The organism is Priestia megaterium, from assembly GCF_009497655.1.
In the GTDB taxonomy this organism is placed as follows: domain Bacteria; phylum Bacillota; class Bacilli; order Bacillales; family Bacillaceae_H; genus Priestia; species Priestia zanthoxyli.
The window spans coordinates 4,437,215-4,552,557 of sequence record NZ_CP023317.1 but is presented as its reverse complement, the minus strand read 5'-3'; the positions used below and the strand labels follow the sequence as shown (position 1 = coordinate 4,552,557).

Genomic DNA, 115,343 nt, shown 5'->3' with positions numbered 1-115,343 from the left:
TGAAACTAAAAGATATGCCTGTAATGAGCGTTACTCCTGTATTTCAACATCTTTGGTCAGAAACGGTATTTGAGTGCATAATTTCTTTTCGAGTTGGTCAAGCTATTCTAGTAGGTTTACGGACCTTGAGATACTGGCGGCATACGTCCAAAAAGCGTCGCAAAAGATGGAAGTCGTCAAATAAGAACAAGACACACTCTGTGAAAACATAAGGAGGTTATCTTAATGGCAGAACATCCAATTAAAAGTTTAATGTCGACAGCTATGGAAAATTTAAAGGAAATGATTGATGTTAATACAATCATTGGTGATCCCGTAGAAACACCTGATGGCAGCGTTATTTTAACTGTCTCAAAAGTAGGTTTTGGCTTTGCAGCGGGTGGAAGCGAGTTTGGAGTAGAAGGGCATGCGCCATCTTCTCCAGGGCAGCATCAGCAAGAATCAGGTCATCCATTTGGCGGAGGTAGCGGTGGCGGTGTATCAATTACGCCAATTGCCTTTTTAATTGTGAGTGGAAGCGGAATTAAAATGCTTCACCTTAATGAAAGTACACATTTATATGAAAAGATTTTAGATACAGCACCTCAAGCCATTGAACGCGTGCAGCAAATGTTCAAGCGAAATAACCATCAGCAGGATCATCATAATCAACAAAATCAGCATCATGACGGTGCAAATGATTTTAATTTGTAGGGATAAAATAAAGCTTTGCTTGCTTCTTTGAACGATAAAAGAAGCAAGCAAAGCCTTTTTTTATTGGGCATGTTTTCTAGCATATAGCGTTATAGTATGTATGTCATTTAATTGCAATATAGAGACAGACAAGCTAATATGAACAGTGTACATACTTATTTAAAGGAGGAATTATTCGTGACTAAATTTAAAGGTAACGATGTAACATTATTAGGAAATCAAGTAAAGGTTGGAGACAAGGCGCCAAACTTTACCGTTTTAGCAAATGATTTATCAGAAGTAACGCTTGACAGTACAAAGGGTTCTGTTCGCCTAATCAGTGTAGTTCCTTCTATTGATACTGGAGTTTGTGATGCGCAAACTCGCCGCTTCAACGAAGAAGCAGCTAAATTAGATAACGTAAAAGTATTAACAGTGAGCGTAGATTTACCGTTTGCTCAAAAGCGCTGGTGTGGTGCTAACGGCATTGATAATGTTCAAACATTATCTGACCACCGCGACTTATCTTTCGGCGAAGCATATGGTGTAGCTATTCAAGAATTACGCTTATTGGCTCGTTCAATCTTTGTAGTAGACTCAAATGACAACGTAACGTATGTTGAGTACTTACCAGAAGTAACTGAGCATCCGAACTACGAAGCAGCAATCGAAGCAGCTAAAGCAGCTAAGTAAGATTGTCGATGGCGTTCGGCAGAAGGCGGAAAACAATGTTTTTCGCCTTCTTTGTGTTTTAAGAAGCTTTTATGATAAAATATGATGTTCCAAATAGGACGTTTACTCATTTATATAGATATCATTTCATTACACAGGAGGCAGAATATGAGTCAATTAGCTAGTATGGAAAAGCTATTTGGTGTAATTGATCAAACAGCTATTATTTTAAGAAAAGAACTAAACTGCGTATATTTAGAAGCAGTAGCTGAAACGGGAGAAAACTTGTTTCAAGGAACTATTTTGCAAGAAGAGCTAGATGAGGTAACCAAAAAACGTTTAAAAAAAGAATACGATTCAATCACGCTTGATCATTTTGAAAAAGAAACGATTCGAAAAGCATATCAGCTAGCTATTTTAAAGGGGATGAAAGAAGCAGTTCAGCCTAACCACCAAATGACCCCTGATGCTGTAGGACTATTTGTCAGCTACTTAGTTGGAAAATTCATGGCAGGAAAAGATAAGTATACGCTTTTAGATCCAGCAGTAGGAGCTGGAAACTTATTAACAACCATTTTAAATACACACGCTGCGTCAATTGAACATGTATACGGTGTAGATGTGGATGATTTATTACTTCAATTGACATATGTAAATGCAAACTTACAGAAGCACGGCGTTCAATTATTTAATCAAGACAGCTTACAGCCGCTTTTTATTGATCCTGTTGATTTAGTTGTCTGTGACCTGCCGGTTGGTTATTATCCAAACGATGAAGGGGCAAAAGAGTATAAAGTAAGAGCTGAAGAAGGTCATACCTATGCTCATCACTTATTCATTGAACAAAGCTTGCGCCATGTAAAAGACGGAGGATACGTAGTGGCCCTTATTCCAAATAACTTGTTCGAGTCTGAACAGTCTCATTTATTACAGCCGCTGCTAAAAGAGGAAGCAATCGTTCAAGGAATCGTTCAGCTGCCGCTTTCAATGTTCAAACAAGAGCAGGCTGCTAAGAGTATTATCATTCTTCAAAAGCAGGGAGAAGGGGTAACAGCGCCTGATCAAGCGCTGCTTGTGAATTTGCCGAAGTTCAGTAATCGAGAAGCAATGAGTGATATTATGGCTCAAATGGACCAATGGTTCAGCGTTAATAAAAAGTAAGTCTTTTTCGAAAATAATGAATTTTTACCGGTAGCGTTTTCATGATGTATAGCTCTTGAAATCTATTGTCGTGAATGATTAAATGAATAAGGATAGAAATCGTGTCGAAATGCATAGAATATTGTAGAGATTACACTTTTATGTTCTGTTCGTTATGTTTATGATGCACGTATAATAAAGAAGGAGCTGTTTTTTTATGTCAAAAATCATGGCAATCAACGCCGGCAGTTCTTCACTTAAGTTTCAATTATTTGAAATGCCAAGTGAGACGGTATTAACAAAAGGTTTAGTAGAACGAATTGGTTTAGATAACGCTGTTTTCACGATCTCGGTAAATGGTGAAAAACAAACGGATATTACAGAAATCCCTGACCATGCTGTTGCAGTTAAAATTTTAGTTGAAAAGTTACTTTCTCAAAACATCATTCAATCATACGATGAAATCACTGGTGTAGGTCACCGTGTAGTACACGGCGGAGAGAAATTTGCTGATTCTGTTTTAATCACAGATGAAACATTAGCGGAAATTGAAGCTTTATCTGATTTAGCACCGCTTCACAACCCAGCAAACATTGTGGGAATTAAAGCGTTCCAAGATATTCTTCCAAATGTTCCAGCTGTAGCAGTCTTCGATACAGCATTCCATCAAACAATGCCAGAAAAATCATTCTTGTACAGCTTACCGTACGAGTACTATGAAAAGTATGGCGTTCGTAAATACGGTTTCCACGGCACATCTCATAAATATGTTTCTGAGCGTGCAGCTGAGCTTCTTGGCCGTCCAATCGAACAATTGCGCTTAATTTCTTGTCACTTAGGTAACGGTGCAAGTATCGCTGCAATTGAAGGCGGCAAGTCAATTGATACATCAATGGGCTTCACACCATTAGCTGGTGTAGCAATGGGAACTCGTTCAGGTAACATTGACCCTGCATTAATTCCATTTATTATGGAGAAAACAGGAAAAACTGCTGACGAAGTATTAAATGTATTAAATAAAGAAAGTGGTCTTTTAGGTGTATCTGGTATTTCTAGTGACCTACGCGATCTAATCAAAGCAAGCGCTGAAGGCAATGAACGTGCTGAAACAGCACTTGAAGTATTTGCTAGCCGCATTCATAAATATATCGGTTCTTATGCTGCTCGTATGTCTGGTGTAGATGCAATCATCTTCACAGCAGGTATTGGAGAAAACAGTGATGTTGTACGTGCTCGCGTTCTTCGTGGTTTAGAGTTCATGGGCGTTTATTGGGATCCAGCTTTAAATAGTGTACAAGGAGAAGAAGCATTTATTAGCTACCCTCATTCTCCAGTTAAAGTTATGGTTATTCCTACAGACGAAGAAGTTATGATTGCACGTGACGTTACTCGTTTAGCGAATATTTAAGTTCATAAAGTGCCTCTTCAATGCATGAATTCTCATAAATTGTCAGGCAAACTAACGAAAAGCTGATTTCCTTGTTAGGAAATCAGCTTTTTTATATAGCGTAAGGAGCTGACGGTTGAAAGAAGGTTTACAACGTATAGAAGAAAGAAATAATATAGGAAGCAAAATGTAACGGATGCATTATTTGTTATAATAAAAATAAAACTACTTATTTCTTGAAAGGGTGACATGATGATATTAACGAATCGCGAAGAACAGCTTTTAGAAGAAATCTATAAATGGGAAGAGAGCTTACAGAGCGTAGAAGCAACTGAGATGGAGTTATTGTACGAAGAATGGTTAGAAAAAGGGCTTAACTTAATTCCTGCTTCTGTTCGTGAGACCTATTTACATAAAATTGATGAGGGACTCTTTCAGTTAACTGCATTAATTCAAGGTACGGAAATGCAAACTCAAGCGACAAAACGAATTATTGAAACCGCCCGTGTATTCAAAGAAGATATCACAGATCTGTCAGAAATGAATTCCCTTCAAGTAGATCAGCTTTCTTATATATGCGAACAGCAAATGGCCAAGCTGCGGTTGTATGCGCTGAGTCAAGGAGCACTTTCAGGAACCGGCCAATCGCTGCTAGTCGGTATTGATATACCCGCTGTTTTATGCATGAATATTCAAGCGGTGCAACAGGCAGCAATGAGCTACGGCTATCATATCCAGACTCCTTCAGAGCTTATGCTAACGCTAAAAGTTTTCCATGCAGCAACGTTACCTAGACACCTTCAGGCTGAGGGATGGCATCAATTAAAGAGTGAGCTAAGCCAAGAATTTGACCCGTATTTTTATGAAGGTGTTGATCAAATTGTAGATAAGACGTGGCTGCAAAAAATCGTTGTGCAAATTGGAAAAACGCTAGCTATATTTGCTGCGAAGCGAAAAGTTTATAATCGTTTGCCAATTGTGAGTATGATGGTTGGCGGAGGGATGAATTATCGAATGGCCAAACAAGTGACAGATTATGCGAAGCGCTTTTACCAATACCGCTATTTGCTGGATAAGAAAAACGAGTCTCATTAATTTTTCATGAGACTCGTTTTTTTGTCTATCCGTGAACTTTTTTTGATATTTCCTCATTTGTTCGATACCAAATCCACAAATCATTAATAATAGAAGCAAGTTCTCCTATCTCGCTATTTAATTCACAGGAGCGGATAAAATTAGTCTCATCTTCTAACGCCGCTTGTTTTTGATTAATCCTCTTTTCTACAGATTGAATTTTGTCTGGAATTTGCCCTCGAATGGATTCCCATGTTAGGAGGATATCCTGCTGAACTTTTTCAGAATAGAATGTCCATTCTCTTTCAAGAGCAGGAATTTTTATACCGAGTCTGTTGTCATAAGTAAAAAAGCGCTCCATTTTTTCACCTCTTCCCTTCCATTTTATACAATGACAAAAGCCAGAGCTACTTTAAGTGAAAAATAAATCATTTATACTTGATTTATGCATATAAATATACAATGCATTTAAGGCAGGAATATTCATTCACGTCTATTTTTACAGTATTTTAAAAGCTTTTATCCTATTAAATTAAAAAAAACGTGAATTTATATACTTTTTTTTGAATAACTATTGAAAATAGATTAAAAAGTTGTTAAAGTAATAGTAGATTAAATGAATAAAAATTAAAACGGTTGTATTAATATATATATAATTTGTAGGAGGAATAGATAATGAGTAATCCAAAAGTTGTTTTAGCATATTCTGGAGGTTTAGATACATCAGTTGCAATTAAATGGTTACAGGAAAAAGGGTACGATGTGGTAGCTTGCTGTTTAGATGTAGGCGAAGGAAAAGATTTAAAGTTCGTTAAAGAAAAAGCCTTAACAGTTGGAGCGGTATCATCATATGTGATTGATGCAAAAGAAGAATATGCCAATACATTTGCGTTAGCAGCACTTCAAGCACACACATTATATGAAGGAAAATATCCATTGGTATCTGCACTATCTAGACCGCTAATCGCTAAAAAGCTTGTAGAAGTAGCAGAACAAGAAAATGCAGTAGCTGTCGCACATGGATGTACGGGAAAAGGAAATGACCAAGTGCGTTTCGAAGTATCAATTAAAGCATTAAATCCACACTTAGAAGTTTTAGCTCCTGTTCGTGACTGGAAATGGTCTCGTGAAGAAGAAATCGAGTATGCAAAAGAAAAGAATATTCCAATTCCAATTAATTTAGACAGCCCGTTTTCAATTGACCAAAACTTATGGGGAAGAAGTAACGAGTGCGGCGTTCTTGAAGATCCTTGGGCAGCTCCGCCTGAAGAAGCATATGACCTAACGGCTTCTCTTGAAAACACTCCGAACACAGCGGATGTAGTAGAAATTGAATTCGTTGAAGGTGTTCCAGTATCATTAAACGGTCAATCTTACACGCTAGCTCAGTTAATTCTAGAATTGAATGAAATTGCAGGTAAGCATGGAGTTGGACGTATTGATCATGTAGAAAACCGTCTTGTGGGAATTAAATCACGTGAAGTATATGAGTGTCCAGCTGCTATGACATTAATTAAAGCACACAAAGAGCTGGAAGATTTAACATTAGTGAAAGAAGTAGCGCACTTCAAACCAGTGATTGAGAAAAAATTAACAGAAGTTATCTATGAAGGTTTATGGTTCTCTCCATTAACAAATTCACTGCTTGCATTCTTAAAGGATACGCAGCAATATGTGAACGGAACAGTGAGAGTAAAACTATTTAAAGGGCATGCTATCGTAGAGGGACGTAAATCTCCTAATTCTTTATACAATGAAAAACTTGCAACATATACAAAAGAAGATGAATTTGATCACAATGCAGCAGTTGGTTTTATCTCATTATGGGGTCTTCCAACACAAGTGAGCAGCATGGTAAATCAAAAGAAGGTGACAACGGTATGACCAAACTTTGGGGAGGGCGTTTTACGAAACGCCCTGAACAATGGATTGACGAGTTCGGTGCGTCCATTTCATTTGATCAGCATCTTGTAGAAGAAGATATTGAAGGCAGTTTAGCACATGTAACAATGCTTGAGAAATGCAGCATTCTTTCTGGAGATGAAGCGTCACAAATTAAAAAAGGCCTTCAAACACTGCTTGAAAAAGCTAAGAAGAAAGAACTAACATTTTCTGCTCAATATGAAGATATTCATTTGAATTTAGAAAAGCTATTAATTGATGAAATTGGTCCGGTTGGAGGTAAGCTTCATACGGGTCGAAGCCGTAATGATCAAGTTGCTACAGATATGCACTTATATTTAAAAAAGCATGTTCAACAAATTGTAGGACTGATCGAAAATCTAGAAGATGTGCTGCTTACAAAAGCAGATCAACATGTCGAAACTATTTTTCCAGGCTACACACATTTACAGCGCGCGCAGCCGGTTTCTTTTGCTCATCATCTAATGGCTTATGTTTCAATGTTTAAGCGTGATGCTGAGCGTTATGCGGAATCACTAAAGCGTATTGATTTATCTCCTTTAGGAGCAGGAGCTTTAGCTGGTACGACATTTCCAATTGATCGTCATTACAGCGCGGAGCTTCTAGGCTTTAATGGAATTTATCAAAACAGTATGGATGCTGTCAGCGACCGTGACTTTATTTTAGAGTTTTTAAGCAACAGTTCTATTTTAATGATGCATTTATCTCGTTTTTGTGAAGAGTTAATTTTATGGTCTAGTCAAGAGTTTCAATTTATTGAAATGGACGATACGTACGCAACGGGCAGCAGTATTATGCCTCAAAAGAAAAATCCTGATATGGCGGAGTTAATTCGTGGTAAAACAGGACGAGTATATGGTCACTTATTTAGCTTATTGACTGTGTTAAAAGGCACGCCTTTAACATACAACAAAGACTTACAAGAAGATAAAGAAGGCATGTTCGATACGGTTACAACGATTGAAGGCTGCTTAACGATCTTTGCTGGCATGATTGAAACAATGACAGTAAAAACAAATGTTATGGAAAAAGCTACGAAACAAGATTTTTCAAATGCAACGGAGTTAGCTGACTATCTTGCTGCAAAAGGTATGCCGTTTCGTGAAGCACATGAAGTGGTTGGGAAACTGGTTCTCGTTTGTATTCAGAAAAATATCTACCTAATGGATTTGCCGCTCGAGCAATATAAAGAAGCGTCAGATTTATTCGAGGAAGACATCTACCATGTATTAAGTCCAAAAACAGCTGTTAATCGTCGCAACAGCGCGGGAGGAACAGGGTTTGAACAAGTGAAAAAAGCAATTCAGCTAGCTAAAGATGAATTGCATGAAAAAGCTTCAATATAAAACAGTTCTCAAAACGTCCGCAGAAAATTCTGCGGGCGTTTTTTGATGTGAGATAAATGGTATAACTAGAGCAATTAAGAAGAAAATAGAAAAGATCATGTAAGGGATTATGAAATAAAGTTCACATTCGTAAAGAAAATAGAGTGAAAAAGGAGAAGTGACATATGAAAGACAAAAAACATCCGCAGCATGTATATGAATATGATTTTGAAGGAGAAAAAGAGACATCAAGACAGCTAATGGATTCTTATTCAAGCGGCGTTATTGGCGATGCTATGGCTTCTGTAGTTGAAAATCCAGAAGCAAAGAGCGATAACGAACTATATGAATAACTACATGCATATACTGTATATAAACTAAGAAAAGCAGGATTATGCTGAGCTCTATCGAAAGGTAACGTCATAGTAAATCCGGTTTTCTAAAGGATTTGGTGTGGCGTTCTTTTTTCAGTTAATCACTGATATAAGAAAAGAGGGATAAAGGTGAAAATTGGAGTGCCGAAAGAAGTAAAAAACAATGAAAATCGCGTGGCTATTACTCCAGCTGGTGTTACAGCTTTAGTTAACGGTGGGCATGATGTATATATTGAAACACAGGCAGGAGAAGGCTCTGGATTCCATGATGAAGATTACACAAATGCAGGAGCTTCTATTGTAAATACTGCAAAAGAAGCATGGGATGCTGAAATGGTTATGAAAGTAAAAGAACCGATTTCAGAAGAATACGGATATTTTCGCGAAGGACTTATTTTGTTTACGTATTTACATTTGGCAGCTGAAGAAGCGTTAACGAAAGCATTGATTGATAAAAAGGTGGTAGGCATCGCTTATGAAACTGTACAGCTTCCAAACAAAAGCTTGCCTCTGTTAACTCCGATGAGCGAAGTTGCAGGAAGAATGTCTTCTCAGATTGGAGCTCAATTTTTGGAGAAAACCAAAGGTGGCAAAGGGATTTTATTAAGTGGAGTTCCAGGCGTGCAAAGAGGAAAAGTAACGATTATTGGAGGAGGAGTAGCAGGAACCAATGCTGCTAAAATCGCGGTCGGATTAGGGGCTGATGTTACAATAATTGATTTAAACGCTGATCGCCTTCGCCAGCTTGATGATTTATTTGGTAAAGAAGTGACGACATTAATGTCAAATCACTACAATATCGCACAATCTGTAAAAGAGTCAGATTTAGTGATAGGCGCGGTTCTCATACCCGGAGCTAAAGCGCCAAAGCTTGTCACCGAGGAAATGGTTCAAACAATGTCAAAAGGGTCCGTTGTAGTTGATATTGCTATTGATCAAGGGGGAATTTTTGAAACAACTGATCGCATTACCACTCACGATAACCCGACTTATTCGAAGCATGAAGTCTTGCATTATGCTGTTGCTAATATGCCAGGAGCTGTTCCCCGCACGTCGACCTTAGCGCTGACCAACGTAACGGTGCCTTATGCTTTGCAAATAGCAAATCAGGGGTATAAAAAAGCGTGCTTAAAAAACCCTTCTCTTCTTCAAGGCATCAACACCCTAAATGGGTTTGTCACTTACGCGGCTGTGGCAGATGCACACGGTCTAACTTACGCTGATGCAACAACTTTATTAGAGCAAGCATAATAAGGCATGTTTTTGCGCAGTTTGTGATATGATAGCCGCGTATTCACTTGTTTTGTAACCAAAACAGACGGGTAGAATATAGAAAAGGTTAGTGTAAAAGGAGAGAATATATGATGCACGTTTCTTATCATGGACATTCTGTTGTTAAAATTGAAACAAAAGGAAAAACAATTTTAATTGACCCGTTTATCACTGGAAATGAATTAACAGATTTAAATGCTGAAGATGTAAAAGCAGATGTGATTTTACTGACTCATGGCCATAATGATCATGTAGGCGACACGGTGGAAATTGCTAAGCGCAGCGGTGCACTTGTTGTGGCAGTAGCAGAATTAGCTACATATCTTAGCTGGCAAGGCTTAAACGTACATCCAATGAGCATAGGTGGAGCCTATACATTTGATTTTGGTACGGTGAAATTGACCCAAGCTTTCCACGGTTCAAGTTATACAGAAAATAATGAGAAAATTATTTATACAGGAATGCCAGCTGGCTTGCTTTTAACGATTGAAGGAAAGACAATTTATCATGCTGGAGATACGGCTTTATTTTCTGATTTAAAGTTAATTGGTCGCCATGAGCCTGACGTAGCATTTCTTCCAATTGGAGATAACTTTACAATGGGACCTGAAGATGCGGCTATCGCAGCGGAATGGGTGCAGGCAAAGCTTGTTGTGCCAATTCACTACAATACATTTCCTGTAATTAAGCAAGATCCTCATCAATTTGTTGAGTCTTTATCCGGTATTGAAGGAAAAGTATTAAAAGTCGGAGAAGGATTGGAACTTTAATCATAAATAGAGGATGGGACAAAACGATTTCAGTTAAAGTTAAAAAAGAACGAGTAATCGATAATATCGATCACTCGTTCTTTTTTTATTGTTAAGGTGAACGTAGGTTTCACATTTGTTCATCTTTAGATTGAATCGATGCAGTTATGTCTTAATCTCTTTTTATTTGCAAAGAAACGTTCTGCTTTTTTTACTTTCCCGCATACGATAGTAATAATAAGGAGGGAGAGTTATGGAAAAAAATCGAGTTATTTTATCGCTTTTACTATGCGGAGTGATGCTTTACTATGCAATGCCGCACTTAGTGTTAACAACTTCGAATTTGCAAGGGATTTTTAGTATAAGCTGGCTTACCTTTGCTCTTTTTGTAGCCGGAGGCAATTTGTCATCACTACTTTATGCACCGCGCCGTAAAAAGACAGGTATTCAAAAAAATAGTGCGAGAAAGCCTTTGCGTCAAAGAGGTTAGATTGAATCCATTTCACTTCCCCCGTATAATAAAAGAAAAGACATATGAAACGTAAAAACGTTTTAGAAGGGTGAAGTACACGTGGCGACAAAACATGAGCAAATTTTACAGTATATCGATTCGCTTCCAATTGGTGAAAAAATTTCAGTGCGCCAAATTGCCAAAGAACTGACTGTCAGTGAAGGCACGGCGTACCGAGCAATAAAAGATGCGGAAAATAAAGGATATGTTTCAACGATTGAACGAGTAGGGACTATTCGAATTGAACGAAAGAAGAAAGAAAACATTGAAAAGCTCACGTTTGCCGAAGTAGTAAACATTGTAGATGGACAAGTGCTGGGCGGACGTGAAGGTTTGCATAAAACGTTAAATAAGTTTGTTATTGGAGCGATGAAGCTTGATGCTATGATGAGGTATACCGAGGCCGGAAACCTTCTTATCGTAGGGAATCGAGTAAACGCTCATGAATTAGCCCTTGAAGCAGGCGCAGCCGTTTTAATTACGGGCGGCTTTGATACGGAAGAATGGGTTAAGAAGCTTGCGGATGATCTTAAGCTTCCTATTATTTCAACGAGCTATGATACATTTACAGTTGCAACGATGATTAATCGGGCTATCTATGATCAGTTGATAAAAAAAGAAATTGTGCTTGTAGAGGATATTTTAACACCCGTCTCTGAAGCGGTTAGCTTGCAGTTAACCGATACGATTGAAAAATGGCACGAATGTAACGATCAAACGCACCACAGTCGTTTTCCTGTAGTAGATCAGCATATGAAAGTTCATGGAATGGTTACCTCAAAAGATGTTATTGGATATGATCTTTCCACTTCGATTGAAAAAGTGATGACGAAAAATCCGATGACCGTTCACGGGAAAACATCGGTCGCTTCTTCCGCTCATATGATGGTATGGGAAGGGATTGAAGTGCTGCCTGTAGTGGACGATTACCACCGACTAGAAGGCATTATCAGCCGTCAAGATGTCTTAAAAGCGCTGCAAATGATTCAGCGTCAACCACAGGTAGGAGAAACCATTGATGACATTGTAACGAATCAATTTATGGACGTACAAGAGACAAAGGAAGCACCTGTCTATCGCTGTGAAGTAACGCCACAAATGACAAATTATATGGGAACTATTTCATACGGAGTTTTTACTACTATTGTGACGGAAGCTGCTAATCGTGTTCTGCGCTTATATAAAAAAGGTGATTTGGTTATTGAAAACATTACCGTTTATTTTATTAAACCGGTTCAAATTGAAAGTGTAATTGAAATTCGCCCTAAGCTATTAGAACTGGGTCGGAAGTTTGCTAAATTAGATGTAGAAGTCTACAACGCCGGAGTTGTAGTAGGAAAAGCGATGATGATGGCTCAGTTATTGGACAGAGTATAAAAAAAGAAGCTGGGACAAAAGTATGTTAGACGAAGTGAAAAACGAACCATTTATCAACCATGTTGATGAGTGGTTCGTTTTTTTTTGTTAGGGTAAACGTAGGTTTCACCTGTTTAGATTCTTCTAGCCGTTGATTGGAGGGCAAGACGAAGACTCCAGCGGAAAGCGAAGTCTTGCACGGAAATCAACGGCGGTGTCTCAAGCGGTTCAGCTCATGTCTCCCATTTGTTCGTCTTTAGATTGGATTCCTCTCGTTATGCCTCAGCCTTTTTTACATTTGATCTGCTTCTTTTATTGCATAAGGCTGATAGTACTTATAAGCTTTGACACCTGCTATTATGCTACCTGAACCGAATAATACAAATAATATGCCGATGATAAGCGAAAGGTTTGTTTCGTAAATAAACCATTGATTAATCCCAAAAAATAATACAAAAGAGCCAAGACAAATACTCGACTTAGCGGAAATCCACTTTCGTTCCATTGGGCGTTTTGAACGTACGTATTTTACTTTTAAATACATGTAGAAAACAAAGGACACAACGATTAAAATCATAAAAAATGGCACAGACGCCCCTCCAGTCCGGTGTATTTCTATCCGTAATGTTTCTAGATGCTAGTAATGCGTAGTGTTGAAAGTGTTTACAGTAGTATCTATTATTTTACAGGTCAATAACAGAAAATTCTACTATTGATTGATTCTTCTTTTAAAAAGGAGAAGAGATATGATTTAATAAAGATTATGGATACAGCGCTGTGGAAATATAAGTGCATGTGGTACGTACATAAAACAAGAACAGTATTGACAGGAGAGAGAAAATGAAAGCACAAATATTAGAAGCTATTAAGCAGTTTGACACCATCATTATTCACAGGCACATTCGTCCAGATCCAGATGCATACGGATCTCAGTGCGGATTAGCGGAATTGTTAAAAACATCTTTTCCGGAGAAGAAGGTATACGTAACGGGAGAAGAAGCGGAGTCGTTAAAATTTTTATACCGTATGGATGATATCGCCGATGACACCTATGAAGATGCGCTTGTCATCGTTTGTGATACGGCGAATGAAGCGCGTGTATCAGATCAGCGCTACGCAAGTGGAAAAATGATCATTAAAATCGATCACCATCCGAATCAAACTCCTTACGGTGATTTACTTTGGGTTGAGACGTCTGCTTCTTCAACAAGTGAAATGATTTATGAATTTTACTTGGAAGGAAAAGAAAAGGGGTTAGCTCTTAATGATGAAGGGGCAAAGTTAATTTTCACTGGTATTGTCGGTGATACGGGCCGATTTTTATTTCCAAATACAAAGCCGAAAACGTTTTGCTATGCAAGTGAATTGATTCAATATGGCTTCAATTTTAAGGATGTATATGATCAGCTATACAAAACAAAAGAAAACGTCGCTCACTTACATGGATATGTGCTGCAAAACTTCACAATGTCTCCAGCGGGAGTTGCTCACATGAAAATTCCGAATGAAATTCTTCGCAAATATGATGTGACACCTGCTGATGCCTCTCAGCTAGTCGGCTCGTTAGGACACATTGATGGAGTGAAAACGTGGGTATTTTTTGTAGAAGAAGAAAATCAGATTCGGGTCCGCCTGCGTTCAAAAGAGCTTGTGATTAATACAATTGCTAGAAAATACAACGGAGGAGGCCATCCTCTTGCGTCCGGCGCTTCCATTGACTCATGGGAAGAAGTAGAGCCTTTACTACTTGATTTAGAAGAGCTCTGCAGTCAGAAGTAATCTGTAAAATAAGCCGTTGATTTTAAATCAGCGGCTTTTTATAGTACTTTTTCCATCTTTTTAATTCGAACTTCAATCGAAAGCGTTGTATAAAAATAAATTTGATGAACTTCAACTTCATAAATCGTTTTATCGAATTCGTATTTTTTGTTTTCAATTGCTTTTTTTAAGATATCCCTGCTTCGATACGCACTTTCAATATCTTGGGCAATTAAGTGCTGCGCTTCTTCGTCGACGCTTTTTTGAATATTGTATTCCACCACAGAGTTTACTTTATAACGATGGCCGTTCACTAATTTTACTTTCACATTTTGAATAATCAAATGCTGCTTCATTTCCTTGTTTAATGCTTTTACATCTTCTTGCCATGCGCTAATTTGCAAATTTGCTTTTTTTAGCTTATCATTAGCAATTCGAATCTCCTCTAGCTCTCTATCTCTTGAAACGCCGTAAATTGTTAAAAACACTCCCCAGCTGACAATTGCTCCAATGACAATACCGGCAAAAAAACGCTGCCAGTCGGAGCGCTTGAACATTCGCTCGCTGGGTACTCTCATACAAAGTGCTCCTGCGTTAACCACTTGATGATCAGAGCTCCGGTCTGAGCTCCTCCCATAGCGGATAGAATTAAAAGAATTTGTTTGAATACATCTTTTGTCGCTCCTTCAAAGAGTCCTCGCTCAAAGCTGTAAAACGTATCAAATGTTCCTCCGATGGCTCCGACAATTGCCCAGATTTTTAAGCTATTGCTGAGGGTATGCATAACGTACAGGGGAGATTTTCCAATTAAAAACCCCGCAAATGCTCCGATTAATGAACCGCCTAAAATAATACCTAATGAAGTAAAGTAACTCCAAATGAAAAGAGACATAAAAGGCTCTTTTGTCATGACGCGTCCTCCTTTACTATTTTATTGATAACTCATGCTTCCTACATATATATGGACAAACGTTCAGAGTTATGTAATTTGTCTACGCCCGCAACAAAATTTATAATGAGAATAAAGAATTAAAGAAAGGTGGGAAGTCCTGTGCCTTTTGTTCACTTACAGCTTCAAAGTTCTTATAGCTTACTAAGCAGTTCCGTTCGTATTCATGAACTTGTAGAAACAGCTAAAAAAATGAACTATGAAGCGATTGCTTTGACCGATGAAAATGTAATGTACGGAGTCATTCCTTTTTATAAAGCCTGCGTGAAAGCGGGGATTAAGCCGATTATTGGGCTTACACTATCAATTTTGGAACATGAAGAAAGCGAGCAAGCGTATCCTTTAGTTTTGCTAGCAGAAAATGATAAAGGCTATGAAAATCTATTAAAACTAAGCAGTTTAGTTCAAACAAAGGAAAAACACGGTGTAAAGAAAAAATGGCTCCAGCATTATAGCAGCGGGCTGATTGCTATTACACCTGGCGTAAGGGGAGAAGTAGAAACTCTGCTAGCAGAAAACAAGCTTCAAGATGCAAAGCGAGTGCTTCAATTCTTTAAAAAAGTATATTCTCAGTCTTTGTATATATCTATACAGCGCCACGGACAGGATGAAGCTTTGATAAATCAGCAGTTAACGGAGCTTGCTGCTGAAGAAAATGTCCCGCTCGTAGCAACGAATCAAGTGAAATATTTAAAAAAAGAAGATCGGGACGCATATGATTGCTTAGCGGCTATTCGAGACGGAGAGAAATTACATAGCGGTGAACAGGTGCAAGAAGAAAGCAGCGAGTACTATTTCAAATCACCTCATGAAATGGAAGTTCTCTTTCATGATCAGCATTTTTTAATAGAAGAAAGTATAAAAATCGCAAGACGATGCGAGCTTAAAATTTCTCTAGGCGTCATGTCTATTCCAAAATACCCTGTTCCTCCGTCCGTTACATCATCAACCTACTTACGCACTCTTTGCGAGAAAGGACTGCAAGAAAGAGTTCAAGTGATCACGGAACAATACCAGAAACGCTTAGATTATGAGCTGAACATTATTGAAAGTATGCGCTTTAGCGATTACTTCCTTATCGTGTGGGATTTTATGAATTATGCTCATGAACATGGTATTTTAACAGGTCCAGGTCGTGGCTCAGCGGCGGGCTCACTAGTTTCATACGCCTTACGAATTACAAATGTTGATCCAATTCAGCATCAGCTTCTCTTTGAGCGCTTTTTAAATCCTGAACGTATTTCGATGCCTGATATTGATATCGATTTTCCTGATAATAAACGGGATCAAGTCATTCAGTATGTGGCTCAAAAATATGGAGCGCTGCATGTAGCTCAAATTATTACATTTGGAACATTAGCGGCTAAAGCAGCCGTACGTGATGTAGGAAGAGTGATGGGATTTGATCAAGAGGCGTTAAATAAAATGTCTAAAGCGATTCCAACTAAACCAGGTACAACGTTAAAAAGCGCTCTTCGTGATTCAAGAGTTCTTCAAACTTATTTAGCAGAAAATGAAGCCAGAAAGCAATGGTATAACATTGCCATGAAGATAGAAGGACTGCCAAGGCATACTTCCACACACGCAGCAGGCGTTGTGATCAGTGAGAAGCCGCTGACGCAATCTATAGCTGTACAAGAAGGACATGATGATGTATATCTGACTCAATATCCAATGGAAGCTCTGCAAGACGTTGGGCTTTTGAAAATGGACTTTTTAGGTTTGCGTAACTTAACCATTTTAGATCACATTTTAAAGAAAATTGAGCGGGACATGAACCAAAAGCTGTCACTGTCTCGTATTCCATTTAACGATCAGAAAACTTTTGAACTGCTGAGCAAAGGAGATACGACAGGGATTTTTCAGCTAGAGTCAGATGGAATGAGAAGGGTTCTTCAGCAATTAAAACCTACAGAGCTAGAAGATATTGTAGCAGTTAACGCGCTGTATAGACCCGGTCCGATGGAAAATATTCCAACTTATATTAAGCGCAAGCACGGAGTGGAGAGCGTCATATATGACCATCCCACGCTTCAAGGCATTTTACAATCCACCCATGGCGTTATCGTGTATCAGGAGCAAATTATGCAGATTGCTTCAAAGATGGCCGGTTTTTCTCTTGGAGAAGCAGATTTATTGAGAAGAGCAGTTAGTAAAAAAGAACGATCCGTGCTTGATCGTGAACGAGCACATTTTGTTCAAGGAAGCGAGAAGAAAGGATATGACCTATCCGTTGCTAATCGGGTCTATGACCTTATTGTGCGCTTTGCTGATTATGGCTTCAACCGGAGCCATGCCGTTGCTTACAGTATGGTGGCCTATCAGTTAGCTTATTTAAAAACACATTATCCGCTACAGTTCTTTTCAGCGTTGTTAACGAGCGTTATTGGAAACGAAGGGAAAATTGCTCAATATATTAATGAACTCAAAAGAAAAAAAATACAAGTTCTCCCACCTTCTATTAACAAGAGCATGTATTCGTTTAATGTAGAAGGTGAAAGAATAAGATATAGCCTTGCAGCGATTAAACATATTGGTGCGGCAGCTATGCAGGAAATAACAGAAGAGAGAAAGAAAAAAAGATTTGAAGACTTATTTGATTTTTGTGCACGTGTTTCACCAAAAGCCGTGAATAAAAAAGCGCTTGAAGCTTTGATTTTGTCCGGAGGCTTTGATGAATTTGGAGAAAATCGAGCAACTTTATTAGCAACCATTGATGTAGCATTTGAACATGCAAGCTTGGTGCTCCCTGATGATGACTTTGGATTTGGAGCTGAATTTTCGTTAAAGCCTAAATATATGGAAAAAGAGGAACTGAAAATAGAAGATCGGCTTCAGTATGAAAAAGATATGCTAGGTTTTTATTTATCAAGCCACCCTGCTTCTCAGTATGAAGCACTGAATTCCTTTTATTCTGTTGTTTCTCTTCACGATATGAAAGAACACGCTTCAGGAAAAGCGGTCTCTCTTTTAGTATTTGTGTTGGAAATTCGCGTCATTCGCACGAAAAAAGGAGAGCAAATGGCCTTTTTGCGCATTACGGATGAAAGTGGAGAAGGAGAAGTTGTTGCGTTTCCCCGCGTATTTGAGCAGAATCGTCTGCTGTTTGAACAAGGTAAGGTTTTACTGATACATGGAAAGATAGATGAAAGAAATGGGCAGCAGCAAATTGTTTGTCAACGTGCTGAAGCTGCTAGCGAAGCGGTTCAAAAATTACCGTCAGAAGAATTGTACTTACGTATAGAAACAAAGCAAGGTACGGAAAAGCTGCTTCATACTATTTATCAGCATTTTCAGTCTCATAGAGGGAAAATCCCCGTGAAAATTTATTATGAGGCAGAACGTCAATTGGTCAAGCTTCCTGTTCACTATTCTGTTGAACGAAGCGATGAGTTGATCAAAACGTTAAAAGCAATGCTTGGAGAGAAGCACGTTGTGTTCAAGAAGATATAGTCTTTACAGATTTCATGTGATGTTATATGGTAAAATAGTTAAAAAAGTGGTCTGACCACCGTTTTTTTATAAAATATACGAATTAGATGCGTTTTTCTTGAAATGAAATGCAATTGGATTTATAACATCATATGAGTGTGGGAAAGAACATGGTTCAGGCGCAGTATTTGTTATCATTTTGTTTATTGGGAGTGAAATTCATTGTCTTTACGTGAAGAAGCATTGCATATGCACCGCATTAACAAAGGTAAACTAGAATCAAAGTCCAAAATTCCTGTTCGAAACGCAGAGGATTTAAGCCTTGCTTATTCCCCTGGTGTAGCAGAACCTTGCAAAGAAATATATGATGATGTAAACAATGTATATGAATATACGATGAAAGGAAATATGGTAGCTGTTGTATCTGATGGCACTGCCGTATTGGGCTTGGGCAATATAGGCCCTGAAGCTGCTCTGCCAGTAATGGAAGGGAAAGCTGTCCTTTTTAAAAGTTTTGCCGGCGTAGATGCATTCCCAATTTGTTTAAACACGACAGATGTGGACAAAATTATAGAAACTGTTAAATTGCTAGAACCAACTTTTGGAGGCGTTAATTTAGAAGATATTGCGGCTCCTAACTGTTTTGAAATTGAAGAGCGGTTGAAAAAGGAAACAAATATCCCGGTTTTTCATGATGATCAGCATGGGACGGCTATTGTTACGGTAGCGGGTCTTCTTAATGCCCTGAAGCTGACAGGAAGAAAAATGTCACAAATCAAAGTAGTAGCGAATGGAGCAGGAGCTGCTGGCATTGCTATTATTAAATTATTATACAGCTATGGAGTGCGCGATATTATTATGTGTGATTCCAAAGGAACGATTTATGACAAGCGTCCTCACGGCATGAACCGTATAAAAGATGAAGTTGCAGCCTATACAAATCGAAGCAAAGTAGAAGGTACGTTAGCCGATGCGTTAGAAGAAGCTGATGTATTTATTGGAGTTTCGGTTGAAGGAGCACTCACATCGGAAATGATTGGAAAGATGAATCCAGACCCAATCATTTTTGCAATGGCAAATCCAGTGCCTGAAATTATGCCAGAAGAAGCTAAAAAAGCTGGCGCGAAAGTAATCGGCACCGGACGTTCAGATTTTCCTAATCAAGTGAACAATGTCTTAGCGTTTCCGGGGATATTCCGAGGTGCACTTGATGTGCGTGCTACTCATATTAATGAAAAAATGAAAATGGCTGCAGTTGAGGCCATTGCTAATTTAATTACGGAAGAGGACTTGAATACAGACTATGTGATTCCAGGGCCATTTGATGCACGAGTGGCTCCGGCAGTAGCCGCAGCTGTTGCAAAAGCAGCTATGGAAACAGGCGTTGCCCGAATAAAAGTAAAGCCAGAAGCCGTAGCTGAAAATACACGCCGTTTAGCGATTATTGAATAAGGTTACATCAACTGTTCTTTGACAGGCATGATGCTTCAAGCATGCCTGTTAAAGTAATGTAAAGTGAGTGGTAATAAACTTGAAGAATGAACGTTCAAAAGTATATGTAGAAATTCTAAAACAAATTCGCCAGCTAATGGAAGATGATCGTTTAACTACGGGTGATAAAATCCCGTCAGAACGAGAGCTTTCTGAACGGTTAGGCGCAGGACGTTCTTCCGTTCGAGAAGCGCTCAGAGCGTTAGAGCTAATTGGATTGATTGAAACTAGAAGAGGTGAAGGTACGTTTATTAAAGAAGTGGGAGATCATCAATTTATTGATTTATTAGCTACTTTTTTAATACAAGACGGCAAAACAAAGTCAGACTTAATTCAGACGAGATATATTCTGGAAAAAAGCTGTTTGTTTTCTGTTTTAGCGGAACAGAACAAAATCAATGTTTCAAAAGTAATTCAAAAGCAGAATGACGATCGCTTAAAGAACTTGTTTGACTATTTGTTTTCTTTGCAGCCTAATCGGCTATTGCACCGAATTTGGCTGATTATTTGCCGTTTTTCTCAAACCTTTCAACAAAACTCAGCGCCAAGCGACACTCTTATAAATGAATTAGTAGAGGCGCTAGTTAAAAAAGATGAAGCAGCTGTATTAAATCTTCACCATCAGTGCTACAAACAAGTGTGAAAGAAGGAATTTGTCGAAAGAGACATGCCATCTTTCTACACAAAATCAAACCGTCATCTAGTAAAGTAAATAGCAACTAATAAAGTGAAGCGAATAATTCATCCAATTTTTTCTTATATGTCGCTTGTTTTTGCGTTTGAGACGGGCTTTCATAACGTGTAAAGTAGAAGAAGAGGAAGAAGAAAGGTTCTTATGTTAAAGAAAAGAACCAAAAGGAGGTTACACCTTGTTACGAGATTTATTTACAAAAAACACAAAAACTCCAAAAAAACGAAAATATGCTACGATTCCTTCTGAGCATATGAGACAAGATGTACCTGAAGGGATTATGACCAAGTGTAAAAAGTGTAAGAAAATCATGTATACAAAAGAGTTAAATAAAAACTTAAAAGTATGCTTAAACTGTGGATACCATCATCAAATGACAGCACCAGAGCGTATTGAAAGCTTGATTGACAGCGGTACGTTTGTTGAATACGACAAAGATATGACGTCAGAAAATCCTCTTGGATTCCCGGATTATCTTGAAAAGCTCGAAAAAGATCGTGAGAAAACTAATTTAAGTGAAGCGATTGTTACGGGTGAAGGAGATATTGAAGGAATTAAAGTAGTGGTTGCTGTTATGGATTCACATTTCCGTATGGGAAGCATGGGTTCTGTAGTAGGTGAGAAAATTACTCGCGCCATTGAAAAAGCAAAGGAAATGCATGTCCCATTCCTTATTTTTACAGCTTCAGGCGGTGCACGTATGCAAGAAGGTGTTCTGAGCTTGATGCAAATGGCTAAAACTAGCGCAGCCCTTAAAATGTTCAGTGACGAAGGCGGCTTAATCATTTCGATCATGACACATCCTACTACGGGAGGAGTGTCAGCAAGCTTTGCTTCGCTAGGCGATTATAATTTAGCCGAGCCGGGCGCGTTAATTGGCTTTGCTGGAAGACGTATTATTGAACAAACAATTAGAGAAGAGCTTCCAGAAGATTTTCAGACGTCTGAATTTCTGTTGAAGCATGGTCAATTAGATGGAGTTATTGACCGTCACGATTTAAAAGACACGTTAACAACTATTTTAGATATACACGTAGCAGGAGGTGACATCGAGTGGTAAGTGAATTAGAGTTTGAACGTCCAATTGTTGAGTTACGCGACAAGATTGCAGAACTGAAAGAGTTTGCTAAAAATACAGAAGTGGATTTATCTAGCGAAATTGATAAGTTGGAAAAGCGCTTAGAAAAAGTAGAAAACGATATTTACAATCATCTAAGCCCGTGGAACCGTGTTCAAATTGCTCGTCATCCTGAGCGTCCTACAACACTCGATTATATTACTCGCTTGTTTACAAACTTTTTAGAGTGTCATGGCGATCGCTTTTATGGAGATGATGAAGCAATCGTAGGAGGAATTGCCAAGTTTAATGGCGTGCCTGTTACCGTGATTGGACATCAAAGAGGTAAAGATACGAAAGAAAATATTCGTCGTAATTTTGGTATGCCTCATCCTGAAGGCTACCGTAAAGCACTGCGTCTAATGAAGCAAGCGGAGAAATTTAACCGCCCAATTATTTGCTTTATTGATACAAAAGGAGCTTATCCAGGAAAAGCGGCAGAAGAACGCGGACAAAGCGAAGCTATTGCGAAAAATCTTTTCGAAATGGCTGGCTTAACTGTACCTGTTATTTGTATTGTCATTGGAGAAGGAGGAAGCGGAGGAGCCTTGGCATTAGGTTTAGGAAATCACCTTCATATGCTTGAGAACTCGACGTATTCAGTTATTTCTCCAGAAGGAGCGGCTGCCATTCTTTGGAAAGATTCTTCTCTTGCTAAAAAAGCTGCTGAAACGATGAAGATTACAGCACCGGATTTGAAAGAACTGGGTATTGTAGATGAAATGGTTTCAGAGGTAAAAGGCGGAGCTCATCGAGATATCGATGCACAAGCTGGATACATGGAAAGCATTATTAAGAAGTCATTAAAAGAACTGATGAATTTATCAAAAGAAGAGCTAGTGGAGGAGCGTTATTTAAAATACAAAAAAATCGGACAATTTGCAGCTGAAAACGATGCCATTACTATAAAATAAAGAAACGTGCACTCTTGAAAAATAAGGGTGCGCGTTTTTGTGCGGTTTGTATAGCCCTTCTCTATTGTGTTTACAAGTTCTTCGTGGTATTTTATAGACAGCAAAAACCTTTAAGTAAAAGTAGAAAAAGAGTGTTTTTAAAAAAATTCCTATGGTTATTAGCAGCTGTGCGAGCGTTTGTCTTTTCTCTAAAACGTGAGATATATAAGACAAATCAGGCAGCAAGTATTGCTGTATGAATTGCAGGGAATAGTAAAACAAGAAGCAAACGATGAAGAAATTCATCGTTAAAGTGCTGTGTATTTGTTTGCTATTTGATTCAGCGCTATGTAGGTATTTCATAAGTTACACGTAAAGCAAGGTGAACAGGTTAAGGCAACAAAATATTTGTTCACAGCCTGCTTGTAAAAGGTTAGTAAAGGAAATAGCTGTTTGCTCTACCTAAAGAGTAAATAGTAAATATATAGGAGGAAATTTGAATGCGTAAAACTAAAATTGTATGTACTATTGGACCAGCGAGTGAAAGTGTAGAAAAATTAGTTGAACTAATTAACTCAGGCTTAAACGTTTGTCGCCTAAACTTCTCTCACGGTGACTTTGAAGAGCATGGTGCACGTATCGTTAACATTCGTGAAGCTGCGAAACAAACAGGTAAAACAGTAGGTATCTTACTTGATACAAAAGGACCTGAAATTCGTACAAACACAATGGAAAATGGTGCAATTGAGTTAGAAGAAGGCGCTGAAATCATTGTTTCTATGACAGAAGTAGTGGGAACAACTGAAAAATTCTCAATTACATATCCAGGTCTAATTGATGACGTACACGTAGGATCAAAAATCCTTTTAGATGACGGTTTAATCGGTCTTGAAGTACTAGATGTCAATAAAACTGATGGTGAAATCAAAACGAAAGTACTTAACCCTGGTACATTAAAAAATAAAAAAGGTGTAAACGTGCCAAACGTAAGTGTAAACCTTCCTGGTATCACTGAAAAAGATGCAAACGATATTGTATTTGGTATCGAACAAGGCATTGATTTTATCGCTGCTTCTTTTGTGCGTCGTGCATCTGATGTATTAGAAATTCGTGAACTACTAGAAAAACACAATGCAGCTCACATTCAAATCATCTCAAAAATCGAAAACCAAGAAGGCGTAGATAACATCAAAGAAATCCTTGAAGTTTCAGACGGCTTAATGGTTGCTCGTGGTGACTTAGGAGTAGAAATTCCTGCTGAAGAAGTACCATTAGTACAAAAAGATCTAATCAAACAATGTAATGCACTTGGCAAACCAGTTATTACAGCTACACAAATGCTTGATTCAATGCAACGCAACCCGCGCCCGACTCGTGCGGAAGCAAGTGACGTTGCCAATGCTATTTTTGATGGTACAGATGCAATTATGTTATCTGGTGAAACAGCTGCGGGTTCTTACCCAGTTGAAGCTGTACAAACAATGCATTCAATCGCTTCTCGTGCTGAGCAAGCTCTAAACTACTCTGAGATTTTACAACAGCGCAGCAAGCAAGTTGGCCCATCTATTACAGATGCAATCGGACAATCTGTTGTACACACAGCGCTTAACTTAAACGCTAGTGCAATCGTAGCGCCAACAGAAAGTGGTTATACAGCGAAAATCGTTTCTAAATATCGTCCGCAATCTCCAATCGTAGCTGTTGCAGCAAACGATTCTGTTGCACGTCGTCTTTCTCTAGTATGGGGTGTTACACCAGTTGTTGGTGAGCGCGTAAGTACAATTGACGATATGTTAGATCACGCTGTAAATGACGCAGTAAAAACAGGCGTTGTAGCACACGGTGATTTAGTTGTTATTACTGCTGGTGTTCCAGTTGGAGAATCAGGTGCAACGAACTTAATGAAAGTTCAAGTTGTAGGTGACGTTCTGGCTAAAGGACAAGGAATTGGTCGTAAAGCAGCAGTTGGTAAAGTAGTTATTGCTAAAACTGCTGAAGAAGCAAATGCAAAAATGACTGAAGGTGCTATCCTTGTTACAAACAGCACAGATCGCGATATGATCAGTGCAATCGAAAAAGCAGGGGCTCTTATTACGGAAGAAGGCGGTCTAACAAGCCATGCAGCTGTAGTAGGATTAAACTTAAGCATTCCTGTCATTGTAGGTGTAGAAAACGCAACAAGCGTATTCTCAGAAGATCAAGATATTACAGTTGATGCTTCACGTGGTGTTGTATACAACGGACACGCAAGCGTACTGTAAGAAACACGTAGATGATTGAAAAAAAGAGAAGGGGAAATCCTTCTCTTTTTGTTTAGGCAATTCAATAAGCGAAGAGGTGATGATGGTGAGGAAGCTTCTTCCGCTCCTTCTTATTGTACCTGCTGTTGAGGTAATGATTTTGATTTATTCAAGTCATCTCATTGGTGTAATGTCAACATTTTTACTGATTATTGCTACCAGTTTTATTGGTGCGTTTCTAGCGAAAAAACAAGGAACATCTCTTTTTCAAAAAGCACAGCGTCAGATGAGCCAAGGACATGTTCCAAGCGGTGAAATCCTTGATGGTATGTGTGTACTATTTGGCGGTTTGTTTCTACTGTTTCCAGGCTTCTTGACAGATGTTGTAGGCTTTATCTTTTTACTGCCGTTTACACGCAAAATCGTTAAGCCTTTCCTTTTAACGTGGCTAAGAAGATTTTTTCAAGGACGTAATCGAATGACGATTATTCGTTAACTAGAAAGAGGCTGGAACAAAAGTACTTTAGTGCAAGGAAAATCCGAACGATAAACCGTTCGGATTTTTTTATTGTGTCTGACTCTCTTTCTTCATTTTCCTATAATAAACTGCCACGTTTCTTTAAAAACTCCCGTTGTATGAAGTGTTTTTAGAATAACAAGAATAACAGGGCCAACTATTAATCCAAAAAATCCAATCAATTGATATCCTACAAATAAAGCAATTAATGTAGCAAGAGGGTCAAGACCAATGCTCGATGACAGAATCTTGGGCTCCATAATTTGTCGCTGCACAAGTACTACAGCATATAGTACCGAAAGTCCTACAGCAAATGACACATTATCTGTTGCAAACGCATAAATCATCCAAGGAACAAAAACCAGTCCTGTTCCGAGGTAAGGAAGAATATCTACTAAGCCGATTAATAAAGCGACTGTAATAGCATAATCAACCTTAAGAACAAGTAAACCAAAAAGAACGATGATTGTGGTAATCGAAATAAGCGTAAGCTGAGCTTTAATAAAACCAAACAGTGCATTTTTAAGCTCCACAACAACTGTCTGTCCATTTTCCCTTACTTTTTTAGGAATAAACACGCTGCTTTTAGTCATCAGCTTGTACCAATCTTTACTAATAAAAAAAGTAGCCAGTAATGAAAAAATAATCACAGTAGCTGCATTAGGCAATACGGATAAAAGTACTGGGATGCTTTGCAATACATTTTGCAAAAAATCACCCACCGTTTGAGCGATATGGTTGCCTACGCCTTTAATGTTCGATAAAATAGTTGCTTGCTGACCGGTATTTAAGTTATTAAACATAGAAGTAATGCGTTCATAAAACGGAAGTATTTGTTCTGTAGCAATATTTTCAATAAATATGACCACTTCTTTGAAATTTGTGGGAACAACTTTCGCTAAATACGTACTTCCTGCAATGATTTCTGTGATAAGTAACGTAATAAGTCCGGCCAAAAGAGAGAAGATAAGAACCATTGATAGTAAAACAGCTAAGTAGCGTGGTAAACGCAGCTTCAATTCAAATAGATTAACCATAGGATTTATGAAAAAAGCGATGCAGCAGGCGATAATAAATGGATATATGAGAGAAGAGACATAATAACTAAGAAATATAGATGCTGCAATAATTACCAACACACAAGCTAAGCGAAATAGTCGATGTAAATGAAGCTTGTACACAATAAATAGAGGCCTCCTTGTAAACGATAGTCAACAAAAGAAAAAGCTACTCATAAAATATTTACGTAATACGCTTTAGATTTATCACAATAAAAAAAGAAAGGATGAGTAAAATGTTCTCACAACCCATGCTTTTTTTAGCTGTTTTACTCGTAATTGGATTAGTGGCTAAAAATCAATCATTAATCATTGCAGTTGCATTTTTACTTATTTTAAAATTAATCGGGTTAGACGGTAAGGTTTTTCCGTTTCTACAATCAAAAGGAATTAATATTGGAGTAACGGTTATTACAATTGCCGTTCTTGTGCCAATTGCAACAGGAGACATAGGGTTCAAACAATTAGGAGAAGCTGTGAAATCTTCTTATGCTTGGATTGCTCTAGGAGCCGGAATTGCTGTAGCAATTATTGCCAAATATGGACTTACACTCTTGGAAGATGATCCGCATATTACGACCGCTTTAGTTTTTGGCACAATTCTTGCTGTGGCGCTGTTTCAAGGGGTAGCAGTAGGTCCGTTAATCGGTGCTGGAATCGCTTATTTATTTATGAAATTAACTGAACTTTTTTCGTAGAAATTTTTGTATAATAATAATTTTTTTAAAATTTCTTCTCTCTTTTGATTCACAAAAGTCAGATAATTGTTTATAATATATTTTGAGGCCGCATCTTTTTACATACAATTGTATGTTTTACCTATAGGGCTGTAACAAAGCAATGACACATGCAGATGTTTTGATTTTGTGTGTTATTGAAACAAATGGAAATGTAAGCATTTTCTTTACGTGGGGTGAAGGAATGTTCTTCCAAGATATATATTCAAAAGAGGCGCTTCGTATATCATTTAATGTCTAGTTGAGCAGAGGCTCAATTTTGTTTTTCACGTTTTACACAGAAAGGTATGGGGAATTTTTTCTGTAAAGGAGTGGAGATTTATGACAGCAACTCGAGGTCTAGAAGGGGTAGTCGCTACAACGTCAGCAGTAAGTTCAATTATTGATGACACTTTAACATATCAAGGCTACAATATTGATGATTTAGCGAATTATGCAACATTTGAAGAAGTGGTGTATTTACTATGGCACGGAAAATTACCTAACAAAGAAGAATTATCTGTGTTTTCTAGATTACTAGCAGAAAACGCTAAATTACCCCAAGAAGTCTTAGATCATTTCAAAACTTATCCAATTCAAGATGTTCATCCAATGGCAGCTTTAAGAACAGTCGTATCACTATTGGGGTTGTACGATCCTGAAGCTGATTTAATGGATGAAGAAGCAAATTATCGCAAAGCTGTTCGTTTGCAAGCACAATTACCAACGGTGGTAACGGCTTTTTCAAGAGTCCGTAACGGATTAGAGCCAATTGAACCAAACGAAAACTATAGCATTGCCGCTAACTTTTTATATATGTTAACCGGCGAAGAGCCAACTGATATCCAAGTAGAGGCATTTGATAAGGCACTTGTCTTACACGCTGACCATGAGCTAAATGCTTCAACTTTTACAGCTCGTGTCTGTGTGGCAACATTATCTGATATTTATTCAGGAATTACAGCCGCTATTGGAGCGTTAAAGGGTCCTCTTCACGGGGGAGCGAATGAAGCTGTTATGAAAATGTTGTCTGACATTCAAACAGTTGAAAACGCAGAACCTTACATTCGCGAAAAGCTCGCGAAGAAAGAAAAGATTATGGGATTTGGACATCGTGTGTATCAGCAGGGTGATCCTCGTGCCAAGCACTTGAAAGAAATGTCTGAAAAACTTACAAAACAAGCAGGAGATACAACGCTATACGATATGTCAGTGAAAATTGAGAAAATCGTAACAGGCGAGAAAAAGCTTCCGCCAAACGTTGATTTCTATTCAGCTTCTGTATACCACAGCTTAGGTATTGATCACGATTTATTTACTCCGATTTTTGCCGTAAGCCGCGTATCAGGATGGATTGCTCACATTTTAGAGCAGTATTCAAACAATCGTTTGATTCGTCCAAGAGCTGATTATATCGGTCCTGGAAAACAAACGTACATTCCGCTTGAAGAGCGCAGCTAAACAATGTGACGAAGGTGCTCACGTTCGTTGAGCACTTTTCCATAAGTGAAAGTAGACAATTTTTTAAGGAGGTCATTCTCATGACAAAAGGTGAACAAATTTCTGTAGCAAACGGCGTTTTAAACGTACCAAATAACCCAATTATTCCATTTATCGAAGGTGACGGAATTGGTCCGGATATCTGGGCAGCAGCTTCCCGCGTATTAGAAGCAGCAGTTGCAAAAGCATACAATGGTGAAAAAGAAATCGTTTGGAAAGAAGTATTAGCAGGTGAAAAAGCATTTAATCAAACTGGCGAATGGTTACCGGAAGAAACGTTAGATGCAATTCGCGAATACATAATTGCAATCAAAGGACCATTAACGACACCAGTAGGCGGTGGAATTCGTTCTCTAAACGTGGCATTGCGTCAAGAATTAGACTTATTCACATGCTTACGTCCTGTTCGCTACTTTGACGGCGTACCTTCTCCAATTAAGCGCCCAGAAGATACAGATATGGTTATCTTCCGTGAAAATACTGAAGATATTTATGCTGGTATTGAATATGCGAAGGGTTCTGAAGAAGTACAAAAACTTGTTTCATTCCTACAAACGGAATTAGGCGTAAATAAAATCCGTTTCCCTGAAACTTCTGGATTAGGTATTAAGCCTATTTCTTCTGAAGGAACGGAGCGTCTTGTGCGTGCAGCAATCAACTATGCGATTGAACAGGGCCGCAAGTCTGTTACGCTTGTACACAAAGGTAACATTATGAAATATACAGAAGGCGCATTTAAAAATTGGGGCTATGAGCTAGCTGAAAAAGAATTCGGCGATAAAGTATTTACTTGGGCTCAATATGACCGCATCGTTGAAAAAGAAGGTGCACAAGCTGCAAACAAAGCTCAAGCAGAAGCGGAAGCAGCAGGAAAAATTATTGTAAAAGATTCTATTGCAGATATCTTCTTACAACAAATTTTAACTCGTCCACGTGAATTTGATGTAGTAGCAACAATGAACTTAAATGGAGATTACATTTCAGATGCATTAGCAGCACAAGTTGGCGGTATCGGAATTGCTCCAGGAGCAAACATCAACTATGAAACTGGACATGCTATCTTTGAAGCAACTCACGGTACAGCACCTAAATATGCTGGTTTAGATAAAGTAAACCCATCTTCTGTATTATTATCAGGTGTGTTAATGCTTGAACACCTTGGCTGGAATGAAGCAGCGGATTTAATCATGAAATCAATGGAAAAAACAATTGCTTCAAAAGTAGTAACATATGATTTCGCACGTTTAATGGACGGCGCAACAGAAGTGAAGTGTTCAGAGTTTGCTGATGAATTAATTAGCAATCTAGGAAAACAAGTAACAGTTTAATAGCTATTCATTTAGGGGAGGAATTATAATGGCAAATATGCGTAAAAAAGTATCTGTTATCGGAGCGGGCTTTACGGGAGCTACAACTGCTTTTTTAATTGGTCAAAAAGAATTAGCTGATGTTGTATTAGTTGATATTCCGCAATTAGAAAATCCAGCTAAAGGTAAAGCGCTGGATATGTTAGAAGCAAGTCCTGTACAAGGCTTTGACGCTAACATTACAGGAACAGCCAACTACGAAGACACAGCTGATTCTGACATTGTCATTATTACAGCTGGTATCGCGCGTAAGCCAGGTATGAGTCGCGATGATTTAGTCACAACGAACCAAAAAATTATGAAGTCTGTTACTCAAGAAGTTGTTAAATACTCGCCAAACTGTCACATTATCGTGTTAACAAACCCGGTAGATGCTATGACGTACACAGTATTTAAAGAATCTGGTTTTCCTAAAAACCGCGTAATCGGTCAATCAGGCGTATTAGATTCTGCACGTTTCCGTACGTTCGTAGCGCAGGAGTTAAACATTTCAGTGAAAGATATCACAGGTTTTGTACTTGGTGGACATGGCGACGATATGGTACCTCTTGTACGCTACTCATATGCTGGCGGTATTCCTCTTGAAACGCTTATTCCAAAAGCGCGTCTTGAAGCAATTGTTGAAAGAACACGCAAAGGCGGCGGCGAGATCGTTAACTTATTAGGCAACGGAAGTGCGTACTACGCTCCTGCTGCTTCTTTAGTGGAAATGACAGAAGCGATCTTAAAAGATCAGCGTCGTATTTTACCAGCGATTGCTTACCTAGAGGGTGAATATGGTTATAACGGCATCTACTTAGGTGTTCCGACCGTATTAGGAGCTGCAGGAATTGAGCAAGTAATTGAATTAGAACTTACTGATTCTGAAAAAGCTGCGTTAGATCAATCAGCAAAATCAGTCAAAACTGTCATGGGTGTATTAGCTTAATACAATAAAGTAGGTTTGAGTATAGGTTTTTATAGATATTCAAACAATAGTCACAAGGAAAATTCGAGGGAAACCTCGAATTTTTCTTGTATATAAAGAAAAACTATTACTTTATACAAAAGGTGGAATGATGATGGTATTAGGTAAAAAACAAAAAATAGGTCGAAGTATTGAAGATATAAAAGTTGGAGAAAAATTAACGCTAACTGAACGAATTGAAGATAAAGATATCTTATTGTACTTAGGGCTGACAAATGATTCTAACCCTTTATACATTCAGCATGATTATGCATCTCAGACACCTTTTAAGAAACCTATTGTGCCAAGCATTATGATTACCGGTATTATGACAGCAGCCATTTCAAAGTACTTGCCCGGACCTGGAAGCCATGTTGCAGAACATACGGTTGCCTTTCCCAAAAAAATTCATCATTATAGTACGATTGAATTTTTATTTGAAGTCACAGAGGTAGATGTTTCTTCTAAAACTGTTACGATTGAAGTAGAAGCGGTCAATGAACAAAAAGAGAAAGTAGTAACGGCTCGGTTTCTTGTGTATCCGCCGCTTAGACTTCCATCAGTAGAGACACATGACTTTGAAAATTTTTAAAACGCCCTAAATATTGATAAATATAGAAGAAGCTCTTTAGCCATATTTTCTGAAAATGTTGAAATGTATTGGAGAACGAGGCTAAAACATTGTATGATAAGAGAAGATAAATAGAAAATAATATCATTTGGGTGAAGCTGCGGTTTAATTTAACTAGATGGAGGCTTATATCGTTAATATGAGTAAGAAATTATTAGTCGTAGATGATGAACAATCAATTTCAACATTATTACAATATAATTTACAACAAGCTGGCTTTACAGTAGAAACAGCTGAAGATGGGGAAGAAGGATACAACAAGGCATTAGAAGGAAAACCTGATTTAATTGTGTTAGACTTGATGCTTCCTAAAATGGATGGAATTGAAGTTTGTAAAAAGCTTCGTCAGCAAAAAGTGATGACGCCTATTTTAATGTTAACTGCAAAAGACGATGAGTTTGACAAGGTATTAGGGCTAGAACTTGGCGCAGATGACTACATGACGAAACCATTTAGTCCTCGAGAAGTAGTAGCCCGTGTAAAAGCCATTTTACGCAGAACACAAATTATTGCTCAGGAAAATGAACAGGAGGAAGATGGCGAACGCATCATGATTGGTGATTTAAAAATTCTTCCAGATCATTATGAGGCCTACTTTAATCAAGAGCAGCTTGAGCTTACTCCGAAAGAATTCGAGTTATTATTATATTTGGCAAAATACAAAGGACGGGTATTAACTCGTGATCAGCTGCTGAGTGCAGTGTGGAATTATGATTTTGCCGGAGATACGCGAATTGTAGATGTGCACATCAGCCATCTGCGTGAGAAAATTGAACATAATACGCGAAAACCGGTTTATATAAAAACGATTAGAGGATTAGGATATAAGCTGGAGGAACCAAAGGTAGATGAATAAATTTCGTTCAAGGCTACTTTTGGCTCTATTAGTACTTATTATTATTGTATTAGTAGGTCTTGGCCTGCTGCTGGGGCAGTTGTTTAAAAACTTTTATTTTCAAACGTTTCAAGAGCGAATGGAAAAAGAAGCAAAGCTTGTGGAAATGTACATTAGTGAAGAAGGCATCACAAGTCCTGCTTTAAAATCTAAAGTTGATCAAATCAGTCATTCGCTAAGTGTACGAACGACTGTCGTTCAAAAAGATGGAAAAATATTAGTTGACTCAAATCCAGGTAGCAAGCAGCAAAGAATCGAAAAAAGTATTGTAATCCAACAAGTATTAAAAAAGCAGTTAAACAGCAAAAAAAGCTTTGATCAAATTAAAGAAGATTACGACTTATATTACTATGGTATCCCGCTTATTATAGAAGGTAAGCAAGAGGGATTTGTTGTTTTGAGTACATCGTTTGATTCATTAAAACAAGTAAATCAGCAAATCTGGGGGCTTCTTATTGGAAGCTTAGGTCTAGCTTTGATTGTGATTTTACTCTTAGGTGTAAAGATTATGGGGCGCTATACCCGTCCTATTGAATCGGCAACCAAGGTGGCTATGGAACTTGCAAAAGGGAATTATAAAGCTCGTACATATGAAGATTATGTAGATGAAACAGGGATGCTGAGTCAGTCTATTAACGCACTTGCTCGTAATCTGCAAGAGTCTATCACTAATCAAGAAATGCAGCAGGACAGGCTGCGCACCCTAATTGAAAATATGGGAAGCGGTATGCTTCTTATCGATAGTCGAGGCTATATAAACTTAGTGAATCGAGCTTATAAAGAGCAGTTTCATATACATCCGGACGATTTCCTTTATCACTTGTATTATGAGGTATTTGAGCACAAAGAAATCATTAAACTTGTGGAAAAAATATTTATGACCGAAGTAAAGGTTCGAAAACAAGTCGTTTTGCCTTTAAATATTGAACGAAGATATTTTGATGTTTACGGAGCGCCGATTATTGGCTTAAACGATGAATGGAAAGGCATTGTGCTTGTTTTCCATGATATTACCGAGCTGAAAAAACTAGAACAAGTGCGCCGTGACTTTGTAGCGAATGTGTCTCATGAACTAAAAACGCCTATTACGTCCATTAAAGGGTTTAGTGAGACATTGTTAGACGGTGCCATGGAAGATCCAAAGCTGCGAGAGCAGTTTCTATCTATTATTCTAACGGAAAGCCAGCGCATGGAGAGCCTGATTCAAGATCTTTTGGATTTATCTAAAGTTGAACAGCAAGGTTTTAAACTAAGCATTCATTCAGTAGATTTGAATACCCTTCTCTATGAGGTCATAACAGTGCTATCGAACCGAGCGAATGAAAAAGAAATTACTCTAACGTTAGATACGCTTCCTGAAGAAGCGTGGATTGATGGTGACAGTCAGCGCCTTATGCAAGTGTTCGTTAACTTAATTGGCAATGCGCTCATGTATACAATGCCTGGAGGAACCGTTCACGTTTCGCTTGAAGAGGAAGAAGAAACGATTACGGTTCATGTTCAAGATACAGGTATCGGTATTGATTCTGATGAAATTTCACGTATTTTTGAGCGTTTTTACAGAGTAGATAAAGCAAGAAGCCGCAATTCCGGAGGAACAGGTCTTGGATTAGCAATTGTTAAACATCTTGTTGAAGCTCATAAAGGGGAAATTGAAGTGAAAAGTGAAGTCAATAAAGGGACAACTTTTTCGGTGAAGCTGCACAAGTATTTGCCGCAGATGTAAAATGTTTACGTTCCTTTTACAATTTATTTAATGTAGCTTAATAATTAATTGATACAATTTTTCATGGAAACCCCTTCATCCAAGGAGCCAATATGTAAGGCGAAAATAGCTTTAACCGTGCTATTTTCGCCGATTCTTTTTGACAATTTCTATCCATTCACATGCTACACCGCCTAAAATAACTAGGTGGTGTTTTTTATTTTATGATGTATAGATCTTATCACCATATGAAAATAAAACGTTGAATTCAAGAGTACTTTTTGTCCTTAAAGCTTATTGTTTGCTAAAATAAAGGTAAGATAAGAAGAGAGCGAAATGGAGGAACATGAATGACACAAAAACTAGTATTAATTGACGGGAATAGTATTGCCTACCGTGCATTTTTTGCTTTGCCGCTTTTAAACAATGATAAAGGAATACATACAAATGCCATATACGGCTTTACTACAATGCTGACACGTATTTTAGAGGAAGAGAAGCCAACGCATTTACTGGTGGCTTTTGATGCAGGGAAAACAACGTTTCGTCACAAAACATTTACAGAATATAAAGGAGGCAGACAAAAGACGCCTCCTGAACTTTCAGAGCAGTTTCCCTTTATTCGTGAGTTATTAGATGCATATGGAATTAAGCGCTATGAACTGCCTGAGTACGAAGCAGATGATATTATCGGTACACTTTCAAAACAAGCAGAACAAAAAGGAATGGCCGTGAAAGTCATTTCCGGTGATAAAGATTTACTTCAGCTTGTGTCAGAGCATGTAACCGTAGATATTACGAGAAAAGGAATTACGGATGTGGATTCCTATACGCCTGCAGCCATTGATGAAAAATATGGAATCACGGCTGCGCAAATCATTGATATGAAGGGTCTTATGGGAGACAGCTCAGATAATATTCCAGGCGTGCCCGGAGTTGGAGAAAAAACAGCCTTAAAGTTATTAAAAGAGTTTGAAACCGTTGAAAATGTATTGCAATCTATCGATCAAGTCAGCGGTAAAAAATTAAAAGAAAAGCTAGAAGATAATCGTGAATCAGCCATCATGAGTAAAAAGCTTGCAACTATTTATTGCGAAGCGCCTCTTGAAGTATCTGTAGAAGATGCGAAATATGACGGGTTTGAATCTTCAAAGGTCATCTCTTTATTTAAAGAGCTTGGGTTTAATTCTCTGCTTGCTAAATTTGGTGAATCAGCAGAAGAGGAAGCAGATTTTGAAGAACTGACGTTTGAAATAGTGCAGGAAGTTCACGATGATATGTTAACAAGCGAAGCAGCTCTGATCGTAGAAGGTTATGAAGAAAACTATCATCACAATCAGCTGCTCGGTTTTGGAATCAGCAACAAAAACGGCCACTATTTTATTGATAAAGACACAGCTCTTTCATCTTCCAAGTTTACAGCATGGCTAGAAGATGAAGATGTAAAAAAGACGGTATTTAATGGAAAACGTACGATTGTATCGTTAAAATGGGCGGGGCATGAAATTAAAGGAATTGAACATGATGTAATGATTGCTTCTTACATCTTAAATCCCGCTGAAGCAAATGATGACCTAGCGACAATTGCAAAATTAAAAGGATATCATCAAGTGCAATCAGATGAAGCGGTGTATGGAAAAGGAGCTAAGCGAAGCATTGCGGAAGCTGCTCAGCTAGCTGAGCATGTTATAAGAAAAGCAGCCGCCGTAGCTTATTTAAAAGAAGTGTTGGAAAAAGAATTGGTTGAAAATGAACAGTTTGAGCTGTTTGAAAAGCTTGAAATGCCTCTTGCCATTGTCCTTGCCGATATGGAATATCAAGGGGTGAAAATTGATCGGGCGCGTTTGGATGAAATGGGCGAAGATCTTCGAGAACAGCTTGAAAAAATTGAAGCGAAAATCTACGAATACGCTGGACAAGAATTCAATATTAATTCACCAAAGCAGCTAGGAGTTGTTCTTTTTGAAAAAATGCAGCTTCCAGTCATAAAGAAAACAAAAACAGGCTATTCCACATCAGCTGATGTATTAGAGCAATTAGCTAGCGCCCATGATATTATCCCAGAGATTTTACAATACCGTCAGCTAGGAAAATTACAGTCTACGTATATCGAAGGGTTAAAAAAGGTTATTCATGAAAGCGATGGAAAAGTTCATACCCGCTTTAATCAAACGTTAACTCAAACGGGAAGGTTAAGCTCAGTAGATCCTAACTTGCAAAACATCCCGATTCGTCTTGAAGAAGGTAAAAAAATAAGAGGTGCGTTCGTGCCTTCACAGCCTGATTGGTTAATATTTGCGGCGGATTATTCACAAATTGAGCTGCGCGTACTGGCTCATATTGCAAATGATGAAAAGCTAATTGATGCGTTTAAGCATGACTTAGATATTCATACGAAAACAGCGATGGATGTGTTCCACGTCGAAAGAGAAGAAGTAACGTCGAATATGCGCCGTCAGGCTAAAGCAGTTAATTTTGGAATCGTCTATGGCATCAGTGATTACGGTTTATCGCAAAGTTTAGGAATTACAAGAAAAGCAGCGGCTACTTTTATTGAACGCTATTTAAAAAGCTTCCCGGGTGTACAGGAGTATATGGATACGATTGTGCGCGATGCAAAAGAAAAGGGATACGTAACAACGCTCTTGCACCGCCGCCGTTACTTGCCTGAAATCACGAGCCGAAACTTTAACCTCCGCAGCTTCGCTGAGCGTACAGCTATGAATACGCCTATTCAAGGGACAGCAGCTGATATTATTAAAAAAGCAATGATTGAAATGGATAAGCGCTTAAAAGATGAAAATCTTCAGGCTAAGCTGCTGCTTCAAGTACACGATGAGCTGATTTTTGAAGCCCCAGAAGAAGAAATTAAAATTTTAGAGAAAATCGTACCAGAAGTAATGGAGCATGCTTTAGAGCTAGAAGTTCCGTTGAAAGTAGATTATTCTTACGGAAAGACTTGGTACGAAGCAAAGTAGTGGAAAAAGGATGTGACAAACGTGCCAGAATTACCAGAAGTTGAGACCGTCAGACGTACGTTGATTGAATTAGCCAGTGGTAAGACCATTGAGCGTGTAACCGTTAAATGGCCTAATATTATCAAACGTCCTGAGCAAGTTGAGCAGTTTTGTGACGCGCTTGTTGGACAAACCATTCGAGATGTTGAACGCAGAGGTAAGTTTTTGAAAATTGTACTCGATGATTATACGATGGTTTCTCATCTGCGTATGGAAGGAAAATATGCTCTCCATGAAAATGCAGACGAACCAGATAAGCATGTACACGTCTTTTTTCACTTCACCGACGGAACAGAATTACGATACCGGGATGTAAGGAAATTTGGTACCATGCACTTATTTAAAAAGGGAGAGGAAGATCTGTTTCCTCCTCTTATTGGCCTTGGACCTGAACCGTTTGACGAAACATTTAATCCAAGTCAGTTAAAAATGCGAATCGGCAAAACCTCTCGAAAAATCAAGCCGGTTTTACTCGATCAAAATGTCGTGGTTGGGCTAGGGAATATTTATGTAGATGAAGCACTATTTCGCGCAGGGATTCACCCTGAACGAGTGGCCAGCCAATTAACAGACGAAGAGTATGAAAAATTGTACGAAGAAATTGTAGCGACCCTTCAAGAAGCGGTGAAACAAGGGGGCAGCACAATTCGTACGTATGTAAACACACAGGGGCAAATAGGCATGTTTCAGCAGCAGCTTTACGTGTACGGAAGAAAAGGCGAATCCTGTAAAATTTGCGGTACCCCAATTGAAAAATTTGTTGTAGGCGGTAGAGGAACACATATCTGCCCAAATTGTCAGCCGGCTAAAAAATAACAATGGATGGGCTCCTTTCATATACTACGTATAGACAGAAAGGAAAGGAGTCCTCTCATCATGATAACATTTTCTTTACTTATTCTTGCTTTTGCCGTAAGTCTTGACAGCTTTAGCGTTGGCCTGACATACGGACTTCGAAAGGTGAAAATCCCGCTGAAATCCATTTTTATTATTTCATGTTGCTCAGCATTTTCTTTAATGTTTTCTATGTTTTTAGGAAAGGTACTTACGCATCTATTTTCAGTGGATGTACTAAATAAAGTAGGCGGAGGTATTCTTGTTCTACTTGGAATGTGGATTTTATACCAGTTTTTTTGTCCGGCAGATTCATCTCGAGTGAAAGAAGAAAAAACATTAGTGAAAATTGAAATTAAGTCAATTGGCTTAGTCATTAACGTATTGAAAAAACCAACGGCAGCAGATTTAGATAATTCAGGTTCCATCACTGGGATTGAAGCATTTATACTTGGAATTGCATTATCTCTTGATGCATTTGGAGCAGGGTTTGGAGCAGCTTTATTAGGTTATTCGCCGTATGCTTTAGCAATTGCTGTAGCTCTTATGAGTTCACTTTTTTTAAGTGCTGGCATACAGTTTGGCAAAGTTTTTTCACGTTTATCATGGATGAAAATGTTTTCCTTTTTACCGGGAGTTCTGCTTATTATTTTAGGTATTTTTAGATTTTAAATAAAGCGATAAAGGAGAGGCCAATGTCAATTGTAATTGGATTAACGGGCGGAATTGCTAGTGGAAAAAGTACGGTAACCGGAATGCTGAGAGATATTAATATTCCAGTAATCGATGCTGACCACATTGCAAAAGAAGTCGTCGAACCAGGAAAAGAAGCATATAACCAAATTGTAGAGACGTTCGGCCGTGCCATTCTTCACGAAAATGCGGAGATCAATCGAGCGGCTTTAGGGGAAATTGTGTTTTCTCAAGAGGAAGAACGTAAAAAGTTGAATGCAATTGTACACCCTGCGGTAAGAAAAGAAATGCTTTCTCAAAAGGAAAGGTATATCGAGGAAGGATACGATGCTGTGGTATTAGATATTCCGCTGCTGTTTGAAAGTGATTTGACGCATTTAGTCGACAAAGTAGTGGTTGTATATGTCGATGAGCCTGTGCAGCTAGAAAGGTTAAAATCTCGTAATGATCTCTCGACGAAAGATGCCTATGCACGTATCCACGCACAGCTGCCTTTGATTCAGAAAGTAGCCTTAGCCGATGCGGTGATCAATAACAACGGACCTGTAGAGGAAACAAAACAACAGCTTTTAAGTATATTAGCCCTATGGCTAGATTAAAGAGGCTTGGATAAACGTATGTTAGCTGAAGGGAAATCCGAACGAGCTTGATTCTTGAGGTAGAATCAAGCTCGTTCGGATTTTTTTATTGAGAATATTTACGAGCTTCTAAAAAAGAATGTGTTAAATATCTGTTCTCGCTATATACATATAGTAAAACTCAATTAAAATAATTTATTAAAAAAAATTAATATTATTCACTTTTTAAATATTTATGTTATACTATTCAATATAAAAAGTTAAATAGTATAACACATATAGAGAGGGGTATAGCCATGAAAGCACGTATTGCCATTAATGGTTTTGGGAGAATAGGAAGAATGGTTTTTCGCACAGCGATTATAGAGGAGAATTTAGATATTATTGCCATAAATGCATCTTATCCAGCAGAAACATTAGCACATTTAATCAAATATGACTCTATACACGGACCATTTAATGGAGATGTTAAATGTGATGATGATGCGCTAATTGTTAACGGTAAAAGAATCCAGCTATTAAATTCACGCGATCCGCTGAATTTGCCTTGGAAAGAGCTTGGGATTGATTTAGTCGTTGAAGCAACAGGGAAATTTAATTCAAGAGAAAAAGCGCAGTTACATATTGAAGCAGGTGCGAAAAAAGTTGTCTTAACGGCACCGGGTAAACAAGAAGATATTACTATTGTGATGGGCGTAAACGAACGAGAGTTTGATGTGAATCAGCATAACATTATCTCTAATGCCTCTTGTACGACAAATTGTCTAGCTCCAGTTGTCAAGGTGTTAGACGAAGCGTTCACAATTGAAAACGGTTTAATGACGACCGTTCACGCATATACAAATGATCAAAAGAATATTGATAACCCGCATAAAGACTTGCGAAGAGCCCGTGCGTGTGCTCAATCAATTATTCCTACAACAACTGGGGCAGCCAAGGCGCTTTCATTAGTTCTTCCTCATTTAAAAGGAAAGCTTCATGGAATGGCGCTGCGCGTTCCTACGCCGAACGTATCGCTTGTCGATTTAGTTGTGGATGTAAGGAAACCTGTGACGATGGAAGATGTTAATCTAGCGTTCATTAAAGCTGCTGAAGGACCATTAAAGAATATTTTAAATTTAACAATGGAACCACTCGTATCAATTGACTTTAATACAAATCCTCATTCAGCGATTGTAGATGGACTATCGACTATCGTAATGGAAGATCATAAAATTAAAGTGTTAGCTTGGTACGATAACGAGTGGGGCTACTCTCAGCGCGTAGTCGATTTGGTAAGATATATTGCTGCAGAAATGCGTAATGGATCAAAGATAAGAGTAAGCTAAGAAAGCTATAGATTGCTTTTTAAAAAAACAGGGAGCTATCGCCCTGTTTTTTTTGTTTTTATTCAGAAGAATAGGGAAAAGCAATAAGATAATCATGCAAAGGAGTGTTTCTTTTCCTCAATTTTATTAAAAAAATGAATAGTCGTTTAGCAGCTTTTACACACTGTCTCACGAGAACACAGTGGTAATTTGTATAGGTCTATCTGCCGGAACAATCTTTAATAAAATCAAAACACGTATTGCAAAATAAATGTAAACAAAGTATACTATGTTTCGTGAACTTCTTGTGTACCTTTCGGTGATGTGGCTACTTAAAGGGTTAGGACCTCTTTGGACTAACTTTCCCCCGTGGTAGTTAACATGCTATATGGCGAAAGAACTTCATGTTTAACGATTAAAAATTGTTAAAGGGGGAAATATCATTATGGAAACAATGGGTCGTCATGTCATCTCAGAATTATGGGGATGCGATTTCGATAAGTTAAATGATATTGATTATATTGAAAAAACGTTTGTTGATGCAGCTTTAAAATCTGGTGCGGAAGTTCGCGAAGTAGCGTTCCATAAATTTGCACCTCAAGGTGTAAGTGGCGTTGTTATTATTTCAGAATCACATTTAACGATTCACAGCTTCCCAGAGCATGGTTATGCAAGTATCGATGTTTATACTTGTGGTCATTTAGATCCTACAATCGCAGCAGATTATATTGCAGATGCTCTAAGTGCACAGACACGTGAAACAATTGAATTACCACGTGGAATGGGTCCTGTTCAGGTAAAACAAACTAAAGCGAATGCACTTTAATAGTGTCGATTGATTACGTAAGTTAAGAGGTGTATTACACACCTCTTTTTAGTATATAAATTTTTAATATGCAAAAACAAAGGGGATAACAACATGGGGGTAGTACAAGTAGTTAAATCTTTATTTTCTAATCATGTAGAAACAAGCGATCGTCATTCAGATCCGACTCTAAAAACGCATTATTACAAAACAACGGCTGGGAATGCATTTAAGCAAGTTCATGAAATGTTGAAGCATATGCAAGGGATAGAGATACTTGCTGCGTATGAAGAGCGAGGAGAAATTAGCTTAAACGTTGTAAAAGGAAGAAAAGCTTTTGTTGTGATTACCATTATTAGCGTACGTCCTCTTGAAACCGCTATCGATTTTTCTGCTACAACAGAGTCAAAAGTGGTGCCAGTTGATTTTGGTTTTAGCAAAGAACTTGTACGTACGCTTTATAAGAGCTTTGATCAAAAACTTATTCCTCTTTCTTCGTAAGTTCCTTATCATTTTTGAATTTCAGGAAATAAAATGGGGAAATTCCTTTTCCTTTACTTGTATTCAAGCCTTGTTTTCTATAAGATGGAATAAAGTAAATCCTTTAATATAGCATCGTGTTTGATAAAGGAAATGATGATGACAATCATAATAAATGGCGAATAGCCGGCTAACATAGATGAAAATTAACTTATATGAGAGAAAATAAAAAGAAAAACAAGGTTTATTATTGGAGCTGAGAATATGAAGTGCCCATCCTGTCATTACAATGGAACGAGAGTGCTGGACTCGCGCCCTGTAGAAGAAGGCCGCTCTATTCGTAGAAGACGTGAATGCGAAGAGTGTCACTATCGTTTTACAACTTTTGAGAAAGTAGAAGAACTTCCGTTAATTGTTGTAAAAAAAGATGGAGCGAGAGAAGAGTTCAGCAAAGACAAAATCCTTCGAGGGTTAATTAAGGCGTGTGAAAAACGCCAAGTAAGCTTAAAACAACTGGAAGATACCGTACACGATATTGAAACAGAGCTGCGCAGTCAGGGTACATCAGAGGTGCAGTCAGATGTGGTAGGAGAAATGGTGATGGAGCGATTAGCTGCTATCGATGAAGTCTCTTATGTTCGATTTGCTTCTGTATACCGACAATTTAAAGACATCAATGTATTTATTGATGAATTAAAAGATTTAATTAAGAAGGAACGACTGTAAAAGAGCTATTGAAGTATTCTTTAGGCTCTTTTTTTGTCATTTCTATTACTTTAAAAGTAGGTAGGGAACGACATGAAAGAACAACATTGGAAAGAAATGATACCGGTCGATCGTTATGTTGTTCGTTCGAACGGCATACTGCAGGAATACGACCGAAGGATTTTAACCATGCTCTATCAGCCGCTGGTGGGCACGACGTGTTTTGGTTTGTATATGACGCTATGGAGCGAGCTGGAACAAGATCGTTTATGGGGAAAAGAGTCTACACATCATCATCTAATGTCGATGATGCAAATTAATTTGAAAGCTATTTACCATGAGCGGTTAAAATTAGAAGGCATTGGTTTGTTAAAAACATATATTAAGGAAGAAGATGATGTTCGTGTGTTCATTTATGAGCTCATTCCTCCTCTTACGCCCCATCAGTTCTTTAACGATGGTGTGTTAAATGTATATTTATATAACCGACTAGGAAAATCCATCTTTCAAAAAGTAAAAAATTATTTTTCGGATTCACTCGTGGATGACCAATCGTTCAAAGATGTGACGCATTCATTTAACGATGTATTTAAATCAGTTAAAGCAACGGAGCTGGCTCCAAGTTTTCAGTCTGAAAGCAAGGATGTATTTTCTCCTGATGCTCAAACGGACTTTATGGATTCTTCAAACCGTGCTTCTATTGAGATGAGCCCGGATTCCTTTGATTTTGATTTATTTTTAGCAGGCCTAACAGATTCAATGATTTCGAAAAGGTCCATTACATCTAAAGTAAAACAAGCAATTGAAAAGCTAGCTTTTTTATATGGTATCGATCCTCTTCAAATGAAAAATGTGGTGCTCGATTCGCTAAATGAGAACGATCAAGTTGATATTGAATTGCTTAGAAAAGCAGCACAGTCCTTTTACCAATTTGAAAATGGAGAAGCACTTCCAAATCTAAGCGAACAAATTCAGCCGCCTATGCTTCGCACTATGCAGGAAAAGCAGCCGCAGACGAAAGAAGAGCAGCTCATTCAACAGCTTGAAGTGACTTCTCCTCGACAGCTTTTGATCGAGTTTTCCGGGGGAGCAGAGCCTTCAAAAGCAGATTTGCAAATGATTGAAGAAGTGATGTTTAATCAAAAGCTTTCACCAGGGGTAGTAAATGTTCTAATTTACTATGTTATGCTAAGATCCGATATGAAATTATCTAAGAGCTATGTAGAGAAAATTGCTGGACACTGGGCGCGCAAAAAGGTACAAACTGTTCAAGATGCCATGAATTTAGCTAAAAATGAACAGAAAGAATATCAAAACTGGACCGAAGCAAAGCAAAATAAAAAAACGACCGGACGAAAAATTGTGCGTAAAGAAATGGTGCCAGAGTGGCTGAGCGATGAAGAAAAAGAAGAGAAAAAGCAGCCTTCAAAAGAAGTGGACGGATTTGAAGAAGAAAAACGAAAGCTACAAGAAGAGCTCAAGCAGTTAGATCAAGAGCTAAAACAAAAGCATAAAGAATAAAAAGCAGGTATGATAGAGATGAGGTGAAAAAGATGAAGCCTATCAATGATTCACTAAATCAGTTAGTGAACAAAAAAGATTTTAAAGCACGCTTAGAAGCATTAAGAAACAGTATCCTGTCTAATCCTGAAGTTAAAACATTTTTGCAAGAGCATCGCCGTGAGTTAGATGAGCAAATGGTCGACCGAGGCCTGATGAAGATGCATGAATTTATCGACCAAAGCAAATGCTGTGACAAGTGTCCTTCTCTGCAAAGCTGTGTCAACATGGTGAAAGGATACCACCCTCAGCTGGTTGTAAAAGGCCGTAATATTGATTTGCAATATGAACGCTGTCCTAGAAAAGTACAAGAAGATGAGCGAAAAGAACAAGAATCTTTTATTCAGTGTATGTACGTGCCGAAAGAAATTTTACAGGCAACAATGTCTGATATTGAAATTGAGCAGGGAAGATTTGAAGCGATTAAACTAGTAAGAGATTTTGTGCGAGAATATGAGCCAAACAAGAAAATGAAAGCTTTATATTTACACGGTTCGTTTGGTGTGGGAAAAACGTATTTTCTTGGAGCAATTGCCAATGCGTTAGCCGAAAAGAAAGTGAAATCTACCATTCTGTATGTTCCGGAGTTTTTGCGTGAGTTAAAAGGTTCGTTTCAAGATCAAAGCTTTAATGAGAAAATAGAGTATGTCAAAAAAGTACCGGTTCTTATGCTTGATGATCTCGGAGCAGAATCCGTAACGAGCTGGATGCGAGACGATGTGCTCGGAACCATTTTACAATTCCGCATGCTCGAAAATTTGCCGACATTTTTCAGCTCGAATTTAAATTTTAAAGAGCTTCAACATCATTTGACTTATACCCAAAGAGGCGAGCAGGAAGAGCTCAAAGCCGCTCGTGTCATGGAACGAATTAAGTCTCTAGCCATTCCTGTTGAAATGAATGGAGAGAATAAACGAAATAGATGAGCAGGTCGTTTTACATTTCTTGTAACGACTTGCTCATTTTTTTGCATGTTGCCCCATATACATTAATAAAGCGTGTCCAAAGGGGGGCTATGAGGAATGAAAATATTCTTTAAATATGTAGAAGACGCAGTCGTTGTATATGAGTCTTTATGCGCGAAGCAAAGCGCTTTATCATATGGTTCACAGTGCTTGAAGCTGGTGAATAATCAGCTTTTAGTTATTGATGAGACATACAATCGAGAGGCCATTTTACAAGACATGGTGATACCTGTATTAACGCACGTGATTTTAAAAAAGAAAGAAAAAAAGATGATGGTAAACATATTAAAAGAACAATTTTTTTATTCGGAAGAGGAAGAGCAAGATTTGCTGCTTCAAATTATGGGGGGGATTATGGAAGGAGAGAGAGACGAAATTCCGCAAAAAATATTTTCTCTTCCAAGAGAATTGCTTATCCGCCAGGCGCTTCAAGACTTCTTCATTCATAATGTAACATTCACCTTTGAGTCTTTTCTCCAATTCCGTTTAAAAGAATATCAAGATCGGCTGCGCTATTATGCTGAGCTGGCGATTGATGAATATAAGCTTGAACAAGACTATCAAATTCTTATTCATCAGCTGCGTCAAGCGGCTAACGAAAGACAGTCATCTACCGGTGATGTGTACGTGATGCACTTGAATAAAAACAAGTTTGTATTGTACGACCACAACCGTAGATATGTTCCTGAACGTGAATGTGCAGCTCTAGCAGAGGCCTTTTTATCTAAACAAGAATCATTATACATAGACTCGACTATTATCGCGCCTTTGCTAAGTTTATCTCCAGCTGGTATTCATCTGTATAGCGACGAGCATGACCATGATTTTGTTTACACCATTCAAAATATCTTTCAAGAAAAAGTGATGTTATACGAAAAAAATGAATTTCCGTTTGATCAAAAGCAAAATATAACGTGAAAGGTTGATTTCTATTTTGAAAATGAATATAATAAATGCATATTGAAAAACAGCTATATGTTACAAGTTATGATGAGGACATGAGTGTATATTTACGGTTTGTAGAGAGGGAGATCCAGGCTGAAAATCTCCTAACACGGAATATATCCTTACCACCTCTAAACTTCAGTAGTAAACGAGCAGAGCCTCTAGTAATTACTGACGGAATTTCCGTTATAAAACCTCGAGCCGCTTCGGGTTCTTTGGGTTATCCAAGATACGAAGAGGAAACAAGGGTGGTACCGCGTGTATACACAACTCGTCCCTTTTTATAAGGGACGAGTTTTTTGTTTTTACAAAAAGTTTATTAGTTATGTTAAAGGAGTGGAAAGTTGTGTCAGAAGTAATCAAAATGACATTTCCTGATGGAGCTGTTAAAGAGTATCCAAAAGGATCATCAACAGAAGATATTGCGGCTTCTATTAGCCCGGGATTAAAGAAAAAAGCATTAGCAGGCAAAGTAAACGGCGAGCTGCTGGATTTACGTACGCCAATCGAACAAGATGGCAGTCTTGAAATCATTACGCAAGATGCTCCTGAAGCGCTTGAAATTATGCGCCATAGTACAGCGCATTTAATGGCTCAAGCAATCAAACGTTTATACAAAGATGTAAAAGTACAGCTAGGTGTAGGCCCGGTTATCGAAAATGGGTTTTACTATGACATCGATATGGAAGAATCAATTACTCCTGAAGATTTAGGTAGAATTGAAAAAGAAATGAAAAAAATCGTTAATTCAAATATTGAAATTGAACGAAAAGAAGTTTCTCGTGAAGAAGCCATTCAACTTTTTAAAGAAGTTGGCGATGAACTAAAGCTTGAATTGATTGATGCGATTCCAGCAGGTGAAAAGGTGACGATTTACCAACAAGGCGAATTCTTTGATCTTTGCCGAGGTGTGCACGTGCCGTCAACAGGCAAAATTAAAGAGTTTAAACTATTAAGCGTAGCAGGTGCTTATTGGCGCGGAGACAGCGACAATCAAATGCTGCAGCGTATTTACGGTACAGCATTCTTTACAAAAGCAGATTTAGACGAGCATCTTCGTCTTCTTGAAGAAGCAAAAGAACGTGACCACCGTAAACTTGGTAAAGAGTTAAACTTATTTACAAATTCTCAAAAAGTAGGACAAGGTCTTCCTTTATGGCTTCCAAAAGGTGCGACGATCCGCCGTATTATCGAGCGTTATATCGTAGATAAAGAAGTAAGCCTTGGTTATCAGCACGTTTACACGCCGGTGCTTGGAAGTGTAGAACTTTACAAAACGTCTGGTCACTGGGAGCACTATCAAGATGACATGTTCCCTGCAATGGAAATGGATAACGAAGACCTGGTTCTTCGTCCAATGAACTGTCCTCATCACATGATGGTGTACAAACAAGGTATTCACAGCTATCGTGAGCTTCCAATCCGTATTGCTGAACTTGGAACAATGCACCGCTACGAAATGTCAGGAGCATTATCAGGACTTCAGCGCGTTCGAGGCATGACGTTAAATGATGCACATATCTTTGTACGTCCGGATCAAATCAAAGAAGAATTTATTCGTGTGGTTCGCTTAGTTGAAGCGGTTTATAAAGATTTTGGATTTGAAAATTATTCATTCCGTCTATCTTATCGTGATCCTGAAGATACAGAAAAATACTTCGATGATGATGCAATGTGGGAAAAAGCACAAAGCATGTTAAAAGATGCAATGGATGAGCTTGACCTCGATTATTATGAAGCTGAAGGCGAAGCGGCATTCTACGGTCCAAAACTAGATGTTCAAGTTAAAACAGCTCTTGGTAAAGAAGAGACGCTATCTACGGTTCAATTGGATTTCTTACTTCCTGAACGCTTTGATTTAACGTATGTAGGGGAAGACGGAAAACAGCATCGACCTGTTGTTATTCACCGCGGCGTGGTGTCAACAATGGAACGTTTTGTAGCTTTCTTAATCGAAGAATACAAAGGAGCTTTCCCAACGTGGTTAGCACCTGTACAAGTTCAAGTGATTCCGGTATCACCTACGGTTCACCTTGAGTATGCAAAAGAAGTGCAAGAACAGCTTCAGCTTGCGGGTATTCGTGTGGAACTTGATTCTCGCGATGAGAAAATTGGCTATAAAATCCGTGAGGCTCAAATGCAAAAAATTCCTTACATGCTTGTTGTAGGGGATAAAGAAGTAGAAGATAAAGCAGTAAACGTACGTAAATATGGTGAGCAGAATTCAGAAACAGTGGATTTCCAAGCCTTTTTACAAAATGTAAAAGCAGAAGCATCTCGTTAATGAAAAAAGCAGAGAATTGAAATTCTCTGCTTTTTTATCTAACATTTATAAAAAACTGTTGCATAAATGGTTTTCCTTTGATACAATAACTTTTGTTGTGAAAAAAGAACGAAATCATTGACTTTTGTCTTTGTTGATACTATAATAGCTTAAGTAATTGAATACTTGTTTATACAGAAGAAGAAGCACCCGCTTCTCACCTGAGTGACGCATAAAGCAGTTAGCAGGTACATCGTATCTTAATTAAAACGATAGAAGTGTGGGTGCAGTATGTACTCACACTTTTTTGTGTGAGTTAATAATCGGTCTAAGCAAGCGTATTCGCTCATTAAACCTTGGAGGTGGCTACTTATTAGCAAGGACATGATGGTAAACGAGGGCATTCGAGCTCGCGAAGTTCGTCTAATTGATCAAAATGGTGAACAATTAGGAATTAAATCAAAAAATGAAGCATTAGAAATTGCTTCACGAGTAAATCTTGACTTAGTAATGGTTGCTGCAAATGCGAAACCGCCGGTATGTCGTATTATGGACTACGGTAAATTCCGCTATGAGCAACAACGTAAAGAAAGAGAAGCTCGTAAAAACCAAAAAGTTGTAAACTTAAAAGAAGTTCGTTTAAGTCCAACAATTGATGAACATGATTTTAACACTAAACTTCGTAACGCACGCAAGTTCCTTGAAAAAGGTGACAAAGTGAAAGCGTCTATTCGCTTTAAAGGTCGTGCCATTACTCATAAAGGGATTGGCCAAAAAGTACTTGAACGTTTTTCACAAGCTTGCGAAGATGTAAGTTCAGTTGAATCGGCTCCTAAAATGGAAGGCCGCAGCATGTTCTTAGTCTTGGCACCTAAAAACGAAAAGTAATAGAACGAGGAGGAACACCCCATGCCAAAAATGAAAACACATCGTGGCGCTGCAAAGCGTTTCAAAAAGACTGGAAGCGGTAAATTAAAACGTGCTCGTGCTTACACAAGCCATTTATTCGCTAACAAATCTACAAAACAAAAGCGTAAATTACGTAAAGGTTCTTTAGTAAGCAAAGGTGACTTCAAACGTATCCGTCACTTATTAGATAACATTAAGTAATTTGGGTTGAGATAGAAACAATACAGGAGGTAAACAATTATGCCACGCGTAAAAGGCGGTACAGTAACACGCAAACGTCGTAAAAAAGTTTTAAAATTAGCTAAAGGTTTCTTCGGTTCGAAGCATAGATTATATAAAGTTGCTAATCAGCAAGTTATGAAATCTCACATGTATGCTTATCGTGACCGTCGTCAGAAAAAACGTGACTTCCGTAAATTATGGATCACACGTATTAATGCAGCTGCTCGTATGAACGGTCTTTCTTACAGCCGTTTAATGCACGGTTTAAAATTAGCAGGTATTGAAGTTAACCGCAAAATGCTTGCTGACTTAGCTGTAGCTGATGAAAAAGCATTTGCTGAATTAGCAACTGCTGCTAAAAAAGGCTTAGATAAGTAATGAATATAAAGTCTCGTCATCTTTAGATGATGAGGCTTTTTTGCTATCGGAGGACATATCATGAATGAACTGCTGCTTACCTATTTTATTGTTATTAATATAATAGGGATAGGAATGATGTATAGAGATAAACAAAAAGCGAAAAGACATGAGTGGAGAATTGCCGAAAGCACACTGTGGACGGTAGCTGCTATCGGAGGAGCCATTGGAGGACTGATTGGTATGTATTGCTATCGTCATAAAACGAAGCACACATCGTTTACAGTAGGTTTTCCTATTCTTGCCGCTCTTGATTTACTTTTCTTTTTTGTTATCAGCTGAGCACAAATGATTTTGTGCTCAGTGTAAAAATTCTCGAACGGGGCTTTTCCAGCGAATAGGAGCATTTGGATACATGTTGTGTACGTGATTTTCCAGCAGCTTGAAATCTTGTTTTTGCAGTTCATGCAATCGAGATGGATCTGTTAACACCATTGTAATCGACAAAGACTCTGGTTCATTGGGATTGCTGTATTTTTCTCCTTCAAATAAAATACCTTTATACGTTAGTAGAAAATTTTTGCGGATATTCGTTTTTTCGTCAACGACAAAAAATTGCTGATGTTCCTGAGCTGCTACAAGCTTCCGCTTTGGACTGCGAAAATGCTGAACCAGCTTTAATAGTGTGTAAGCAACAAGCGCGAAAATGAACACGCGAACGATAACAATAACAAACATAACGCTCCCTCCTTTACAAGGCACAGTTTTCTTACTTTACGTTTCAGTCTCTAAAAAGTTTCACGATTTTTGATATAATTTCTTTATTGGTTTAAAAAGAAGAAGATATACATAATTACAGGAGTGATTACATTGAATTTACAACAGCTATTTACCATGCAGCGCCAGCTGGATCAGCATATAGAGGACAAGCATCAGCTTCATAAGGAAGACTTGGTTCCAAGAAAACTTTTAGCTCTGCTTGTTGAAATGGGAGAGCTGGCAAACGAAACGCGCTGCTTCAAATTTTGGAGCGTTAAACCTCCGGCTGAAGATGCTGTTATTTTAGAAGAATTTGTGGACGGCGTACATTTCATTCTTTCTTTAGGTATTGAAAAAGGATACGATGATTTAACTGAGCTGCCAAAAGTAAAAGCAGCTGATTCAAAAACAACACAATTTTTACAGTTATTTGCACAAGTTTCTGCTTTCGAGCAGGACCTGTCAAAAGAAAACTATGTGAACATGTTTGCATCTTACATGAAGCTTGGCGATATGTTTGGTTTTTCTGCTGAACATATTGAAGAGGCGTACATGTCAAAAAATGAAGTGAATTTTAAACGCCAAGAACAAGGATACTAGAAATAAAGGGATGGGAAATTTTACTTCAACCTCTTTTTAGCTATAATAGAGGTATACATATGAAAGGGGTAATCCATATGACAAAGTTAGATGAAACATTGACGATGCTTAAAGCACTAACAGATGCAAAAGGAATTCCTGGAAATGAGCGTGAACCGCGTGAGGTTATGAAGAAATATATTGCACCTTATGCAGATGAAGTAACGACGGATGGGCTAGGCAGTTTGATTGCAAAAAAAGTAGGCAACGAACAAGGGCCTAAAATTATGGTAGCCGGTCACTTGGATGAAGTTGGTTTTATGGTGACTCAAATTGATGAACGCGGCTTTATTCGTTTTCAAACGGTAGGCGGATGGTGGTCTCAAGTTATGCTTGCTCAACGCGTAACCATCGTGACATCTAAAGGAGAGGTAACGGGGATTATTGGCTCAAAGCCACCTCATATCTTGCCTCCAGAAGTTCGCAAAAAGCCAGTTGACATTAAAGATATGTTCATCGATATTGGTGCTTCTAGCAGAGAAGAAGTAGCGGAGTGGGGAGTAAAACCTGGTGATCAGGTTGTACCTTATTTCGAATTTACGGTTATGAACAATGAAAAGATGCTGCTAGCGAAAGCCTGGGATAACCGTATTGGTTGTGCAATCGCTATCGATGTATTAAAAGCTTTAAAAAATGAAAAACATGAAAATGTTGTGTATGGTGTAGGAACGGTGCAAGAAGAAGTTGGACTCCGAGGTGCAAAAACATCTGCTAACTTTATTGAACCGGATATTGCATTTGCTGTTGATGTCGGTATCGCTGGAGATACACCTGGTGTTTCTGATAAAGAAGCCTCTTCTAAAATGGGGCAGGGTCCGCAAATCATTTTATATGATGCTTCCATGGTCTCTCATAAAGGACTTCGAGATACAGTGGTAGATGTGGCAGATGAATTAAATATTCCGTATCAATTTGATGCAATTGCTGGAGGCGGTACGGACTCGGGTTCTATCCATATTTCAGCTAACGGGGTGCCAGCACTTTCGATTACAATTGCAACTCGTTATATCCATTCTCATGCAGCAATGCTTCATCGTGATGATTATGAAAACGCAGTTAAATTAATTGCGGAAGTCATTAAGCGCTTAGACCGAGATACGGTTAACGCCATTACGTATAATTAAAAAAAGCTCATTCTCCTAGGAGAATGAGCTTTTTGTTGTACATAGGAAAAGGTTATTTATTTTAAACCGTTTTCAAGCGTTGTCAGAATTTCTTCTTTTTCTGATTCCGGAGACTTTTCCCAAAGCACTTCAAATAAAACACCAAGTCCAGGGAGCATTTTTTCTTCACCGCTTTGAATAGCGTCAGAAATTGTAGCCTCAAGCTCTTCTTTTGAGTTTCCTGAAACGTTTGCAATAACAGCATTTCGTAAATTAAGATCCATCATTTTCACCTCAGCTATCGTAAAGTTACCAATAGTTTTTGTTTTCTTTGCGATTTCTATGTACAATAAAGTGAAACTTATCTAATGATTATTGAACAAAATGTAATCGAACTATTTATTTTTGTATAGATAAAGGAGTTATGTTTGTGAAACAAATTGATTCAGTTAAAAATCCGCAGGTAAAAGCGTGGAAAAAACTGCATAATAAAAAAGACCGTGATAAGCAGGGCCTTTTTATGGTAGAAGGCTTTCATTTAGTCGAAGAGGCTATCAAAAATAAGGATTGCGTAAAGGAACTAATTATACGCGAATCGACCGAAGTGCCCGCACAGTGGGATATAGACGGTATCGAAATAATCGTTGTAAACGAAGCAATTAGTAAGTTATTATCTGACACAGAAACACCTCAAGGAATTATTGCCGTGTGTTTTCAAACAAAGCATGCGGAAATTATTCATACAGCACAGAAAGTATTGCTTTTAGATGCGGTGCAAGATCCAGGTAACCTAGGCACCATTATCCGAACCGCTGATGCTGCGGGAGTGGGGGCTATTATCATTGGAGAGGGCAGCGTGGATGTGTACAACCCAAAAGTCGTTCGTTCAACGCAAGGAGCTATTTTTCACCTTCCAATTGTAAAAGGCGATTTGCTCGAAACAATTTCACTGTTAAAAGAAAGAGGAATAGCAGTTTACGGCACGTCGTTACAAAATGGAAAGGTCTACACACACGTAAAACCTTCAAACGAATTTGCGCTGATTGTGGGAAATGAAGGAAACGGCGTAAGCGAGAAAGTGTTGGAACAAACGGATCAAAATCTGTACATTCCCATCTATGGAAAGAGCGAGTCGTTAAATGTTGCCATCGCTTCTGGAATCTTACTTTATTATTTACGCGGAATGTAGTTGCATCGAGAACGTGTTTTCACTATAATAATACAATAGTTACATATGTAAAAAACGATGAAAGAGAGCAGTAGCTTATGTCCGTTTATGCAGGGAGAAAATGCCATGACTGAAAGCATTTTTATAAATGTAATAAGTGAATTCACCTCTTGAGTTGACACTTAGACCATCTTACATAGATGTAAAGGTGTTCCGGAGATTCCGTTAACTTGAATGAAGTGAACTGTATACGTCTGTGTATATAGTTAACAAGGGTGGTAACGCGACTAATCCTCGTCCCTTTTTTGGGAGGAGGTTTTTTTATTTGTCATTTTTTACGTTAAAAGGAGGAATAAGTGATGAAAGAACGTTTACAAGAACTTCAACAAGAAGCAATTGCAAAAGTCGAAGCAGCAAGTGCTTTAAAAGAATTAAACGACGTACGCGTAGCTTATTTAGGAAAGAAAGGCCCTATCACAGAAGTACTTCGCGGTATGGGAAAACTTTCAGCTGAAGAGCGCCCTGTAATGGGAGCACTTGCAAATGAAGTACGTGAAGCGATTGCATCTAAAATTGAAGAAAAACAAACGGCGTTAGAAGCAGCCGAGGTAGAGCGTAAACTTGCTTCAGAAACAATTGACGTAACGCTGCCGGGACGCCCGGTTAAAGCAGGTACGCATCACCCGCTCACAAGCGTGGTTGAAGAAGTAGAAGATTTATTCTTAGGAATGGGCTATGAAGTAGCAGAAGGACCAGAAGTAGAGCAGGACTACTATAATTTCGAAGCGCTGAACTTGCCAAAAGGTCACCCAGCACGTGATATGCAAGATACGTTCTATATTACGGAAGAAACGCTTCTTCGTACGCATACATCAACTGTTCAAGCTCGTGTTATGAACAAGAATGAAGGCAAAGGACCTGTTAAAATTATTTGCCCAGGTAAAGTGTACCGCCGCGATGACGATGATGCTACGCACTCACATCAATTTATGCAAATTGAAGGTCTTGTAGTAGACGAAAACATTCGTATGAGCGATTTAAAAGGCACGCTTGAAGTATTTGTGAAAAAGATGTTCGGTGCAGACCGTGAAATTCGTCTTCGTCCAAGTTTCTTCCCATTCACTGAGCCGTCTGTAGAAGTAGACGTATCGTGTGCAAAATGTGGAGGTAAAGGCTGTAATGTATGTAAACAAACAGGCTGGATTGAAATTTTAGGAGCCGGTATGGTTCATCCAAATGTTCTTGAAATGGCTGGATACGATTCAACTAAATATCGTGGTTTTGCTTTTGGAATCGGTGTAGAGCGTATTGCTATGTTAAAACACGGCGTGGATGATATTCGTCATTTCTATACAAATGATGTTCGTTTCTTAGATCAATTTAAACAAGTATAAAGGAGGGACTACGATGTTTGTATCTTATCGTTGGTTACAAGAGTATGTTGACTTATCAGGCGTAACGGCAGAAGAGTTAGCTGATAAAATCACAAAAAGTGGAATTGAAGTTGAAGGTGTAGAAAACTTAAATAAAGGCATCAGCGGAGTGGTAATTGGTCACGTTGTAGAACGTGAACAGCATCCAAATGCGGATAAATTAAGCCGCTGTCAAGTAGATCTTGGCGGAGGAGAAATCGTTCAAATCGTGTGCGGAGCACCTAACGTGGCACAAGGTCAAAAAGTAGCGGTTGCAAAAGTGGGAGCTGTACTTCCAGGTAACTTTAAAATCAAGCGTGCTAAGCTTCGCGGTGAAGAATCGAACGGTATGATTTGTTCTCTTCAAGAGCTTGGCATTGAAAGCAAGCTTGTGGCAAAAGATTATCAAGAAGGCATCTTCGTCTTCCCAAGTGATGCTGAAGTAGGAGCGGATGCGCTAGATGCATTAAACTTAAACGATGAAGTATTAGAACTAGGGCTAACACCAAACCGTTCAGACTGCTTAAGTATGTTAGGTGTAGCACATGAGGTGGCTGCTATTTTACGTCGTGAAGTGAAGTATCCGTCAGTAAACGTGCAAACGTCTGATGAGCAAGCAGCTGATTATATTTCCGTTAAAGTAGAGGCAAAAGAAGACAATCCCCTTTACGTAGCGCGCGTTGTGAAAAACGTAAAAATTGCTCCGTCACCATTATGGATGCAAACGCGTTTAATGGCAGCTGGTATTCGACCTCATAACAACGTTGTTGATATTACCAACTATATTTTGCTTGAATACGGCCAGCCGCTGCATGCTTTTGACTATGATCGTCTTGGTTCAAAAGAAATTGTTGTACGTCACGCGTCAGAAGGCGAGAAGTTTGTAACGCTTGACGATCAAGAGCGCGTATTAAAAGGCAATCAGCTTGTTATTACAAACGGCAGTGAACCGGTAGCTCTTGCAGGTGTAATGGGGGGAGCAAACTCTGAAGTAAAAGACGATACGGTAAATGTTCTTATTGAATCAGCTTACTTCAAAGGTTTAACAGTTCGTCAAGCTTCCAAAGACCACGGTCTTCGCAGTGAGGCAAGTGCTCGTTTTGAAAAAGGAATTGATCCTAACCGTACGCGTGTAGCTGCTGACCGCGCAGCAGAATTAATGGCTGAATACGCTTCAGGTGAAGTGGTAAGCGGTACTGTAGAAGTAGATACACTAACTGTGGAACCTGCTGTTGTAGCTGTGTCACTTGGACGTATTAACAATGTGCTTGGTACAGAACTATCGATGGAAGAAGTACAAGATATTATGAACCGTCTTCAATTTGAAAGCAAAGTCGAAGATGAAACCATCGTTGTAACGGTACCGACTCGTCGAGGCGATATTACAATTGAAGAAGATATCGTGGAGGAAGTAGCGCGCATGTATGGCTATGACAACCTTCCTACAACGCTTCCTGTAACAGTGGCAACTCCAGGAAAATTAACAGAGTATCAGCTTGGACGCCGTAAAGTTCGCCGTTTCTTAGAGGGAGCAGGGCTAGCGCAAACAACAACCTATTCGTTAACGAGCGCTGAAAAAGCTACTCAGTTTGCACTCAATGCAACAAGTACGATTGGTTTAGCAATGCCGATGAGTGAAGATCGCAGTATCCTTCGTCAAAGCTTAGTGCCTCATTTACTTGAAGCAGTGAAGCACAATAATGCTCGTCAATCGGATTCTATTGCGCTATACGAAACAGGCTCAGTGTTCTTATCTCAAGGTGAAGGGGAATTACCGGATGAGCAGGAGCGCGTAGCTGGTGCAATCACGGGTCTATGGCATGCTCACGGCTGGCAAGGTGAAAAGAAAGTCGTTGATTTCTATGTGATTAAAGGTGTACTAGAAGGGTTATTTGCACAGCTTGGTTTAGAGAAACGAATCTCATATGCTCCCGTTAAAAAAGACGGTATGCACCCTGGACGTACAGCGGCTGTATGGTTAGATGAAAAAGAAATTGGATACGTGGGTCAAGTTCATCCTGTTGCTCAGAAACAGTATGGCCTTCGTGAAACATACGTGTTTGAATTACACCTTCAAGAGCTATTAGCTGCAGATGTCGAAGAAGTTCGTTATTCAGCTATTCCAAGATTCCCATCTATTACACGTGATATTGCACTTGTTGTAGATAAAAACGTTCTTGCAGGAGAAGTTCAGCGCGTCATCTATACGACGGGCGGAGAACTTTTAAAAGACGTGACAGTATTTGATCTATATGAAGGCGAGCGTATGGAAGAAGGCAAGAAATCTGTAGCTTTCTCTTTACGTTACTTAGATCCTGAACGTACATTAACAGATGAAGAAGTAGCAAAAGCACATGGTGCAGTTTTAGAAGCTGTTGAAAAAGAATTTGGTGCAACGCTTCGTTCATAAGAATAAAAAAAGAGATGTGGATTTCCACATCTCTTATTTTTTAGCTAATTTTAAAGCTTTTTCTGTATTAGCAAAATGGATTTTAGCTAAAGAGTTCAGCGCATTGACGCCATGTTTTTTAATAATTTTAGCAGCGGCGATATCAACTTGTGCTCCAGCTCCGCGAGGAATGACCATCCCCGTCTTTTCCGTTAGTAAATCCATTTGTTTTAAAAATGCGTATCTGGCAATAATGGAAGCAGCGGCTACAGATAAATGAACGCTTTCTCCTTTTGTACTGAAAAAGACATTTTCTTTGATAATCTCTTTTTCCTTTACGATGTGTTTATAATAGGTGTTTTTTTCAACAAACTGGTCAATTAAAATCGCATCAGGTTTTTCAGAATCCAATTTTTTTAACACGTTGGATAAAGCTTTGTTGTGCAACAGAGCTTTCATTTTACCTTGTGACATGCCTTTTTCTTGAAATGCATTATACTTTTCGTTATGTAAGACAAGCAAACTGTAAGGAATAAACGAAACAAGCTGCTTGGCAATTTCAATGATTTTAGCATCCGTTAACTCTTTTGAATCTCGTACTCCTAATTCTTTTAACAAAGGAAGCTGCTCTTTTTGAACATAGGCAGCAACTACGGTCATGGGACCAAAATAATCTCCCGTTCCTACTTCATCAGAACCAATGACCGATAGTGAACTGAAGTTTGATGGGAGATGTGAGACGGGAGCCTTTTTAGAAGCATCTAAAGGACCTCCCCACTTAGCTGCTTCTGTTTCAGCTTCTTTTCCTTGAAAAAGTACTTTTCCAGAGCGGTATGCAGTGATAGAACAGCCGGGAGTTTTAGCCGAAAAAATACTTCCCTGCGGCAATTTAGGCTGCAAATAGGATGTGTAATGAAGCTTCATTTTAGCTATCTGATCAGCTGATACCTTAATAACAGCATGTGACATAATGCTTCACTCCTTTCGGGGTATTTTAGTTTACTTTATAAGCACTATCCCTTATGATAGCTTAAATATAGATATGTTTCCATTGAAGTCTTCTTCGTGGTATGATAGGGATTAGGATTTTTCGTGGAACGGAGGATTTTCTCGTGTCAAGACAAGATAAAACACGTGCGACAGTTGACATCTTTGGTCAGCAGTACAGCATCGTCGGTAGCGAAAGTACAAGCCATATTCGACTTGTCGCCTCTATAGTGGATGAAAAAATGCGTGAAATCAGTACTAAAAACCCTTCTTTAGATATCAATAAATTAGCAGTATTAACAGCTGTGAATGCTGTACACGAATATATAAAACTGAAAGAAGACTATGAGAGACTTGAACAAAAACTTTATGGAAAAGAGGAATGACTGAGTCAATGCTTAATATCATTTTAATTATATTGCTTCTTTTAGGCTTTGTAACAGGTCTTAAAAGAGGATTTATTTTGCAGCTCATTCATATTGTCAGTTTTGCGGTTTCGTTTATCGTCGCTTATATGTTTAGTGGAGATTTGGCAAGCCGACTTCGCTTGTTGATTCCGTTTCCAGACAATATTCAGCAGCAAAGTGTCGCATCGTTTGTATTTGATTCTGGAACGATAGAAGACGCTTTTTATCGAATGATTGCATTTGCGATTTTATTTTTTGCTACTCACATTGTACTTCGCCTTGCAGGCTCTGTTTTAACGGCTTTAACCGAACTGCCAATTCTGCGCCAGTTAAATAAATGGGGCGGAGGTGCACTTGGATTCGTTGAAGTGTATATCATCGTTTTTATTTTGTTATACATTGGAGCCGTGATTCCTGTAAGTGAAATTCAAACGCCAATTCAACAGTCTTCAATTGCAATCAATATCGTACAAAATACTCCATACTTATCGTCTGCCATTCAAGATTTGTGGACTCAGTATGGTGTAATGTAATGAAATTACAATAGCTTGTTGAGAGGGTGTGTCGAAAGTGTCATAATACTTTTGAGATACCCTCTTTTTTTATCGCAGTCTGTTCTGCGGTTTTCACGGAGATAAAAGTATGTCTAGATAAAAATTTGAGAGAGTACATATGTCACTCATCATGTTTTGAAAGTTTCGTTATTATGATAATAGGCTGGTGAAAAGATATGAATAAAAAGGATATTATTAAATTGTTAGAAACAATTGCTACATATATGGAATTAAAAGGAGATAACCCTTTTAAAATTTCTGCTTTTCGAAAAGCAGCTGCAGCGCTAGAAATGGACGAGAGAACGCTGACAGAGATTGAGGATTTTACCAAGCTCCAAGGGATTGGTAAAGGAACGGCTGCAGTTATTACAGAGTATATGGAAACAAATGAGTCAAGCGTACTAGAAGAACTAAAGCAAGAAGTTCCTGAAGGACTTATTCCTCTGCTTAAGCTGCCGGGGCTTGGAGGTAAAAAAATCGCTAAATTATATAAAGAGCTAGATATTAAAGACATGGAATCACTGCATCAGGCCTGTATGGAAAATCGAGTGCAGGGACTAAGCGGTTTTGGTAAAAAGACGGAAGAGAAAATTATCGCTGCTATTGAGGAGTTTGGGAAACGTCCTGATCGTTTGCCTCTTGCTTTTATGCTTCCAATAGCAGAAGAAATTTTAGAAGCCCTTAAACATATGCATAGCATTGAGCGTTTTTCTCAAGCAGGGAGCATTCGCCGCATGAGAGAAACTGTAAAAGATCTTGATTTTATTATTTCAACAGCTGAGCCTCATGCTGTCCGTGAACAGCTAGTATCGCTGCCAAATGTGAAGGATGTCATTGCAAATGGAGATACAAAAGTATCGGTAACGTTAGCCTATGAGTACGATGTGTCCGTGGATTTTCGTCTTGTAGAAGATAAAGCGTTTGCCACGACGCTTCATCATTTTACAGGATCAAAAGATCATAATGTGCGCATGCGTCAATTAGCAAAAGAACGCGGTGAAAAAATTAGCGAGTATGGCGTTGAAAATGCGGAGACAGGCGAAGTTATGACATTTGAGTCTGAACAAGCATTCTATGAACATTTTGGGCTGTCTTTTATTCCGCCGGAACTTCGTGAAGATGGAACGGAAGTAGATGCATTTATAAAACCTCAAACACTTGTGACCTACGGTGCGGTAAAAGGTGATTTGCATATGCACTCCACGTGGAGCGACGGGGCGTATTCAATTGAAGAAATGGCGGAAGCATGTCGCGCGCGAGGCTATGAATACATGGCGATTACAGACCACTCTCAGTATTTAAAAGTAGCTAACGGTCTAACGCCTGAACGCATTCGCAAACAGCGTGAAGAAATTAATCGTTTAAACGCACAGTTCGATGATTTTACAATACTAGCAGGAATTGAAATGGATATTTTGCCCGATGCAACACTTGATTATGATGATGAAATGCTAGCTGAGCTAGATTTTGTTATTGCGTCCATTCACTCTAGTTTTTCACAATCACGCGAAGAAATTATGAATCGTTTAAAGCAAGCGTTAAATAATGTTCATGTAGATTTAATCGCTCATCCGACCGGTCGTTTGATTGGTCGCCGCAACGGATATGATGTAGATATTGATATGCTAATTGAATTAGCTAAGGAAACAAAAACGGCTCTTGAACTAAACGCGAATCCAAACCGTTTAGATTTAGCCGCTGAGCACATAAAAAAAGCACAAGAGGCAGGAGTTAAAATTGCAATTAATACAGATGCTCACAATCTAGACATGCTAGAGCATATGGAAATTGGAATATCTACGGGAATTAAAGGCTGGCTTAAACCAGAAACGGTATTAAATACGTATAGCCTCAAAGAATTAACCGCCTTTTTAAATCGACATAAATAAGCAACAGGAGGAATCAGTTTTGCAATCACGTATTTTCCATGTACTAGAGTTTAATAAAGTTAAGGAACAGCTTCAGAAAAAAGTAGCTTCTTCTTTAGGCCGAGAAAAAGTAGCGAATTTGATTCCCTCGACTCAGTATGAAGAAGTAGTCAAATGGCAGGAAGCAACAGATGAAGCTACAACCGTGCTGCGATTGCGTGGCAACGTACCGCTAGGAGGCATCTTTGACGTTCGACCTAGCGTAAAGCGCGCTGAAATTGGAGGAACGCTAAGCTCTAATGAACTTCTTGATGTAGCAAGTACTATTTATGCTGCAAGACAAGTCAAGCAATTTATCGAGCAAGTAGTAGAAGACGAAGATTTACAGCTTCCAATTATAACTGAACATATCGAAAAACTAATGCCTCTTCCTGAGGTAGAACAAACAATTAAAATGAGCATTGATGAGAATGGCACAGTACTAGACGGTGCAAGCGACCAGCTAAGAGGCATTCGTCAAAAACTTCGCTCGACGGAGTCTCGTATTCGCGAAAAGCTAGAAAGTCTTATTCGCTCCTCGTCTGCTCAGAAAATGTTGTCAGATGCGATTGTTACCATTCGAAACGAACGTTTCGTTATTCCTGTTAAGCAAGAATATCGCAGTGCGTATGGAGGCATTGTGCACGATCAGTCTTCATCTGGAGCAACGTTATTTATTGAGCCACAGGCGATTGTGACGTTAAATAATGAGCTTCAAGAAGTAAAAGTAAAAGAAAAACAAGAAATTGAGCGTATTCTTATTGCTCTAACCGTTCAGGTAGCGGAAGTGGCAAATGAACTCCGTCAAAACGTTTATTTGTTAGGTGAGCTGGACTTCATGTTTGCTAAAGGGCGCTATAGCCATGAGCTAAAAGCTTCAAAACCTAAAATGAACGATCGAGGCTATATTAAGTTAGTGAAGGCAAAACATCCTCTTATTGCACAGGAAGATGTCGTTGCAAATGATATTGAGCTAGGTGATCAATATACGTCTATCGTTATTACAGGACCAAATACCGGCGGTAAAACCGTAACGTTAAAAACACTTGGGTTATTCACATTAATGGCTCAAGCAGGTTTGCAGATTCCTGCGCTGGATGGATCGGAAATGGCTGTGTTTAAACACGTATTTGCTGATATTGGAGATGAGCAGTCCATTGAACAAAGTCTGAGTACCTTTTCATCTCATATGGTCAACATTGTAGATATTTTACAAAAAGTAGATCATGAAAGTCTGGTCTTGTTCGATGAATTGGGAGCCGGAACAGATCCCCAAGAAGGTGCAGCGCTTGCGATTTCGATTTTAGATCAAGTATATGAAAGAGGCGCTCGCGTAGTTGCGACTACTCACTATCCTGAATTAAAAGCGTACGGCTATAACCGTGAAGGAGTGGTCAATGCTAGCGTAGAGTTCGATATTGAAACATTGAGCCCTACTTACAAGCTGCTGATTGGTGTACCGGGTCGAAGCAATGCTTTTGAAATTTCAAAACGTTTAGGTTTAAGTGCAGAAGTAATTGAACGTGCCAAAGGCTATATTGGCTCAGAAACAAATAAAGTAGAAAATATGATCGCTTCTCTTGAAGATAGCCGCCGTCAATCTGAACATGAGCTAGAAGAAGCTGAACAGCTAAGAAAAGAGGCTCAGAAGCTTCATAAAGAATTACAGAGTCAGATTATTGAGTTTAATGAAAAACGAGATAAGCTGTACGAAAAAGCTGAAGAAAAAGCTCAAGCCACAGTTCAAGCAGCATCTGAAGAAGCAGAGAAAATCATTAGCGATTTGCGTAAAATGAGTCAAAAAAATCATGCGCTTGTAAAAGAGCATGAATTGATTGAAGCACGTAAGCGTCTAGAAGATGCAGTTCCAACTCTTGAAAAAAGTAAAAAGAAACCGGCTGTGCCGAAAAAACAAGAGCGCACTCTTCAAGCTGGAGATGAAGTGAAAGTCTTAAGCTGGGGACAAAAAGGAACGCTTGTGGAACGAGTAAGTAATAATGAATGGCAAGTGCAAATGGGAATCATGAAAATGAAGGTGAAAGAAAAAGATCTCGAATATATTAGTTCCCCAAAACCTGTAGAAACAAAGCCGCTTGCTACGGTAAAAGGAAAAGATTATCATGTAAATCTAGAACTGGATTTAAGAGGAGAGCGCTATGAAAATGCGCTGATTCGAGTTGAAAAATATATTGATGATGCTTTGTTAGCCAACTATCCGCGCGTTTCGATTATCCACGGTAAAGGAACCGGAGCTCTTCGTAAAGGTGTACAGGAATATTTGAAAAATCATCGTTCTGTTAAAAATATTCGTTTCGGAGAAGCTTCTGAAGGAGGTTCTGGCGTTACGGTTGTGGAATTTAAGTAAAAGAATGCTGAGATAAAGGTGTCAGTGGATGCGCTGAACAAGCATATATGAAGATGGAAAATCCGACATGGCTCATGAACTATGTTGGGTTTTCTATCTCTTTTAAGAACGATGCAAGTAAAGGAAAGAGACCTGTCAGTTCATTACGTGGAGTGTAATATAAATTAGGAGTGATGCAAAAATGAGGGATTTTTGGAAAGACCCGTATATTGAATCCGCCGCTTATTACAGCGTGGTTGTCTTGAGCATTGTCGTCTTTCTTGTTGTGTTTGAGCTCGTTACTAAATATAAGAATTGGGAAGAGATTCAAAAAGGAAATATGGCTGTTGCGATGGCAACAGGTGGGAAAATATTTGGATTAGCTAATATTTTTCGCTATTCGATTGAGCACAACGACAATTTGTTAAGAATGCTTGGATGGGGAATATATGGGTTTGTTCTTTTACTAGTCAGCTATTTTATTTTCGAATTTTTGACGCCGAAATTTCGAATCGATGATGAAATTGAACAAGATAACAGAGCCGTTGGGTTTATTTCACTTGTTATTTCAATCGGTATGTCCTATGTAATAGGAGCAGGGATAGGATAGGAGAGAGTCATGGAGAAGTTAGCGAAAATTTTACTCATTTTATGCGGAGTGTTTATGCTTATTGGTCTTATCTATTTATCTATATAGCTTTTCCTAACATTGTGATGACAGCAAAAAAGCTGGCCTTAAAGCAGGTCAGCTTTTTTAATGATTACTTCCATACATCTTCAGCAATTGAAATCACGTGCTTTACTTTATCCCATTGCTGTTCTTCAGTTAGTAAATTTCCTTCTTCTGTAGAAGCAAATCCGCACTGGGGACTCAAACAAATTTGATCAAGAGAAACAAATTCTGCCGCTTCAGCAATTCGTTTTTTCACTGCTTCAGGATCTTCTAAATCTCCAAATTTTGATGTGATAAGACCAAGGACAATCTGAAGGTCATTTCGCTTTACATGTCGAAGAGGTTGGAATCCTCCTGAGCGTTCATCATCAAATTCTAAAAATAGTCCATCTACGTTTAACTGACTGAAAATAGCTTTTGACGCATTTTCATATCCGCCGCTTGCTGTATAAGTAGACTGGAAATTCCCTCTGCAAATATGCATTGTAATAACCATATCATCTGGCTTATGCGCAATGGATTCATTGATCGCATCCGTAAAACGTTTCAGTAATTCTTGGGGCGTAAATCCTTTTGACGCGATTTGTTCTTGTCCTTTTTCTGAGAAAAAGACCGCCCACGCAGTATCATCTAACTGTAAATAGCGGCATCCAGCATCATAAAATGCTTGAATGGCTTTTTGATATGTTTTAACTAAATCAGCAAAAAATACATCCGTATCCGAGTAAGCAGACTCTTCAATATGACCTCTGAAAAACAGCATATTGGGACTTGGAATGGTGAACTTAGCCACGTGTTCTTTTCCGGCCGCTTGATGAAGAAATTTATAATCTTCAATCATAGGGTGGTGATTAAAATCTAGTTTTCCAGTAACTTTTATACCGTGAGCTTTTGTTTGGACCCCGTGAAACTGAATTCCCGACTCTGCTTCGTAAAGTTCTACGCCCACAAGTTCTGATAGAAAATCAAAGTGCCACCACGCACGGCGAAACTCACCGTCTGTTATGGCTTTTAATCCAATTTGTTTTTGCTTTTCTACGAGCTTACTAATTTCTTCATCTTCAATTGCTCGAAGCTGTTTCTTTGTCATTTCCCCGTTTTCTACCTGTAATCGTGCTTGCTTGATACGCTCAGGACGCAAAAAGCTTCCAACGTGATCTGCTTTGAACGGTCCTTTAGTCAATGTTGTTATCAATTCATACAGCTCCTTAAAAAAAATCTAATTTTTATTATATACAAAAAATTCGGATAATGTACAGGGATAAATCCAATTTTTATTTATTACGCTGCAGGATGAAAGAGTGATTAGACAGGAAAGAGAACATTCAATAACGATTGCATCTAAAAAAAGAATGAACTATAATTTTAATTAGAAAATTCTAATTTTTTATTTTTTTGAGGGAGAGGATACGTGTGGAATCCACCGAAAAGATATGGCTTTCTCAATACCCAGAGGAAATATCTGCTACGCTTCATTATGAGCAAAAAAATTTAGCACAGCTTTTTGAAGAAGCAGTTCAAAAAGCCCCTAAAAAAAACGCAATCTATTTTCTAGGGAAAAAAATGACGTTTTCCCAACTGCATCAAGATTCTTTGAAACTGTCATCTTACCTTATTGAACTGGGATTAAAAAAAGGGGATAGAGTAGCCATTATGCTTCCAAATTGCCCTCAAGCTGTCATTTCCTTTTATGCAGTTCTTCTTGCCGGAGGAGTAGTCGTTCAAACAAACCCTTTGTATACGGAAAGGGAGTTAGAGTATCAGCTGAATGATTCAGAAGCGACCATGATTATTGCACTCGATTTGCTATATCCGCGTGTAGTAAAAATGAAAGCGTTAACAAGTGTAAAACACGTAGTCATCACCTCTATTCAAGACTATCTCCCATTTCCCAAAAACATAATTTATCCATTTATTCAGCGCAAACAGCAGAAGATAAGCGTGGATGTGAGTCATACGGAGACTACTCATTTATTTAAACGCATTATAAGTGAATCCTCTCCAGCAGTATGTAATGCTGAGGGAATTTCAGACGAAGATATCGCGATTTTGCAATACACCGGGGGAACAACAGGTTTTCCAAAAGGAGTCATGCTTACTCATAAAAACTTGGTAGCCAATGCAACGATGTGTTCACATTGGTTATACCGCTGCAAGCATGGAGAAGAAAAAGTGCTTGGAATTATCCCGTTTTTTCATGTGTATGGTTTAACAACGGTTCTGGTTCTATCGGTTTTGCAAAACTACGAGATGGTGCTTCTGCCTAAATTTGATGCAAAAACGACGCTCAAAACCATTCATAAGCAGCAGCCTACTTTATTTCCAGGTGCTCCGACAATTTACATCGCATTATTAAACCATCCTGATTTAGCAAAATACAACCTATCTTCTATTGATTCATGTATGAGCGGTTCGGCTCCTCTTCCTGTGGAAGTGCAGGAGCAGTTTGAAAAGCTCACTGGAGGTAAACTAGTGGAAGGATATGGATTGACGGAAACCTCTCCTGTTACTCATGCTAATTTTCTTTGGAAAGAGAGAATACCAGGAAGCATTGGAGTGCCTTGGCCAGACACAGATGCCAAAATTCTCTCGTTTGAAACAGGTAAAGAAGCTGCTGTAAGCGAAGTAGGAGAAATTGCGGTTAAAGGTCCTCAGGTCATGAAAGGATATTGGAAGCAGCCTGAAGAAACGGAGGCTGTTATGCGAGACGGGTGGTTGCTAACAGGTGATGTTGGCTATATGGATGATAAAGGTTATTTTTATGTAGTAGATCGAAAGAAAGATATTATTATTGCCGGGGGATATAATATCTATCCTCGAGAAGTTGAAGAAGTATTATATGAGCATGAAAAAATTCAAGAAGCTGTAGTGGTAGGTGTTCCTGACCCATATAGAGGAGAAACAGTGAAGGCTTACATTGTATTAAAAAATGGTGTAAGATGTACTGAAGAAGAGTTAAATGAGTTTTCTAGAAAGTATTTAGCTGCTTATAAAGTTCCGCGCCTTTATGAATTTCGAAATGAGCTTCCAAAAACAGCGGTCGGGAAGATTCTGCGACGAGCGCTGATTGAAGAAGAAAATGAAAAGCATAAAAAGGCGACGTAATCGATCGTCGCCTTTGATTTTTTTGCTGAAACATAATTGACAGATACTTGCGGTTTCTTTATTATAAAGATATGAATGAATAATCATTCATATTTTAAAGGAGCGTATAAGATTGAGAAGAAATAAGCCAAAGTATAAGCAGATTATCGATGCAGCTGTAGTAGTAATAGCAGAAAACGGATACCACAATGCTCAGGTTTCTAAAATTGCTAAGCAGGCTGGAGTTGCAGACGGTACGATATATTTATATTTTAAAAACAAAGAAGATGTCTTGATTTCCTTATTTCAAGAGAAGATGGGACAGTTTGTAGAAAAAATTTATGAAGAACTGGCGGGAATTGAAACTGCGGCAGAAAAACTTCACGTATTAATTGACAAGCATTTTTCGTTTCTAGCGGAGGATCATCATTTAGCTACAGTGACACAGCTTGAACTGCGTCAATCGAACAAAGATTTAAGATTGAAAATTAACGATGTATTAAAAGATTATCTGACTCTCATTGATTCTATTTTACAGACAGGAATCGAAACGGGTGAGTTTTCTGAAAATATAGATATTCGTCTTGCGCGACAGATGATTTTTGGAACGATTGATGAAACTGTCACAACATGGGTAATGAACGATCATCGATATGGTCTAATAGAATCGGTAGATAAAGTCCATTCCCTGCTGTTAAACGGCTGCAGCGGCTCATAATCGTAAGTGAGCCTGCTGCTCCCTTGCGAGGGGAGAAGCGCAAGGTAATGAAAATAGAAAGAAAGGGTGGGGGAAACAAATGGAGATTATCCAGGTTGAAACTGTTGATGCAATAAGCTTCATTACGTTGAATAGACAACCTGCTAACGCTTTGTCTCAAGATTTATTAAAAGATCTTTCAAGTGTTTTAAAACATTTAGAAGATAGCAAAGAGACAAGGGTTATCGTCATTAAAGGCGAAGGGAAATTCTTTTGTGCTGGAGCTGATATAAAAGAGTTTACATCACTGCAGCAGGAAAAAGATTACGAGAAACTTGCTGTTAACGGCCAAGAGCTCTTTGAGTATATTGAAAATTACCCAAAACCAGTTATTGCAGCTATTCATGGAGCTGCTTTAGGCGGAGGATTAGAGCTTGCTATGAGCTGCCATATCCGTTTGGTAACAGAAAATGCTAAGCTGGGCTTGCCTGAACTTCAGTTAGGAATTATACCAGGGTTTGGAGGAACTCAGCGATTGCCTCGTTATGTAGGGGTTCATAAGGCTTGTGAGATGATGCTGACAAGTGATCCAATATCGGGCAGCGAGGCAGTGGAGTTAGGATTGGCAAACGCAGCTTTTGAAGAAAGTCAGCTTATCAATGAAACATTTTTACTTGCTAGAAAAATTGCCAAAAAAAGCCCAATCTCTGTTAAAGCTACTTTGCAGCTGCTTCAACATGTAAAAACAGATGCTTATTACAGCGGCATCAAAAAAGAAGCACAATTTTTTGGAAGCGTATTCAAAAGCCGTGATGCTCAAGAAGGCGTAGCCGCTTTTATTGAAAAGCGCCAGCCCAAATTTTTAGGAAAATAAGCTTAGGAGGGGAATTGAATGAATATTTATGTGTTAGTAAAAAGAACGTTCGATACAGAGGAGAAACTTTCACTAAAAAATGGTCAAATTGTTGAAGATGGAGCTGAATTTATTATTAATCCTTACGATGAGTATGCAGTTGAAGAGGCTATTCAGCTAAAGGAAAAGCATGGCGGAGAGATTACGGTCGTGAGTGTAGGAGGGGAAGAATCAGAAAAAGAACTCCGAACAGCTTTGGCTATGGGAGCAGATAAAGCGGTTTTAATCAATACGGAAGATGACATAGAAGATGGCGATCAGTACACGACTTCTAGGCTGCTGGCACAGTACTTAAAAGAGCAATCTCCTGATTTAATCTTAGCAGGAAACGTAGCGATTGACGGAGGTTCAGGCCAGGTGGGACCGCGCGTAGCAGAACAGTTAGAAATCCCTTATATTACAACGATTACAAAGCTGGATATTGAAGGTGAAAAAGTGACGGTTGTACGCGATGTGGAAGGAGATTCGGAAGTTATTGAAACGTCGCTTCCTCTTTTAGTAACAGCTCAGCAGGGACTTAATGAGCCTCGCTATCCATCTCTTCCAGGGATTATGAAAGCGAAGAAGAAACCGTTGGTTGAAGTGGAATTAGACGATTTAGATTTAGATGAAGATGATGTAGAAGCAAAAACAAAGACAATTGAAATTTATTTACCTCCGAAAAAAGACGCGGGGCGCGTATTACAAGGAGATATAAAAGATCAAGTAACAGAGCTGGTCAATTTACTGCATAAGGAAGCAAAAGTCATTTAATAAGTCAAAAGTCAAAACAATGGGGGTATTGTAATGGGACGCAAAGTGTTAGTTCTTGGAGAAGCACGTGATGGGGGATTACGAAACGTATCGTTTGAAGCGATTTCCGCAGCGTCTACTGTAGCTGACGGGGGAGAAATTATTGCAGCGTTAGTAGGAAAGGACGTAAAATCTTTAAGTGAAGAACTTATTGCATACGGAGCAGATAAAGTTGTTGTGACGGAGCACGAAGATTTAGCTGCTTACACATCGGATGGTTACGCTCAGGCATTATTAGCCATCATTGAAAGTGAACAGCCTGAAGCTATCGTATTTGGGCATACGGCTCTTGGCAAAGATCTAGCGCCAAAACTGGCAGCTCGCTTAGACAAAGGACTTATCTCGGATGTGACGGATGTAGAAGTGGGAGGGGATCAAGTAGTCTTCACTCGCCCAATTTATTCTGGTAAAGCATTTGAGAAGAAAATCATGACCGATGCTTTTACGTTTGTCACGATTCGTCCAAATAATATTTCACCGCTTGCAAAAGATGAGGGGCGTACAGGTGATGTAGAGGATTTAAATGTTGAAATCAAAAACCTGCGTACTGTTGTAAAAGAAGTCGTACGCAAAGCAACGCAAGGGGTTGATTTGTCCGAAGCAAAAGTCGTGATTGCAGGTGGTCGAGGTGTAAAAAGCACGGAAGGTTTTGGACCTCTCCAAGAACTAGCGGACGTGTTAAATGGAGCTGTTGGAGCGTCTCGCGGAGCGTGCGATGCAGATTACTGCGACTATTCTCTTCAAATCGGTCAGACGGGCAAAGTAGTCACACCAGATTTATACATTGCCTGCGGAATTTCAGGTGCTATTCAGCATTTGGCAGGTATGTCAAATTCAAAAATTATTGTTGCAATCAATAAAGATCCTGAAGCGAATATTTTTAAAGTAGCTGACTACGGAATCGTTGGAGATTTATTTGAAGTAGTGCCTCTGCTAACGGAAGAATTTAAAAAGCTGAAAGTACAGTCTGCGTAAGATTCTCGGACAAAAGTATTTGAGACGAAGTGAAGAACGAACCGTTGATCAAGATTTTTGATTAGTGGTTCGTTTTTTTGTTAGGGTAAACGCAGGGTAGGTCTTTCTAGCAGGTGATTGGAGGGCAAGGCGAAGACTCCTGCTAGAAAAGCGAAGTCTTGCATGGAAATCAACTGCGGTGTCGCAAGCGGTTCAACCCATGTATACTATTTGTTCGTCTTTGGATTCATTTAGTCAGGTCTCAGCCTCATGGGAAACGAAATTTTCTACGCATATTTTTAGGCAAATTGTACAAACTAGAGCGGAGAATAAACAGTATAAATGTAAGCAAAAAGTTAGCAAACCTTATTTGAAGGTGATATACTGTGAGTAGAATTTGGATATTGCATATATTTAGGAGGAATTAAAATGGCTATTGCACATGCTACAGATAAAAACTTTACAGATGAAATTAAATCAGGCCTAGTGCTTGTTGACTTTTGGGCACCATGGTGTGGCCCTTGTAAAATGATTGCTCCAGTTCTTGAAGAAATTGATGGCGAACTTAACGATAAAGTTAAAATCGTAAAAGTAGACGTTGATGAAAATCAAGAAACAGCTGGAAAATTTGGTGTTATGAGTATCCCAACTTTAGTATTATTCAAAGATGGAGAGAAAGTTGATCAAGTAGTTGGTTTCCAACCAAAAGAAGCATTAACAGAATTAATTAATAAACACGCGTAAGTCAAAACCTAGCTCAGGCTAGGTTTTTTTCTTTTTCTCCACTTTTTCTCTTTTGGGAATACTTTTATTTAGCGAATATGCGTTCGTTTGTTTTATACTAGATGTAAGGAACACCGCCATAAATCCAGCTTATGTACATGTATTAAGACAGGAAAGAATGTAGGTTACGCTTCATAAGCGATTGTATAGATGGACAGAGTAAGAGAAGAGGAAGGAGAAAAGTATGAACGATTATTTAAAAGAAAAGCTGGCTATTTTACCGGATCAGCCCGGCTGTTACTTGATGAAAGATAAATATGGAACGGTCATTTACGTAGGAAAAGCAAAAGTATTAAAAAATCGAGTACGTTCCTACTTTACCGGATCTCATGACGGAAAGACGCTTCGACTTGTAAACGACATTGTCGACTTTGAATATATCGTCACATCTTCTAATTTAGAAGCGCTTATTTTAGAAATGAATTTAATTAAAAAGCATGACCCAAAATACAATATTATGCTTAAAGATGATAAGGGCTATCCGTTTATTAAGATTACAGCTGAAAAACAGCCCCGACTTGTTATTACAAGAAAAATAAAAAAAGATAAAGGGAAATACTTCGGTCCTTATCCTAATGTTCAAGCAGCAAATGAAACAAAGCGGCTTCTTGATCGCATTTATCCGTTAAGAAAGTGCTCCACTATGCCAGATAGGCCTTGTTTGTATTACCATATCGGGCAATGTCTAGCTCCTTGCGTAAAAGAGGTAAAAGAAGAGCAAAACAAACAAATTATTGAAAATATCACGCGGTTTTTAAATGGTGGATATGAGCATGTCAAAACAGAGTTAACTGAAAAAATGTTAAAAGCTTCAGAAGAACTTGACTTTGAACGGGCTAAAGAATACCGAGATCAAATTGCTCATATCGAAGCGACAATGGAAAAGCAAAAAGTAACGTTTAATGATTTTGTTAATCGAGATGTGTTTGGCTATTCTTACGATAAAGGCTGGATGTGTGTTCAAGTTTTCTTTATTCGCCAAGGGAAATTAATTGAGCGAGAAGTTTCTATGTTTCCTTTTTATAAAGAGCCAGAAGAAGATTTCTTAACTTTTATCGGTCAGTTTTATGCCAAAAATATTAAGCCAAAAGAAGTGATGGTTCCAGCAACGATTGATGCAGAGTTAGCTGAGAAGTTAGTAGAAGTAGAGGTTCAGCATCCAAAGCGAGGCAAAAAGAAAGAATTAGTAGAACTTGCGTGTAAAAATGCAAAAATTGCGCTCGGTGAAAAATTCTATTTAATTGAACGAGATGAAGAGCGTACAGTTGGCGCAGTTGAACGGTTAGGAGAAGAGCTTGGAATTGCCGCTCCTTATCGGATTGAAGCATTTGATAACTCAAATATTCAAGGAACAGACCCAGTTTCTGCGATGATTGTTTTTGTTGATGGGAAACCGGAAAAGAAAGAATATCGCAAATATAAAATTAAGACGGTAAAGGGACCAGATGATTACAGTTCCATGAGGGAAGTCGTTCGCAGACGGTATTCCAGAGCATTAAAAGAAGGTCTTCCGCTTCCGGATTTAATTGTTGTAGATGGAGGCAAAGGGCATTTAGCTGCAGTACAGGACGTTCTCGAAAATGAATTGGGACTTTTAGTGCCTACAGCAGGTCTTGTCAAAGATGATAAGCACAGAACCTCCAATCTGATGATTGGTGAGCCTCCTCAAATCATACCGCTTGAACGCAATAGTCAAGAATTTTATTTGCTTCAGCGAATTCAGGATGAAGTTCACCGCTTTGCGATTACCTTCCACCGTCAAGTGCGCTCTAAGTCCGCTTTTCAGTCAGTTCTGGACGACATTCCGGGAGTGGGAGAAAAGCGTAAAAAAGCTTTGTTAAAGCATTTTGGTTCGGTGAAAAAATTGAAAGAAGCAACGATTGAAGATATTCGAAATTCAGGTGTTCCTCAGAACATTGCTGAAAAAATTTATGAAACATTGCAAAAATAGTCTTGAAATAATAGAAAATATTTGATAAGCTATTAACTAATTTCATACGACACTTCATCAAATGAAGTGAAGATAGAGGTGCAAATTTAATCAGTACGCATCAGGAAGGGTATGAGCCCTTATGAACGATGCGGAAAGGGAAATTTGCCGAAGTGAACATTACCTCATAGTAATGATTGCTGGTTCTGCGTTGAATAAACGTAGGATTGTCAAGATGTAGATTCTTGGAGAGCTATCTCACGGCAGTGGACGGTTATGTTTTATAATTTTCGTTCGTTAAGCAATGAGAGCTCATCTCATTGCTTTTTTTATTGTCTGAGTAAAAAAATTTAGCTTCTCATCATCCTGCATATGCAAATTTATTGAAAAGGAATGAACAAAATTATGGCATTAATCGTTCAAAAATTTGGTGGAACATCTGTTGGTTCTGTTGAACGTATTCAACATGTAGCAAACCGTGTTATTCAAGAAGCAGAGCGCGGTAACCAAGTAGTAGTTGTTGTATCGGCAATGGGCAAAACCACAGATGCACTGGTGAAATTAGCAAGTGATATTACGGACAGTCCAAGTAAACGCGAAATGGATATGCTTCTTACAACTGGAGAACAAGTAACGATTTCCCTGTTAACAATGGCTCTTCAATTCAAAGGTCATGAAGCCACTTCGCTAACAGGTTGGCAAGCTGGTATCCAGACAGAAGCAGTTCACAGCAATGCACGAATCCAGCACATTGACACGACTCGTATTCAAAGCCAATTAGATAGAGGTCGAATCGTAGTAGTAGCTGGATTCCAAGGCTGTTCAGAAGATGGAAGCATTACAACATTAGGTCGAGGCGGCTCTGACACGACGGCAGTAGCTCTTGCCGCGGCACTAAAAGCTGCAAAATGTGATATTTATACAGACGTAACAGGAGTGTTTACGACGGATCCGCGCTACGTAGAAGATGCTCGTAAACTTCATTCTATTTCATATGACGAAATGTTAGAATTAGCCAATTTAGGAGCAGGGGTGCTGCATCCGCGCGCTGTTGAGTTTGCAAAAAATTATCAGGTACCGCTAGAAGTGCGTTCAAGCTTAGAAAACGAGAATGGAACGATTGTTGAGGAGGAAGTTTCAATGGAACAAAACTTAGTCGTAAGAGGAATTGCGTTTGAAGATAATATTTCACGGGTGACAATTGAAGGGTTAAACAACGAGTTACAAACTCTTTCTACTATTTTTACAGCATTAGCAAAAGAACAGTTAAACGTGGATATTATTATTCAAAACGTAACGGCTAATAATCGCCTCTCTATCTCATTTTCTATTAAAACTGTAGACGTAGAAGCTGCTCTTGCCGTCTTAAAAGAGTATAAATCTACTTTGGGGTATACGCGTATTGAACATGAAAGCGGTCTGGCTAAAGTATCGATTGTGGGATCTGGCATGATTTCTAATCCAGGTGTTGCAGCCGAAATGTTTGAAGTGCTGGCAGGAGAGAAAATTGAAGTGAAGATGGTCAGCACGTCTGAAATTAAAGTATCTACAGTTGTACCGCATGCTGATATGGTAAAAGCTGTTGAGACGCTTCACGTAGCATTTGAATTAGAAGAGCAGCAGGCAGTGCAAGTATAAAGAAGAGAAAAAAGACGTGGTATCTCCACGTCTTTTATATATACGTATTTCTTACTTTTTATAACGCTCCGCACGGGTTTCGGTAGGTAAGATATCTTTTCGGTCCCACTGCACGGAAATCAGCACTTTTCCGTTCTTTTCTTTAGGTGTTAAGTAGGCTTCTGTTAGGCAGTTGTTTTGACGCTGAATCTGTTCAGCCACAAATCCTGACTCAAGATGAAATGAACAAGTTTCCTGCTGAAATCTTTTGCTGACCACATCACCTGATAACTCAAGCTCTAGTGAATATTTATCTTTTTTGGCAAGCGTCAGTGTTCCCCAGGAAGCTGCTTTAAAAAAAGCGACGATTTCATCCATTGTATTTAATGGATATTTACGCGCAAGGTGTTTTCCTGCCCAGTATGAGATGGTATTCGTTTCGTCTCCAAGAAGCTCTGGAATCAACACGTCACGCAAAAGACTGTATCCAAAATATGGAACGTGATCAAGAGCTCTCTCTGTTTCAGCTGCGGCATTAGGTTCTAATGTTTCCATCGTCTCTTCAAGTTCTTGCTGTGATTCTGTTTGTAAATTGCTCATGCTTTCCCCTCTTTCTTTACTACTATTATATACAAATCTAAAAAACCTCTCACGCATTTTTTTAATAAAATGTAAGAGGATCTTTATTATGGTAAAAAGAGTTAGATGTAAAGATAAAAAATCCATAAAATTACTTTTAAAAGGGTACTTTTACCTGTGTAAATGTTTTGTGAACTTGTTTACAATAAAAGTATAAAGTAAACGCTTACTTAACTGTGGCAAGCGATATTATAATAGAAAGAAAAAATCTTTAACATCAATGTAGTAAGCGTTAACAAATATAAAATTTTATAAATTTATATTTTATAGAAGATTTAAACATCTTGCCTTGACGCTCTTAATCGATGGGAGTAAAATTAACCTGTCACATACTTTATTAGGAAATGCAAAGGTTTTCATTTCCTGTATTCACGATTAATCTATTTGTCTAGTGGGAGTAAGAAAGTTCTTCACAAACTATGTTCATTTAACTAAGGGGGGTCTACGCAGATGGCGGCAAACAGAGAGTTTCAATATCGGAGAATCCATTCACTACTTGGAGTAATACCAATCGGGATTTTCTTAACACAGCATTTAGTTGTGAATCATTTCGCGACAAAGGGAGAAGAATCATTTAATCAAGCAGCTCACTTCATGGAGAGCTTACCTTTCCGCTATGCTCTAGAAATTTTCATTATTTTCTTACCAATCGTTTTTCACGCAATATACGGTCTTTACATCGCATTCACTGCTAAAACAAACGTTAACAACTATGGATTTTTCCGTAACTGGATGTTTATCCTTCAGCGTGTTTCAGGTGTAATCACACTTATCTTCATCACATGGCACGTATGGGAAACCAGAATACAAGCTGCGCTTGGAAAAGAAGTAGATTTTCAAATGATGGAACGAATTTTAAGCAACCCAGCAATGTTTGCATTCTACATAGTTGGTGTTGTATCTACGATCTTCCACTTTGCAAACGGTCTATGGTCATTTGGAGTTAGCTGGGGGTTAACTGTAACACCACGTTCTCAAAGAATTTCAACTTATGTGACATTAGCAATCTTCTTAGCACTTACATTCGTAGGTGTTCGTACATTATTCGCATTTGCATAAAATTAAGGTTTTGAAGGAGTGGGGTTCCGATGAGTAACGGAAAAATCATCGTAGTCGGTGGCGGTTTAGCTGGCTTGATGGCAACAATAAAAATTGCTGAGTCTGGCAAGCAAGTAGATTTATTTTCACTAGTTCCGGTAAAAAGATCTCACTCAGTTTGCGCGCAAGGTGGAATCAACGGAGCCGTAAATACGAAAGGTGAAGGAGATTCACCATGGGAACACTTTGATGACACAGTGTATGGCGGAGACTTTTTAGCCAACCAGCCACCTGTAAAAGCAATGTGTGAAGCAGCTCCTGGTATTATTCACTTACTTGACCGTATGGGTGTTATGTTTAACCGTACTCCTGAGGGTTTGTTAGACTTCAGACGATTTGGCGGAACGCAGCATCACCGTACGGCTTTTGCTGGAGCAACAACGGGTCAACAGTTATTGTACGCATTAGATGAGCAGGTTCGTCGCTATGAAGTTGCCGGACTTGTGACAAAGTACGAAGGATGGGAATTCTTAGGTGCTGTTCTTGATGATGAGCGCAGCTGTCGCGGAATTTCTGCACAGAATTTAAAATCAATGGAAATTAAAACGTTCCCAGCTGATGCGGTTATTATGGCTACAGGTGGACCTGGTATTGTCTTTGGAAAATCGACGAACTCAGTTATTAATACAGGTTCAGCGGCATCTATCGTGTATCAGCAAGGTGCATACTATTCAAACGGAGAGTTTATTCAAATTCATCCAACTGCTATCCCGGGAGATGATAAGCTTCGTCTTATGAGTGAATCTGCTCGTGGAGAAGGCGGACGCGTTTGGACATATAAAGACGGTAAACCTTGGTATTTCTTAGAAGAAAAATATCCGGCATACGGTAACTTAGTACCTCGTGATATTGCAACTCGTGAAATTTTTGACGTCTGCGTAGCGCAGAAGTTAGGAATTAACGGAGAGAACATGGTTTATCTGGACCTTTCACATAAAGATCCAAAAGAGCTAGACATTAAACTTGGAGGTATCATCGAAATCTATGAAAAATTCATGGGCGATGATCCGCGCAAAGTACCAATGAAGATTTTCCCAGCCGTACACTATTCAATGGGCGGTTTATGGGTGGATTACGATCAAATGACAAATATCCCTGGCTTGTTCGCAGCTGGTGAGTGTGATTATTCGCAGCACGGAGCGAACCGTTTAGGAGCAAACTCATTATTGTCAGCTATTTATGGCGGTATGGTTGCTGGTCCTAAAGCCGTTGAATACATCAATGGTTTAGAAAAGAGCGCAGATGCTATTTCTTCAAGCGTATATGATCGTCATGTGAAAGAAGAAGAAGAGAAATGGAACAATATCATGAATCTTCAAGGTACAGAAAATGCATACGTTCTTCATAAAGAGCTAGGGGAATGGATGACTGACAACGTGACAGTCGTACGATACAATGACAAACTGTTAAAAACAGATGAAAAGATTCAAGAATTAATTGAACGCTATGATCGTATTAACATTAATGACACGGCTAAATGGAGTAATCAAGCGGCAACATTTACTCGTCAGCTTCAAAACATGCTCCAGCTTTCACGTGTTGTAACGCTTGGAGCTTACAACCGTAACGAAAGTCGCGGTGCTCATTATAAGCCGGATTTCCCAGATCGTAACGATGAAGAATTCTTAAAAACAACAATGGCATCTTTCGTTGATAAGAAAACGGCTCCTTCTTTCCATTATGAAGAGGTAGACGTATCGTTAATCAAACCGCGTAAGCGCGACTACACAAAGAAAAAAGATGAAAAACCAAAAAAACAACAAGAGGGGGTTCGTTAATCAATGAGTGAACAACAAACAGTCCAAAAGACAGTGCGCTTCATTATTACACGTCAAGATTCAGCTGAATCTGCTCCTTACAATCAGGAGTTTGAAATTCCGTATCGTCCGAATATGAACGTTATTTCAGCACTGATGGAAATCAGACGTAACCCTGTTGATGCTTCAGGTAAAGAGGTTGCTCCGATAAACTGGGAAATGAACTGTTTAGAGGAAGTATGTGGAGCCTGTTCAATGGTTATCAACGGTAAACCTCGTCAGTCATGTACAGCTCTTGTTGATAAACTAGAACAGCCGATTCGCTTGCAGCCAATGAAAACATTCCCTGTTGTTCGTGACTTGCAGGTAGACCGCAGCCGTATGTTTGATTCACTGAAAAAAGTAAAAGCCTGGGTTCCGATCGATGGCACATACGATTTAGGACCAGGACCGCGTATGCCTGAAAAGAAACGTCAGTGGGCGTATGAGTTATCCAAGTGTATGACATGCGGCGTTTGCTTAGAAGCTTGTCCAAACGTAAACGACAAGTCAAACTTCATCGGTCCAGCACCGCTTTCTCAAGTTCGCTTGTTTAATGCCCATCCAACCGGTGCGTTAAATAAAGGAGAACGTTTAGAGACGATTATGGGTGATGGAGGGCTAGCGAACTGCGGGAACTCTCAAAACTGCGTTCAATCATGTCCAAAAGGAATTCCATTGACTACTTCAATCGCAGCTTTGAACCGCGACACAACAATTCAAGCATTCAGAAGTTTCTTTGGTAGCGATCAAGTATAACCACTCAAAACCTCTCCACGTGGAGAGGTTTTATTTTGTCTATGACGAACGGAGGAAATACAGATGAATAATATTTCGTATATTGAAGACATGGATCACTGGAAAGAGTCATTTTCGTTTAAGCAGAAAATCAAGGTAAGATTTTCGGAAACAGATATGTTTGGGCACTTAAATAATACGGTTCCTTTTGTTTATTTTGAACAAATACGTACGGAATTCTTTCACCATATTGGCTTTATGCAAAAGTGGACGAGTGAGTATGAGGGAACGATACCGGTGGTGGCTGATTTGCAGTGCGACTATGTCAAACAAGTGTATTTTGGCAACGTGCTAGCTGTTTTTGTAAAGGCCCATAAAATCGGACGTTCTTCGGTTGATTTACACTATATGATTCAAAATGAGCAAGGAGAGGTTGTACTCACGGGGAGAGGAACAATGGTGCAAATTTCTAAAGAAACAGGAAAAAGCGTGCCTTGGAATGAAGAGATGAAAAGGTGTTTATCGACTATATAAAAATGGCTTGAAGGCTCTTTCTTCAGGCTTTTTTTCTTTTTCAAAGGTAAAAAAGAGTTTTTTGCATATTTTTTCTAAAACTAGTAACCGCGTAGGCATACCGCACATAAGATATGTTGACTAAATTTACACCCATCCGATAGTTCAACTCAGGATCAGGCAAGGAGGGTTACATTGAAAGAAAAAGAGTTTCAACCTAAACCGCTACTTACAAAGCGTGAACGAGAAGTATTCGAGCTTTTAGTACAGGACAAAACAACAAAAGAAATCGCGAGTGAACTATTCATTAGCGAAAAAACAGTTCGAAATCATATTTCTAATGCGATGCAAAAGCTTGGAGTCAAGGGGCGTTCTCAAGCAGTCGTAGAACTCCTTCGAATGGGAGAACTTGAACTATAACATGAGCTGGCTTTCTTTTTAGAAAGCCAGCTTTTTGTATATTTTTTTAAGTATCGCATATGTATCTAAAAAGAATATCATTAAGAAAATATTATAAAAAAGGTAAATCTTTATAAAAGAAACTTATTGCTTGAAATTGAATTTCAGAGTACGTATACTTTTAAGTAAGGAGATACTACTTCAAAAGAAAGAGAGGTGAGATGATGAAAAATGTATGGTTAGGGGTATTATTATGCATGATATTCTGCTTGCCTTTTGCGAGTTTGCCAGATAAATTTATTGATAATGACTTTGAAAAAGTAAAGGTCACAAAAAGTTCGGTACAGCATTACACGGATATCGTGCACATGTCTCCAGGAGCTAAGCACAGCGTCAAACAAATAGGATCTCTAATACAAAGTGTGATAGTAACTTTTGCTTTAGTATGGGTGAGTACCAAGCTCATCATTCCGACGCATCAAATTGCGTATTTTTTCCTCAAGAAAACACTTTTTTATCCAAAAATCTTTCAATCAAGTTACCTCAATTAAATAAAAAAGGTTGAAATTTCAGCAGCCTTTTCTTCAAACCTAAAATTACCTACTATTCTTAGGCTTATTTGTCATGGGGATTTTCTATACAAATAATGCAATGAAAATTTAATATTCTTCTTAAAAACTTTATAGGAGTGATCATTCAATGATGATTAAAGAAACGGAATTACCAGGAATCGGCCGTAAATTTGAAATTGAGACAAGCGGAGGAAACCGTGTGGTCGTTATTATTCATGATGATGGACGACGCGAAATCTACCACTTCGATCAAAAAGATTTAGAAGAAAGCATTTTTGACATTACGTTAACAGATACGGAATCAAGACAGCTAGCTGCAATTTTAGGCGGCATGATTTACAAGCCAAAAGCAATGGAAACCATTGAAGTGGCATTCAATGACTTAGTGATTGAATGGTACAAAGTTGAAAAACAGGCCAAAGCTCACAGTAAAACAATTGGCGAAATTGACGTTCGCAGCAACTATGATGTCACAATCATCGCTGTCATTAAAAACACGCAAAAAAAATTATCCACCCCAGGACCAGATACGTTAATTGAAGAAGGAGATACGCTTGTCATCTCTGGTGAAAGAGGAAATTTAAAAACGCTCATTAAAGAATTGCTTTCACAAGGAGGTAGTTCATAATTGGATCATTTAGTATTTGAAGTTGGGACAGCTTTGTTACTAGTCGCTTTAGCGGCTATACTAGCACATAAATTTAAATTTACGATTATTCCATTCCTCATTCTGCTGGGCATGGCGGTTGGTCCCCATGCTCCTGAGTTTGGCTCATTCAGTTTAAAGTTTATTGAAAGCCAAGAGATTATTGAATTTATGGGGAGAATTGGAGTTCTCTTTTTACTCTTTTATTTAGGGTTAGAATTTTCAGTTGGAAAGTTAATTAAATCAGGTAAGTCCATCGCGGTGGGAGGATCTATTTATATTTTAATTAACTTTACCTTAGGATTATTGTATGGATACCTGACAGGAAATCCTCTTCTTGAAGTGCTGATTATCGCTGGAATTATTACGATTTCGTCCAGCGCAATTGTCGCAAAAGTATTGGTTGATTTAAAACGAACGGCAAATCCAGAAACGGAATTGATATTAGGGATCATCATGTTTGAAGATATTTTCTTAGCGGTTTATCTTTCTGTCGTTTCAGGGTTGGTGCTTGGAGACCACGGATCGCTTGCTGGATCTTTAACATCTATTTTAATTGCGTTTGGCTATATGATGCTGTTCTTTATCATTGCTCGAAAAGCTACGCCTCTACTAAATAAACTTTTAAATATTTCATCGAATGAAATCTTTATAATCGTCGTTTTTGCGGTATTGTTTTTTGTGGCAGGCTTCTCAGAAACAATTCACGTGGCAGAAGCAATTGGAGCATTATTGCTTGGGCTTGTATTTTCTGAAACAGAACATCGCGATCGGATTGAACATCTTGTCGTACCGTTTCGTGATTTCTTTGGAGCCATCTTTTTCTTCAGCTTCGGATTAAGTATTGATCCTCTCACGCTCTGGGATGCAGGCTGGCTTGCCCTTGGAGCAGTTGCGCTTACGATTATTGGTAACTTTACAGCCGGTATGATTTCAGGAAGAAAAAGCGGGCTGTCACACAAGGCTTCTACCAATATTGGATTAACAATCATGTCACGAGGTGAGTTTTCAATCATTATGGCTAACATCGGAATTGAAGGAGGATTATCGGCCATCCTTCAGCCATTCGCTGCGCTTTATGTATTGATTTTAGCTATTATTGGTCCTTTGTTAACGAAGGAGTCTAAGCATATATACGGATTTTTAAACTCAATATTTAAATGGAAAAAACCAAATCCTCAAGAATCTAATGGATAAAATATATAAAACACAGTTGACAAATCGGATTAATATGATAAAATTCAAAATAATCCAATAACAAATCAGTTAACTATAGCAACGGGCTGATCGGTCAACCGAAAGCTCCTACCTTTTTTAGGTAGGAGCTTTTATGTTTTTAGGTGAAATAGCTTTTGATTTAAAAATTCAAGGAGGAGGAATTGCTGTGAGTGTCGTGATTCAATCGGTTAACCGCTCATTTCAAAAAGGAGAACAAGTAACTCAAGCATTGCGAAATGTAAATCTTACGATTAATAAAGGTGAATTTATTACCATTATTGGTCCGAGCGGATGCGGAAAAAGTACGCTGCTTAAAATGATCGCTGGACTTGATATAGATTATGAAGGGCGCATTGAAATCAACGGGAAGCACATAGCCGGACCTAGCATTAAACAAGGAATGATCTTTCAAGAACACCGCTTGTTCCCGTGGCTTAATGTGGAGCAAAATATAGCGGCTGACTTATCGCTGAAAGATTCGAAAGTTCGGCGCCGCGTAGATGAGCTAATTGATATTGTCAGGCTGAAAGGATTTGAAAAAGCTTATCCTCGAGAACTATCTGGGGGGATGTCTCAACGAGTTGCGATTGCGCGTGCTCTTTTAAGAAATCCCGAGGTTTTATTGTTAGATGAACCGTTTGGTGCGTTGGATGCTTTTACTCGCACTCATCTGCAAGATGTGCTGTTAGACATATGGAAAAAAGAAAAAACAACCATGATTTTTGTTACCCACGATTTAGATGAATCCATTTACTTAGGAACTAAAATTGTGATTATGAGTGCCAGACCAGGAGAAATTAGTCGGGTTGTTCCAGTAGAAATTAGTCATCCGCGAAAAAAGACAGAACTACCTTTTCAGCAGCTAAGGCAGCAAGTGCTGAAAGAATTTGAAGAAGCAGGAGAACATTAAAGATTCAATCAGACAGAGAAGGAGACAGAACAGATGAAAAAGCTACTTTTAACTGCAGCTATTGTACTTGTTCTCGCATTGGCTGGGTGCGGGACGAAAGAAAAAGCGAGCGGCGAAGATTCGAAAAACGTTACGATCAATATTGGCATTCAACAAAGCCTAGGACCTTTAATGCTGGCACAAAACCAAAAATGGTTTGAAAAAGAATTTAAAAAAATAGGTGTAAACGTTAAATGGACAGAGTTTCAAAGCGGTCCTCCGCAATTTGAAGGGTTAGCATCTGGACACTTGGATTTCGGCCAAGTTGGAAACTCACCGGTTATTTCTGGTCAAGGGGCAGATATTCCATTTTTAGAAATTGCTAATTCGAGCGACGGATTAAAAGGAAATGCTATTTTAGTAGGAAAAAACAGCAAGATTAAAAGCGTAAAAGATTTAAAAGGTAAAAAGATTGCGGTTGCGAAAGGCAGCAGCGGTTTTAACTTATTGTACAGAGCTCTTGATCAAAATGGGTTGAAGCCAAGTGACGTAAAGATTATTCAGCTTCAGCCAGACGAAGCTCAGCCAGCATTTGAAAATGGGTCAGTGGATGCATGGTCAATTTGGGAACCGTTTATCTCCCTGCAAAACTTAAAAAATGAAGCTCGTATTTTAGCAGACGGCGATTCGTTAAAGGTTGCTTCACCAGGCTTTACTATTGTAAGAGAAGGCTTTGCAAAAGATCATCCAGAGTTAGTCGTTAAGTTTTTACAAGTTTATCAAAAAGCACTTGAATGGCAAAACGAACATTTTGAAGAATCTGTGGATATTCTAGCAAAACAAAAAAATCTAGATAAAGATGTAGTAAGACAAGTGTTAAAAAATAATCCTGCCTATAATCGCCCAACCTCTAAAGAAATTATTGCAGAACAACAGCGAACAGCTGATTTTCAACAATCTTTAGGCGTTATTAAAAAGAAAATTGATACAGGAGATGTCGTTGATAATTCATTTATTGAAAAAGCATTAAAAGAAAAATGAGGTGATGAAAATGAGTAAAACATCCGTGGTTTCAGGACATGTCCAGTCTTCAGCAGCTCACTTGCAACAAGTGAAAAAAAGAAAGGAAGAAGCGAAAAATAAGCAGGGAATTTTCCTTCGTTCTCTCGTCGTGCCAATTTTGCTTATCGTCGTGTGGCAAATCATTGGTTCTGCGGGCTATGTATCTAAAACCGTTCTTCCTACACCTGTTGATATTGTACTTTCTTTCAAACAGCTCATCGTATCGGGAGAACTCGGAGCTAATCTTCAAATCAGTATTTTACGTGCTGCCATAGGTTTTGCCGTTGGAGCTGGTCTAGGTTTACTATTTGGTGTTATTGTCGGTTTCTCAAAGAAAACGGAGCACTATATGGATCCATCCATTCAAATGCTTAGAACTGTTCCTCACCTTGCCTTGGCTCCTTTATTTATCTTATGGTTTGGCTTTGGGGAAATTTCAAAGATATTGCTAATTGCAAACGGTGCGTTTTTCCCAATCTATGTTAATACGTATTTAGGCATTCGCGGCGTTGATTCGAAATTATTTGATGTTGCGCGTGTTCTGCAATTTAGTAAATGGAAACAAATCACGAAACTCATTTTACCAGCCGCTCTTCCTAATATTTTACTTGGTGTCCGATTGTCTTTAGGTATTGCATGGCTCGGACTGGTAGTAGCTGAATTAATGGGAGCAAGTGAAGGTGTAGGATATATGATTATGGATGCTAGGCAGTTTTCTCAAACAGATGTAGTTTTTGTCGGAATTATCATTTTTGCTGTTGTAGGCAAATTAACTGATTCATTTGTCCGAGTATTAGAAAAGCGTCTTCTTAAATGGAGAGACAGCTACGCAGGTGAAAAATAAAAGAAGGATTTATATACTTATTAATCCTTGTAAATCTATCAGTTTTATAAGTTAAAAGGAGAGATGATAATGAGTCAGTTTACAATTATTACGGGAAGCCCTTCAAAACAATCAAGGTCAGCTGCTTTAAGTGAGTATATTGCAGCATATCTGCAAAATGAAAAACATGAAGTAAAAACCGTGCATGTCCGCGATCTACCAGCTGAAGACTTACTATATGCTAACTTTTCTAGCCCTGCGATTCAAGAAGCTCAAAAGAAAGTGGCAGATGCTGATGCCGTTATTATTGTCAGCCCAATCTATAAAGCTAGCTACACAGGAATCTTAAAAACATTTTTAGATTTAATACCTGAAAAAGGTTTGCACAATAAAACCGTGCTGCCGATAGCTACAGGGGGAACCATTGCTCATCTACTGGCTCTTGATTATGTATTTAAGCCGACATTATCCGTTTTAGGAGCTACTGCTCTTATTCATGGAGTTTATATTGTTGATTCTGAGGTGGCCTATACGAAAGAAAATGAAATTGAGTTTATTGCGGAAGAAGCAGAAGCGAGAATTAAACGTTCATTAAAAGAGCTTGAATATCATCTAGAACAAACGAAAAGGAGTGTTGAATCATGAAAATGTTATGGTTTATTCCTTCCCATGGAGATGGAAGATATCTAGGGACAAATCGAGGAGGTCGTTCAGCAGACTATTCATATTTTCGGCAAGTTGCTCAAGCAGCTGACCGGTTAGGATTTGAAGGAGTTCTGATTCCAACGGGGAAATCATGCGAAGACCCGTGGCTATTGGCTGCTTCACTTATACCTGAAACAGAGCGTTTGAAATTTTTAGTAGCTGTACGTCCGGGCATTATGGCTCCTTCCGTGGCAGCGCGCATGACTTCGACTCTTGATCGAATTTCAAACGGTCGTTTACTAGTTAACGTAGTAGCAGGAGGAGATCCAGCAGAATTAGCCGGAGACGGCCTTTTCTTATCACATGATGAACGTTATGAAGCTGCGGATGAATTTTTAGATGTGTGGAAAGGGTTATTGGCTGGAGATACGGTTAATTATGAAGGAAAACATATTCATGTAGAGAACAGTGAGCTGTTGTATCCACCTGTTCAAAAACCTTCTCCACCTATTTATTTTGGCGGATCTTCACCCGCAGGACAAAAAGTTGCAGCAAAACATTCTGACGTGTATTTAACGTGGGGAGAGCCTCCTGAACAAGTAAGAGAAAAAATAACGGCTGTGAGAAAGCAAGCAGAAGCAGAAGGCAGAACCGTTAAGTTTGGGATTCGTTTGCATATTATTGTACGGGAAACGGAAGAAGAAGCTTGGGAAGCAGCCGATCGATTAATTCAGCATTTGGACGACGACACAATTCAAGCTGCACAGCGTACTTTTGCAAGGTATGACTCAGTTGGGCAGCAGCGAATGGCGAGCCTTCATAGAGGAACCCGAGAGGAACTTACGATTAGCCCTAACTTATGGGCAGGTGTGGGGCTCGTCCGGGGAGGTGCAGGAACTGCCCTGGTAGGCAGTGCTGAAAATATAGCGAAACGAATAAAAGAATATGAAGCTTTAGGAATTGAATCTTTTATTTTATCAGGCTATCCGCATTTAGAAGAAGCTTATCACGTAGGAGAGTTATTGTTCCCGCTTTTAAATATTGATGAGGGTGAAGGAAAGAGTGAAAGCATCGGTGAGATTATTGCAAACGATAGGTTTCCAAAAGCTTCAACCTCGTAAAAGAAGAACCGGTGAATTTTTCACCGGTTCTTCTTTTACATTCATCTCAGCCGAGAGACGAGTCCGTTAAATTGTTGGTTTTGGTTTTTCAGGTGCAGCTTGTTTATCTTTTCGACTTTCTTGAATATATACTTTAAAGAGAAAAATATTTAAACAGCCCAGTGTGAGGAATAACGGTGCAAAATAATATTCTTGAGACATAAGTAGGACGAAAACGCTTCCAAAACAGAACAGAGAACTAAACATAAAGTAAAACTGTAAGAATCTTCTCATTTTAGTCGCCTCCTATTCTTTTTCTTCTTACACTTATTATATCAAATACTTTCCAAAAAAGACACAAAATATTCACAAAATGTTCAATTTTTTTCTTATTTACCTATTGATTTTTTTGTCGATATGTAAATTAAGTGGGTTGTAATACCAATTAATTCCTGGGTGTAACTTTCTGATGGAAAGTTTATGTAAAATTTTATATGATAGAAATGGTATTGAAAAAAGGGGGAAAATCATCATGAGACGAATTGGGTGGCTATTTTTTACTATGGCAATTCTCTTACTCATAACTGCCGGTTGCTCAAATGATCAACAGAAAGCACAGAATCGATTTGATAAATATGTAGCCATGTGGAATAAAGAAGATTTTGAAGGTATGTATGGATACTTGTCTAAAGATGCTAAAAAGACGATTTCAGAAAAAGACTTTGTAAATCGATATAAAAATATCTATGATGCAATTGAAGCGGACAAGCTTAAAGTGAAGGCAAGTAAAATAGAAGACTTAGAAATAAAAGACCATAAAGCTGTTTTACCTTTTGAAGTAAACATGAACTCTGTAGCCGGTGAAATCTCATTTAAAGAAAATGCTGCTGTGGTTCAAGAAAAACAAGGGGATACAGAGAATTGGTATATTAATTGGAAGCCTAATATGATTTTTAAAGGACTTGAGCAAGGAGAGCAAGTAAGAGTAGCTACTCAGTCAGCTGTGCGTGGAGAAATTATGGATCGTTCAGGGAAATATTTAGCTCAAAACGGAGAAGCGATTCAAGTTGGAGTTGTTCCCCAGCAGTTTTCTAAAGGCGGCGAGCAAGCGATACGACAATTAAGCAAGACTCTTGCTCTTTCGGAAAAAAGTATTAATCAAGCACTGAGCGCTTCTTGGGTGAAAGAGAATCAATTTGTTCCTATTAAAACAGTTAGTCAAAAAGACGCCTCTAATTTAGAGAATTCTTTGAAAAAAGTAGAAGGCATTCAACAAAAAAAGGTAAATGCGCGCGTATATCCTTGTGAAGAAGCGTGTGCTCATTTAGTTGGATACGTTGCGCCTGTCACAGCGGAATATTTAAAAGAGCATAAAGATGAAGGTTATAATGCTCAGTCTAAAGCTGGAATGATTGGCTTAGAGTCTTTGTATGAAGATAAGCTTCGTGCTCGAGACGGCGTCACGATTTATACTGTAGATAAAGATGATAATAAAAAGAATGAAATTGCAAAAGTGAATCCAAAAGACGGGGAAAGCATTCAGGTTACGGTAGACACGAATGTTCAAAAATCCCTTTATGAACAGTTAAAAGATGAAAAAGGAGTAGCTACTGCTCTTCAACCTAAAACGGGAGAAATATTAGGTCTTGTAAGCACGCCAGCTTTTGATCCGAATTCTTTTTCTTTTGGAATCGATGCTAATACGTATCAATCCCTTTCAACGAATCCTAATAAGCCGTTAATGAATCGTTTTACCAAAACGTATTCTCCGGGATCTACATTTAAGTTAGTCACCGGAGCTTTAGCGGTTGATGAAGACGTGCTAAATCCAAATGAAAGTATATCAATCAGCGGGAAGAAATGGCAGAAAGATAAAAGCTGGGGAAATTTCTACGTAACACGAGTGGGCAGCAAACCGAATGTTAATTTACGTGATGCTTATGTTACATCTGATAATATTTATTTTGCGCAGACTGCTTTGAAGCTAGGTTTAGACAAATTTAACAGTGGTTTAAAACAGTTTGGGTTTAATCAAAAATTGCCTGTTAATTATCCTTTTGAAACGTCTAAAATTGCAGGTGATCAAGATATTAAAGATGAGGGAGTATTAGCAAACTCTGGCTATGGCCAGGGGAAACTGCAAGTGAATCCTCTCCACTTGGCATTGATGTATACATCGATTGTAAACGATGGAAATATAGTAAAGCCTATTCTTATGAACGGTGATGAGAGTGGAATATGGAAAAAACAAGTAATATCTAAAGAAACGGCGCAATTAATTCAAAATGATTTAGTTGATGTCATTGAAGATAAAAACGGTACGGGTCATGCAGCAAAGATAGATGGGTTAACCTTGGCTGGAAAAACGGGAACAGCAGAGCTAAAGAAAACTCAAGGTGAAAAAGGGCAGGAAAACGGATGGTTTGTAGCTGTGGACACAAAACAGAAAAACTTACTCGTTTCAATGATGGTTGAAGGGGTAGAGGATAAAGGCGGAAGTCATTACGTCGTGCCGAAAGTAAAAAATGTATTTCAGCAATATAATAAGTAAATAATAAAAGCCAGTTCTAAAAGAGCTGGCTTTTATTATTTACACAAGGGGAGTAATGTTAAGTTTTTGTAAATCCCAATTTTATACAAACTCTGAAAACCCTTATTTTAAAAGGAATCAACGTATTATTGTTAATGTATTGTAAAGAAGCCTAAAAAAATGTGTTTGAAAAGTTATTGACAATTAACAATAATAGGAGTAATTTTTGACTTGGCGTAAAAAAATGAATCGCATAACCTATAGGTGAAAGAACCACATTTTGGGACTTTTGCTCTGGTAAACGTTTGTTTTTTTAGAATTTTTTGATACACAAGAGAGGTGGTTTCTCTCGTTATAGTAATGAACAGCTAGGTTTTATCCATTACTTTAAATGAAAAAAGAAACTAGAACACATATAAAAAGATAGAGAGAAAAAACGAGTGGTAAAGTTTCGATAAATTGGATGGAGGATTGCAACGTGATCAAAAGAAAAAAAGACAAGTTTTCTGAAATGTTAATGGACATTGCCCAAAATATTAAGGACTCAGCGGAGTTTTTAGGCAGCTTTGAACTTCAAAATGTATCTGACCTAAAGGAATTTGCCAACGTTTTAAAAGCGTATGAATCAAAAGGTGATAAATACGTGCATACAGTGATTACTGAGTTGAACAAAGCATTTATTACTCCAATTGAGCGTGAAGATATTTTACAGCTAGCGATGAGCATGGATGATGTACTTGATGGCATCGATAGCTTTGCTGCTTTAATGGAAATTCATTCAATTACGACATTTGATGAATATGTAGCTGAATTTGTTAAAAATATTCAAGGCTGTGCTGAAGAAATTTTAATTACTATTAATTTGTTGTCTGAGAAAAAGCTTCTTCAAATTAGTGAGCATGCAATTAAAATTAAAGAGTATGAGTCACATTGTGATACATTATATCGTCGTGCACTAAAACAATTATTTGCAACATGTAAAGATCCAATTAAAGTTATTCAATATAAAGAAATTTATGAAACGCTAGAAGAAATCGCGGATTATTGTCAAACGGTTGCGAACAACTTAGAATCAGTTATTATGAAGAATGCGTAACGGGGCTATAGTATAATGGATTCAATGCTAATATTAACCATTCTAATTGTAGTTGGTGCACTTGGTTTTGACTTTATCAACGGCTTTCACGATACAGCTAATGCCATTGCGACTTCTGTTTCAACCAAAGCTTTAAAACCGCGACATGCAATTCTTTTAGCCGCAACCATGAACTTTGTCGGGGCTATGACGTTTACGGGCGTAGCCAAAACGATTACAAAGGATATCGTTGATCCTTATACGCTTCAAAATGGTTCTGTCGTTATTTTAGCAGCATTAATTTCTGCTATCGCGTGGAACCTAATCACATGGTATTTCGGTATCCCGAGTAGTTCTTCTCATGCAATTATTGGATCGATTGCAGGAGCAGCTATTGCAGCTGCTGGATTTGGTGCTTTAAATTACAAAGGTTTCATCAAAATCATTGAAGCCCTTCTAATTTCACCAGTTCTAGCCTTTGTAGTAGGTTATATTGTCTATACGATTATCAAGCTAACGTTTAAAAACCATAACTTGACGAAAACGAATAAGCGTTTTCGCCGCGTTCAAATCCTGACTGCAGCTCTACAATCTTACACACACGGTACGAATGATGCGCAAAAAGCAATGGGTATCATTACGCTAGCGCTTATTGCTAACAATATGCAAAGCGGTACTGAGATTCAGTGGTGGGTACAGCTGGCTTGTGCGGTTGCAATGGGGCTTGGAACGTCAATTGGTGGATGGAAAATCATTAAAACCGTTGGCGGTAAAATTATGAAAATTCGTCCTGTTAATGGAGTAGCTGCGGACTTAACGGGTGCTGCCATTATCTTTGGAGCAACGTTTATTCATCTACCTGTCAGTACTACTCATGTTATTTCATCTTCTATCTTAGGTGTAGGTTCTGCTCACCGAGTGAAAGGTGTAAAATGGGGAACTGCACAGCGCATGGTGATTACATGGGTTATCACATTGCCAATTTCAGCTTCATTAGCTGCACTTATCTATATGATTTTAAATTTGTTCTTTTAATAAATGGGGAGCTTCTTTTAAAGAAGCTCCTTTTTTTATTTACATCCCCTCATTTGCACAGTACACTTAAAACATGAAAATAACACAATCGTTTTTAAAAGGGAGATGGAGAAATGTTTGGAAAAGTAGCTGCTGATGTATTGGGGCTAAGTGATATTGGTTCTGTTATTAAGCCAGTTGATTATGACAAGGTAGATGCAGACGATTACGTTATGCATGAAGAACAAGAAAAAATTTATTTTCTAATCAAATCAAAGTCAGATGAATATTGCTTTACCAATAAAGCGCTCATTCACCTTGATGGAACAAGTGCTACAAGTAAAAAGCGAATGCTTCGCCGCTATAACTACAGCACAAATCACATTTCAAACGTAATGCTAGAAACGGCTGGAACTGTCGATTTAGATGTGGAAATTAAATTTAAAATTGGCTCGGAAACTTTTTCTATCGATGTACACAAAAAGCATATAGAAGAGGTAAAAGATTTATATAAAGCGCTGTTTAAAATGTCTGAAATAACGCGTGAAAATGAAATTGCGCTCGATTTTGCTAAACAAAGCATTCAGCTAGCTTCTTCTACGCTAAGCAGTACAAGAAATACAAGTGGAAGTGTTGCTGGTGAATTTAAAGAAATTAACGAAGCCGCGTTTTCTTGGTTATTAGATAAAAAAACAGCCTACACAACAAAAGATTTCAGCTCAGTTTTCGAGCTGTATATCAATAATTAATAGAAACAGCTGCTCCTTTTATGGAGCAGCTGTTTTTTAATGCTGAACGTTGTAGAATCCTCATGTTAACCTTGAAAAATCACCGAAAAAAGAGCACAATATAAAATAGAAAAGAGAAACAATAGAGACGGGTTTAACTGAAAGAAATAATAGAAAATAAGACTTATAGGTGGAAAGGATTACGGTATGACAGCAAAAAATAATGAGGATACAGTGGCAGAATTAGAAAAGTCACTTCGACATATTGCAGCTATTGTGAAGCAAAAAGGAAGAGAAATTTTAGAAGACTATACGATTACGCCACCTCAGTTTATTGCTTTGCAGTGGCTGTTTGAACGTGGAGATATGACGATTGGCGATTTATCAAATCGGATTTTTCTCGCTTGTAGTACAACGACAGATTTAGTAGATCGTATGGAAAAAAATAAGTTGGTGGTTCGGGTCAAAGATCCGAAAGACCGCCGCGTAGTGCGTATTCATTTGCTTCCTGAAGGAGCACGTGTTATCGAAGAAGTAATTGAAAAGCGACAAACGTATTTAAATGGCGTACTGGCAAACTTCTCTCCTAGTGAAACAGAAGTTTTACGAGTAACGTTACGAAAATTACATGATGAAATGAAAGAAAAATGAGGCGATTGTTTTGAGTAGACCAATTGGTGTTATAGATTCAGGTGTGGGCGGATTAACGGTAGCAAAGGAAATTATGAGACAGCTTCCGAAAGAACAAATTATGTACATTGGAGATACAGCCCGCTGCCCATACGGTCCTCGTCCCAGTGAAGAAGTACGAGCTTTCACATGGGAGATGACTAATTATTTAGTAGCTAAAGATATTAAAATGCTTGTTATTGCGTGCAACACGGCTACGGCAGTTGTACTAGATGAAATTCAAGAACAGCTCGATATTCCGGTTATAGGCGTCATTGAACCAGGATCACGAGCTGCGCTTAAAGTAACTAAAAATCATAAAATAGGCGTAATCGGCACAAACGGAACCGTTAAAAGCCAAGCCTATACACATGCACTCCGCGCTCTTCATACGAGAGTGGAAGTGGAAAATTTAGCATGCCCTTTGTTTGTACCTCTTGTAGAGAGCGGTAATTATGAAGGACCGGAAGCGCAGCGAATTGTAAAAGAAACATTAAAACCTTTTTATCATACAGATATGGATACCCTTATTTTAGGATGTACGCATTATCCGTTATTAAAGCCAGTTATTCAAGAAGCAATTGGGCCTCGAGTTCAGTTAATTAGTTCTGGTGAAGAAACGGCAATAGAGGTAAGTGCCATTCTTTCTTATAGCAATTTACTAGCTCCTAGAAGCATGGAGCCCGAACACTACTTCTATACAACAGGCTCAACAGAACTGTTTCAATCTATTGCATCTAAATGGTTTGAGCACCCTGTATATAATGTTGAGCATATCAAGCTTTAAAACCGAGCATATTAAGCTCGGTTTTTTTTGTGGCCAAAAACTTGTTTGAGCTGGTCTAAAATGCAAATAAGCTCGTATACATAGTAGTACAAACAGTCTGAGGAGGGAAAGGAATGTCCAAAAAGACCAAATTTGTTCTCATATCCGCCGTGGTGACCACATCTGTGTTGTTATCCGGCTGTGGACTTTTCGGAGGGGATAACGCAGCAAAGGAAATTGATCCGCCAAAGGATGTCACCTATGTGAAAGATGAAAAATCATTAGCGACTGAAGCAAAAGTAACGGAAGCTAATAAAAAACAAAGTAAAGCGGCAGAAACATCTGCGCCTACCAAAAGAGAAATTTACTTGATTGATAAAAACGGGTACGTTGTTCCCCAGACGCTTGAAATTCCTAAATCAAAAGGTGTCGCTAAACAGTCTCTTGAATATTTAGTAGAGGGTGGACCAGTCACAAACTTATTGCCAAATAATTTCCGAGCGGTTCTTCCTGCTGATACAAGAGTTTTAGGGACAAAGCTGGAAAGTGACGGCACGATGGTAGCAGATTTTTCACCTGAATTTGCTGAATATAAAAAAGAAGATGAACTCCGTATCCTGCAGGCCGTAACGTGGACGCTGACGCAGTTTGAAGGCGTAAATAAAGTTAAAATTCGCATTAACGGCTATGATAAAGATGAGATGCCTGTAAATCATACACCAATCAGTAAAGGGTTGAGCAGAGCAGATGGCATTAACTTTGATAATACTGGAGTAGTTGACGTAACCCAAACGAAGCCAGTTACGATCTATTACTTAGCTCAAGAGGGCAAACAAACTTACTATGTTCCTGTTACAAAACGAATTGCTTCTGGTGACAAAGATATGTACACTGCAATTGTGAACGAGCTTGTAGAAGGACCTGCGCCTGCATCAGGTTTAGTGACAGATTTTAATCCTGATGCAAAGCTCGTAGCAGCTCCAAAGTATGCGGACGGTCAGTTAACGCTGAACTTTAATAAAAACATCTTTGGAAATTTAAAAGGAACGGAAATTTCTCAGTATGTTCTCGACTCCTTGGTGTTATCGCTGACGGAACAAAAAGCCGTAGACAGCGTTGCCATTAAGGTGAATGGCAAAAAAACGCTAAAAGATGAAAAAGGGAAAAAGCTAACGGAGCCAGTTTCAAGACCTAAAAATGTGAACACAGGTAGTTTTTAAAAACAAATTTTTGTTATACTAGTAAAGGACTAAGTAGAAAGAGGTCTGCTGAAATAGCGACCTCTTTCCGCTGTTTTATAGTTAAAATGGAAGAAGCTATTACATATAAATGAATTAATAGGAGGACATGCTTAATGCGTTTGGACGGTAGGGAATTTAATGAATTGAGACCTGTATCTCTTCATACTTCATACTTAAAGCATCCAGAAGGATCTGTATTAATCTCGGTGGGAGACACAAAGGTTATTTGTACAGCAAGCATAGACGACAGAGTGCCTCCTTTTATGCGTGGACAAGGAAAAGGATGGATTACAGCTGAATATTCTATGCTGCCTCGAGCTACGGCACAAAGAAATATACGCGAATCAACAAAAGGTAAAGTCACAGGACGAACAATGGAAATTCAGCGTCTGATCGGACGAGCTCTTCGTTCTGTAGTCGACCTGGAAAAGGTCGGAGAAAAGACCATTTGGATTGATTGTGATGTTATTCAAGCAGATGGCGGAACAAGAACAGCATCGATTACAGGTGCATTTGTGGCTATGGTTTTAGCGTTTGGAAAGCTGGTTGAAGAGAACAAGCTGACAGAAATTCCTATTCGTGACTATTTAGCTGCGACTTCAGTAGGTATCCATGGAGAAAATTCGATTTTAGATTTAAATTATGAAGAAGATTCGACAGCGGAAGTTGACATGAATATTGTGATGACAGGAAGCGGACAGTTTGTAGAATTACAGGGAACGGGAGAGGAATCGACGTTTTCGAGAGAACAGTTAAACCATCTTCTGGATTTAGGGGAAAAGGGTGTTTATCAATTGATTGAACAGCAAAAGAAAGTTCTTGATCATCTGGCTGCTTACATTCCGGTTAAAGAAAGGTAAGGGATTGACGTGCGTGAAATCATTATTGCAACTAAAAATGCAGGCAAAGTAAAGGATTTTGAAACACTATTCTCACCGAAGGGATTTAAAGTAACATCGCTTCTTGATTTTCCTGAAATTGAGGACGTGGAAGAAACGGGCGTTACATTTGCAGAGAACGCCACGCTAAAGGCAGAAACCATTTCATCAGCATTAAATAAGCCGGTTATTGCCGATGATTCTGGGCTTGCTATTGATGCCTTAAACGGAGAGCCAGGCGTTTATTCCGCGCGTTATGCTGGTGAAAATAAAGATGATAATGCTAATATAGAGAAGGTACTTCAAAAATTACATGACGTGCCGTTTGAAAAGCGCACGGCACGTTTTCATTGTACGCTTGCTATTGCAGTGCCTGGAAAGAGAACAGAGCTTGTAGAAGGCACGTGTGAAGGGCGCATCTTGGAAGAAAAAAGAGGCGAGAACGGCTTTGGATACGATCCTATTTTCTTTGTAGAAAAATGGAACTGCTCCATGGCAGAATTGTCTAAAGAACAAAAAAATCAAATTAGTCACCGAGCAAATGCGTTAGAAAAACTAGCACCGCTAATTGATGCGCAATTTTAGAAGGAGTGATGACGTGTGAAACTATTAATTGTAAGCGATAGCCACGGGTTACAAGAAGAACTGCTCACTATCAGAGAAAGACATGCTGATGTAGATAAGATGATTCATTGTGGTGACTCTGAGCTGCCACAAGACAGCAAAGAAATGTCTTCGTTTTTAGGCGTTCGAGGAAATTGTGATTATGATGCATCTTACGTCAATGATCGAGTAGAGTCACTTGGAGAAGCCACGTGTCTGGTTACACACGGTCACTTATATAATGTTAAAATGTCTATGATGAATCTGCATTACAAAGCGAGAGAAGTGGGGGCAAACGTTGTTTGTTTTGGGCATTCTCACATAGCGGGAGCTGAGCTCATGGACGGAGTTTTATTTATCAATCCAGGAAGTATGTTACTTCCTCGTATGAGAAAAGAACGTACGTATGCTATACTAGTAATGGATGGTACAGAAGCTACCGTGCAGTTTTACGATATAAGCGGTAAACATATTCCTAGCATGCAGTTAACCTGTACACTTTCAGCATAATATAGCCAAATATAGGGAGAAGAGAAGGTTTTTTACCTCTCTTCTCATAAAATTTCAAAAAAACGTTGACTTTTAAATTATATTTGAATATAATAAGTATTGTCTTTGATACAGTTTAACATTATGTCCCAGTAGCTCAGCAGGATAGAGCAACGGCCTTCTAAGCCGTCGGTCGGGAGTTCGAATCTCTCCTGGGACGTCTAGAAAAAAATCCCGGCTTTTACTTTTTAGTAAAAGCCGGGATTTTTTTATTTATCTTAAAAGTGAATGTTTGTTCATTCAGTGTGTACAAATGAACGTTTCAGAAAAACTTTTTGAGTGGCTATAAACCCTTATTGCATCAATAATGAAAACGCATTCAAATATTCTGTTTAGTCTAAATTGTCTAAAAAAATCTTGAAAAGTGGTTGACTATGCATAGAAATGGGCGTAAGATAGTCCTCAAATATAAGTTTTCTAAAAATTTTAATTAATTGTAATTAATTTAAAATATGATGTGTAAAGCATTGTTCAAAAAGCATATAGCGTTTTAAAACGTTGAAGAGGATAAGTAGTTTTGATGTTTAGGTATCAACAGAGAGTCGGGTTGCTGGAAGCCGGCGTTACCAAGTCAAAATGAACTCACCTCAGAGTGTCACCCTGAAATTCAGTAAGGGCGACCGAGTGTACTTCCAAAGCACTCGTTATCAAAAAGAATGTACAGTATACATTCATAAGGTAATCATTACGATTACAAACGAGGGTGGTACCGCGTAAAGTACAAAAGACTTTTCGCCCCTTGACCTATATCATTTGATAGGGTCTATTTAGGGGTGAGAAGTCTTTTTTCTTTTATCTAGAAAACGAAAGGATGAGAAAAGTGGGAGCCAATATGCAAACGAAAGAACCTGTAAGCGCTGGGGCACAAATGAATGGAGCTGACATGTTGATTGAATCTCTAAGAAGAGAAAACGTTGACGTCATCTTCGGTTACCCAGGGGGAGCCGTTTTACCGATTTACGATAAGCTATACGGTTCAGGAATGTTTCACGTACTTGCTCGTCACGAACAAGGTGGAATTCACGCAGCAGAAGGGTACGCAAGAATTTCAGGTAAACCCGGTGTAGTTATCGCAACAAGTGGTCCTGGTGCAACAAATATCGTAACAGGTTTGGCAGATGCGATGATTGACTCACTTCCTTTAGTTGTTTTTACTGGTCAAGTAGCTTCAAGTGTAATTGGTTCTGACGCGTTCCAAGAAGCAGATGTATTAGGAATCACAATGCCAATTACAAAACATAGCTATCAAGTACGCAATATCAGCGACATGCCGAGAATCATCAAAGAGGCATTTCATATTGCGACAACAGGAAGACCTGGTCCAGTCTTAATCGACATTCCAAAAGATATGGCACAGGGTGATGGAACATTTAATTATGAAGGAGAAATTGATTTACCTGGCTATCAGCCAACTTATTTTCCAAATCAGCTGCAGGTTAAAAAGTTAACAGACGCAGTAGCAGCTGCAAAGAAACCTGTTATTCTAGCAGGTGCGGGAGTATTATTGAGTAAAGGTTCAGAAGAATTAAAAAATTATGCTGAGCGTCAAAATATTCCGGTTATTAATACGCTTTTAGGGTTAGGTTGTTTTCCTGCAGATCATCCGCTTCATTTAGGAATGGCTGGCATGCACGGAACGTACACAGCAAACATGGCAATTTATGAGAGTGATCTTCTCATTAGTATCGGGGCGCGCTTTGATGACCGAGTAACAGGTAACTTAAAGCATTTTGCACCAAATGCAAAAATTGCTCACATTGACATCGACCCAGCGGAAATTGGAAAGAATGTTCCAACCAAGATTCCAATTGTTGGAGATGCAAAAGAAGTATTAAAGCAATTGCTTCTGCAAGAAGGAGAAGTTGGAGATTATACGAAATGGCATGAGAAATTAGCGGCGTGGAAACAAGAATATCCATTATGGTATCAGAACTCAGCGGACGTGTTGAAACCACAAAAAGTAGTTGAGTTGCTTCACAAATATACAAATGGAGATGCCGTTGTTACAACGGACGTTGGGCAACATCAGATGTGGGTAGCTCAATACTACACATTTAATAATCCAGATCGATGGGTAACTTCAGGTGGCCTTGGCACCATGGGCTTTGGATTACCTTCTGCAATCGGCGCTCAGCTGGCAAATAAAGATAAAACAGTTGTAGCAGTCGTTGGTGACGGTGGATTTCAAATGACGCTTCAAGAATTAGGGGTTATTAGAGAATTAAACTTACCTGTTAAAGTGGTTGTGCTTAACAATCAGTCGCTTGGAATGGTTCGTCAGTGGCAGGAAATCTTCTATGAAGAACGCTACTCGCACTCTTTAATTCCGAATCAGCCTAATTTAATGAAGCTTGCAGAAGCCTATGATATCAAAGGTTTACAAGCTTCTACTGAAGAAGAAGCGCATGCGGCTCTGAAAGAAGCAATGGAAACAGATGGACCTGTTTTACTAAACTTCTTTGTCGCACCTAAAGAAAACGTATATCCAATGGTTGCACCTGGAAAAGGATTACATGAAATGGTAGGGGTGAAACCATGAAGCGAATCATTACAGCAACTGTATTAAACCGTGCGGGCGTTTTAAATCGCGTAACGGGGTTATTTACAAAAAGAAATTTCAATATTGAGAGTATTTCGGTAGGACACACTGAATCTGAAGATGTATCACGCATGACGTTTGTCGTAAACGTAGAGCATGACAATGCTGCTGAACAAGTGATTAAGCAGTTAAACAAGCAGATTGACGTGTTGAAAGTTCAAGATATTACGGATCAAGCCGTGGTGTCAAGAGAGCTTGCTTTAATGAAAGTAGCATCTACACCTGCGAGCCGTAACGAACTTTATGCAGTAATTGAGCCTTTCCGTGCAACCATCATTGATGTAAGCCGCGACAGCTTAATTATTCAAGTAACAGGTGAATCCAGCAAGATTGAAGCGATGATTGATTTACTTCAGCCTTATGGATTAAAAGAAGTAACGCGCACAGGGACAGTAGCTGTTCCGCGCGGTACGCAAAAAGCAGCAGCCAAACTTTCATCAATCATTTAATTCTAGCTAGTTACTAAAAAAGTAAACTATATAAAACTATATAAACTAAGAGGAGAGATTTATTATGACAAAGGTATATTACAACGGAGATGCAAAGGATCAATTATTACAAGGTAAAACAGTAGCAATCGTAGGTTATGGTTCACAAGGTCACGCTCACGCACAAAACTTACGCGACAGCGGAGTAAACGTGGTAGTAGGATTACGTAAAGGTAAATCATGGGATCAAGCAGAACAAGACGGCTTCACTGTATTATCTGTAAAAGAAGCAGTTCAACAAGCAGAAGTAGTAATGGTATTACTTCCAGATGAGCATCAGCCAAAAGTTTATAACGAAGAAATTCTTCCAGGATTAAAACCAGGAAAATCTTTAGTATTTGCTCACGGTTTTAACATTCACTTTAATCAAATCGTAGCACCTGAATTCGTTGACGTATTCTTAGTAGCTCCAAAAGGTCCTGGTCACCTTGTAAGAAGAACATATGAAGAAGGAGCTGGCGTACCGGCGTTATTCGCAGTATTCCAAGACGTAACTGGCGAAGCAAAAGACGTAGCATTAGCTTATGCTAAAGCAATTGGCTCAGCTCGTGCGGGTGTATTAGAAACAACGTTTAAAGAAGAAACAGAAACAGATCTTTTCGGTGAGCAAGCAGTACTTTGCGGCGGTTTAACTTCATTAGTTAAAGCTGGTTTTGAAACGCTTGTAGAAGCTGGCTACCAACCGGAAGTTGCATATTTTGAGTGTTTACACGAATTAAAATTAATTGTTGACCTTATGTATGAAGGTGGAATGGAAGGCATGCGTTATTCAATCTCTGATACAGCTCAATGGGGTGACTTCGTTTCAGGACCACGCGTTGTAGATGAGCGTTCAAAAGAACAAATGAAAAAAGTGCTTGAAGATATCCAAACAGGTAAATTTGCAAAAGGCTGGATCCTAGAAAACCAAGCAAATCGTCCAGAATTTACAGCTATCAATAACCGTGAAAACGAACATTTAATTGAAAAAGTTGGCGCTCAATTACGTGAAATGATGCCATTTGTTAAAAAACAAAAGAAAGAAGCGGTGATCGCTAGTGCAAAAAATTAAACTATTTGACACGACGCTACGCGATGGTGAACAGTCACCTGGAGTCAATTTGAACCTACAAGAAAAGCTTGAAATTGCTAAGCAGTTAGAGCGATTAGGTATCGACATTATTGAAGCCGGATTTCCCGCTTCTTCAAAAGGTGATTTTCAATCCGTAAAAGAAATTGCGTCTATTGTCAAAAATTCTTCTGTAACAGGCCTTGCAAGGTCTGTTACAAAAGATATTGACATTGCATGGGAAGCGTTAAAAGAAAGTGCAGAACCAAGACTGCATGTTTTTATCGCTACTTCCGAAATTCATATGCAGCATAAATTGAAAAAAACACCTGATGAAGTACTTGAAACAGCAGTGGAAATGGTGAAATACGCAAGTGAAAAATTCCCGGTTGTTCAATGGTCTGCTGAAGATGCATGTCGCACAGATTTACCGTTTTTAGCTAGAATTGTAGAAGCTGTTATCGATGCTGGTGCAAAAGTCGTTAATATTCCAGATACGGTAGGATTTATCACGCCTGGTGACTATCAATCCGTATTTAATTACTTAAAAGAACATGTATCAAATATTCATAAGGTCGATTTGTCAGCTCACTGCCACGATGACTTAGGGCTAGCTGTTGCTAATTCAATGGCTGCTATTGAAGCAGGAGCTACTCAAATTGAAGGAACGATTAACGGAATCGGAGAACGTGCCGGTAACGCTGCTCTTGAAGAAGTAGCACTTGCGCTTCATGTCCGTCAAGACTTCTATCAAGCGAGCACAGGTTTGATCTTGCCCGAAATCAAGCGTACGAGTGACATTATCAGTAAGCTTACCGGAATGAATATTGCGCCAAATAAAGCAATTGTCGGAAAAAATGCTTTTGCTCATGAATCAGGTATTCACCAAGATGGCGTCTTAAAAAATCCGTTAACATATGAGATTATTTCCCCAGAACTTGTGGGTGTTAAACAAAATCCGATTGTGCTGGGTAAACACTCAGGCCGTCATGCGTTCCGTACACGCTTAGTAGAGCTTGGGTTCACATTGGAAGATACAGAAGCAAACGTGCTTTTTGAGAAGTTTAAAGACTTAGCAGATAAGAAAAAAGACATTACCGACGATGATTTATTGGCATTAGTCATTCAAAAGCAAGTTAGCAAAGACAGTGAATATAAGCTTGAAAGTCTGCAAGTTCAGTATGGTACGAACAATATTCCTACGGCTACGATTACGCTTCGCAAAGAAAACGGCGAAGAGATTCAAGAAGCAGCTACGGGATCTGGAAGCGTGGAAGCTATCTATAATACGCTGCAGCGCTGTGTTGAGCAAGATGTCAAACTATTAGACTATCGTATTCAGTCTATTAACGGCGGTCCGGATGCACTGGCTGAAGTATTTGTGAAGGTTGAAAGCGAAGGAACTGAAGCAAGCGGACGCGGAGTAGCATTTGACGTATTAGAATCGTCAGCGAAAGCCTATTTAAATGCCATTAATCGATTAATCGCTATTCAGCAGCATCGTACAAAGCAAGAAGTAATGTGAACTGAAGGGAGAGACCACCATGACAAAAAAAGTCGCTGTATTACCAGGTGACGGCGTAGGAACAGAAGTAACCAAAGGCGCTGTTGCCGTTTTAAAAGCAATTGGAGAGCGCTTTGATCATCAATTCGAGTTTACGTATGGATTAATTGGCGGAGCTGCAATTGATGAGGCTGGCACACCTCTTCCAGAAAGTACAATTGAGATTTGTAAGCAGGCGGATGCCGTCTTACTTGGATCCGTTGGAGGGCCAAAATGGGATCGTAACCCTTCACATTTGCGACCAGAAAAAGGTTTGCTAGCTATTCGAAAAGAATTGGATTTATATGCTAACCTTCGTCCAGTGACGTTTTATGATAGCTTAGCAGATGCCTCTCCTTTGAAAAAAGAATACATTGAAGGTGTTGACTTCATTATCGTTCGTGAGCTAACAGGGGGCTTATATTTTGGTCAGCCTAGCGAGCGTCGAACAGAAGGAAATGAAGAGACAGTTGTCGACACGTTATTTTATAAGCGTACAGAAATAGAAAGGATTATTCGCCAAGCGTTTGAAACGGCTGTAAATCGACGTAAAAAGGTAACGTCGGTTGATAAAGCGAATGTGCTTGAGTCTAGTCGAGTGTGGCGTGAAGTAGCTGAAGAAGTAGCAAAAGACTACCCGGATGTAGAGCTTGAGCATATGCTTGTAGATTCAGCTGCTATGCAGTTAATTCGTAATCCGAAATATTTTGATGTAGTGGTAACTGAAAATATGTTTGGTGATATTTTGAGTGATGAGGCTTCTATGCTGACAGGATCGTTAGGGATGCTTCCATCTGCGAGTTTAACGGTTGATGGTCCATCTTTATACGAACCGGTTCACGGTTCTGCACCAGACATTGCTGGACAAAACAAAGCTAATCCGATTGCTGCTATTTTATCTGCAGCAATGTTGCTTAGACATTCATTTGGATTAGAAACAGAAGCAGCGGTGATTGAACAAGCGGTTGAAAGTGTATTACATGCAGGTCATCGAACAGCTGACTTAGCAGACGGTAATCATTATTTAGGTACCGATAAAATGGTGGATGCAATAACTGCGGTTATTGCCAACGATTCTGCCATTTCAAGCATTATGACAGCTTACAGTTAATCATGCGTTTCTCACGTTTTGTGAGAAACGTTTTTCATAATCAGAAAGGAGGAGCAGTATGAAACCAAAAACAATTATTGATAAGCTTTGGGAACAACATGTTGTACGTCGAGAAGAGGGGAAGCCGGACTTATTATATATCGATCTTCATCTTATTCATGAAGTAACGTCTCCTCAAGCATTCGAAGGTCTTCGCGTGGCAAATCGTCAAGTGAAGCGTCCGGACTTAACGTTTGCTACAATGGATCACAATATTCCAACGGTTGACCGTTTTAATATTAAAGATCCGATTGCAAAGAAACAAGTAGACAAACTATCTGAAAACTGTCATGAGTTTGGTGTGAAGCTTTTAGATTTAACAAGCGAAGAGCAAGGAATTGTGCATATCATTGGACCGGAATTAGGATTGACGCAGCCTGGAAAAACCATTGTGTGCGGAGATAGCCATACATCTACTCACGGTGCATTTGGAGCGCTTGCTTTTGGTATAGGAACGAGTGAGGTAGAACATGTTTTAGCAACGCAAACGCTATGGCAAGCGAAACCAAAAACGCTACAAGTGAAAGTAAATGGCAAAAAACAGCCTGGTGTTTATGCTAAGGACATTGTGTTAGCAATTATTCAAAAATTCGGCGTGAATTTTGGAACGGGTTCAATCGTAGAATTTACGGGCGAATGTATTCGCGACCTTTCAATGGAAGAGCGCATGACTATTTGTAATATGTCTATTGAAGCCGGTGCAAAAGCTGGTTTAATCAGTCCAGATGATGTTACTTTCTCTTATATTAAAGGGCGTCAGTATGCTCCTAAAGGAGAACAGTTTGAAAAAGCAGTGGAAGCTTGGGCAGCTTTAGCAACAGATGAAGGTGCAACATACGATGAAACGCTAGAAATTGATGCAGATACAATTGAGCCTGTTGTAACATGGGGAACAAACCCGGCGATGAGTTCTTATGTTAGCAAGCAAGTTCCTACATTAGAAGAGTGTACAACAGAAGCTGAGAAAAAGTCTTTGTCACGAGCACTTGAGTATATGGGCTTACAGCCCGGCATGGCAATAGAAGAGATCCCAGTTCAGCATGTATTTATCGGTTCATGTACAAATGCTCGTTTGTCTGATCTTCGTGACGTGGCAGCCTTTATTAAAGGAAAGAAAGTGTCACCAGATGTGCGAGCGATGATTGTACCAGGTTCTCAAAAAGTAAAGCGAGTGGCTGAAGAAGAAGGGTTATCTGCTATTTTTATTGAAGCAGGCTTTGAATGGAGAGACTCGGGCTGCAGCATGTGTCTAGGCATGAACTCTGACTTAGTTCCACAAGGCGAACACTGTGCGTCCACTTCTAATCGAAACTTTGAAGGACGTCAAGGAAAAGGTGCCAGAACGCATTTAGTAAGCCCGGTAATGGCAGCAGCGGCAGCGGTATATGGACATTTTGTTGATGTACGCAAACTACAAGAACAAGCGGTGCGATAAGGAGGAGAACACAGATGAATGCTTTTACAATCCATACAGGAAAAGTAGCAGGTCTCGACCGAGCAAACGTAGATACTGATCAAATTATCCCAAAGCAATTTTTGAAAAGAATTGAGCGTACTGGCTTTGGCCAATTTCTCTTTTTTGATTGGCGATATAATGAAGATGAAACGTTAAATGAAACGTTTGAACTAAATCAGCCTCAAAATCAAGGAGCAACAATTCTTGTAGCTGACGAGAACTTCGGGTGTGGTTCGTCACGTGAACACGCTCCATGGGCGCTTTTAGACTATGGGTTCCGTGCCATTATCGCACCGTCATTTGCGGATATTTTTAAACAAAACTGTCTAAAAAATGGTATTTTACCTATTGTTTTACCAAAAGAAGATGTTTCCTATTTAATGAAAGAGTCTCAAAGTGCTTCTTACGCCTGTACAATCGATCTTCATCAGCAAAAAATTACCGATGAAGCAGGTTTTGAACGTACGTTTGAGATCAATGGCCATTGGAAATATATGCTTGTTAACGGATATGATGAAATTGGCTATACGCTTTCTTTTGAAGACGACATTTCTGCTTATGAAGCAAAAACGGTAAGATATTAACCAAAAATCGAGCAAAATGATGATTTTGCTCGATTTTTTTGCGTTCCGTTAATTCAATTGCTAAACTGTAAAGCAAATGGACCGCGAAGTGGGGAGAAAACATGTCGAATGAACAACAAAACAAAATTGTAGCTTTTCCTCTATTAAAAGAACGGTTGGTTGAAAAAGCTACAGAACATATGCAGCACAAGCAATTTCAAGAAGCACTTCCTTTATTTGAGCAGGCCTACGAACTTGATAATAAGCATCATGAAATTTTGCTTGGCCTTGTTATTTGTCACGTGGAGCTCGGTGATGCAGGCATAGCTAAGGAATTATGTGAGCAAATGCTGAAAGAAGATATTGGCGATTATTATCATAATTTGCAAATGTACCTCATGGTGTTAATTCAGCTTGGTCATTATCATGAAGGATATGTCACTCTACAAACAGTTATTCAAGAACACAAACTCCCTTCTGAACATGCTGAACAGCTTTATCAGCTATTGGAGTTCTGCAAAAATAGAATGAATCAAGAACAAGTCATAGAAGAACAAACAGAAGAAGAACAGATAGAGCAGTTTAAATCATTCACAGTTCTAGACAATATTCAAGATCAGCTTGAATGGGTTCATTCATTAAAAACAAAGAGAATTGAAAAGCAGCGCTTCTTTCTGGAACAGCTATTTTCATCTGAAGCTATTCACCCTATCGTAAAAACAGTCGCTTTAAAAACAGTCATGGAAGAAGAAGTAGACATTGATTTTATGATTAGTAAGTTTGGAGAGACGAAAAAAGTAAATGCGCTTCAGCTTCAACGAACAACACCGTATTTGTTTGCCGAGCAAGTAGAAGCGCAGCTGACGGAAAAGCTGGAGCATGAAAATCCTACATTGCTGCAGGTTGCCGTTGAAATATGGCAGCGTCATTTATTTATAACATTTCCGTTTTTACCGGGTGATAATGTAAAACTTTGGACAGAAGCGGTGTATGCTGTTAGTCTGATGATGCAAGGAGAAGAGTCAGATGCAGCTGTAGCAGAGGAAGACGGAAGTTTCTCCGCAGCTGAATTACGAAAGGCAATTAAAGAGCTAAAAGAAATTGAAGAAATTTCTTTTATATAAAATGTGGTGTTTAGTTGAAACGTCATTGTTGTATGTTATAATATAATGGTTGTAAAATGCACTTAAATACGTATAGTAGAATTTCATCTTTACATTACATTCCTACTTACTTTAAAGTAGTAGGGAGTTAAATAGATAATGATTGAGGTTTGAACTGATAGGCTATCTGCATTATCTAATTTAGAAATCACTACTTAAAATGATTTTGGAGGGAAACATTCATGTCTGCAAAATGGGAAAAACAAGAAGGAAATCAAGGCGTTTTAACAGTAGAAGTTGAAGCTGCTGAGTTTGATAAAGCCTTAGATAAAGCATTCACAAAAGTTGTAAAACAAGTAAACGTACCAGGGTTCCGTAAAGGTAAAATGCCTCGTCCACTTTTCGAAAAACGTTTTGGCGTAGAATCTTTATACCAAGATGCACTAGACATCTTATTACCTGAAGCTTACAGCAATGCAATTGTTGAAGCTGGTATCGAGCCGGTTGATCGTCCAGAAATCGATGTTGAAACAATCGAAAAAGGACAACCTCTAGTTTTCACTGCTAAAGTAACTGTTAAGCCTGAAGTTAAATTAGGCGAATACAAAAACTTAGAAGTAGAAAAAGTAGATACAACTGTAACAGATGAAGACGTTGAAGCTGAATTAAAAACACTTCAAGAGCGTCACGCTGAACTAGTTGTTAAAGAAGAAGGAACAGTAGCTGAAGGCGATACAGCTGTAATCGACTTTGAAGGTTTCGTTGATGGCGAAGCATTTGAAGGCGGAAAAGGCGAAAACTATTCTTTAGAAATCGGTTCTAACACATTCATCCCTGGCTTTGAAGAGCAACTAGTTGGTCTTGAAGTAGGCGCTGAAAAAGAAGTGGAAGTAACATTCCCTGAAGAGTATCACGCTGAAGAGCTAGCTGGTAAAGCTGCTAAATTCAAAGTGAAATTACACGAAATCAAATCTAAAGAGCTTCCAGCTTTAGACGATGAGTTTGCAAAAGACGTAGATGAAGAAGTAGAAACTTTAGAAGCGTTAAAAGCAAAAACAAAAGAAAAATTACAAAGCGATAAAGAAAACCAAGCAGAATCAGCTCTTCGCGACACTTTAGTAGAAAAAGCTGCTGAAAATGCTGAAGTAGAAATTCCAGAAGCAATGTTCAACACTGAAATGGATCGTATGATGCAAGAGTTTGAACAACGTTTACAAATGCAAGGTCTTAACCTTGAACTTTACTTCCAATTCTCAGGTCAAGATGAAAAAGCTCTTCGCGACCAAATGCGTCCGGATGCTGAAAAGCGTGTGAAAATCAACTTAACGCTAGAAGCTATTTCAAAAGCTGAAAATCTTGAAGTAAGCGAAGAAGAAGTAGAAAAAGAATTAGAAAACATGGCAGGAATGTACAACATGCCTGTCGAAGAAATTAAGAAAGTGCTTGGCAGTCTTGATAGCATTAAAGAAGACATGAAAGTACGTAAAGCAGTTGAATTTCTTGTAGAAAACAGCAAAGCTGTTGCATAATAGTAAGTAAGAAACAAGGCGCGACTTGATCGTGCCTTGTTTTATAAACTTCAATAGTTTTTTTATATCATAACCAACACCGTAGAAGCAGCTTTAACCCATTGTTTGAAATCCGTGGTTATGAAATAGGCCCAATAAGAGGACACTATATAATAGCAGATCTTCATTCTGTTATGCTCATCAACAACATATACATAAAACGTTTTAGTATCTATTCAAGAAAATGTATGGTAAAATGCAATACAAATCTTTTCATAGCGCTTTTACTATGTGATAAAGAGGGGCATTTACCTACAAATAGATGAGTTGTTCATGTTGTTGGGCTATAGCGCGGATAGAAATCAGCTTCGAGCACTTTAGTAAATACTACAAGGGGTGAAAATTATGTTTAAATTTAACGATGAAAAAGGGCAGTTAAAATGCTCATTTTGTGGTAAAACACAAGAACAAGTACGCAAGTTAGTTGCGGGTCCAGGTGTTTACATATGCGATGAATGTATTGAACTTTGCACGGAAATCGTAGAAGAAGAGTTAGGTACAGAAGAAGAAGTAGAATTTAAAGATGTACCAAAACCAAAAGAAATTCGTGACATTTTAGATGAGTATGTAATTGGTCAAGAGGATGCGAAAAAATCGTTATCTGTTGCAGTATACAACCATTACAAACGAATCAATTCAAACAGTAAAATTGATGACGTTGAGTTATCAAAAAGTAATATTGCATTAATTGGACCTACAGGAAGCGGTAAAACTTTACTAGCTCAAACATTGGCTCGTATTTTAAACGTACCGTTTGCGATTGCAGATGCAACATCTCTAACAGAAGCGGGTTATGTAGGAGAAGATGTTGAAAACATCTTATTAAAATTAATTCAATCAGCTGATTACGATGTGGAGAAAGCTGAAAAAGGTATCATCTACATCGATGAAATTGATAAAGTAGCGCGTAAGTCTGAAAACCCATCTATTACACGTGATGTATCAGGTGAAGGTGTGCAGCAGGCTCTTCTTAAAATCTTAGAAGGTACTGTAGCAAGTGTTCCTCCTCAAGGTGGACGCAAACACCCTCATCAAGAATTTATTCAAATTGATACAACAAATATCTTATTTATTTGCGGTGGTGCGTTTGACGGAATCGAACCTATTATTAAGCGCCGTCTAGGTAAAAAAGTAATTGGTTTCGGTTCAGAAACAAAACAACAAGACTTTACAGAAAAAGAGTTACTAGCAAAAGTATTACCGGAAGATTTATTAAAATTTGGTTTAATTCCAGAGTTTATTGGTCGTTTACCGGTTACTGCTAGCTTAGTGCCTCTTGATGAAGAAGCGCTAGTTGAGATTTTAACAAAACCGAAAAATGCACTAGTGAAACAATATCAAAAAATGCTTGAACTTGATGACGTTGAACTTGAGTTCGAAGACGAGGCTTTAGTAGAAATTTCTAAAAAAGCAATCGAGCGTAAAACAGGTGCTCGTGGTCTACGTTCAATCATTGAAGGTATTATGTTAGATGTAATGTTTGATCTTCCTTCACGTGATGATATTACAAAATGTATTATCACAGGTGAAACAGTTCGTGATCAAGCGGCTCCTAAGTTCGTATTAGAAGACGGATCTACTATTCAAGAAGGCAGCAAAACATCAGCATAAAAAAAGCCGGGTACTCAATTTGAGTACCCGGCTTTTTTCTGTTGATGAAGGACAACTAAATTTTACTTTTTACTAGAATCTTGTTTATTCCTACTGCTGCAGGGAGATAATAACTGATAATTATCTTACTAAACTGCGCAGGAGGTTTATCTATGAACTGGACGAATATTGCCTTAATGGTCCAACTCTTTTTTGGTATCATCATTGGCTTATATTTTTGGAATTTATTACGCAATCAGCGTACGCAAAAAGTCTCAATTGACCGGGATTCAAAGAAAGAAATGGAGCAACTGCAGAAGATGAGAGCCATCTCTTTAACTGAGCCGCTTGCCGAACGTGTGAGGCCGTCTAGCTTCTCCGATATTGTCGGACAAGAAGATGGAATTCGGTCACTAAAGGCTGCCCTTTGCGGTCCTAATCCACAGCACGTTATTGTATACGGGCCGCCTGGAGTAGGAAAAACAGCAGCAGCACGTTTAGTGTTAGAAGAAGCAAAGAAAAATAAAAAATCACCTTTTAAACAAGCAGCTGTATTTGTAGAGTTAGATGCAACTACGGCGCGTTTTGATGAGCGAGGCATTGCAGATCCTTTAATTGGATCAGTGCATGACCCCATTTACCAAGGCGCAGGCGCTATGGGCCAAGCTGGAATTCCGCAGCCAAAACAAGGAGCAGTTACAGATGCACACGGGGGAATTTTATTTATTGATGAAATTGGAGAACTCCATCCTATTCAGATGAATAAGCTGTTAAAGGTTCTAGAAGATCGAAAAGTGTTTATGGAAAGCGCCTATTACAGCGAAGAAAATACACAAATTCCAACACATATTCACGATATTTTTCAAAATGGTTTACCAGCCGACTTTCGCTTGATTGGTGCGACGACTAGAACGCCTAATGAAATTCCGCCTGCCATTCGTTCCAGATGCGTAGAGGTATTTTTCCGTGAGCTTGATCGCGACGAAATTATTACAGTTGCAAAAAAAGCAGCAAATAAAGTCAGAATGGATATATCAGAAGAAGGTTTATCTCTGTTTTCTACATATGCACGCAATGGACGTGAAACGGTTAATATGATGCAAATTGCGGCTGGACTAGCGATATCAGAGGAACGAACGGACATTAAAAATGAAGATATTGAATGGATTGTTCATTCTAGTCAACTATCTCCAAGACACGATCCGAAAATTGCAGATGAGGAAAAAGTGGGGCTTATTAATGGATTAGCCGTGTACGGGCCCAACTCTGGAGCACTTTTAGAAATTGAGGTCAAAGCGATTCCTGCAAAAGAGAAAGGGAACATTATTATTACGGGTATCGTTGAAGAGGAAAGTATAGGGACTCAAGGGAAGTCTATTCGTCGTAAAAGTATGGCTAAAAGCTCAATTGAAAATGTCATAACGGTTCTTCGCTCAATGGATGTGCCAGCCGATGAGTATGATATCCACGTGAATTTTCCGGGAGGTGTGCCAATCGATGGACCTTCTGCTGGTATTGCTATGGCAACAGGGATCTACTCAGCAATTTATGAAGTCCCAATCAAACACACGGTAGCAATGACAGGAGAAATTGGTCTGCACGGCAACGTAAAGCCAATTGGCGGCGTAATTCCAAAAATCAAGGCAGCAAAACAAGCAGGCGTTCAGACGGTGATTGTGCCAAAAGAAAATATGAATGCAATGGTAGAAAAGGTAAAAGGTATCGATATTATTCCTGTCCATCATTTAACAGAGGTGTTTGAACAAGCACTATTGTCTGTACATGAGCATGTTGCACATTTGTCGGTAGATCCAGCTATTCCAAATAGAGAATCTAGCTAATTCTATCATGATAATTAAAAATTAATGGTCAGATGAATATTCATCGCCTTTTTCGCGTATAAAACCTTTATACACAGCCAACGAAAAAGGCGTTTTTTTATGAAAAGAGCTTAAAAAGATATATTTTGCCTTTTAATTCTTTCTCATGATACAATTAGTAATTACTATTGTTAGACAATGTGTATACAAATGAGATAAAATTGTTAAAAGAATTCACACTTTACATACTTTAATTGACGAGCATTGGAGGTGTTCATTGCATGGCAGAAAAAGAAAAATTGACAATGCCGCTACTGCCTTTACGAGGTTTGATCGTCTATCCGACAATGGTGCTTCATTTAGATGTTGGGCGAGACAAATCTGTGCAAGCATTAGAAAAAGCAATGATGGATGATCACTTAGTTTGTTTAGTATCACAAAAAGATATGGGTATCGATGAACCAACAAAAGAGGATTTATATAGAACCGGTACGTTGGCAAAAATTAAACAAATGCTAAAGCTGCCGAATGGAACGATGCGCGTCTTAGTAGAAGGACTAAATCGCGTAACCGTTACAGAATTTGAAGACAGCGAAGAATATTTTGTTGTACACGTGGAAAAGCAAAATGAAGAACATCAGGTTGATGTAGAAGATAAAGCGCTGATGCGCACGCTTTTAGACTATTTCGAACAATACATAAAACTTTCCAAAAAGGTGTCCGTTGAAACTCTTTCAACCGTAAGTGACATTGAAGAACCAGGAAGATTAGCAGATATTGTAGCCTCTCATTTACCAATAAAAATTCAGCTTAAACAAGAAATTTTAGAAACAACTGATGTGAAAGAAAGATTAAATACGATCATTTCTCATATTCAAGACGAGCAAGAAGTTTTGCAGCTGGAGAAAAAAATTGGACAGCGTGTAAAGAAATCAATGGAACGCACTCAGAAAGAGTATTATCTTCGTGAGCAAATGAAGGCGATTCAAAAAGAGCTTGGAGACAAAGAAGGAAAGACAGGAGAAGTAGCAACGCTTCGCGAAAAAATTGAAGCAAGTGGGATGACGGACCATGTCAAACAAGTGGCGTTTAAAGAATTGGATCGCTATGAAAAAATTCCTGCTACCTCCGCTGAAAGCTCAGTCATTCGAAATTATATCGAGTGGTTGATTGCGCTACCTTGGACAAACGAAACGGAAGATACGCTCAATATTCATAATGCTGAACAAGTGCTGAACGATGAGCACTATGGCCTTGAAAAAGTGAAGGAACGCGTATTAGAATATCTAGCCGTGCAGCAGTTGACAAAATCTCTTAAAGGCCCTATTTTATGTTTAGCAGGACCTCCTGGCGTAGGGAAAACATCCCTAGCCCGCTCAATTGCTACGTCTCTAGATCGTCATTTTGTACGAGTATCTCTAGGCGGTGTGAGAGATGAGTCAGAAATCCGCGGTCATCGTCGCACGTACGTGGGAGCTATGCCTGGACGCATTATTCAAGGAATGAAAAAAGCAGGAACGATTAACCCTGTATTTCTGCTTGATGAAATCGATAAAATGTCAAATGATTTCCGAGGAGACCCGTCTTCTGCTTTGTTAGAAGTATTGGATCCTGAACAAAATCATAATTTCAGCGATCACTATATAGAAGAAACGTATGATTTATCAAAAGTGATGTTCGTGGCTACAGCTAATAACTTAGCTACGATTCCGGGGCCGCTGCGCGATCGAATGGAAATTATTCAAATTGCTGGTTACACGGAGCTGGAAAAGCTTGAAATCGCGAAGCGTCACCTATTGCTGCGCCAGCTAGAAAATCACGGATTGCAAAAGGGCAATTTGCAGATTCGCGATGACGCCTTAACAGCAATCATACGTTTATATACGAGAGAAGCTGGTGTTCGTAACCTTGAACGCGAAATTGCTTCCATTTGTCGAAAAGCAGCTCGTATCGTAGTCTCTGGTGAGAAAAAGCGCGTGGTGGTGACGGCCAAAACGCTTGAAGAATTCCTTGGTAAGCCTAGGTTCCGCTACGGACAGGCTGAGACGGAAGATCAAGTTGGCGTTGCTACAGGTCTTGCTTACACAACTGTAGGAGGAGACACGCTGGCCATTGAAGTAAGCTTATCCCCTGGTAAAGGAAGACTAGTGCTAACCGGAAAGCTTGGAGACGTGATGAAAGAATCAGCTCAGGCGGCATTTAGCTATGTGCGTTCAAATGCAGAGAAACTAGGAATTGATGAGAAGTTTTATGAAAAACATGATATTCATATCCATGTTCCAGAAGGAGCTGTACCAAAGGATGGACCTTCTGCAGGAATTACCATTGCCACTGCTCTAGTATCAGCACTAACGGGTAAACCAGTGCGTAGAGAAGTAGGAATGACAGGAGAAATTACACTAAGAGGTCGCGTATTACCAATCGGTGGTTTAAAAGAAAAGTCACTTAGTGCACACCGTGCCGGATTAACTAAAATATTAATCCCTCACGATAATGAACGTGATATTGAAGATATCCCTGACAGTGTACAAGAGGAATTAGACATCGTTCTTGTGTCACATGTGGACCAAGTATTGGAACATGCGCTAGTAGGAGAGGTAAAATGAAAGTAACTCAAGCCGATATTGTTATCAGTGCCGTACGCCCTGAACAATATCCTAAAGAAAACCTGCCAGAATTTGCGTTAGCAGGCCGTTCAAATGTAGGAAAATCATCTTTTATTAATAAGATGCTCAATCGCAAAAGCTTAGCGCGTACGTCGTCTAAGCCTGGAAAAACTCAAACGCTTAACTTCTTTTTAATTAATGAAATCCTTCACTTTGTAGACGTACCTGGCTACGGATTTGCAAAAGTGTCTAAAAAAGAGCGTGAAGCATGGGGGAAAATGATTGAAACGTATTTAACAAATCGTGAGCAGCTTAAAGCTGTGTTAATGATTGTTGATCTACGCCATGCTCCTTCAAAGGATGACGTTATGATGTATGAGTTTTTGAAGCACCATGACCTTCCCGTTATGGTTATTGCGACGAAAGCCGATAAAATTCCTAAAGGAAAATGGCAGAAGCACTTAAAAGTAGTGAGAGAAACGCTGGATTTAGATCCAAATGATGA

Annotated in this window: 109 protein-coding genes, 1 tRNA gene, 1 riboswitch and 4 other annotated features (2 of these 115 running past the window's edge); of the genes, 99 read left to right on the top strand and 11 right to left on the bottom strand. The window is 38.7% G+C overall.

Annotated elements, in window-relative coordinates; translation table 11 throughout:
* The 6 genes from CEQ83_RS23290 to CEQ83_RS23265 all read left to right on the top strand — a co-directional run.
* Positions 1–212: the final stretch of a DUF2953 domain-containing protein gene (locus CEQ83_RS23290; protein WP_028411799.1), read on the top strand. It extends 487 nt beyond the left edge of the window; only the last 212 of its 699 coding nucleotides appear in the window; its start codon lies beyond the left edge, outside the window; its stop codon occupies positions 210–212.
* Between the two features lie 13 nt (positions 213–225).
* The gene (gene ytfJ / locus CEQ83_RS23285) at positions 226–693 is read left to right on the top strand and encodes a GerW family sporulation protein (protein ID WP_028411798.1); all 468 of its coding nucleotides are present in this window, start codon (positions 226–228) and stop codon (positions 691–693) included.
* A 177-nt stretch (positions 694–870) separates the two neighbouring features.
* Positions 871–1,365 (top strand): thiol peroxidase, encoded by a 495-nt coding sequence (gene tpx, locus CEQ83_RS23280; RefSeq protein WP_028411797.1) that lies wholly within the window; start codon positions 871–873, stop codon positions 1,363–1,365.
* Positions 1,366–1,512: 147 nt separating this feature from the next.
* Positions 1,513–2,505: a class I SAM-dependent methyltransferase gene (locus tag CEQ83_RS23275; RefSeq protein WP_029319991.1), complete on the top strand. Its 993-nt coding sequence runs from the start codon at positions 1,513–1,515 to the stop codon at positions 2,503–2,505.
* Between the two features lie 196 nt (positions 2,506–2,701).
* Positions 2,702–3,892: an acetate kinase gene (locus CEQ83_RS23270; RefSeq protein ID WP_013059468.1), complete on the top strand. Its 1,191-nt coding sequence runs from the start codon at positions 2,702–2,704 to the stop codon at positions 3,890–3,892.
* A 231-nt stretch (positions 3,893–4,123) separates the two neighbouring features.
* Positions 4,124–4,966, top strand: a complete 843-nt coding sequence (locus CEQ83_RS23265; protein ID WP_028411795.1) for an EcsC family protein — start codon at positions 4,124–4,126, stop codon at positions 4,964–4,966.
* 25 nt (positions 4,967–4,991) lie between these two features.
* Here the strand turns inward: CEQ83_RS23265 and CEQ83_RS23260 are convergent, their stop codons facing one another.
* The gene (locus CEQ83_RS23260) at positions 4,992–5,306 is read right to left on the bottom strand and encodes a hypothetical protein (RefSeq protein WP_028411794.1); all 315 of its coding nucleotides are present in this window, start codon (positions 5,304–5,306) and stop codon (positions 4,992–4,994) included.
* Between the two features lie 314 nt (positions 5,307–5,620).
* On the opposite strand from CEQ83_RS23260, the gene CEQ83_RS23255 reads away from it, so the two are divergent.
* The 7 genes from CEQ83_RS23255 (at position 5,621) to CEQ83_RS23230 (ending at position 12,476) form a co-directional block, all read left to right on the top strand.
* Positions 5,621–6,829: an argininosuccinate synthase gene (locus tag CEQ83_RS23255; protein WP_028411793.1), complete on the top strand. Its 1,209-nt coding sequence runs from the start codon at positions 5,621–5,623 to the stop codon at positions 6,827–6,829.
* Positions 6,826–8,214 (top strand): argininosuccinate lyase, encoded by a 1,389-nt coding sequence (argH, locus tag CEQ83_RS23250; RefSeq protein ID WP_014458026.1) that lies wholly within the window; start codon positions 6,826–6,828, stop codon positions 8,212–8,214. Before CEQ83_RS23255 ends, argH begins: the two co-directional genes overlap by 4 nt.
* Positions 8,215–8,378: 164 nt before the next feature.
* Positions 8,379–8,546, top strand: a complete 168-nt coding sequence (locus tag CEQ83_RS27285; protein ID WP_165573745.1) for a hypothetical protein — start codon at positions 8,379–8,381, stop codon at positions 8,544–8,546.
* Positions 8,547–8,696: 150 nt separating this feature from the next.
* A complete protein-coding gene (gene ald / locus CEQ83_RS23245) occupies positions 8,697–9,818 on the top strand; it encodes an alanine dehydrogenase (protein ID WP_014458028.1) in 1,122 nt (373 codons plus the stop codon).
* Positions 9,819–9,931: 113 nt separating this feature from the next.
* A complete protein-coding gene (locus CEQ83_RS23240) occupies positions 9,932–10,609 on the top strand; it encodes a metal-dependent hydrolase (RefSeq protein ID WP_028411792.1) in 678 nt (225 codons plus the stop codon).
* A gap of 232 nt (positions 10,610–10,841) precedes the next feature.
* Entirely contained in the window at positions 10,842–11,078 is a 237-nt protein-coding gene (locus tag CEQ83_RS23235; RefSeq protein ID WP_098112323.1) for a hypothetical protein, read from the top strand.
* Between the two features lie 81 nt (positions 11,079–11,159).
* Entirely contained in the window at positions 11,160–12,476 is a 1,317-nt protein-coding gene (locus tag CEQ83_RS23230; RefSeq protein ID WP_028411790.1) for a CBS domain-containing protein, read from the top strand.
* Between the two features lie 271 nt (positions 12,477–12,747).
* On the opposite strand, the gene CEQ83_RS23225 is transcribed toward CEQ83_RS23230, so the two are convergent.
* The gene (locus CEQ83_RS23225; RefSeq protein ID WP_028411789.1) at positions 12,748–13,044 is read right to left on the bottom strand and encodes a YtpI family protein; all 297 of its coding nucleotides are present in this window, start codon (positions 13,042–13,044) and stop codon (positions 12,748–12,750) included.
* A 251-nt stretch (positions 13,045–13,295) separates the two neighbouring features.
* Here CEQ83_RS23225 and CEQ83_RS23220 point away from each other — a divergent pair, with 251 nt between their 5' ends.
* Positions 13,296–14,234, top strand: coding sequence for a DHH family phosphoesterase (locus CEQ83_RS23220; protein ID WP_028411788.1), 939 nt, complete (start codon positions 13,296–13,298; stop codon positions 14,232–14,234).
* A 38-nt stretch (positions 14,235–14,272) separates the two neighbouring features.
* Here the strand turns inward: CEQ83_RS23220 and ytrI are convergent, their stop codons facing one another.
* Positions 14,273–14,791 (bottom strand): sporulation membrane protein YtrI, encoded by a 519-nt coding sequence (gene ytrI, locus CEQ83_RS23215; RefSeq protein WP_014458035.1) that lies wholly within the window; start codon positions 14,789–14,791, stop codon positions 14,273–14,275.
* Entirely contained in the window at positions 14,788–15,123 is a 336-nt protein-coding gene (locus tag CEQ83_RS23210) for a sporulation membrane protein YtrH (RefSeq protein ID WP_013059455.1), read from the bottom strand. Before CEQ83_RS23210 ends, ytrI begins: the two co-directional genes overlap by 4 nt.
* Before the next feature lie 141 nt (positions 15,124–15,264).
* Between CEQ83_RS23210 and dnaE the strand changes: the two genes are divergently transcribed.
* The 7 genes from dnaE to CEQ83_RS23175 all read left to right on the top strand — a co-directional run bounded on the left by dnaE (position 15,265) and on the right by CEQ83_RS23175 (position 25,522).
* Positions 15,265–18,615 carry a DNA polymerase III subunit alpha gene (gene dnaE, locus CEQ83_RS23205; protein WP_033579615.1) on the top strand — a complete coding sequence of 1,117 codons (3,351 nt, stop codon included), beginning with the start codon at positions 15,265–15,267 and terminating at the stop codon, positions 18,613–18,615.
* A 201-nt stretch (positions 18,616–18,816) separates the two neighbouring features.
* Positions 18,817–20,046, top strand: coding sequence for an NADP-dependent malic enzyme (locus tag CEQ83_RS23200; RefSeq protein WP_028411786.1), 1,230 nt, complete (start codon positions 18,817–18,819; stop codon positions 20,044–20,046).
* A gap of 79 nt (positions 20,047–20,125) precedes the next feature.
* The gene (locus CEQ83_RS23195) at positions 20,126–20,728 is read left to right on the top strand and encodes a FadR/GntR family transcriptional regulator (protein ID WP_028411785.1); all 603 of its coding nucleotides are present in this window, start codon (positions 20,126–20,128) and stop codon (positions 20,726–20,728) included.
* A 226-nt stretch (positions 20,729–20,954) separates the two neighbouring features.
* Positions 20,955–21,836, top strand: coding sequence for an acetyl-CoA carboxylase, carboxyltransferase subunit beta (accD, locus tag CEQ83_RS23190; protein ID WP_028411784.1), 882 nt, complete (start codon positions 20,955–20,957; stop codon positions 21,834–21,836).
* Positions 21,830–22,807 (top strand): acetyl-CoA carboxylase carboxyl transferase subunit alpha, encoded by a 978-nt coding sequence (accA, locus tag CEQ83_RS23185; RefSeq protein WP_047749772.1) that lies wholly within the window; start codon positions 21,830–21,832, stop codon positions 22,805–22,807. Before accD ends, accA begins: the two co-directional genes overlap by 7 nt.
* A 479-nt stretch (positions 22,808–23,286) precedes the next feature.
* Positions 23,287–25,047, top strand: coding sequence for a pyruvate kinase (gene pyk, locus CEQ83_RS23180; protein WP_045291184.1), 1,761 nt, complete (start codon positions 23,287–23,289; stop codon positions 25,045–25,047).
* A gap of 82 nt (positions 25,048–25,129) precedes the next feature.
* The gene (locus CEQ83_RS23175; protein WP_033579618.1) at positions 25,130–25,522 is read left to right on the top strand and encodes an FxsA family protein; all 393 of its coding nucleotides are present in this window, start codon (positions 25,130–25,132) and stop codon (positions 25,520–25,522) included.
* A 92-nt stretch (positions 25,523–25,614) separates the two neighbouring features.
* Here CEQ83_RS23175 and ytvI read toward each other — a convergent pair whose 3' ends face one another.
* Positions 25,615–26,724 carry a sporulation integral membrane protein YtvI gene (gene ytvI, locus CEQ83_RS23170; protein WP_098999239.1) on the bottom strand — a complete coding sequence of 370 codons (1,110 nt, stop codon included), beginning with the start codon at positions 26,722–26,724 and terminating at the stop codon, positions 25,615–25,617.
* A 113-nt stretch (positions 26,725–26,837) separates the two neighbouring features.
* On the opposite strand from ytvI, the gene CEQ83_RS23165 reads away from it, so the two are divergent.
* From CEQ83_RS23165 to CEQ83_RS23055, 23 genes are all read left to right on the top strand, one after another.
* The gene (locus CEQ83_RS23165; RefSeq protein WP_013059446.1) at positions 26,838–27,299 is read left to right on the top strand and encodes a DUF441 domain-containing protein; all 462 of its coding nucleotides are present in this window, start codon (positions 26,838–26,840) and stop codon (positions 27,297–27,299) included.
* A 360-nt stretch (positions 27,300–27,659) separates the two neighbouring features.
* The gene (gene citZ / locus CEQ83_RS23160) at positions 27,660–28,778 is read left to right on the top strand and encodes a citrate synthase (protein WP_028411779.1); all 1,119 of its coding nucleotides are present in this window, start codon (positions 27,660–27,662) and stop codon (positions 28,776–28,778) included.
* 74 nt (positions 28,779–28,852) lie between these two features.
* Entirely contained in the window at positions 28,853–30,145 is a 1,293-nt protein-coding gene (gene icd, locus CEQ83_RS23155; RefSeq protein ID WP_255255780.1) for an NADP-dependent isocitrate dehydrogenase, read from the top strand.
* Positions 30,146–30,173: 28 nt separating this feature from the next.
* Complete coding sequence (mdh, locus tag CEQ83_RS23150; protein ID WP_013059443.1) at positions 30,174–31,112, top strand: malate dehydrogenase; 939 nt, start codon at positions 30,174–30,176, stop codon at positions 31,110–31,112.
* A 133-nt stretch (positions 31,113–31,245) separates the two neighbouring features.
* Positions 31,246–31,722 (top strand): MaoC family dehydratase, encoded by a 477-nt coding sequence (locus tag CEQ83_RS23145; protein WP_028411778.1) that lies wholly within the window; start codon positions 31,246–31,248, stop codon positions 31,720–31,722.
* Positions 31,723–31,900: 178 nt separating this feature from the next.
* Entirely contained in the window at positions 31,901–32,617 is a 717-nt protein-coding gene (locus CEQ83_RS23140; RefSeq protein WP_013085192.1) for a response regulator transcription factor, read from the top strand.
* Entirely contained in the window at positions 32,610–34,382 is a 1,773-nt protein-coding gene (gene pnpS / locus CEQ83_RS23135; RefSeq protein WP_028411777.1) for a two-component system histidine kinase PnpS, read from the top strand. The genes CEQ83_RS23140 and pnpS overlap by 8 nt, the downstream gene beginning before the upstream one ends.
* Positions 34,383–34,711: 329 nt before the next feature.
* Positions 34,712–37,339 (top strand): DNA polymerase I, encoded by a 2,628-nt coding sequence (gene polA / locus CEQ83_RS23130; protein WP_034265607.1) that lies wholly within the window; start codon positions 34,712–34,714, stop codon positions 37,337–37,339.
* A 21-nt stretch (positions 37,340–37,360) separates the two neighbouring features.
* Positions 37,361–38,194: a DNA-formamidopyrimidine glycosylase gene (gene mutM, locus CEQ83_RS23125; RefSeq protein WP_028411775.1), complete on the top strand. Its 834-nt coding sequence runs from the start codon at positions 37,361–37,363 to the stop codon at positions 38,192–38,194.
* Between the two features lie 60 nt (positions 38,195–38,254).
* On the top strand, positions 38,255–38,884 hold the full coding sequence (gene ytaF / locus CEQ83_RS23120; RefSeq protein ID WP_033579623.1) for a sporulation membrane protein YtaF: 630 nt from the start codon (positions 38,255–38,257) through the stop codon (positions 38,882–38,884).
* A gap of 23 nt (positions 38,885–38,907) precedes the next feature.
* Positions 38,908–39,504: a dephospho-CoA kinase gene (coaE, locus tag CEQ83_RS23115; RefSeq protein WP_098999237.1), complete on the top strand. Its 597-nt coding sequence runs from the start codon at positions 38,908–38,910 to the stop codon at positions 39,502–39,504.
* A gap of 275 nt (positions 39,505–39,779) precedes the next feature.
* Positions 39,780–40,811: a glyceraldehyde-3-phosphate dehydrogenase gene (locus CEQ83_RS23110; RefSeq protein WP_013059435.1), complete on the top strand. Its 1,032-nt coding sequence runs from the start codon at positions 39,780–39,782 to the stop codon at positions 40,809–40,811.
* 424 nt (positions 40,812–41,235) lie between these two features.
* Positions 41,236–41,616 carry an adenosylmethionine decarboxylase gene (gene speD, locus CEQ83_RS23105; RefSeq protein WP_013059434.1) on the top strand — a complete coding sequence of 127 codons (381 nt, stop codon included), beginning with the start codon at positions 41,236–41,238 and terminating at the stop codon, positions 41,614–41,616.
* Between the two features lie 93 nt (positions 41,617–41,709).
* Positions 41,710–42,096 carry a hypothetical protein gene (locus tag CEQ83_RS23100; RefSeq protein ID WP_028411774.1) on the top strand — a complete coding sequence of 129 codons (387 nt, stop codon included), beginning with the start codon at positions 41,710–41,712 and terminating at the stop codon, positions 42,094–42,096.
* Positions 42,097–42,339: 243 nt separating this feature from the next.
* A complete protein-coding gene (gene nrdR, locus CEQ83_RS23095; RefSeq protein ID WP_013059432.1) occupies positions 42,340–42,801 on the top strand; it encodes a transcriptional regulator NrdR in 462 nt (153 codons plus the stop codon).
* Positions 42,802–42,873: 72 nt separating this feature from the next.
* Positions 42,874–44,301: a replication initiation and membrane attachment family protein gene (locus CEQ83_RS23090; RefSeq protein ID WP_014458054.1), complete on the top strand. Its 1,428-nt coding sequence runs from the start codon at positions 42,874–42,876 to the stop codon at positions 44,299–44,301.
* 32 nt (positions 44,302–44,333) lie between these two features.
* Positions 44,334–45,266 (top strand): primosomal protein DnaI, encoded by a 933-nt coding sequence (gene dnaI, locus CEQ83_RS23085; RefSeq protein WP_014458055.1) that lies wholly within the window; start codon positions 44,334–44,336, stop codon positions 45,264–45,266.
* Positions 45,267–45,362: 96 nt separating this feature from the next.
* Positions 45,363–46,223 carry a sporulation protein YtxC gene (gene ytxC, locus CEQ83_RS23080; protein ID WP_014458056.1) on the top strand — a complete coding sequence of 287 codons (861 nt, stop codon included), beginning with the start codon at positions 45,363–45,365 and terminating at the stop codon, positions 46,221–46,223.
* Between the two features lie 60 nt (positions 46,224–46,283).
* Positions 46,284–46,532: a binding site (T-box leader), on the top strand.
* Between the two features lie 43 nt (positions 46,533–46,575).
* Positions 46,576–48,534, top strand: a complete 1,959-nt coding sequence (gene thrS / locus CEQ83_RS23075; RefSeq protein WP_217915987.1) for a threonine--tRNA ligase — start codon at positions 46,576–46,578, stop codon at positions 48,532–48,534.
* 171 nt (positions 48,535–48,705) lie between these two features.
* Positions 48,706–48,828: a sequence feature (ribosomal protein L20 leader region), on the top strand.
* Between the two features lie 69 nt (positions 48,829–48,897).
* A complete protein-coding gene (infC, locus tag CEQ83_RS23070; protein WP_013059427.1) occupies positions 48,898–49,401 on the top strand; it encodes a translation initiation factor IF-3 in 504 nt (167 codons plus the stop codon).
* Positions 49,402–49,422: 21 nt separating this feature from the next.
* Positions 49,423–49,623 (top strand): 50S ribosomal protein L35, encoded by a 201-nt coding sequence (gene rpmI / locus CEQ83_RS23065; protein WP_013059426.1) that lies wholly within the window; start codon positions 49,423–49,425, stop codon positions 49,621–49,623.
* Between the two features lie 39 nt (positions 49,624–49,662).
* On the top strand, positions 49,663–50,022 hold the full coding sequence (gene rplT / locus CEQ83_RS23060) for a 50S ribosomal protein L20 (RefSeq protein WP_013059425.1): 360 nt from the start codon (positions 49,663–49,665) through the stop codon (positions 50,020–50,022).
* A gap of 60 nt (positions 50,023–50,082) precedes the next feature.
* A complete protein-coding gene (locus tag CEQ83_RS23055; protein ID WP_028411770.1) occupies positions 50,083–50,343 on the top strand; it encodes a DUF1294 domain-containing protein in 261 nt (86 codons plus the stop codon).
* Positions 50,344–50,361: 18 nt separating this feature from the next.
* Here the strand turns inward: CEQ83_RS23055 and CEQ83_RS23050 are convergent, their stop codons facing one another.
* Positions 50,362–50,739 (bottom strand): hypothetical protein, encoded by a 378-nt coding sequence (locus tag CEQ83_RS23050; RefSeq protein ID WP_028411769.1) that lies wholly within the window; start codon positions 50,737–50,739, stop codon positions 50,362–50,364.
* Between the two features lie 132 nt (positions 50,740–50,871).
* Here CEQ83_RS23050 and CEQ83_RS23045 point away from each other — a divergent pair, with 132 nt between their 5' ends.
* Positions 50,872–51,360 carry a dUTP diphosphatase gene (locus CEQ83_RS23045; RefSeq protein ID WP_108674326.1) on the top strand — a complete coding sequence of 163 codons (489 nt, stop codon included), beginning with the start codon at positions 50,872–50,874 and terminating at the stop codon, positions 51,358–51,360.
* 77 nt (positions 51,361–51,437) lie between these two features.
* Positions 51,438–52,523 carry a M42 family metallopeptidase gene (locus CEQ83_RS23040; RefSeq protein WP_028411767.1) on the top strand — a complete coding sequence of 362 codons (1,086 nt, stop codon included), beginning with the start codon at positions 51,438–51,440 and terminating at the stop codon, positions 52,521–52,523.
* A gap of 56 nt (positions 52,524–52,579) precedes the next feature.
* Here CEQ83_RS23040 and sspI read toward each other — a convergent pair whose 3' ends face one another.
* Positions 52,580–52,786: a small acid-soluble spore protein SspI gene (gene sspI / locus CEQ83_RS23035; RefSeq protein ID WP_013059420.1), complete on the bottom strand. Its 207-nt coding sequence runs from the start codon at positions 52,784–52,786 to the stop codon at positions 52,580–52,582.
* 140 nt (positions 52,787–52,926) lie between these two features.
* Here sspI and CEQ83_RS23030 point away from each other — a divergent pair, with 140 nt between their 5' ends.
* The 3 genes from CEQ83_RS23030 (at position 52,927) to pheT (ending at position 57,492) form a co-directional block, all read left to right on the top strand.
* Positions 52,927–53,691 carry a TrmH family RNA methyltransferase gene (locus CEQ83_RS23030; RefSeq protein WP_176551792.1) on the top strand — a complete coding sequence of 255 codons (765 nt, stop codon included), beginning with the start codon at positions 52,927–52,929 and terminating at the stop codon, positions 53,689–53,691.
* 48 nt (positions 53,692–53,739) lie between these two features.
* Positions 53,740–53,975, top strand: a binding site (T-box leader).
* Positions 53,976–54,029: 54 nt separating this feature from the next.
* Positions 54,030–55,064, top strand: coding sequence for a phenylalanine--tRNA ligase subunit alpha (gene pheS, locus CEQ83_RS23025; RefSeq protein WP_014458064.1), 1,035 nt, complete (start codon positions 54,030–54,032; stop codon positions 55,062–55,064).
* Between the two features lie 13 nt (positions 55,065–55,077).
* Positions 55,078–57,492 (top strand): phenylalanine--tRNA ligase subunit beta, encoded by a 2,415-nt coding sequence (gene pheT / locus CEQ83_RS23020; RefSeq protein ID WP_155017517.1) that lies wholly within the window; start codon positions 55,078–55,080, stop codon positions 57,490–57,492.
* A gap of 33 nt (positions 57,493–57,525) precedes the next feature.
* On the opposite strand, the gene rnhC is transcribed toward pheT, so the two are convergent.
* The gene (gene rnhC / locus CEQ83_RS23015; protein WP_099331321.1) at positions 57,526–58,440 is read right to left on the bottom strand and encodes a ribonuclease HIII; all 915 of its coding nucleotides are present in this window, start codon (positions 58,438–58,440) and stop codon (positions 57,526–57,528) included.
* A gap of 143 nt (positions 58,441–58,583) precedes the next feature.
* Between rnhC and zapA the strand changes: the two genes are divergently transcribed.
* The 5 genes from zapA (at position 58,584) to CEQ83_RS22990 (ending at position 64,280) form a co-directional block, all read left to right on the top strand.
* Positions 58,584–58,844 (top strand): cell division protein ZapA, encoded by a 261-nt coding sequence (gene zapA, locus CEQ83_RS23010; RefSeq protein ID WP_013059415.1) that lies wholly within the window; start codon positions 58,584–58,586, stop codon positions 58,842–58,844.
* A complete protein-coding gene (locus CEQ83_RS23005; protein WP_014458067.1) occupies positions 58,841–59,398 on the top strand; it encodes a CvpA family protein in 558 nt (185 codons plus the stop codon). The genes zapA and CEQ83_RS23005 overlap by 4 nt, the downstream gene beginning before the upstream one ends.
* Positions 59,399–59,595: 197 nt before the next feature.
* On the top strand, positions 59,596–61,308 hold the full coding sequence (gene polX / locus CEQ83_RS23000) for a DNA polymerase/3'-5' exonuclease PolX (protein WP_108674325.1): 1,713 nt from the start codon (positions 59,596–59,598) through the stop codon (positions 61,306–61,308).
* 19 nt (positions 61,309–61,327) lie between these two features.
* Positions 61,328–63,691, top strand: coding sequence for an endonuclease MutS2 (locus tag CEQ83_RS22995; RefSeq protein WP_108674324.1), 2,364 nt, complete (start codon positions 61,328–61,330; stop codon positions 63,689–63,691).
* 181 nt (positions 63,692–63,872) lie between these two features.
* Positions 63,873–64,280, top strand: a complete 408-nt coding sequence (locus CEQ83_RS22990) for a DUF350 domain-containing protein (RefSeq protein ID WP_013059411.1) — start codon at positions 63,873–63,875, stop codon at positions 64,278–64,280.
* Between the two features lie 151 nt (positions 64,281–64,431).
* Here the strand turns inward: CEQ83_RS22990 and CEQ83_RS22985 are convergent, their stop codons facing one another.
* Entirely contained in the window at positions 64,432–65,538 is a 1,107-nt protein-coding gene (locus CEQ83_RS22985) for a 5-methyltetrahydropteroyltriglutamate--homocysteine S-methyltransferase (RefSeq protein ID WP_099000514.1), read from the bottom strand.
* A 218-nt stretch (positions 65,539–65,756) separates the two neighbouring features.
* Here CEQ83_RS22985 and CEQ83_RS22980 point away from each other — a divergent pair, with 218 nt between their 5' ends.
* From CEQ83_RS22980 to CEQ83_RS22945, 8 genes are all read left to right on the top strand, one after another.
* Positions 65,757–67,448 carry an AMP-binding protein gene (locus tag CEQ83_RS22980; RefSeq protein WP_098626995.1) on the top strand — a complete coding sequence of 564 codons (1,692 nt, stop codon included), beginning with the start codon at positions 65,757–65,759 and terminating at the stop codon, positions 67,446–67,448.
* Between the two features lie 112 nt (positions 67,449–67,560).
* A complete protein-coding gene (locus CEQ83_RS22975) occupies positions 67,561–68,145 on the top strand; it encodes a fatty acid metabolism transcriptional regulator FadR (protein WP_013059408.1) in 585 nt (194 codons plus the stop codon).
* A 79-nt stretch (positions 68,146–68,224) separates the two neighbouring features.
* Entirely contained in the window at positions 68,225–68,998 is a 774-nt protein-coding gene (locus CEQ83_RS22970) for an enoyl-CoA hydratase (RefSeq protein ID WP_028411759.1), read from the top strand.
* A gap of 18 nt (positions 68,999–69,016) precedes the next feature.
* On the top strand, positions 69,017–69,790 hold the full coding sequence (locus CEQ83_RS22965) for an electron transfer flavoprotein subunit beta/FixA family protein (RefSeq protein WP_016765685.1): 774 nt from the start codon (positions 69,017–69,019) through the stop codon (positions 69,788–69,790).
* A 33-nt stretch (positions 69,791–69,823) separates the two neighbouring features.
* Positions 69,824–70,804 carry an electron transfer flavoprotein subunit alpha/FixB family protein gene (locus tag CEQ83_RS22960; RefSeq protein ID WP_033579632.1) on the top strand — a complete coding sequence of 327 codons (981 nt, stop codon included), beginning with the start codon at positions 69,824–69,826 and terminating at the stop codon, positions 70,802–70,804.
* 408 nt (positions 70,805–71,212) lie between these two features.
* Positions 71,213–71,527, top strand: coding sequence for a thioredoxin (trxA, locus tag CEQ83_RS22955; protein WP_013059404.1), 315 nt, complete (start codon positions 71,213–71,215; stop codon positions 71,525–71,527).
* A 223-nt stretch (positions 71,528–71,750) separates the two neighbouring features.
* Positions 71,751–73,517 (top strand): excinuclease ABC subunit UvrC, encoded by a 1,767-nt coding sequence (gene uvrC / locus CEQ83_RS22950; RefSeq protein WP_028411757.1) that lies wholly within the window; start codon positions 71,751–71,753, stop codon positions 73,515–73,517.
* Positions 73,518–73,582: 65 nt separating this feature from the next.
* Positions 73,583–73,760: riboswitch (Lysine riboswitch) on the top strand.
* A gap of 141 nt (positions 73,761–73,901) precedes the next feature.
* On the top strand, positions 73,902–75,134 hold the full coding sequence (locus tag CEQ83_RS22945; RefSeq protein ID WP_028411756.1) for an aspartate kinase: 1,233 nt from the start codon (positions 73,902–73,904) through the stop codon (positions 75,132–75,134).
* Between the two features lie 51 nt (positions 75,135–75,185).
* Here CEQ83_RS22945 and CEQ83_RS22940 read toward each other — a convergent pair whose 3' ends face one another.
* The gene (locus CEQ83_RS22940; protein ID WP_028411755.1) at positions 75,186–75,713 is read right to left on the bottom strand and encodes a YslB family protein; all 528 of its coding nucleotides are present in this window, start codon (positions 75,711–75,713) and stop codon (positions 75,186–75,188) included.
* A gap of 489 nt (positions 75,714–76,202) precedes the next feature.
* Between CEQ83_RS22940 and CEQ83_RS22935 the strand changes: the two genes are divergently transcribed.
* The 13 genes from CEQ83_RS22935 to ssuD all read left to right on the top strand — a co-directional run bounded on the left by CEQ83_RS22935 (position 76,203) and on the right by ssuD (position 87,272).
* The gene (locus tag CEQ83_RS22935; protein WP_028411754.1) at positions 76,203–76,811 is read left to right on the top strand and encodes a succinate dehydrogenase cytochrome b558 subunit; all 609 of its coding nucleotides are present in this window, start codon (positions 76,203–76,205) and stop codon (positions 76,809–76,811) included.
* Positions 76,812–76,840: 29 nt separating this feature from the next.
* Complete coding sequence (gene sdhA / locus CEQ83_RS22930) at positions 76,841–78,628, top strand: succinate dehydrogenase flavoprotein subunit (protein WP_013059399.1); 1,788 nt, start codon at positions 76,841–76,843, stop codon at positions 78,626–78,628.
* 3 nt (positions 78,629–78,631) lie between these two features.
* A complete protein-coding gene (sdhB, locus tag CEQ83_RS22925; protein WP_013059398.1) occupies positions 78,632–79,405 on the top strand; it encodes a succinate dehydrogenase iron-sulfur subunit in 774 nt (257 codons plus the stop codon).
* A gap of 63 nt (positions 79,406–79,468) precedes the next feature.
* Positions 79,469–79,918: an acyl-CoA thioesterase gene (locus CEQ83_RS22920; RefSeq protein ID WP_028411753.1), complete on the top strand. Its 450-nt coding sequence runs from the start codon at positions 79,469–79,471 to the stop codon at positions 79,916–79,918.
* Positions 79,919–80,092: 174 nt separating this feature from the next.
* Positions 80,093–80,317 (top strand): spore germination transcription factor GerE, encoded by a 225-nt coding sequence (gene gerE / locus CEQ83_RS22915; RefSeq protein WP_013059396.1) that lies wholly within the window; start codon positions 80,093–80,095, stop codon positions 80,315–80,317.
* A 203-nt stretch (positions 80,318–80,520) separates the two neighbouring features.
* Positions 80,521–80,847 (top strand): hypothetical protein, encoded by a 327-nt coding sequence (locus tag CEQ83_RS22910; protein ID WP_028411752.1) that lies wholly within the window; start codon positions 80,521–80,523, stop codon positions 80,845–80,847.
* A 148-nt stretch (positions 80,848–80,995) separates the two neighbouring features.
* Positions 80,996–81,496: a cation:proton antiporter regulatory subunit gene (locus tag CEQ83_RS22905; protein ID WP_013085158.1), complete on the top strand. Its 501-nt coding sequence runs from the start codon at positions 80,996–80,998 to the stop codon at positions 81,494–81,496.
* On the top strand, positions 81,497–82,711 hold the full coding sequence (locus CEQ83_RS22900) for a cation:proton antiporter (RefSeq protein ID WP_028411751.1): 1,215 nt from the start codon (positions 81,497–81,499) through the stop codon (positions 82,709–82,711).
* A 133-nt stretch (positions 82,712–82,844) separates the two neighbouring features.
* Positions 82,845–83,642 (top strand): ABC transporter ATP-binding protein, encoded by a 798-nt coding sequence (locus CEQ83_RS22895; RefSeq protein ID WP_098626993.1) that lies wholly within the window; start codon positions 82,845–82,847, stop codon positions 83,640–83,642.
* A 33-nt stretch (positions 83,643–83,675) separates the two neighbouring features.
* Entirely contained in the window at positions 83,676–84,662 is a 987-nt protein-coding gene (locus tag CEQ83_RS22890; protein ID WP_028411749.1) for an aliphatic sulfonate ABC transporter substrate-binding protein, read from the top strand.
* 10 nt (positions 84,663–84,672) lie between these two features.
* Positions 84,673–85,527 carry an ABC transporter permease gene (locus CEQ83_RS22885; RefSeq protein WP_028411748.1) on the top strand — a complete coding sequence of 285 codons (855 nt, stop codon included), beginning with the start codon at positions 84,673–84,675 and terminating at the stop codon, positions 85,525–85,527.
* Between the two features lie 69 nt (positions 85,528–85,596).
* The gene (gene ssuE, locus CEQ83_RS22880; protein ID WP_028411747.1) at positions 85,597–86,151 is read left to right on the top strand and encodes an NADPH-dependent FMN reductase; all 555 of its coding nucleotides are present in this window, start codon (positions 85,597–85,599) and stop codon (positions 86,149–86,151) included.
* Positions 86,148–87,272 (top strand): FMNH2-dependent alkanesulfonate monooxygenase, encoded by a 1,125-nt coding sequence (ssuD, locus tag CEQ83_RS22875; RefSeq protein WP_033579638.1) that lies wholly within the window; start codon positions 86,148–86,150, stop codon positions 87,270–87,272. Before ssuE ends, ssuD begins: the two co-directional genes overlap by 4 nt.
* A 66-nt stretch (positions 87,273–87,338) precedes the next feature.
* On the opposite strand, the gene CEQ83_RS22870 is transcribed toward ssuD, so the two are convergent.
* Positions 87,339–87,545 (bottom strand): hypothetical protein, encoded by a 207-nt coding sequence (locus CEQ83_RS22870; protein WP_013059387.1) that lies wholly within the window; start codon positions 87,543–87,545, stop codon positions 87,339–87,341.
* 238 nt (positions 87,546–87,783) lie between these two features.
* Between CEQ83_RS22870 and CEQ83_RS22865 the strand changes: the two genes are divergently transcribed.
* From CEQ83_RS22865 to yihA, 24 genes are all read left to right on the top strand, one after another.
* Entirely contained in the window at positions 87,784–89,802 is a 2,019-nt protein-coding gene (locus CEQ83_RS22865; RefSeq protein WP_108674322.1) for a penicillin-binding transpeptidase domain-containing protein, read from the top strand.
* Positions 89,803–90,244: 442 nt separating this feature from the next.
* On the top strand, positions 90,245–90,877 hold the full coding sequence (locus CEQ83_RS22860) for a DUF47 domain-containing protein (protein ID WP_029711160.1): 633 nt from the start codon (positions 90,245–90,247) through the stop codon (positions 90,875–90,877).
* 15 nt (positions 90,878–90,892) lie between these two features.
* Positions 90,893–91,891 carry an inorganic phosphate transporter gene (locus CEQ83_RS22855; RefSeq protein ID WP_028411744.1) on the top strand — a complete coding sequence of 333 codons (999 nt, stop codon included), beginning with the start codon at positions 90,893–90,895 and terminating at the stop codon, positions 91,889–91,891.
* A gap of 113 nt (positions 91,892–92,004) precedes the next feature.
* Positions 92,005–92,619: a PH domain-containing protein gene (locus CEQ83_RS22850; RefSeq protein ID WP_013059383.1), complete on the top strand. Its 615-nt coding sequence runs from the start codon at positions 92,005–92,007 to the stop codon at positions 92,617–92,619.
* A gap of 186 nt (positions 92,620–92,805) precedes the next feature.
* Positions 92,806–93,249, top strand: a complete 444-nt coding sequence (locus tag CEQ83_RS22845; RefSeq protein ID WP_013059382.1) for a MarR family winged helix-turn-helix transcriptional regulator — start codon at positions 92,806–92,808, stop codon at positions 93,247–93,249.
* Positions 93,250–93,259: 10 nt separating this feature from the next.
* The gene (gene racE / locus CEQ83_RS22840; protein WP_099331313.1) at positions 93,260–94,054 is read left to right on the top strand and encodes a glutamate racemase; all 795 of its coding nucleotides are present in this window, start codon (positions 93,260–93,262) and stop codon (positions 94,052–94,054) included.
* A gap of 113 nt (positions 94,055–94,167) precedes the next feature.
* Complete coding sequence (locus CEQ83_RS22835; RefSeq protein WP_155017516.1) at positions 94,168–95,253, top strand: GerMN domain-containing protein; 1,086 nt, start codon at positions 94,168–94,170, stop codon at positions 95,251–95,253.
* A 134-nt stretch (positions 95,254–95,387) separates the two neighbouring features.
* Positions 95,388–96,134, top strand: coding sequence for a ribonuclease PH (gene rph, locus CEQ83_RS22830; protein ID WP_028411741.1), 747 nt, complete (start codon positions 95,388–95,390; stop codon positions 96,132–96,134).
* A gap of 9 nt (positions 96,135–96,143) precedes the next feature.
* Entirely contained in the window at positions 96,144–96,737 is a 594-nt protein-coding gene (locus tag CEQ83_RS22825) for an XTP/dITP diphosphatase (protein WP_028411740.1), read from the top strand.
* A gap of 15 nt (positions 96,738–96,752) precedes the next feature.
* Positions 96,753–97,265 carry a metallophosphoesterase gene (locus CEQ83_RS22820; RefSeq protein ID WP_028411739.1) on the top strand — a complete coding sequence of 171 codons (513 nt, stop codon included), beginning with the start codon at positions 96,753–96,755 and terminating at the stop codon, positions 97,263–97,265.
* A 125-nt stretch (positions 97,266–97,390) separates the two neighbouring features.
* Positions 97,391–97,464, top strand: a tRNA-Arg gene (locus CEQ83_RS22815).
* A gap of 329 nt (positions 97,465–97,793) precedes the next feature.
* Positions 97,794–98,047: a binding site (T-box leader), on the top strand.
* A 68-nt stretch (positions 98,048–98,115) separates the two neighbouring features.
* Complete coding sequence (gene ilvB, locus CEQ83_RS22810; RefSeq protein ID WP_205689536.1) at positions 98,116–99,843, top strand: acetolactate synthase large subunit; 1,728 nt, start codon at positions 98,116–98,118, stop codon at positions 99,841–99,843.
* On the top strand, positions 99,840–100,352 hold the full coding sequence (ilvN, locus tag CEQ83_RS22805) for an acetolactate synthase small subunit (RefSeq protein ID WP_013059375.1): 513 nt from the start codon (positions 99,840–99,842) through the stop codon (positions 100,350–100,352). The genes ilvB and ilvN overlap by 4 nt, the downstream gene beginning before the upstream one ends.
* A gap of 64 nt (positions 100,353–100,416) precedes the next feature.
* A complete protein-coding gene (gene ilvC / locus CEQ83_RS22800) occupies positions 100,417–101,442 on the top strand; it encodes a ketol-acid reductoisomerase (protein WP_028411737.1) in 1,026 nt (341 codons plus the stop codon).
* Complete coding sequence (locus CEQ83_RS22795) at positions 101,429–102,964, top strand: 2-isopropylmalate synthase (RefSeq protein ID WP_013085140.1); 1,536 nt, start codon at positions 101,429–101,431, stop codon at positions 102,962–102,964. Before ilvC ends, CEQ83_RS22795 begins: the two co-directional genes overlap by 14 nt.
* 19 nt (positions 102,965–102,983) lie before the next feature.
* Positions 102,984–104,093 carry a 3-isopropylmalate dehydrogenase gene (gene leuB / locus CEQ83_RS22790; protein ID WP_028411736.1) on the top strand — a complete coding sequence of 370 codons (1,110 nt, stop codon included), beginning with the start codon at positions 102,984–102,986 and terminating at the stop codon, positions 104,091–104,093.
* A gap of 58 nt (positions 104,094–104,151) precedes the next feature.
* A complete protein-coding gene (gene leuC / locus CEQ83_RS22785; RefSeq protein ID WP_028411735.1) occupies positions 104,152–105,567 on the top strand; it encodes a 3-isopropylmalate dehydratase large subunit in 1,416 nt (471 codons plus the stop codon).
* A gap of 14 nt (positions 105,568–105,581) precedes the next feature.
* The gene (gene leuD, locus CEQ83_RS22780) at positions 105,582–106,172 is read left to right on the top strand and encodes a 3-isopropylmalate dehydratase small subunit (RefSeq protein WP_028411734.1); all 591 of its coding nucleotides are present in this window, start codon (positions 105,582–105,584) and stop codon (positions 106,170–106,172) included.
* 101 nt (positions 106,173–106,273) lie between these two features.
* Positions 106,274–107,275 (top strand): tetratricopeptide repeat protein, encoded by a 1,002-nt coding sequence (locus tag CEQ83_RS22775; protein WP_099331312.1) that lies wholly within the window; start codon positions 106,274–106,276, stop codon positions 107,273–107,275.
* Between the two features lie 221 nt (positions 107,276–107,496).
* The gene (tig, locus tag CEQ83_RS22770; protein WP_016765666.1) at positions 107,497–108,783 is read left to right on the top strand and encodes a trigger factor; all 1,287 of its coding nucleotides are present in this window, start codon (positions 107,497–107,499) and stop codon (positions 108,781–108,783) included.
* Positions 108,784–109,167: 384 nt separating this feature from the next.
* A complete protein-coding gene (gene clpX, locus CEQ83_RS22765) occupies positions 109,168–110,433 on the top strand; it encodes an ATP-dependent protease ATP-binding subunit ClpX (RefSeq protein WP_013059367.1) in 1,266 nt (421 codons plus the stop codon).
* Between the two features lie 152 nt (positions 110,434–110,585).
* Positions 110,586–112,253, top strand: coding sequence for an ATP-dependent protease LonB (lonB, locus tag CEQ83_RS22760; RefSeq protein ID WP_028411731.1), 1,668 nt, complete (start codon positions 110,586–110,588; stop codon positions 112,251–112,253).
* A gap of 260 nt (positions 112,254–112,513) precedes the next feature.
* On the top strand, positions 112,514–114,838 hold the full coding sequence (gene lon, locus CEQ83_RS22755) for an endopeptidase La (protein WP_014458105.1): 2,325 nt from the start codon (positions 112,514–112,516) through the stop codon (positions 114,836–114,838).
* On the top strand, positions 114,835–115,343 hold the 5' portion of the coding sequence (gene yihA, locus CEQ83_RS22750) for a ribosome biogenesis GTP-binding protein YihA/YsxC (RefSeq protein WP_013059364.1). Its footprint extends 79 nt past the window's final position; only the first 509 of its 588 coding nucleotides appear in the window; its start codon is at positions 114,835–114,837; its stop codon lies off the right edge, out of view. The genes lon and yihA overlap by 4 nt, the downstream gene beginning before the upstream one ends.

What these genes read in the sequence shown, in the direction of transcription:
- ytfJ (WP_028411798.1), top strand. Translation starts at nt 226, where the DNA reads ATGGCAGAACATCCAATTAAAAGTTTAATGTCGACAGCTATGGAAAAT.
- CEQ83_RS23275 (WP_029319991.1), top strand. Translation starts at nt 1,513, where the DNA reads ATGAGTCAATTAGCTAGTATGGAAAAGCTATTTGGTGTAATTGATCAA.
- CEQ83_RS23270 (WP_013059468.1), top strand. Translation starts at nt 2,702, where the DNA reads ATGTCAAAAATCATGGCAATCAACGCCGGCAGTTCTTCACTTAAGTTT.
- CEQ83_RS23265 (WP_028411795.1), top strand. Translation starts at nt 4,124, where the DNA reads ATGATATTAACGAATCGCGAAGAACAGCTTTTAGAAGAAATCTATAAA.
- CEQ83_RS23260 (WP_028411794.1), bottom strand. Translation starts at nt 5,306, where the DNA reads ATGGAGCGCTTTTTTACTTATGACAACAGACTCGGTATAAAAATTCCT.
- CEQ83_RS23255 (WP_028411793.1), top strand. Translation starts at nt 5,621, where the DNA reads ATGAGTAATCCAAAAGTTGTTTTAGCATATTCTGGAGGTTTAGATACA.
- argH (WP_014458026.1), top strand. Translation starts at nt 6,826, where the DNA reads ATGACCAAACTTTGGGGAGGGCGTTTTACGAAACGCCCTGAACAATGG.
- CEQ83_RS27285 (WP_165573745.1), top strand. Translation starts at nt 8,379, where the DNA reads ATGAAAGACAAAAAACATCCGCAGCATGTATATGAATATGATTTTGAA.
- CEQ83_RS23240 (WP_028411792.1), top strand. Translation starts at nt 9,932, where the DNA reads ATGCACGTTTCTTATCATGGACATTCTGTTGTTAAAATTGAAACAAAA.
- CEQ83_RS23235 (WP_098112323.1), top strand. Translation starts at nt 10,842, where the DNA reads ATGGAAAAAAATCGAGTTATTTTATCGCTTTTACTATGCGGAGTGATG.
- CEQ83_RS23220 (WP_028411788.1), top strand. Translation starts at nt 13,296, where the DNA reads ATGAAAGCACAAATATTAGAAGCTATTAAGCAGTTTGACACCATCATT.
- ytrI (WP_014458035.1), bottom strand. Translation starts at nt 14,791, where the DNA reads ATGAGAGTACCCAGCGAGCGAATGTTCAAGCGCTCCGACTGGCAGCGT.
- CEQ83_RS23210 (WP_013059455.1), bottom strand. Translation starts at nt 15,123, where the DNA reads ATGACAAAAGAGCCTTTTATGTCTCTTTTCATTTGGAGTTACTTTACT.
- pyk (WP_045291184.1), top strand. Translation starts at nt 23,287, where the DNA reads ATGCGTAAAACTAAAATTGTATGTACTATTGGACCAGCGAGTGAAAGT.
- CEQ83_RS23175 (WP_033579618.1), top strand. Translation starts at nt 25,130, where the DNA reads ATGGTGAGGAAGCTTCTTCCGCTCCTTCTTATTGTACCTGCTGTTGAG.
- CEQ83_RS23165 (WP_013059446.1), top strand. Translation starts at nt 26,838, where the DNA reads ATGTTCTCACAACCCATGCTTTTTTTAGCTGTTTTACTCGTAATTGGA.
- citZ (WP_028411779.1), top strand. Translation starts at nt 27,660, where the DNA reads ATGACAGCAACTCGAGGTCTAGAAGGGGTAGTCGCTACAACGTCAGCA.
- mdh (WP_013059443.1), top strand. Translation starts at nt 30,174, where the DNA reads ATGGCAAATATGCGTAAAAAAGTATCTGTTATCGGAGCGGGCTTTACG.
- CEQ83_RS23145 (WP_028411778.1), top strand. Translation starts at nt 31,246, where the DNA reads ATGGTATTAGGTAAAAAACAAAAAATAGGTCGAAGTATTGAAGATATA.
- CEQ83_RS23140 (WP_013085192.1), top strand. Translation starts at nt 31,901, where the DNA reads ATGAGTAAGAAATTATTAGTCGTAGATGATGAACAATCAATTTCAACA.
- pnpS (WP_028411777.1), top strand. Translation starts at nt 32,610, where the DNA reads ATGAATAAATTTCGTTCAAGGCTACTTTTGGCTCTATTAGTACTTATT.
- polA (WP_034265607.1), top strand. Translation starts at nt 34,712, where the DNA reads ATGACACAAAAACTAGTATTAATTGACGGGAATAGTATTGCCTACCGT.
- ytaF (WP_033579623.1), top strand. Translation starts at nt 38,255, where the DNA reads ATGATAACATTTTCTTTACTTATTCTTGCTTTTGCCGTAAGTCTTGAC.
- coaE (WP_098999237.1), top strand. Translation starts at nt 38,908, where the DNA reads ATGTCAATTGTAATTGGATTAACGGGCGGAATTGCTAGTGGAAAAAGT.
- CEQ83_RS23110 (WP_013059435.1), top strand. Translation starts at nt 39,780, where the DNA reads ATGAAAGCACGTATTGCCATTAATGGTTTTGGGAGAATAGGAAGAATG.
- speD (WP_013059434.1), top strand. Translation starts at nt 41,236, where the DNA reads ATGGAAACAATGGGTCGTCATGTCATCTCAGAATTATGGGGATGCGAT.
- CEQ83_RS23100 (WP_028411774.1), top strand. Translation starts at nt 41,710, where the DNA reads ATGGGGGTAGTACAAGTAGTTAAATCTTTATTTTCTAATCATGTAGAA.
- nrdR (WP_013059432.1), top strand. Translation starts at nt 42,340, where the DNA reads ATGAAGTGCCCATCCTGTCATTACAATGGAACGAGAGTGCTGGACTCG.
- CEQ83_RS23090 (WP_014458054.1), top strand. Translation starts at nt 42,874, where the DNA reads ATGAAAGAACAACATTGGAAAGAAATGATACCGGTCGATCGTTATGTT.
- dnaI (WP_014458055.1), top strand. Translation starts at nt 44,334, where the DNA reads ATGAAGCCTATCAATGATTCACTAAATCAGTTAGTGAACAAAAAAGAT.
- ytxC (WP_014458056.1), top strand. Translation starts at nt 45,363, where the DNA reads ATGAAAATATTCTTTAAATATGTAGAAGACGCAGTCGTTGTATATGAG.
- thrS (WP_217915987.1), top strand. Translation starts at nt 46,576, where the DNA reads ATGTTAAAGGAGTGGAAAGTTGTGTCAGAAGTAATCAAAATGACATTT.
- infC (WP_013059427.1), top strand. Translation starts at nt 48,898, where the DNA reads ATGATGGTAAACGAGGGCATTCGAGCTCGCGAAGTTCGTCTAATTGAT.
- rpmI (WP_013059426.1), top strand. Translation starts at nt 49,423, where the DNA reads ATGCCAAAAATGAAAACACATCGTGGCGCTGCAAAGCGTTTCAAAAAG.
- rplT (WP_013059425.1), top strand. Translation starts at nt 49,663, where the DNA reads ATGCCACGCGTAAAAGGCGGTACAGTAACACGCAAACGTCGTAAAAAA.
- CEQ83_RS23055 (WP_028411770.1), top strand. Translation starts at nt 50,083, where the DNA reads ATGAATGAACTGCTGCTTACCTATTTTATTGTTATTAATATAATAGGG.
- CEQ83_RS23050 (WP_028411769.1), bottom strand. Translation starts at nt 50,739, where the DNA reads ATGTTTGTTATTGTTATCGTTCGCGTGTTCATTTTCGCGCTTGTTGCT.
- CEQ83_RS23040 (WP_028411767.1), top strand. Translation starts at nt 51,438, where the DNA reads ATGACAAAGTTAGATGAAACATTGACGATGCTTAAAGCACTAACAGAT.
- sspI (WP_013059420.1), bottom strand. Translation starts at nt 52,786, where the DNA reads ATGGATCTTAATTTACGAAATGCTGTTATTGCAAACGTTTCAGGAAAC.
- CEQ83_RS23030 (WP_176551792.1), top strand. Translation starts at nt 52,927, where the DNA reads ATGTTTGTGAAACAAATTGATTCAGTTAAAAATCCGCAGGTAAAAGCG.
- pheS (WP_014458064.1), top strand. Translation starts at nt 54,030, where the DNA reads ATGAAAGAACGTTTACAAGAACTTCAACAAGAAGCAATTGCAAAAGTC.
- pheT (WP_155017517.1), top strand. Translation starts at nt 55,078, where the DNA reads ATGTTTGTATCTTATCGTTGGTTACAAGAGTATGTTGACTTATCAGGC.
- rnhC (WP_099331321.1), bottom strand. Translation starts at nt 58,440, where the DNA reads ATGTCACATGCTGTTATTAAGGTATCAGCTGATCAGATAGCTAAAATG.
- CEQ83_RS23005 (WP_014458067.1), top strand. Translation starts at nt 58,841, where the DNA reads ATGACTGAGTCAATGCTTAATATCATTTTAATTATATTGCTTCTTTTA.
- polX (WP_108674325.1), top strand. Translation starts at nt 59,596, where the DNA reads ATGAATAAAAAGGATATTATTAAATTGTTAGAAACAATTGCTACATAT.
- CEQ83_RS22990 (WP_013059411.1), top strand. Translation starts at nt 63,873, where the DNA reads ATGAGGGATTTTTGGAAAGACCCGTATATTGAATCCGCCGCTTATTAC.
- CEQ83_RS22970 (WP_028411759.1), top strand. Translation starts at nt 68,225, where the DNA reads ATGGAGATTATCCAGGTTGAAACTGTTGATGCAATAAGCTTCATTACG.
- CEQ83_RS22965 (WP_016765685.1), top strand. Translation starts at nt 69,017, where the DNA reads ATGAATATTTATGTGTTAGTAAAAAGAACGTTCGATACAGAGGAGAAA.
- CEQ83_RS22960 (WP_033579632.1), top strand. Translation starts at nt 69,824, where the DNA reads ATGGGACGCAAAGTGTTAGTTCTTGGAGAAGCACGTGATGGGGGATTA.
- trxA (WP_013059404.1), top strand. Translation starts at nt 71,213, where the DNA reads ATGGCTATTGCACATGCTACAGATAAAAACTTTACAGATGAAATTAAA.
- uvrC (WP_028411757.1), top strand. Translation starts at nt 71,751, where the DNA reads ATGAACGATTATTTAAAAGAAAAGCTGGCTATTTTACCGGATCAGCCC.
- CEQ83_RS22945 (WP_028411756.1), top strand. Translation starts at nt 73,902, where the DNA reads ATGGCATTAATCGTTCAAAAATTTGGTGGAACATCTGTTGGTTCTGTT.
- CEQ83_RS22940 (WP_028411755.1), bottom strand. Translation starts at nt 75,713, where the DNA reads ATGAGCAATTTACAAACAGAATCACAGCAAGAACTTGAAGAGACGATG.
- CEQ83_RS22935 (WP_028411754.1), top strand. Translation starts at nt 76,203, where the DNA reads ATGGCGGCAAACAGAGAGTTTCAATATCGGAGAATCCATTCACTACTT.
- sdhA (WP_013059399.1), top strand. Translation starts at nt 76,841, where the DNA reads ATGAGTAACGGAAAAATCATCGTAGTCGGTGGCGGTTTAGCTGGCTTG.
- sdhB (WP_013059398.1), top strand. Translation starts at nt 78,632, where the DNA reads ATGAGTGAACAACAAACAGTCCAAAAGACAGTGCGCTTCATTATTACA.
- CEQ83_RS22920 (WP_028411753.1), top strand. Translation starts at nt 79,469, where the DNA reads ATGAATAATATTTCGTATATTGAAGACATGGATCACTGGAAAGAGTCA.
- CEQ83_RS22910 (WP_028411752.1), top strand. Translation starts at nt 80,521, where the DNA reads ATGAAAAATGTATGGTTAGGGGTATTATTATGCATGATATTCTGCTTG.
- CEQ83_RS22905 (WP_013085158.1), top strand. Translation starts at nt 80,996, where the DNA reads ATGATGATTAAAGAAACGGAATTACCAGGAATCGGCCGTAAATTTGAA.
- CEQ83_RS22895 (WP_098626993.1), top strand. Translation starts at nt 82,845, where the DNA reads ATGTTTTTAGGTGAAATAGCTTTTGATTTAAAAATTCAAGGAGGAGGA.
- CEQ83_RS22890 (WP_028411749.1), top strand. Translation starts at nt 83,676, where the DNA reads ATGAAAAAGCTACTTTTAACTGCAGCTATTGTACTTGTTCTCGCATTG.
- CEQ83_RS22885 (WP_028411748.1), top strand. Translation starts at nt 84,673, where the DNA reads ATGAGTAAAACATCCGTGGTTTCAGGACATGTCCAGTCTTCAGCAGCT.
- ssuE (WP_028411747.1), top strand. Translation starts at nt 85,597, where the DNA reads ATGAGTCAGTTTACAATTATTACGGGAAGCCCTTCAAAACAATCAAGG.
- ssuD (WP_033579638.1), top strand. Translation starts at nt 86,148, where the DNA reads ATGAAAATGTTATGGTTTATTCCTTCCCATGGAGATGGAAGATATCTA.
- CEQ83_RS22870 (WP_013059387.1), bottom strand. Translation starts at nt 87,545, where the DNA reads ATGAGAAGATTCTTACAGTTTTACTTTATGTTTAGTTCTCTGTTCTGT.
- CEQ83_RS22865 (WP_108674322.1), top strand. Translation starts at nt 87,784, where the DNA reads ATGAGACGAATTGGGTGGCTATTTTTTACTATGGCAATTCTCTTACTC.
- CEQ83_RS22860 (WP_029711160.1), top strand. Translation starts at nt 90,245, where the DNA reads ATGGAGGATTGCAACGTGATCAAAAGAAAAAAAGACAAGTTTTCTGAA.
- CEQ83_RS22855 (WP_028411744.1), top strand. Translation starts at nt 90,893, where the DNA reads ATGGATTCAATGCTAATATTAACCATTCTAATTGTAGTTGGTGCACTT.
- CEQ83_RS22850 (WP_013059383.1), top strand. Translation starts at nt 92,005, where the DNA reads ATGTTTGGAAAAGTAGCTGCTGATGTATTGGGGCTAAGTGATATTGGT.
- CEQ83_RS22845 (WP_013059382.1), top strand. Translation starts at nt 92,806, where the DNA reads ATGACAGCAAAAAATAATGAGGATACAGTGGCAGAATTAGAAAAGTCA.
- CEQ83_RS22835 (WP_155017516.1), top strand. Translation starts at nt 94,168, where the DNA reads ATGTCCAAAAAGACCAAATTTGTTCTCATATCCGCCGTGGTGACCACA.
- rph (WP_028411741.1), top strand. Translation starts at nt 95,388, where the DNA reads ATGCGTTTGGACGGTAGGGAATTTAATGAATTGAGACCTGTATCTCTT.
- ilvB (WP_205689536.1), top strand. Translation starts at nt 98,116, where the DNA reads ATGAGAAAAGTGGGAGCCAATATGCAAACGAAAGAACCTGTAAGCGCT.
- ilvN (WP_013059375.1), top strand. Translation starts at nt 99,840, where the DNA reads ATGAAGCGAATCATTACAGCAACTGTATTAAACCGTGCGGGCGTTTTA.
- ilvC (WP_028411737.1), top strand. Translation starts at nt 100,417, where the DNA reads ATGACAAAGGTATATTACAACGGAGATGCAAAGGATCAATTATTACAA.
- leuB (WP_028411736.1), top strand. Translation starts at nt 102,984, where the DNA reads ATGACAAAAAAAGTCGCTGTATTACCAGGTGACGGCGTAGGAACAGAA.
- leuC (WP_028411735.1), top strand. Translation starts at nt 104,152, where the DNA reads ATGAAACCAAAAACAATTATTGATAAGCTTTGGGAACAACATGTTGTA.
- leuD (WP_028411734.1), top strand. Translation starts at nt 105,582, where the DNA reads ATGAATGCTTTTACAATCCATACAGGAAAAGTAGCAGGTCTCGACCGA.
- CEQ83_RS22775 (WP_099331312.1), top strand. Translation starts at nt 106,274, where the DNA reads ATGTCGAATGAACAACAAAACAAAATTGTAGCTTTTCCTCTATTAAAA.
- tig (WP_016765666.1), top strand. Translation starts at nt 107,497, where the DNA reads ATGTCTGCAAAATGGGAAAAACAAGAAGGAAATCAAGGCGTTTTAACA.
- clpX (WP_013059367.1), top strand. Translation starts at nt 109,168, where the DNA reads ATGTTTAAATTTAACGATGAAAAAGGGCAGTTAAAATGCTCATTTTGT.
- lonB (WP_028411731.1), top strand. Translation starts at nt 110,586, where the DNA reads ATGAACTGGACGAATATTGCCTTAATGGTCCAACTCTTTTTTGGTATC.
- lon (WP_014458105.1), top strand. Translation starts at nt 112,514, where the DNA reads ATGGCAGAAAAAGAAAAATTGACAATGCCGCTACTGCCTTTACGAGGT.